The sequence below is a fragment of the Methylobacillus methanolivorans genome, from assembly GCF_054588515.1.
The window spans coordinates 125,743-241,085 of record NZ_BAAILT010000005.1 but is presented as its reverse complement, the minus strand read 5'-3'; the positions used below and the strand labels follow the sequence as shown (position 1 = coordinate 241,085).

At 53.7% G+C, this 115,343-nt stretch carries 104 protein-coding genes and 1 other RNA gene (1 of these 105 running past the window's edge); 67 read left to right on the top strand and 38 right to left on the bottom strand.

What is annotated here, in order from left to right; all coding sequences use genetic code 11:
* The 3 genes from mobB to moaA all read right to left on the bottom strand — a co-directional run.
* Positions 1 to 180 carry the beginning of a molybdopterin-guanine dinucleotide biosynthesis protein B gene (mobB, locus tag LG202_RS13940; RefSeq protein WP_230348987.1) on the bottom strand. It extends 372 nt beyond the left edge of the window, so 180 of the gene's 552 nt are visible here — the first part of the coding sequence; it begins with the start codon at positions 178 to 180; the stop codon falls past the left edge of the window.
* On the bottom strand, positions 177 to 755 hold the full coding sequence (mobA, locus tag LG202_RS13935) for a molybdenum cofactor guanylyltransferase MobA (protein WP_230348986.1): 579 nt from the start codon (positions 753 to 755) through the stop codon (positions 177 to 179). Before mobA ends, mobB begins: the two co-directional genes overlap by 4 nt.
* 126 nt (positions 756 to 881) lie before the next feature.
* On the bottom strand, positions 882 to 1,889 hold the full coding sequence (moaA, locus tag LG202_RS13930) for a GTP 3',8-cyclase MoaA (protein ID WP_230348985.1): 1,008 nt from the start codon (positions 1,887 to 1,889) through the stop codon (positions 882 to 884).
* Between the two features lie 123 nt (positions 1,890 to 2,012).
* Between moaA and LG202_RS13925 the strand changes: the two genes are divergently transcribed.
* Positions 2,013 to 2,360 carry a winged helix-turn-helix domain-containing protein gene (locus tag LG202_RS13925; protein ID WP_230348984.1) on the top strand — a complete coding sequence of 116 codons (348 nt, stop codon included), beginning with the start codon at positions 2,013 to 2,015 and terminating at the stop codon, positions 2,358 to 2,360.
* Positions 2,361 to 2,364: 4 nt separating this feature from the next.
* Here LG202_RS13925 and LG202_RS13920 read toward each other — a convergent pair whose 3' ends face one another.
* From LG202_RS13920 to trxA, 4 genes are all read right to left on the bottom strand, one after another.
* Positions 2,365 to 4,023 (bottom strand): ArnT family glycosyltransferase, encoded by a 1,659-nt coding sequence (locus LG202_RS13920; protein WP_230348983.1) that lies wholly within the window; start codon positions 4,021 to 4,023, stop codon positions 2,365 to 2,367.
* A gap of 119 nt (positions 4,024 to 4,142) precedes the next feature.
* Positions 4,143 to 4,385: a type B 50S ribosomal protein L31 gene (locus tag LG202_RS13915; RefSeq protein WP_230348982.1), complete on the bottom strand. Its 243-nt coding sequence runs from the start codon at positions 4,383 to 4,385 to the stop codon at positions 4,143 to 4,145.
* A gap of 126 nt (positions 4,386 to 4,511) precedes the next feature.
* Positions 4,512 to 5,771, bottom strand: a complete 1,260-nt coding sequence (gene rho, locus LG202_RS13910) for a transcription termination factor Rho (protein ID WP_230348981.1) — start codon at positions 5,769 to 5,771, stop codon at positions 4,512 to 4,514.
* Positions 5,772 to 5,898: 127 nt separating this feature from the next.
* Positions 5,899 to 6,225 (bottom strand): thioredoxin TrxA, encoded by a 327-nt coding sequence (gene trxA, locus LG202_RS13905; protein WP_226757751.1) that lies wholly within the window; start codon positions 6,223 to 6,225, stop codon positions 5,899 to 5,901.
* 207 nt (positions 6,226 to 6,432) lie between these two features.
* On the opposite strand from trxA, the gene LG202_RS13900 reads away from it, so the two are divergent.
* Entirely contained in the window at positions 6,433 to 7,692 is a 1,260-nt protein-coding gene (locus LG202_RS13900) for a sensor domain-containing phosphodiesterase (protein ID WP_230348980.1), read from the top strand.
* A gap of 47 nt (positions 7,693 to 7,739) precedes the next feature.
* Here the strand turns inward: LG202_RS13900 and LG202_RS13895 are convergent, their stop codons facing one another.
* The 6 genes from LG202_RS13895 to LG202_RS13870 form a co-directional block, all read right to left on the bottom strand.
* Positions 7,740 to 9,269 (bottom strand): hypothetical protein, encoded by a 1,530-nt coding sequence (locus LG202_RS13895; protein WP_230348979.1) that lies wholly within the window; start codon positions 9,267 to 9,269, stop codon positions 7,740 to 7,742.
* 132 nt (positions 9,270 to 9,401) lie between these two features.
* Positions 9,402 to 9,710, bottom strand: a complete 309-nt coding sequence (locus LG202_RS13890) for a DUF3579 domain-containing protein (RefSeq protein WP_230348978.1) — start codon at positions 9,708 to 9,710, stop codon at positions 9,402 to 9,404.
* Between the two features lie 89 nt (positions 9,711 to 9,799).
* Complete coding sequence (locus LG202_RS13885) at positions 9,800 to 10,384, bottom strand: BON domain-containing protein (RefSeq protein WP_230348977.1); 585 nt, start codon at positions 10,382 to 10,384, stop codon at positions 9,800 to 9,802.
* 1 nt (position 10,385) lies between these two features.
* Positions 10,386 to 10,979 carry an SIS domain-containing protein gene (locus LG202_RS13880; protein ID WP_230348976.1) on the bottom strand — a complete coding sequence of 198 codons (594 nt, stop codon included), beginning with the start codon at positions 10,977 to 10,979 and terminating at the stop codon, positions 10,386 to 10,388.
* Between the two features lie 27 nt (positions 10,980 to 11,006).
* A complete protein-coding gene (locus tag LG202_RS13875; protein ID WP_230348975.1) occupies positions 11,007 to 11,351 on the bottom strand; it encodes a YraN family protein in 345 nt (114 codons plus the stop codon).
* Complete coding sequence (locus LG202_RS13870; protein WP_230348974.1) at positions 11,348 to 12,934, bottom strand: penicillin-binding protein activator; 1,587 nt, start codon at positions 12,932 to 12,934, stop codon at positions 11,348 to 11,350. The genes LG202_RS13875 and LG202_RS13870 overlap by 4 nt, the downstream gene beginning before the upstream one ends.
* Positions 12,935 to 12,985: 51 nt before the next feature.
* Here LG202_RS13870 and rsmI point away from each other — a divergent pair, with 51 nt between their 5' ends.
* From rsmI to LG202_RS13750, 24 genes are all read left to right on the top strand, one after another.
* Positions 12,986 to 13,831, top strand: coding sequence for a 16S rRNA (cytidine(1402)-2'-O)-methyltransferase (gene rsmI / locus LG202_RS13865; protein ID WP_230348973.1), 846 nt, complete (start codon positions 12,986 to 12,988; stop codon positions 13,829 to 13,831).
* Positions 13,832 to 13,865: 34 nt separating this feature from the next.
* Complete coding sequence (gene pyrC, locus LG202_RS13860) at positions 13,866 to 14,906, top strand: dihydroorotase (RefSeq protein WP_230348972.1); 1,041 nt, start codon at positions 13,866 to 13,868, stop codon at positions 14,904 to 14,906.
* Positions 14,907 to 14,970: 64 nt separating this feature from the next.
* An RNA gene (gene rnpB / locus LG202_RS13855) (RNase P RNA component class A) lies at positions 14,971 to 15,303 on the top strand.
* 380 nt (positions 15,304 to 15,683) lie between these two features.
* Positions 15,684 to 16,130: a division/cell wall cluster transcriptional repressor MraZ gene (mraZ, locus tag LG202_RS13850; RefSeq protein WP_230348971.1), complete on the top strand. Its 447-nt coding sequence runs from the start codon at positions 15,684 to 15,686 to the stop codon at positions 16,128 to 16,130.
* Positions 16,127 to 17,092 carry a 16S rRNA (cytosine(1402)-N(4))-methyltransferase RsmH gene (gene rsmH, locus LG202_RS13845; protein ID WP_230348970.1) on the top strand — a complete coding sequence of 322 codons (966 nt, stop codon included), beginning with the start codon at positions 16,127 to 16,129 and terminating at the stop codon, positions 17,090 to 17,092. The genes mraZ and rsmH overlap by 4 nt, the downstream gene beginning before the upstream one ends.
* Positions 17,089 to 17,352: a cell division protein FtsL gene (ftsL, locus tag LG202_RS13840; RefSeq protein ID WP_459725015.1), complete on the top strand. Its 264-nt coding sequence runs from the start codon at positions 17,089 to 17,091 to the stop codon at positions 17,350 to 17,352. Before rsmH ends, ftsL begins: the two co-directional genes overlap by 4 nt.
* Positions 17,349 to 19,103 carry a peptidoglycan D,D-transpeptidase FtsI family protein gene (locus LG202_RS13835; protein ID WP_230348969.1) on the top strand — a complete coding sequence of 585 codons (1,755 nt, stop codon included), beginning with the start codon at positions 17,349 to 17,351 and terminating at the stop codon, positions 19,101 to 19,103. Before ftsL ends, LG202_RS13835 begins: the two co-directional genes overlap by 4 nt.
* Entirely contained in the window at positions 19,100 to 20,524 is a 1,425-nt protein-coding gene (locus LG202_RS13830; protein WP_230348968.1) for a UDP-N-acetylmuramoyl-L-alanyl-D-glutamate--2,6-diaminopimelate ligase, read from the top strand. Before LG202_RS13835 ends, LG202_RS13830 begins: the two co-directional genes overlap by 4 nt.
* Positions 20,521 to 21,885 (top strand): UDP-N-acetylmuramoyl-tripeptide--D-alanyl-D-alanine ligase, encoded by a 1,365-nt coding sequence (locus tag LG202_RS13825; RefSeq protein WP_230348967.1) that lies wholly within the window; start codon positions 20,521 to 20,523, stop codon positions 21,883 to 21,885. The genes LG202_RS13830 and LG202_RS13825 overlap by 4 nt, the downstream gene beginning before the upstream one ends.
* Entirely contained in the window at positions 21,875 to 22,960 is a 1,086-nt protein-coding gene (gene mraY, locus LG202_RS13820; protein ID WP_230348966.1) for a phospho-N-acetylmuramoyl-pentapeptide-transferase, read from the top strand. The genes LG202_RS13825 and mraY overlap by 11 nt, the downstream gene beginning before the upstream one ends.
* Before the next feature lie 18 nt (positions 22,961 to 22,978).
* Positions 22,979 to 24,340 (top strand): UDP-N-acetylmuramoyl-L-alanine--D-glutamate ligase, encoded by a 1,362-nt coding sequence (murD, locus tag LG202_RS13815; protein WP_230348965.1) that lies wholly within the window; start codon positions 22,979 to 22,981, stop codon positions 24,338 to 24,340.
* Positions 24,337 to 25,515 (top strand): putative lipid II flippase FtsW, encoded by a 1,179-nt coding sequence (gene ftsW / locus LG202_RS13810; protein WP_459725011.1) that lies wholly within the window; start codon positions 24,337 to 24,339, stop codon positions 25,513 to 25,515. Before murD ends, ftsW begins: the two co-directional genes overlap by 4 nt.
* Positions 25,512 to 26,618 (top strand): undecaprenyldiphospho-muramoylpentapeptide beta-N-acetylglucosaminyltransferase, encoded by a 1,107-nt coding sequence (gene murG / locus LG202_RS13805; RefSeq protein ID WP_230348964.1) that lies wholly within the window; start codon positions 25,512 to 25,514, stop codon positions 26,616 to 26,618. The genes ftsW and murG overlap by 4 nt, the downstream gene beginning before the upstream one ends.
* Entirely contained in the window at positions 26,615 to 28,042 is a 1,428-nt protein-coding gene (gene murC, locus LG202_RS13800) for a UDP-N-acetylmuramate--L-alanine ligase (protein WP_230348963.1), read from the top strand. Before murG ends, murC begins: the two co-directional genes overlap by 4 nt.
* Positions 28,039 to 28,929 carry a UDP-N-acetylmuramate dehydrogenase gene (gene murB, locus LG202_RS13795; protein ID WP_230348962.1) on the top strand — a complete coding sequence of 297 codons (891 nt, stop codon included), beginning with the start codon at positions 28,039 to 28,041 and terminating at the stop codon, positions 28,927 to 28,929. The genes murC and murB overlap by 4 nt, the downstream gene beginning before the upstream one ends.
* Entirely contained in the window at positions 28,922 to 29,830 is a 909-nt protein-coding gene (locus LG202_RS13790; RefSeq protein ID WP_230348961.1) for a D-alanine--D-alanine ligase, read from the top strand. The genes murB and LG202_RS13790 overlap by 8 nt, the downstream gene beginning before the upstream one ends.
* Positions 29,820 to 30,551, top strand: coding sequence for a cell division protein FtsQ/DivIB (locus LG202_RS13785; protein WP_230348960.1), 732 nt, complete (start codon positions 29,820 to 29,822; stop codon positions 30,549 to 30,551). Before LG202_RS13790 ends, LG202_RS13785 begins: the two co-directional genes overlap by 11 nt.
* 25 nt (positions 30,552 to 30,576) lie before the next feature.
* Positions 30,577 to 31,815 (top strand): cell division protein FtsA, encoded by a 1,239-nt coding sequence (ftsA, locus tag LG202_RS13780; RefSeq protein ID WP_230348959.1) that lies wholly within the window; start codon positions 30,577 to 30,579, stop codon positions 31,813 to 31,815.
* A gap of 88 nt (positions 31,816 to 31,903) precedes the next feature.
* The gene (ftsZ, locus tag LG202_RS13775; RefSeq protein ID WP_230348958.1) at positions 31,904 to 33,067 is read left to right on the top strand and encodes a cell division protein FtsZ; all 1,164 of its coding nucleotides are present in this window, start codon (positions 31,904 to 31,906) and stop codon (positions 33,065 to 33,067) included.
* 112 nt (positions 33,068 to 33,179) lie between these two features.
* Positions 33,180 to 34,109, top strand: coding sequence for a UDP-3-O-acyl-N-acetylglucosamine deacetylase (gene lpxC / locus LG202_RS13770; RefSeq protein WP_230348957.1), 930 nt, complete (start codon positions 33,180 to 33,182; stop codon positions 34,107 to 34,109).
* A gap of 3 nt (positions 34,110 to 34,112) precedes the next feature.
* Positions 34,113 to 34,295, top strand: coding sequence for a hypothetical protein (locus LG202_RS13765; RefSeq protein WP_230348956.1), 183 nt, complete (start codon positions 34,113 to 34,115; stop codon positions 34,293 to 34,295).
* A gap of 73 nt (positions 34,296 to 34,368) precedes the next feature.
* Positions 34,369 to 36,357 carry a transglycosylase SLT domain-containing protein gene (locus LG202_RS13760; RefSeq protein WP_230348955.1) on the top strand — a complete coding sequence of 663 codons (1,989 nt, stop codon included), beginning with the start codon at positions 34,369 to 34,371 and terminating at the stop codon, positions 36,355 to 36,357.
* A 36-nt stretch (positions 36,358 to 36,393) separates the two neighbouring features.
* Positions 36,394 to 37,359 (top strand): complex I NDUFA9 subunit family protein, encoded by a 966-nt coding sequence (locus LG202_RS13755; protein WP_230348954.1) that lies wholly within the window; start codon positions 36,394 to 36,396, stop codon positions 37,357 to 37,359.
* Between the two features lie 3 nt (positions 37,360 to 37,362).
* Positions 37,363 to 38,595, top strand: a complete 1,233-nt coding sequence (locus LG202_RS13750; protein WP_230348953.1) for a multifunctional CCA addition/repair protein — start codon at positions 37,363 to 37,365, stop codon at positions 38,593 to 38,595.
* Between the two features lie 87 nt (positions 38,596 to 38,682).
* Here the strand turns inward: LG202_RS13750 and slmA are convergent, their stop codons facing one another.
* From slmA to argB, 3 genes are read right to left on the bottom strand one after another with little or no spacing between them, the layout of a single operon-like run.
* On the bottom strand, positions 38,683 to 39,261 hold the full coding sequence (gene slmA / locus LG202_RS13745) for a nucleoid occlusion factor SlmA (protein ID WP_230348952.1): 579 nt from the start codon (positions 39,259 to 39,261) through the stop codon (positions 38,683 to 38,685).
* Positions 39,262 to 39,298: 37 nt separating this feature from the next.
* Positions 39,299 to 39,967 (bottom strand): pyrimidine 5'-nucleotidase, encoded by a 669-nt coding sequence (locus LG202_RS13740; protein ID WP_230348951.1) that lies wholly within the window; start codon positions 39,965 to 39,967, stop codon positions 39,299 to 39,301.
* Between the two features lie 19 nt (positions 39,968 to 39,986).
* Positions 39,987 to 40,871, bottom strand: a complete 885-nt coding sequence (argB, locus tag LG202_RS13735) for an acetylglutamate kinase (RefSeq protein ID WP_230348950.1) — start codon at positions 40,869 to 40,871, stop codon at positions 39,987 to 39,989.
* A gap of 173 nt (positions 40,872 to 41,044) precedes the next feature.
* Here argB and LG202_RS13730 point away from each other — a divergent pair, with 173 nt between their 5' ends.
* On the top strand, positions 41,045 to 42,718 hold the full coding sequence (locus tag LG202_RS13730; RefSeq protein WP_230348949.1) for a formate--tetrahydrofolate ligase: 1,674 nt from the start codon (positions 41,045 to 41,047) through the stop codon (positions 42,716 to 42,718).
* A gap of 197 nt (positions 42,719 to 42,915) precedes the next feature.
* Here the strand turns inward: LG202_RS13730 and argA are convergent, their stop codons facing one another.
* On the bottom strand, positions 42,916 to 44,481 hold the full coding sequence (gene argA, locus LG202_RS13725) for an amino-acid N-acetyltransferase (protein ID WP_230348948.1): 1,566 nt from the start codon (positions 44,479 to 44,481) through the stop codon (positions 42,916 to 42,918).
* 87 nt (positions 44,482 to 44,568) lie between these two features.
* Complete coding sequence (locus LG202_RS13720) at positions 44,569 to 45,306, bottom strand: 16S rRNA (uracil(1498)-N(3))-methyltransferase (protein WP_230348947.1); 738 nt, start codon at positions 45,304 to 45,306, stop codon at positions 44,569 to 44,571.
* 58 nt (positions 45,307 to 45,364) lie between these two features.
* On the opposite strand from LG202_RS13720, the gene LG202_RS13715 reads away from it, so the two are divergent.
* The 10 genes from LG202_RS13715 to ppa all read left to right on the top strand — a co-directional run bounded on the left by LG202_RS13715 (position 45,365) and on the right by ppa (position 55,515).
* Positions 45,365 to 45,928, top strand: a complete 564-nt coding sequence (locus tag LG202_RS13715) for a thioredoxin family protein (protein ID WP_230348946.1) — start codon at positions 45,365 to 45,367, stop codon at positions 45,926 to 45,928.
* A gap of 234 nt (positions 45,929 to 46,162) precedes the next feature.
* Positions 46,163 to 48,151 (top strand): transketolase, encoded by a 1,989-nt coding sequence (gene tkt, locus LG202_RS13710; RefSeq protein ID WP_230348945.1) that lies wholly within the window; start codon positions 46,163 to 46,165, stop codon positions 48,149 to 48,151.
* A gap of 85 nt (positions 48,152 to 48,236) precedes the next feature.
* Entirely contained in the window at positions 48,237 to 49,238 is a 1,002-nt protein-coding gene (gap, locus tag LG202_RS13705) for a type I glyceraldehyde-3-phosphate dehydrogenase (protein ID WP_230348944.1), read from the top strand.
* A 14-nt stretch (positions 49,239 to 49,252) separates the two neighbouring features.
* Positions 49,253 to 50,434, top strand: coding sequence for a phosphoglycerate kinase (locus tag LG202_RS13700; RefSeq protein ID WP_230348943.1), 1,182 nt, complete (start codon positions 49,253 to 49,255; stop codon positions 50,432 to 50,434).
* A 199-nt stretch (positions 50,435 to 50,633) separates the two neighbouring features.
* A complete protein-coding gene (pyk, locus tag LG202_RS13695; protein WP_230348942.1) occupies positions 50,634 to 52,076 on the top strand; it encodes a pyruvate kinase in 1,443 nt (480 codons plus the stop codon).
* A gap of 41 nt (positions 52,077 to 52,117) precedes the next feature.
* Entirely contained in the window at positions 52,118 to 53,167 is a 1,050-nt protein-coding gene (gene fba / locus LG202_RS13690; RefSeq protein ID WP_230348941.1) for a class II fructose-bisphosphate aldolase, read from the top strand.
* A gap of 69 nt (positions 53,168 to 53,236) precedes the next feature.
* Entirely contained in the window at positions 53,237 to 53,656 is a 420-nt protein-coding gene (locus tag LG202_RS13685) for a phosphate-starvation-inducible protein PsiE (RefSeq protein WP_230348940.1), read from the top strand.
* A gap of 21 nt (positions 53,657 to 53,677) precedes the next feature.
* Positions 53,678 to 54,571 carry a phosphoribosylaminoimidazolesuccinocarboxamide synthase gene (locus LG202_RS13680; RefSeq protein ID WP_230348939.1) on the top strand — a complete coding sequence of 298 codons (894 nt, stop codon included), beginning with the start codon at positions 53,678 to 53,680 and terminating at the stop codon, positions 54,569 to 54,571.
* Between the two features lie 24 nt (positions 54,572 to 54,595).
* Positions 54,596 to 54,889, top strand: coding sequence for a YkvA family protein (locus tag LG202_RS13675; protein ID WP_230348938.1), 294 nt, complete (start codon positions 54,596 to 54,598; stop codon positions 54,887 to 54,889).
* A 98-nt stretch (positions 54,890 to 54,987) separates the two neighbouring features.
* The gene (gene ppa, locus LG202_RS13670; protein ID WP_230348937.1) at positions 54,988 to 55,515 is read left to right on the top strand and encodes an inorganic diphosphatase; all 528 of its coding nucleotides are present in this window, start codon (positions 54,988 to 54,990) and stop codon (positions 55,513 to 55,515) included.
* 64 nt (positions 55,516 to 55,579) lie between these two features.
* On the opposite strand, the gene LG202_RS13665 is transcribed toward ppa, so the two are convergent.
* The 4 genes from LG202_RS13665 to LG202_RS13650 are packed head-to-tail and all read right to left on the bottom strand — an operon-like array spanning position 55,580 to position 58,380.
* Complete coding sequence (locus LG202_RS13665; protein ID WP_230348936.1) at positions 55,580 to 56,386, bottom strand: ABC transporter permease; 807 nt, start codon at positions 56,384 to 56,386, stop codon at positions 55,580 to 55,582.
* On the bottom strand, positions 56,386 to 57,126 hold the full coding sequence (locus LG202_RS13660) for an ABC transporter ATP-binding protein (protein WP_230348935.1): 741 nt from the start codon (positions 57,124 to 57,126) through the stop codon (positions 56,386 to 56,388). Before LG202_RS13660 ends, LG202_RS13665 begins: the two co-directional genes overlap by 1 nt.
* Complete coding sequence (locus LG202_RS13655) at positions 57,123 to 57,914, bottom strand: sulfite exporter TauE/SafE family protein (protein WP_230348934.1); 792 nt, start codon at positions 57,912 to 57,914, stop codon at positions 57,123 to 57,125. The genes LG202_RS13660 and LG202_RS13655 overlap by 4 nt, the downstream gene beginning before the upstream one ends.
* Positions 57,915 to 57,963: 49 nt before the next feature.
* Positions 57,964 to 58,380 (bottom strand): DciA family protein, encoded by a 417-nt coding sequence (locus tag LG202_RS13650; protein WP_230348933.1) that lies wholly within the window; start codon positions 58,378 to 58,380, stop codon positions 57,964 to 57,966.
* Positions 58,381 to 58,404: 24 nt separating this feature from the next.
* Here LG202_RS13650 and LG202_RS13645 point away from each other — a divergent pair, with 24 nt between their 5' ends.
* From LG202_RS13645 to LG202_RS13615, 7 genes are all read left to right on the top strand, one after another.
* Positions 58,405 to 59,271, top strand: coding sequence for a M23 family metallopeptidase (locus LG202_RS13645; RefSeq protein WP_230348932.1), 867 nt, complete (start codon positions 58,405 to 58,407; stop codon positions 59,269 to 59,271).
* Between the two features lie 72 nt (positions 59,272 to 59,343).
* On the top strand, positions 59,344 to 62,064 hold the full coding sequence (secA, locus tag LG202_RS13640) for a preprotein translocase subunit SecA (protein WP_230348931.1): 2,721 nt from the start codon (positions 59,344 to 59,346) through the stop codon (positions 62,062 to 62,064).
* Positions 62,065 to 62,076: 12 nt separating this feature from the next.
* Positions 62,077 to 62,262 carry a DUF1289 domain-containing protein gene (locus LG202_RS13635; RefSeq protein ID WP_230348930.1) on the top strand — a complete coding sequence of 62 codons (186 nt, stop codon included), beginning with the start codon at positions 62,077 to 62,079 and terminating at the stop codon, positions 62,260 to 62,262.
* Between the two features lie 134 nt (positions 62,263 to 62,396).
* Positions 62,397 to 63,626 (top strand): bifunctional glutamate N-acetyltransferase/amino-acid acetyltransferase ArgJ, encoded by a 1,230-nt coding sequence (gene argJ, locus LG202_RS13630; protein WP_230348929.1) that lies wholly within the window; start codon positions 62,397 to 62,399, stop codon positions 63,624 to 63,626.
* Positions 63,627 to 63,634: 8 nt separating this feature from the next.
* Positions 63,635 to 64,510 (top strand): ATP-binding protein, encoded by an 876-nt coding sequence (locus tag LG202_RS13625; protein ID WP_230348928.1) that lies wholly within the window; start codon positions 63,635 to 63,637, stop codon positions 64,508 to 64,510.
* The gene (locus LG202_RS13620) at positions 64,507 to 65,439 is read left to right on the top strand and encodes a Nudix family hydrolase (RefSeq protein ID WP_230348927.1); all 933 of its coding nucleotides are present in this window, start codon (positions 64,507 to 64,509) and stop codon (positions 65,437 to 65,439) included. The genes LG202_RS13625 and LG202_RS13620 overlap by 4 nt, the downstream gene beginning before the upstream one ends.
* 2 nt (positions 65,440 to 65,441) lie before the next feature.
* Positions 65,442 to 65,867, top strand: a complete 426-nt coding sequence (locus LG202_RS13615; RefSeq protein WP_230348926.1) for a hypothetical protein — start codon at positions 65,442 to 65,444, stop codon at positions 65,865 to 65,867.
* Positions 65,868 to 65,876: 9 nt separating this feature from the next.
* On the opposite strand, the gene LG202_RS13610 is transcribed toward LG202_RS13615, so the two are convergent.
* Genes LG202_RS13610 through LG202_RS13595 form a run of 4 tightly spaced genes read right to left on the bottom strand, consistent with a single transcriptional unit; the run spans position 65,877 to position 68,350 of the window.
* Positions 65,877 to 66,041 (bottom strand): DNA gyrase inhibitor YacG, encoded by a 165-nt coding sequence (locus LG202_RS13610; RefSeq protein WP_230348925.1) that lies wholly within the window; start codon positions 66,039 to 66,041, stop codon positions 65,877 to 65,879.
* A gap of 11 nt (positions 66,042 to 66,052) precedes the next feature.
* Positions 66,053 to 66,811, bottom strand: a complete 759-nt coding sequence (zapD, locus tag LG202_RS13605) for a cell division protein ZapD (RefSeq protein WP_230348924.1) — start codon at positions 66,809 to 66,811, stop codon at positions 66,053 to 66,055.
* 54 nt (positions 66,812 to 66,865) lie between these two features.
* On the bottom strand, positions 66,866 to 67,474 hold the full coding sequence (coaE, locus tag LG202_RS13600) for a dephospho-CoA kinase (RefSeq protein WP_230348923.1): 609 nt from the start codon (positions 67,472 to 67,474) through the stop codon (positions 66,866 to 66,868).
* A 3-nt stretch (positions 67,475 to 67,477) separates the two neighbouring features.
* On the bottom strand, positions 67,478 to 68,350 hold the full coding sequence (locus LG202_RS13595) for a prepilin peptidase (RefSeq protein WP_230348922.1): 873 nt from the start codon (positions 68,348 to 68,350) through the stop codon (positions 67,478 to 67,480).
* A gap of 154 nt (positions 68,351 to 68,504) precedes the next feature.
* Between LG202_RS13595 and LG202_RS13590 the strand changes: the two genes are divergently transcribed.
* The 4 genes from LG202_RS13590 to LG202_RS13575 all read left to right on the top strand — a co-directional run bounded on the left by LG202_RS13590 (position 68,505) and on the right by LG202_RS13575 (position 73,657).
* Entirely contained in the window at positions 68,505 to 68,825 is a 321-nt protein-coding gene (locus tag LG202_RS13590; RefSeq protein WP_230348921.1) for a hypothetical protein, read from the top strand.
* A gap of 113 nt (positions 68,826 to 68,938) precedes the next feature.
* The gene (locus LG202_RS13585; RefSeq protein WP_230348920.1) at positions 68,939 to 70,597 is read left to right on the top strand and encodes an ATP-binding cassette domain-containing protein; all 1,659 of its coding nucleotides are present in this window, start codon (positions 68,939 to 68,941) and stop codon (positions 70,595 to 70,597) included.
* Positions 70,587 to 71,888 carry an HlyD family efflux transporter periplasmic adaptor subunit gene (locus LG202_RS13580; protein WP_230348919.1) on the top strand — a complete coding sequence of 434 codons (1,302 nt, stop codon included), beginning with the start codon at positions 70,587 to 70,589 and terminating at the stop codon, positions 71,886 to 71,888. The genes LG202_RS13585 and LG202_RS13580 overlap by 11 nt, the downstream gene beginning before the upstream one ends.
* 11 nt (positions 71,889 to 71,899) lie before the next feature.
* Positions 71,900 to 73,657 (top strand): TolC family protein, encoded by a 1,758-nt coding sequence (locus LG202_RS13575; RefSeq protein ID WP_230348918.1) that lies wholly within the window; start codon positions 71,900 to 71,902, stop codon positions 73,655 to 73,657.
* 13 nt (positions 73,658 to 73,670) lie between these two features.
* Here LG202_RS13575 and ispB read toward each other — a convergent pair whose 3' ends face one another.
* On the bottom strand, positions 73,671 to 74,639 hold the full coding sequence (gene ispB, locus LG202_RS13570; RefSeq protein ID WP_459724995.1) for an octaprenyl diphosphate synthase: 969 nt from the start codon (positions 74,637 to 74,639) through the stop codon (positions 73,671 to 73,673).
* A 192-nt stretch (positions 74,640 to 74,831) separates the two neighbouring features.
* Between ispB and rplU the strand changes: the two genes are divergently transcribed.
* The 6 genes from rplU to LG202_RS13540 all read left to right on the top strand — a co-directional run bounded on the left by rplU (position 74,832) and on the right by LG202_RS13540 (position 79,404).
* Positions 74,832 to 75,146: a 50S ribosomal protein L21 gene (gene rplU, locus LG202_RS13565; RefSeq protein ID WP_230348916.1), complete on the top strand. Its 315-nt coding sequence runs from the start codon at positions 74,832 to 74,834 to the stop codon at positions 75,144 to 75,146.
* Positions 75,147 to 75,159: 13 nt separating this feature from the next.
* Positions 75,160 to 75,417 (top strand): 50S ribosomal protein L27, encoded by a 258-nt coding sequence (gene rpmA / locus LG202_RS13560; protein WP_230348915.1) that lies wholly within the window; start codon positions 75,160 to 75,162, stop codon positions 75,415 to 75,417.
* 104 nt (positions 75,418 to 75,521) lie between these two features.
* Positions 75,522 to 76,583 carry an Obg family GTPase CgtA gene (cgtA, locus tag LG202_RS13555; RefSeq protein WP_230348914.1) on the top strand — a complete coding sequence of 354 codons (1,062 nt, stop codon included), beginning with the start codon at positions 75,522 to 75,524 and terminating at the stop codon, positions 76,581 to 76,583.
* 18 nt (positions 76,584 to 76,601) lie between these two features.
* Positions 76,602 to 77,720: a glutamate 5-kinase gene (gene proB / locus LG202_RS13550; RefSeq protein WP_230348913.1), complete on the top strand. Its 1,119-nt coding sequence runs from the start codon at positions 76,602 to 76,604 to the stop codon at positions 77,718 to 77,720.
* A gap of 9 nt (positions 77,721 to 77,729) precedes the next feature.
* Positions 77,730 to 78,224 (top strand): 5-(carboxyamino)imidazole ribonucleotide mutase, encoded by a 495-nt coding sequence (purE, locus tag LG202_RS13545; RefSeq protein ID WP_230348912.1) that lies wholly within the window; start codon positions 77,730 to 77,732, stop codon positions 78,222 to 78,224.
* A gap of 37 nt (positions 78,225 to 78,261) precedes the next feature.
* Positions 78,262 to 79,404 carry a 5-(carboxyamino)imidazole ribonucleotide synthase gene (locus LG202_RS13540; RefSeq protein ID WP_459724992.1) on the top strand — a complete coding sequence of 381 codons (1,143 nt, stop codon included), beginning with the start codon at positions 78,262 to 78,264 and terminating at the stop codon, positions 79,402 to 79,404.
* A gap of 168 nt (positions 79,405 to 79,572) precedes the next feature.
* Here the strand turns inward: LG202_RS13540 and rpsT are convergent, their stop codons facing one another.
* The gene (rpsT, locus tag LG202_RS13535) at positions 79,573 to 79,836 is read right to left on the bottom strand and encodes a 30S ribosomal protein S20 (protein WP_230348911.1); all 264 of its coding nucleotides are present in this window, start codon (positions 79,834 to 79,836) and stop codon (positions 79,573 to 79,575) included.
* A gap of 162 nt (positions 79,837 to 79,998) precedes the next feature.
* Here rpsT and murJ point away from each other — a divergent pair, with 162 nt between their 5' ends.
* From murJ to lspA, 4 genes are read left to right on the top strand one after another with little or no spacing between them, the layout of a single operon-like run.
* A complete protein-coding gene (gene murJ / locus LG202_RS13530) occupies positions 79,999 to 81,540 on the top strand; it encodes a murein biosynthesis integral membrane protein MurJ (protein ID WP_230348910.1) in 1,542 nt (513 codons plus the stop codon).
* A 13-nt stretch (positions 81,541 to 81,553) separates the two neighbouring features.
* Positions 81,554 to 82,480 (top strand): bifunctional riboflavin kinase/FAD synthetase, encoded by a 927-nt coding sequence (locus LG202_RS13525; RefSeq protein ID WP_230348909.1) that lies wholly within the window; start codon positions 81,554 to 81,556, stop codon positions 82,478 to 82,480.
* A gap of 32 nt (positions 82,481 to 82,512) precedes the next feature.
* The gene (gene ileS / locus LG202_RS13520) at positions 82,513 to 85,317 is read left to right on the top strand and encodes an isoleucine--tRNA ligase (protein WP_230348908.1); all 2,805 of its coding nucleotides are present in this window, start codon (positions 82,513 to 82,515) and stop codon (positions 85,315 to 85,317) included.
* Positions 85,310 to 85,765, top strand: coding sequence for a signal peptidase II (gene lspA, locus LG202_RS13515; RefSeq protein WP_230348907.1), 456 nt, complete (start codon positions 85,310 to 85,312; stop codon positions 85,763 to 85,765). The genes ileS and lspA overlap by 8 nt, the downstream gene beginning before the upstream one ends.
* 66 nt (positions 85,766 to 85,831) lie before the next feature.
* On the opposite strand, the gene LG202_RS13510 is transcribed toward lspA, so the two are convergent.
* The 8 genes from LG202_RS13510 to LG202_RS13475 all read right to left on the bottom strand — a co-directional run bounded on the left by LG202_RS13510 (position 85,832) and on the right by LG202_RS13475 (position 97,010).
* The gene (locus LG202_RS13510; protein ID WP_230348906.1) at positions 85,832 to 86,890 is read right to left on the bottom strand and encodes an NAD(P)-dependent alcohol dehydrogenase; all 1,059 of its coding nucleotides are present in this window, start codon (positions 86,888 to 86,890) and stop codon (positions 85,832 to 85,834) included.
* 186 nt (positions 86,891 to 87,076) lie between these two features.
* The gene (locus LG202_RS13505) at positions 87,077 to 87,451 is read right to left on the bottom strand and encodes a DoxX family protein (RefSeq protein ID WP_230348905.1); all 375 of its coding nucleotides are present in this window, start codon (positions 87,449 to 87,451) and stop codon (positions 87,077 to 87,079) included.
* 132 nt (positions 87,452 to 87,583) lie between these two features.
* Positions 87,584 to 89,053 (bottom strand): catalase, encoded by a 1,470-nt coding sequence (locus tag LG202_RS13500; RefSeq protein ID WP_230348904.1) that lies wholly within the window; start codon positions 89,051 to 89,053, stop codon positions 87,584 to 87,586.
* 237 nt (positions 89,054 to 89,290) lie between these two features.
* Complete coding sequence (gene ppsR / locus LG202_RS13495) at positions 89,291 to 90,103, bottom strand: posphoenolpyruvate synthetase regulatory kinase/phosphorylase PpsR (RefSeq protein ID WP_230348903.1); 813 nt, start codon at positions 90,101 to 90,103, stop codon at positions 89,291 to 89,293.
* Positions 90,104 to 90,130: 27 nt separating this feature from the next.
* Positions 90,131 to 92,497: a phosphoenolpyruvate synthase gene (gene ppsA, locus LG202_RS13490; RefSeq protein ID WP_230348902.1), complete on the bottom strand. Its 2,367-nt coding sequence runs from the start codon at positions 92,495 to 92,497 to the stop codon at positions 90,131 to 90,133.
* A gap of 321 nt (positions 92,498 to 92,818) precedes the next feature.
* Complete coding sequence (locus LG202_RS13485) at positions 92,819 to 93,370, bottom strand: response regulator transcription factor (protein ID WP_230348901.1); 552 nt, start codon at positions 93,368 to 93,370, stop codon at positions 92,819 to 92,821.
* Entirely contained in the window at positions 93,367 to 94,671 is a 1,305-nt protein-coding gene (locus LG202_RS13480; protein ID WP_230348900.1) for an ATP-binding protein, read from the bottom strand. The genes LG202_RS13485 and LG202_RS13480 overlap by 4 nt, the downstream gene beginning before the upstream one ends.
* A 287-nt stretch (positions 94,672 to 94,958) precedes the next feature.
* Positions 94,959 to 97,010, bottom strand: coding sequence for a TonB-dependent receptor (locus LG202_RS13475; protein WP_230348899.1), 2,052 nt, complete (start codon positions 97,008 to 97,010; stop codon positions 94,959 to 94,961).
* 327 nt (positions 97,011 to 97,337) lie between these two features.
* Between LG202_RS13475 and LG202_RS13470 the strand changes: the two genes are divergently transcribed.
* On the top strand, positions 97,338 to 97,913 hold the full coding sequence (locus LG202_RS13470; protein WP_230348898.1) for a hypothetical protein: 576 nt from the start codon (positions 97,338 to 97,340) through the stop codon (positions 97,911 to 97,913).
* Positions 97,914 to 98,007: 94 nt separating this feature from the next.
* On the top strand, positions 98,008 to 100,590 hold the full coding sequence (gene clpB / locus LG202_RS13465) for an ATP-dependent chaperone ClpB (RefSeq protein WP_230348897.1): 2,583 nt from the start codon (positions 98,008 to 98,010) through the stop codon (positions 100,588 to 100,590).
* Between the two features lie 108 nt (positions 100,591 to 100,698).
* On the opposite strand, the gene LG202_RS13460 is transcribed toward clpB, so the two are convergent.
* Positions 100,699 to 101,505, bottom strand: a complete 807-nt coding sequence (locus tag LG202_RS13460; RefSeq protein WP_230348896.1) for a Crp/Fnr family transcriptional regulator — start codon at positions 101,503 to 101,505, stop codon at positions 100,699 to 100,701.
* A gap of 236 nt (positions 101,506 to 101,741) precedes the next feature.
* Here LG202_RS13460 and LG202_RS13455 point away from each other — a divergent pair, with 236 nt between their 5' ends.
* From LG202_RS13455 to LG202_RS13425, 7 genes are all read left to right on the top strand, one after another.
* The gene (locus LG202_RS13455) at positions 101,742 to 104,036 is read left to right on the top strand and encodes a TonB-dependent receptor (protein ID WP_230348895.1); all 2,295 of its coding nucleotides are present in this window, start codon (positions 101,742 to 101,744) and stop codon (positions 104,034 to 104,036) included.
* 75 nt (positions 104,037 to 104,111) lie between these two features.
* A complete protein-coding gene (locus tag LG202_RS13450) occupies positions 104,112 to 105,632 on the top strand; it encodes an amidohydrolase family protein (RefSeq protein ID WP_230348894.1) in 1,521 nt (506 codons plus the stop codon).
* Between the two features lie 27 nt (positions 105,633 to 105,659).
* On the top strand, positions 105,660 to 106,982 hold the full coding sequence (locus LG202_RS13445; RefSeq protein ID WP_230348893.1) for an MFS transporter: 1,323 nt from the start codon (positions 105,660 to 105,662) through the stop codon (positions 106,980 to 106,982).
* Positions 106,979 to 108,196 carry an anaerobic sulfatase maturase gene (locus tag LG202_RS13440; RefSeq protein ID WP_230348892.1) on the top strand — a complete coding sequence of 406 codons (1,218 nt, stop codon included), beginning with the start codon at positions 106,979 to 106,981 and terminating at the stop codon, positions 108,194 to 108,196. Before LG202_RS13445 ends, LG202_RS13440 begins: the two co-directional genes overlap by 4 nt.
* A gap of 36 nt (positions 108,197 to 108,232) precedes the next feature.
* Entirely contained in the window at positions 108,233 to 110,563 is a 2,331-nt protein-coding gene (locus LG202_RS13435) for an arylsulfatase (RefSeq protein ID WP_230348891.1), read from the top strand.
* Positions 110,564 to 110,590: 27 nt separating this feature from the next.
* Positions 110,591 to 112,927: an arylsulfatase gene (locus tag LG202_RS13430; protein WP_230348890.1), complete on the top strand. Its 2,337-nt coding sequence runs from the start codon at positions 110,591 to 110,593 to the stop codon at positions 112,925 to 112,927.
* A 199-nt stretch (positions 112,928 to 113,126) separates the two neighbouring features.
* The gene (locus tag LG202_RS13425; protein ID WP_230348889.1) at positions 113,127 to 113,621 is read left to right on the top strand and encodes a hypothetical protein; all 495 of its coding nucleotides are present in this window, start codon (positions 113,127 to 113,129) and stop codon (positions 113,619 to 113,621) included.
* 67 nt (positions 113,622 to 113,688) lie between these two features.
* On the opposite strand, the gene LG202_RS13420 is transcribed toward LG202_RS13425, so the two are convergent.
* Complete coding sequence (locus LG202_RS13420) at positions 113,689 to 115,272, bottom strand: AI-2E family transporter (protein ID WP_230348888.1); 1,584 nt, start codon at positions 115,270 to 115,272, stop codon at positions 113,689 to 113,691.
* Between the last annotated feature and the right edge of the window lie 71 nt (positions 115,273 to 115,343).

The window sequence follows — 115,343 nt, the reverse complement described above, 5'->3', positions numbered from 1 at the left end:
GCTATCCTTGCCCGGTTTGTCTACATCGAATTTGTGGTGTGCATGCTTGATCACTGATAGTCGCAGGCCTCGGGCGGTGAGTATCGGGATCAGTTTGGTGAGCAGTGTGGTTTTCCCAGAGCCGCTACCATAGGCACAAAAGCCCAAAATGGGACGCGGAAATGCGGTCAAGGTATTCACGAGGCCTGTTCCAGGCCGTGTAGTTCTTCAGGCGTGTTGATATTGGCGAAAGCCTGGGCCTGATCGGTAAATGAGACGTCGGTACTATCGAGCTGGGCGATCCAGTCTGCCATTTTGCGTTCCCCTCGTTGTAAAAATTGCTCAAGGTTGGGCAGCAAAGAGCGGCGGCATAGACAGAAAACGGGGTGTGCTTGTTTACCGGTTTTAGCAACGGCAATATCAGCATCCCGCTCTATCAATGCATTCATCAGACGTTTGGCCAAACTAGAAGGTAATAGCGGTGAGTCACAAGGGGTGGTGAGGATATATGGATGTTGTGCATGCAGCATGCCAGCATGCAGGCCTGCCAGCGGGCCTGCAAAATCACCTATTTCATCTGCTATCACGCGATAACCCAATTGCTGGTAACGATCAATCTCGCGATTGGCATTGATCAGTATTTCGTTCACTTGTGGTGCAAGGCGCTGTAATACATGCTTGATCATGGGCTGGTCATTGAATTCCACCAAGCCTTTGTCAGCACCTCCCATGCGCTTGCCTTGACCACCCGCAAGCACGATTCCTGTAATACTCATATGTCTTGGTCAAATATTGGCTCACCATGAAGATGTGCCAATAAATGTGATTGATTGCGAAGGGGAAATTTTACTTTATTTTCCATGCTTGCTACAGCCAATTGCCCGCAGGCTACCGGAGTCAAATTAGCCGCCAGTCTGGGACATGAAGCGAATGACCGCAGGAGCGGCGCGCTGCAAGTCAAAGTCATGGCCCTTGGGTTTGATATGCATAGAGGCCAGGATAGCGTCCCGTAAAGGCTGGTCATCATGTGGGTAGTCACGTAGCAAGGGCATAAGGTCAATTTTGCTTTCCTGCCCCAGGCAGAGGAAGAGTTCTCCCTTGCAGGTGATGCGTACGCGATTGCAGGCCTCGCAGAAATTATGGCTGTGCGGTGAGATGAAGCCAACTCGGGTATTCGTGTGGGCTACGCGCCAATAACGTGCTGGGCCGCCTGTTGTTTCTGTGCTGCTGACTAACGGGAAGTGTTCCTGCAATAATTTGAGTGTGGCCTGGTTGCTGACATAGGTAGACCCACGGCTATGGTCGACCTCACCTAGTGGCATTTCCTCGATGAAAGCAACATCCAATGCTTGTTCAATGGCAAATTGCAGCAAGGGAATGGCTTCATCATCGTTGAAGCCTCGCATCAGTACTGTGTTGAGCTTGATGTTGGTAAAGCCTGCATCCTTGGCGGCCTGGATACCACGTAACACTTTGTTGAGATCGCCAACACGGGTGATCTTGCGAAAACGCTCGGCATCAAGGCTATCAACGCTAATATTGATGCGATTTAGCCCAGCCTTTTTCAGGGCATGGGCATAATGCTCCAGCTGTGAGCCATTGGTCGTCATCGTCAACTCGCGTAATCCTGGCAGGTGGCCGATTTCTTCAAACAGCGATAATGCGTTTTTCCGCACCAAGGGTTCCCCGCCTGTGATGCGTACTTTGCTGACACCTAGGCTGACAAAAGTTTTTACCAGTCGTCCACATTCCTCTAGAGAGAGTACCTCTTCGCGAGGGAGGAAGCTCATTTCCTCGCTCATGCAATAGACACAACGGAAATCGCAGCGGTCGGTGATTGACAGACGAATATAGTCCACACGACGACCAAACTGGTCGATCAATTGGGGAGTGTGGGGGATATCAGACATTGGCAGCTATTTCAGGCCCAGGTTGGATGCGATAAGATGCGTGGATTGTAAGTCCTTCAGTCAATACAAACAATATGGATTGCAGTCTGTCTCTATGACTGCAAGCAGAGGTGAAAATTCCACATGAGCGCCATTAGCATCAAGATTCGTCTGCCTTATCAGCACCTGGTTGCCATTGGCCCAGGCAAGGCGGACTTGCTCGAAGCGATCAATCAAAGTGGTTCGATATCAGCAGGTGCCCGCGCCATGGGCATGTCTTACAAGCGCGCTTGGGACCTGGTGGATGCCATGAATAAGAGTTTTCGTGAGCCGCTGGTGGCAACGGCAACAGGAGGTAGCCACGGCGGTGGTGCCAGGGTGACACCATTTGGCCTTGATGTGCTGACGCGGTATCGTGCGATGGAGGCTAAAGCCAACCTGAGTATTGCCCAGGATGCAGAGGCGTTGGCGTCAATGTTACAGCCACTTTAAGGGTTTACTCACGACGTACAAACAGATGGAAACTCTCGCGCCTGTCTAGTGCACGATTGCCCGACCATATCAGTTGCCAGTTGTCACCTGGTGTCAAGCTGGCATGGCGACTATCATCTTGAATCAGATAAAGATCGCAAGCTGGGTTGTGGCTTGCCGGGGCGCTCTGTGGTTGGATCACTAGGTCGGTGTAATAATCAAGCAGGGCAGTTTGTGCCATGCCGATGCCATAGCTATTGATACATGAGTATTCGGCAGGCATGGCCTTGCTCAGGTCTTCAAATACATTCTTGTAGCTACGGGCGTTATCTATCCACGGTAGCCACAATGTCATCAATAAGCCCCATGCCATGGTCATGCCTACGGCCCAGTTGGTTAATGCACCACGATTTGAGCGTTTGCTATTGGCGACAACAAATAACCAGATGATGGTGACTGTTAGCGCTGCTGCTAGTGCGAGGATATTTAGATGTGCTTCTTGAGTGGCTGCAAGAAACTGCATGCGTTCTGCGATCTTGGCGGGAGTGCCTGTGAGCATGGCGAACCAACCCAGCCAGATCAGTGATCCCATCATGCCGAACAGCAGCAGGCCAAACCAATCCAGTGCGCCAGCAGCGCCACGTCGCAATGTTTCTACGCTGCCTCCGGCTAGTACAGCAAGTGGAAGCAAGAGTGGCAGAATCTGAATTTCACGACGCTCAAACATCAACCCAATGATCACGAAACTGGCAGCAGAAAATACCAAAAGTAACTGCATCTTCGGCTTGTTTAGCAAGTTTGCCCGGTAGCGCCATGTTCCCCACGCGGCAATAGGCAATGCTGGCCAAGCGTACCAGAGTAAGGTGCGCATGATATAAGGGTGGTTGATGGTGGCTGAGCCGCGCATGCTATCTTGCCACCAGTTATTGAAATGGCCAGGCTCAGCGTTGAACAGTAGCCATGGCCAGGTAAGTAGCCAGGGGCTTGCGACCATCAAGCTCAATATAGCTACAATGGCGAAGCTTTTGCTGCGCCATTGGGCGAACAAGATGGGCAATAGTGCCATGGTGATGAGTACGATGAGCGCGCTCGCAACCCCGGTGGCCAGAAAGCTGATGCCGATTCCCGAGCCGAGTAATGCTGCCGCTCTCAAGGGGCGACGTTTAGCTAGTGCTAATGCATACAACGCCATTGACAGGCCCGCCAGGGAGGCTACTTGTGGCATCAATAGGTGCGATGAGGCAATGAGGCCGATGGAGGCGATAAAGATAAAGGTGATTTGGCGGCCTATGCCTACACCCCATAGTTCACGACCCAGCATGCCTACCATGAGCAAGGTAATGGTCATCCACAGGCTGTTGATCAACCGTGCAGCATCATGGAGTGGGAGAATGCCAGAGAGTAGTTTGCCACTGGCTGCTGCGCTCCAGTAGTAAAGCGGTGGATATTCTATGCTTTGCTGTCCTGCGGCAACGGGCACAAGCAAACCTTGGCCTTGTACCATGTTCTTGACGATGCTGATGGTTTGAGCCTCATCTGGCTTCCATGGTTCGTGCCCGACCAAACCCAGGAATATCCAGGCCACACAGAGCAATATCAGCAGATGAGTCTTGGCGCGCTCACCTACTCGTGCGCGTGGAGTTGCCAAGTGTGCTTGCCAATCGTGCTCAAGCTCGAATGCCATGAATATCCTTTAGTTTCGGTCGGTAATGCCTATGCATTTTAATCGCTTAGATCATGATGCTGGGAAAAACAAAAAAGGCAGCCCAGGCTGCCTTTTTGTACAACATATTACCCTTTGGGTTACATGCCGTATTTCTGACGAAACTTCTCAACACGACCAGCGGTGTCAAGAATCTTCTGCTTGCCAGTATAGAATGGGTGGGATTGAGAAGAAACTTCAATCTTGATCAGTGGGTATTCTTTGCCATCTGTCCATTTGATGGTTTCTTTTGCAGCGATAGTGGAGCGTGTCAGGAAGCTGAAATCAGCACCGATGTCCTGAAACACAACTTCGCGGTAATCTGGGTGAATGCCAGGTTTCATAATGTTTTACCTCTATATTGCCGGTTTGTGCGGCGAGCCAGTGTAGGGTCCTGCCAAGCAGGAAAGGGGAGCATTATATGCAGCCTGTCAAGAAATTGCAAATCTCGACAGGCTGATACTCATATATTAGCCTCTGCGCATGGAGTCGAAGAAGTCTGCGTTGTTCTTGGTGGCCTTCAACTTGTCGAGCAGGAACTCAATCGCCTCCAGGTCATCCATGGGGTAGAGCAATTTGCGGAGTACCCAAATCTTCTGCAATACGTCTTTTTCGATGAGCAACTCTTCACGGCGAGTACCGGATTTATTGACATTGATGGCAGGGTAAATACGTTTTTCGGCCATGCGACGATCAAGGTGCAATTCGGAATTACCGGTACCCTTGAATTCTTCGTAGATCACGTCGTCCATACGCGAGCCGGTATCCACCAAGGCGGTGCCAATGATCGTGAGGGAGCCACCTTCTTCAATATTACGTGCAGCACCGAAAAAGCGTTTTGGACGTTGAAGCGCATTGGCATCCACGCCACCAGTGAGTACCTTGCCTGAAGCTGGCACCACAGTGTTATAGGCGCGTGCAAGACGGGTGATGGAGTCGAGCAGGATGACGACGTCTTTCTTATGTTCCACCAGGCGCTTGGCTTTTTCCAGCACCATCTCAGCGACTTGCACGTGGCGGGTTGCTGGTTCGTCGAAGGTGGAGGCCACGACCTCACCCTTGACGGAGCGAGTCATTTCGGTGACTTCTTCTGGGCGTTCGTCGATCATCAGTACAATCAATACCACGTCTGGATGGTTGGCCGTAATGGCATGTGCAATATGCTGCATCATGACTGTTTTGCCTGATTTCGGCGGTGCGACCAGTAGTGCACGCTGGCCTTTGCCGATCGGTGCGATCATATCGATGACACGACCCGTAATATTTTCTTCACCGCGAATATCACGCTCCAGCACTAATGGCTTGGTCGGGAAGAGCGGTGTCAGGTTCTCAAACAGTATCTTGTGTTTGCTGTTCTCCGGCGCTTCGCCATTGACGCTGTCTACTTTGACCAAGGCAAAGTAGCGTTCGCCATCTTTGGGTGTGCGAATCTCGCCCTGAATCGTATCCCCGGTATGCAGGTTAAAGCGGCGGATTTGCGAAGGCGAGACATAAATGTCATCAGGCCCGGCAAGGTACGAGGTATCGGGGGAGCGCAGGAAGCCAAAGCCGTCTTGCAATACTTCCAGGGTGCCGTCGCCGAAGATGCTGTCACCTTTCTTGGCCTTGTTCTTCAATATGGCAAAGATCAAGTCCTGTTTGCGCATGCGGCTTGCGCCTTCAATCTCATTGGCGATGGCCATTTCGACTAGTTCAGTGACAGGGAGGTGCTTCAAGTCTGATAAATGCATATTTGGGAAGGCTCGTTGGAAATCAGAAGTGCTGTAAAACGGGGATTGTTTGAAGGATGACCGCCAGGTTCCTGTGGCGAGTGGTGCTTTAAGCTATTAGATGGAACCTGGCGCCAGGGTAGCGCTATTAGATATTGCTGTCAATAAATGCTGTCAATTGGGATTTGGAAAGTGCGCCCACTTTTGTCGCTTCCACATTGCCGTTCTTGAACAACATCAGAGTGGGGATGCCGCGAATGCCATATTTAGGTGGCGTATTTTGGTTTTCGTCGATATTGAGCTTGGCGATCTTTAAGCGATCAGCATACTCTTTGGAAATTTCGTCCAGAATTGGCGCTATCATTTTGCAGGGACCACACCATTCTGCCCAGTAGTCTACCAGCACAGGTACCTGGGATTGCAGGACTTCCTGATCAAAAGTATCGTCGCTGATGTGGGTAATATGTTCGCTCATTTGAACCTCTAGTGATGGTTTGGTTATGCTGGATACATTGCATTAGCCAGCTTGATATTGGCGGAGAGTGCCAAGTAATTTCGCTATCCTAGCGAAAAAAATCCTGCAAGTGAAGTATTGAATCAGGCATAGATATTGCTGGGATGCATGGATTTTTGTGATCTATAGTGCAGAAATCGCTTAATCCATCACGACAGGGCTTCATAAATGACCGAAAACGCGACAGGCAAGTTTCAATTCCTGGATGAGCCTGGAGAGCACGGCAAGGTATTCGCGACTTATGAGCATGTGAAGTTGTATAGTGCTTTTCAGCCCATTTATAGCTTGTCGCATTGCCGTATCGTTGGCTATGAGGGTTTGTTGCGTGCCATTGATGGGCGTAGGCAGGTTTCACCTTACCAGATATTTTCCCTGGCTCGCGATGAAGCGAGCATCGTGCATTTGGATCGATTGTCACGTGCGCTGCATTTGCGTAATTTTTGTAGCATGGGGCGCGATGGCGTAGAGTGGCTGTTCTTGAATGTCGATCCTCGCGTGATCGTGCAGGGAAAGCAATATGGTGCGTTTTTCAGGCAGTTGCTTGAAGAAAATAATATGCCGCCTGAGCGGGTCGTTGTGGAAATTATGGAAGGGGCGATTGACGATGAGCTTCAATTATCGGAGTCGGTGGGCTTCTACAAAGACCTGGGATGCCTAGTTGCGATCGATGATTTTGGCGCGGGGCAATCCAACTTCGAGCGCATTTGGCGGCTTGCCCCAGATATCGTCAAGCTGGATCGCTCAATGATTGTGCAGGCGATGCAAAAGCCAATGGCACGGCGCTTGTTGCCTGGTATCGTATCCCTGATCCATGAGGCAGGCAGTCTGGTGCTTATCGAGGGGATAGAAACCTTGGAAGAGGCCATGGTTGCCATGGAGACCGATGTTGATCTGGTGCAAGGGCATTATTTTGGCATGCCTGCTCATACGCTTGATGAGTCCCATAGTGAAGGTAAGATATTGTCTTTGTTTGAGCGCTATCAGGCTTCGTCGGCGCTGGATTCCACCCAAAAGTGTCTAGCCTATTATCGTAGCGCTTTTGTACAGGCAGTCGCTCAATTGCAGGCGGGTAAAGTGCAGGAGCAAGCATTTGGCGAACTCTTGGGGTTGAGGGGTGCAGATCGGTGCTACATTCTTGATCAGCAAGGGGTACAGCTTGGGGCAAGTTGCCTGGCGGATAGTGCTAGGCATGTGACAGATCGTTGTTATCAACCGCTTGCAGATGGGCGAGGGGCGGTATGGTTGCGTCGTCCATATTTGCGCCGCGCCTTGCAAAACCCTGGATCATTGCAGATGACGCGCCCCTATCTTTCGATTGCGACAGGTAAGTTGTGTGTCACGTTATCCATGGCCGTGGTGTTACATGGCGAGATTAGCGTACTGTGTTTTGATTTTAACTGGAGTGACGAGGTCGGTGGCGTGAAATAGTGCGCCAACCCATAGCGACGCACTATGCTGGTGCTTAATTAGAGTGCTTATACAGCGCTGAACTGAAAGTGATCAAATTGATTGGTGCGCTCGATCAGACGCGTAATCATCACGCGTTGATGGCTCCCATCTTCAAGCAGCAGCTCTATGTTTTTTGCCGGGCCGTAAGTGCCCGGTGCGCCAATCAGGGAGGGTGACTGCTTGAGCGTAGGTATTTCGGGCAATAAGAACAAGGGCACCGTGCCGTTATCTTCCGTCTGCATGTTGATAGGCTTGGCTTCTGGCGCTAAGAGCTGAATGCCGATATCGAGATGGCGATTCTCAGTATGGCTTGCCCAACGCAACACACCAATTGCCCAGTGCGTGGTATGGCTGATTCTTACACCGACCAAGTCACCAATATGTAAGTGTGCTTCCGCCGCTGGAAGTTTACGCAAGGCCATACCGCCCGCGCTGATGTTGAGTGCTTGCCAGCGTGAATTGCGAGGCAGCTTGCCAGGGATGTTGTCTGAGGTGGACAGGTTCTTGGTGATGAGTGTGTGATGTAATGCTGGTAAACCAATCGCCAGCTCAATGCCATCATTCTTCGGTGTGCGCGTGAAAATTCGCTTGGGAGATGCTCCCCAATGACGCAGTAAATAGGTCAGCAAATCCTGATAGCGTGGCTGGCTTGCGCTTTCTGGCAAGCCAGCTTCTGCCGGGAATGGGCCAAGCTGGCCTTGTTTGATGTGTTGATGGATCTGGCGCGCTAGATCCATAGTCAATAAGAAGAAATCTTGTTCTTCGTCGACTTTGCGCAAGCGTTTTCCTAGGGGTACGGGTGGTTTATCCCGGTTGCTGGAGATCAGAAAAATAGCCGCTGGGTTTTCAATGGTCTCAGGGCGTTGTAGCTGGGTGAGATGTGCGAATCGGGTAATGTAGTCGCAGGTTAACTTGATGTCTCGCTGGGAGAGATGTTGCGGGTCGGCCAGGCTGAGCAAGAGAGCTTGCTTGTAAATATGGCTGATCGGCAGGAGTTGATGACGTACTGAATCTTCAACCGTACTGGTTTCTAGCTCGCGTTGTACGGTAAAAGAATACACTTGGTGCAATTCACCCCAGAGCGAAGGAGGTTGCGCACGGTAGGTTTCATAATAAATCTCGAGCTGCATGCGCAAGGCATCCAGTATGCGATGCAGGCACAGTGCAATGGGTTTAGTGCCGCCAAATTTGAACAGCTTGGCTTCAAAGTCAAGCAGGGCAAGCTTGTAGCCGTAGGCCATTTCTGTCCACAAGGTGTTGGCTAAGGCCGCATATTGCTTTTCTTGCTCAGGGAGAGGGAGCGGCGCGTTGCAGTAGTGGCTAGCAAGCGACTCCGTGGTTGAGATGATCGCCGGGCGGTAAGTTTCTAGCGCTTTGATCCGGGTATCCGCTGCAACCTTTTGCCTATTCAGGATTTCCAGCTCTTCTTGCAACGCTTGGGAGGTTTCCAGAATATTGGTGACCGGGAGCGCGTTCAGGAACTTGATAATCTTGGCTGGCCTTGTCTCCGCGACAATGAGTGGATGATCCACCAGCACTGGTACATTCAAATTCAAGACCATCCCCTCATCTTAATCCCCTTTAAAGTGGGGATGGTAATTAGTCTTGGTTGTTTTGTCACTGCCTGAATAAAGCCTGTGGCGCTTTACCAGCTTGTTACCTATAAGTGGTGGACTGTCTGAGAATATTTATGGCGCAGAGATGCTGTTGCCGTCGGCATCCAGTACATTGAGCTGGTTCTCATCGACAAAATGCATGAGTTGGTTGAAGCCTTCAGGGTTTGTATCCTTGAGCTTCAGGTCGACAGCCAAGCAGCGCACACCTTCGATAACGCGAGGTTTGAGATAAGGGGAGTAACGCAACTTGCGATCTGCGCCGAAGCTGGCGTAGGTGCTGCACATTCTATCTACCCAGTCACTGGGGCGGAAAGGCTTGCCAGCACGGGTTAAGCCTTGAATGATGATTTCGTTGATGCCTGATTTTTCTGTCGTGCTCATGCTTATATAACCATTCGCTCAATCTTATAGGTCATTCTAGCACCCAATCGAGCCGCACGGGCTGATTGGGTGGCAGTGCGATGCCTTGCTTAGTCGATATATTCAAATACCTTGACGACCTTGCCTACGCCGCTGGTGCTACGCGCAATGTCTACGGCATCTTCAGCCTCTTGCTTGGTCACAATGCCTAGTAGGAACACGGTTGTCGCTTCTGTCACCACTTTGACATAGTTAGAGGGGAAGCGATTTTCCTTCACCATACGTGCTTTCACCTTGGAGGTGATGTAGGTGTCATTGTTGCGCTCGCTAAAGGTACTCTTGGTATCAATCACGATCTCATTGGTGATATTGCGTACGTTATCGACAGTGCGCACGGCTTTTTCAGCAGCTTCCTTGCTGGCTGCATCTACAGCTTCACCAGTAAGCAAGACATTGCGGTTGTAACTGGTGACCGTGATGTTGTTCTTTTCCCCAAGTTCTTGCTTGACGGCGTGAGAGGCCTTGAGTTCTATGTTCTGGTCTTCGATATAAATGCCAGAAGTTCTGCGGTCGGCAGCCATGGCGCCGCCAGCCGCTGCGCCGCCAATGACGGCGGGCACGCAAGCGGCAAGCTGAGTAGATAAGGCCAGCGCCAGGAATAAAGGGGCTAGTGGTAAGCGGGAAAGTGCGCGCATATTAATTCACTCCTAACAAAAGACAATCAATGGCATCGCAGATGCAATGCAGGGTCAACATATAAACTTCCTGGACTCTAGCAGGGTGCTCGTGCGGCACCCCGATATGGATATCTTCTTCTGTCAGAAGTTCCACGAGCTCGCCACCATCCCCGCCGCTAAAGGCGATGACGTGCATGCCTGCTTCCTTGGCTGCGGAGATGGCGTGCAGGATATTCTTGGAGTTGCCGCTGGTGCTCAGGGCCAGCAGGATGTCTCCGTGATGGCCGAGTGCCGTGATCTGCCGCGCAAAAACCTGCTCAAAGTGATTGTCGTTAGCAATCGATGTCAGGGTTGAAATGTCGGCAGGCAATGCAATGGCGGCTAATCCGGGACGCTCATGCACATAGCGGTTGAGCATGCGAGATGCAAAGTATTGTGCATTCGAGGCGGAGCCACCATTGCCGCAGGCGAGAATCTTTTTCTCATTGAGGAGCGCTTGAACAATTAATTCTGCAGAGTTGGCAATGGGCGTGGCCAGCAGTTCGGCTAGCTCAAGCTTGAGGTGTCCGCTTTCTTCAAAATGTGCGGTAATGCGGGTGTGAAGGTCATTCATGGTGTGATGTCGGTAGTTATTTCGCTATCAGGCGCCAAATGCGTCCTGAATCCATTCAATATGGTTTGAGTTGAGTCCCGTGAGCAACACTGCATCAAAGCGGCAGGCGGCTTGATGGCCGTGTTGTTGCAGAAAGTGTTCGGCAGTGCGAATGAGTTTTTGCTGCTTGGGAAGATTGATACTGGCCGCTGCGCCGCCATATGTGGCTTGGCTACGCATGCGTACCTCAACGAAAACAATGCTGTTGCCTTGTTGCATGATGAGGTCTATTTCGCCAAAGCGGCAACGATAATTGCTTGCCAGCAATGATAAGCCTTGGCTTTGCAGGTAATTGGCGGCCAGGGCTTCGGCATCATCTCCGAGTTGTTTCAAGGTGTGGTTTCCAACACAACACCTTGTGCGCTAAAGCGACCATTGGCTAATTCGCGGCTAATGACGCCTTCAGGTGAAATGCTAATCTTGCCTGTGAGTCCCTGCAAAGTCTGTGCTTGTTGCGGATGCTGGCTCAGGTGGGTGAGGATGCGATAGGCATCTGCACCCAAGGCAAACCAACGCTGCATTTCTCCTGGTGGAAGGTCGGCAGCGGATGGACGCAGGTTCGCAAATTCCGTCGCATCTGGCTTGAGCAACCAGGGCATATCCAGGAAACGTATGGCATTCAGGACATCGTTTTCCTTATCTTGTGCTACGCCTGCATAGATGTGTGAGGTGGCAAAGGTCGGCGTGGCTGTATCAAGATAAGGTCGGATTGTTCTGGCTTCCTCATAATTGGCCGCAAGAAAGATCATATCTGCCGGGGTGGCGGTGATTTTTGCCTGTAGTTCTGTGGGGTTACTGCCTTCCGTAAATGCCAGCTGTTGCGTAATGCGTCCGCCTGCTGCAGTCCACTCGCTATTGAAGGCTTCGGCCATGCGTTCAGCTAAGTGGTTGCTGCCTGTTGCGATCGTGGCAGTTTGCATGCCCAGGCGTTGTGCCAGCCTGACGAGTTGAGTAATTTCCGTTTCAAGAGGCAGGCCAAAGATATAGAGGTTGGGTGTATTGCTGGCAGCGGTGTCGCTTTGGTTCAGGGCCAGGGTGGGGATGGTAACCGCCTGTTGGCTCAAACGGGTGACCTCGTCTCGCGTGAGCGGCCCCACAATCACTTGCACGCCATCATTGACGGCATGTTGGTAGGTGTCGGCAATATTGGCCGGGTTGCCATCGGTGGCGTATAGCGTAAGTTCGCGTTGATCTTTCGCTTGTGATTGGGCAGCGGCAAACCCCTGCTCTATGGCATCCGCAGCTGGGTAGTAGGCTTCTACCGCGAAGGGGAGGATAATGCCTACCTTCCCGCCCGGTTGATTGTCGATGGTTGCAGTGTTTGTGGGTGTTGCTGCGCTTTGTGGGCGCTGGGCAAGGAGCTCTTGACTAAAGCCTTTGCTTGCCGGGTGGCCGGGGTAAAAGTCGGCCCAGTTTTTCAGTGCGCTATCGTCTTGTTCTTTGGCGGCCAGCGCTAGGTCGATCCAGCCCTGGATATCAGTATCTGGGCTGTCACCACGGATGTTGACGAGTTCCTCGTGGCTGAGCTGACTCAAGCCATCCCAGATTTTCTCATGATTGTGATTGCGGCTTGGGTCATCATCCAGGAACCTCTCGGCGGTGACCCGTTCGGCCAATGCACGCAAGGGATCAGGCTCTTGCTCATAGGCGAGCGCAAGGCTTGCGTGTAAACTTGCGGCTGCTTCATTGTTGAGTGACGGGTTGGCTTTTAATGGCAGTAGTAGCCTGAAAGCAGAATCAAAGTCCTGTTGCGCAGCAGCAATATTACCCGCCAGCAGCTTGGCATAAGCCGACTGGCTGGGAATCCGGTTCAGTGCCAGCGTGGCACAATCAATGTTGCGGGTCTGCAGGCATACCATGCCTTCGTGGAATCGAGTCTCCGGCGGGACGGTGTTGGGAACAGTTGTTGCTGCCATGACCTGCATAGGCAGCAACATCCATGTGAAATACAGAAGGGCGAGCAGTCTTTGGATCATAGTGGAACATTATATGTGGTAGCCACGCCAATTGGAAACCTGCAAGACATCAGCTTGCGGGCGCTGGAGGTGCTCAAGGCGGTGGATGTGGTTGCTGCGGAAGATACGCGTCACACTTCCGGCCTGCTCTCACATTTTGCCATCCAGAAAAAGCTGGTGGCTGTGCACGAGCATAATGAGCGCAGGGCTGGTGAGCAGTTGATACAACGCTTGCAGGCAGGGGAATCCGTTGCATTGGTGAGTGATGCTGGTACGCCGGGCGTGAGTGACCCCGGGGCTGTGGTGGTTGATTTGGCGCACGCAGCAGGCATCAAGGTGGTGCCGTTGCCAGGTGCTTCTGCCGTGGTGGCCGCGATGTCAGCATCTGGCGTGATGACGCCAGGGTTCCAGTTCTATGGTTTTTTGCCGGCCAGTGGTAGCCAGCGCCGCTCTGCCTTGCAATCGTTGGCAGATGTCGCGGTAACGCTGGTGTTTTACGAGGCGCCACACCGGGTGCTGGATAGCGTGGAAGACATGGCTACTGTGCTTGGGCAGGATCGTACCTTGATTATTGCCCGCGAACTGACCAAAACCTTTGAAACCATACATCGTTTGCCCTTGGCGCAAGCGAAGACGTGGCTAGAGGCTGATAGTAATCGCCAGCGTGGTGAGTTTGTGTTGCTGGTAGCGCCTGCGCCGGTGAAGGAAGCGGTTGTACTTGATGATGAGGCGGTGCGGGTGCTGACGTTGCTATTGGCTGAATTACCCTTGAAGCAGGCGGTCAAGCTGGCCACTGAGATTACCGGGGCCAAGAAAAATGCACTTTATGAGTTGGCCCTCAGCCTCAAGCAATCCTGAATACTATAGTTAGATATATTGAATAGAGAGTTTCATGACGACTACGACTACGATCACGATTACCCGTCCTGATGATTGGCATCTGCACTTGCGCGATGGTGCAGCTTTATCTGCCGTGCTGCCTGATACTGCAAAGCGCTTCGGGCGTGCGATCGTGATGCCCAATTTGCGCCCGCCCGTGACGACCACTGCGCTAGCACGAGCCTATCGCGAGCGCATCTTGCAGGCTTTGCCAGCAGGTTCAAGGTTTGAGCCCTTGATGACCTTGTACCTGACAGATAACACCAGTGCAGCAGATATCACCATCGCGAAGGAAAGCGGCATCGTCCATGGCGTGAAGCTTTATCCAGCGGGAGCCACGACCAATTCGGACTCTGGCGTGACCAATCTTGGACATTGTGTGCAAGCGTTGGAAGCCATGGAGAGACACGGCATACCCTTGCTGGTGCATGCTGAAGTGACTGATGCCGATATTGATGTGTTTGATAGGGAAAGGGTCTTTATCGAGCGAAATATGATCCCCTTGTTAAAGCGCTTCCAGGGCTTGCGTGTGGTATTTGAGCACATTACCACCAAGGATGCGGCTGACTTTGTCACTGAGGCACCTGACAATATCGCGGCTACCGTGACGGCTCATCACCTGCTGATGAACCGTAATGCCATGTTTAATGGCGGGATTCGACCACATCACTATTGCCTGCCAGTGCTCAAGCGCGAGGAGCATCGTCTGGCGCTGGTGGCTGCCGCCACGTCAGGGAATCCCAAGTTTTTCCTTGGAACAGATAGTGCCCCGCATGCCAAGTCTGCAAAAGAAGCGGCTTGCGGTTGTGCGGGCATGTACACTGCACATGCTGGAATAGAGCTATATGCAGAGGCGTTCGAGGTGGTAGGTGCATTGGATAAACTGGAAGGGTTTGCCAGCTTTCACGGGCCAGATTTTTATCGCTTGCCACGCAATGTGGATACGGTCACGCTAGAGAAGGCGGCATGGGAAGTGCCAGTCAGCCTGCCATTTGTCGATGATGAGCTGGTACCTTTGCGTGCAGGCAGTACCATTGCCTGGCGCTTGAAGTAGGGCCTTGCTTGGTTTGTTCCAGTCCTTGAGTGCTGTAGACAGGGCTTGTGGTAAACTGAGTGCCGAAGCTGGCCAGGCAGCCGCCGCTCGCGTAAGCGAGGGGAGGAAAGTCCGGGCTCCATAGAGCGGGATGACGGCTAACGGCCGTACGCAGCAACCTTTAAGTTGCAAAACTTAAAGGCCAAGGCGAGGAATAGGGCCACAGAGACGAGTAAGCCGTAAGGTGGATGTGAAACGCGGTAACCTCCATCCGGAGCAAGGCCAAATAGGGTAGCAATGGCGTGGCTCGCGCTGCTACCGGGTAGGCTGCTTGAGCCTGGTGGTAACGCCAGGCCTAGATGAATGGCTGCCGCCCGCATTGCGGGAACAAAACCCGGCTTATCGGCCAGCTTCATTTTCTTGTATTTTTGCGACCAGCCTGGTCAATACTTTCTCTTTTTCATTCCTTCTACCAAGATTCAATCACCTCTTTAGCGTTTCTCATAAAGCACTTTCACTACATTTCCTATCTCCTTATTTCTTAAGGATAAAAATTTTCTCACGGAAATCATCTAAGTCATTGTCCTGTAAAGGAAAAATCCTAAAAAAGCCCTTGCATTGGCATTTTTTTTTATCTATAGTGGGTGTTAGTGGAGAAAAGTGGAGTTTTGTGGGGTATCGCCAGCCAAAAGTTGATTGCTCATCTCCAGGCGGTTGGCGATTCTCGACTCCTGATTTCATTAACACAACATGCTGTCACCTGTGCGAAATGGTGCCAGTATCCGGTAAAGGGGCCTCATGTTTCGCGGTGCGACATCTTTGAATATGGATGCCAAAGGCAGGCTGGCTGTGCCAGCCAAGCACCGTGACGCCCTGCACGCTCAAAGTGAGGGCAGTCTAGTCCTGACTGCGCATCCTCATCGTTGCTTGCTTTTATATCCCCAGCCTTCTTGGGAGCCTATTCAGTCCAAGGTGATGGCACTTTCCAGTTTTGATCGTCAATCCAGTGCTTTGCAGCGGTTGCTGGTTGGTTTTGCCGAGGATGTCGAGCTGGATAGCGCTGGTCGTTTACTGGTTTCACCGGTGCTGCGGGAATTTGCCGGGCTGGAGAAGCAGGTGATGCTGGTGGGGCAGGGTAGCCATTTCGAGTTGTGGGGGATGGAGGCTTGGCGCGCTCAGTTGCAGCAAGTGATGGCAGCCGAGAATATGGAGTTGCCGGCCGAGTTGGAGGGCTTCTCGCTGTGAGTGCAGGCATTCGCCATGTACCCGCTCCCCAGGTTTCTCAGCATGTAACGGTTTTGTTGGACGAGGCAGTGGAGGCGCTGGCGATCAAGCCCGATGGCATTTATGTCGACGGTACGTTTGGTCGCGGCGGACATAGTCGCCAAATACTGGAGCAACTGGGGTCGCAAGGGCATTTGATCGCGTTGGATCGTGATTTGGCTGCCATTGAGGCGGCGCGGAATATCCAGGATGCGCGATTCACGATCGTCCATAGTCATTTTGCTGCCATGGCACAAGTTCTGGCAGATCTTAATATTCAACGAGTAGATGGTGTGTTGCTTGATCTGGGGATTTCTTCTCCGCAGATCGACGAGGGCGAGCGCGGCTTCAGCTTCAGGTTTGATGGCCCGCTTGATATGCGTATGGATCAAAGTCGTGGGCAGACTGCCGCCGAGTTTATTGCGACGGCGACTGAACAGGAATTGACGGGGGTAATCAAGGAATATGGTGAAGAACGGTTTGCTAAACAGGTTGCAAGGGCGATTGTTGCGCAGCGCACAGGAGGGATGGTCATCTCCACTACCGGACAACTTGCCAAGATCGTGGCAGGGGCGGTCCCCAAAATCGAGCCTGGCCAAGACCCGGCGACGCGCACCTTTCAAGCTCTACGGATTTTCATCAATCAGGAGCTTGAGGAATTGTCGCTGACGCTTCCTCAGTGTTTATCTGTGCTTGCTCCGCAAGGGCGCTTGGCTGTGATCAGTTTTCATTCACTGGAGGATCGCATCGTTAAGCGCTTTGTGCGTGCCGAGCAAGACAGGGACGACTTGCCTGCCAATTTCCCGGTACGTGCCAAGGACTTGCCACAGCCACGCTTGGTGGCGGTTGGTCGTGCCATTCGCCCAAGTGAAGCTGAGGTGAAGCGTAACCCTCGCTCGCGTAGCGCGGTGCTGCGCGTCGCGGAAAGAACAGCGGTGCAATGATGGTGAAGCTCAACCTGATCCTTTTCTTGGTGGTCATTGTGGCGGCGCTAGGCGTGATTACGTCACAACACAAGGCGCGCAAGCTGTATATCGAGTTGCAGCAACAAGAGGAAATGGCGAAGCAGTACGAGATTGAGTGGGGGCAATTGCAGTTGGAGCAAAGCACCTGGGCCATGCATTCCCGTATTGAGCGAATTGCTGAGAAGCGCCTGAATATGCAGGTGCCTGATCCTGCTCGTATACAGGTGGTGGCACCATGATGCACGCGATGCGCACCCGTGGCGTTGGTTCTAAACCACGCGTGGTAGTCAGGCTGCCAGTTTGGCGTCGCCGTTTGTTGTTGGCGATGGTGCTGGGTGGTTTTGCCGTTCTGCTGGGGCGCAGTGTGTATTTGCAAAGTGTGCATAAATCATTCTTGCAGCAAAAAGGCGATGCGCGTTACAGCCGCTTACTGAGCTTGCCTGCGCATCGTGGCAAGATTACGGATCGCTATGGCGAGCCGCTGGCGATCAGCACGCCGGTTGAATCTATCTGGGCCAGTCCGCCCGATGTGAAGGCAACACCTGAGCAGCTGACAAAGCTAGCGACCATACTCAAGCTCAAGCGGGAAGTGGTTAAAGCCAAGTTTGATAACACGCAGCGCGAGTTTGTGTACCTCAAGCGACGTTTGCCTCCAGAGCTTGCCGCACAAGTGATGGGGATCGGTATTCCTGGCGTATTCATGCAGCGTGAATACCGGCGTTACTACCCTGCTGGTGAAGTGACTGCTCACCTGGTGGGATTTACCGGCATTGATGATAACGGCCAGGAAGGCTTTGAACTGCATTCCCAAAAATGGTTATCAGGCAAAGCGGGTAGCCGCCGCGTGATCAAGGATAGACAAGGTCGTATCGTCGAAGACCTGGAGGCAGTCAAGGTGCCGCAGGATGGTCATGATTTAACGTTGTCTATTGATCGCAAGATCCAATACCTGGCCTATCGGGAATTGGCGGCTGCGGTGGAGGAACACAAGGCCAAAGCCGGTTCTGCAGTGGTGTTGGATGCCAAGACTGGCGAAGTGTTGGCCATGGCTAATGTCCCAAGTTATAACCCGAATAATCCTGTGAACCTGACGGGCGGACGATCACGTAACCGTGCCATTGTCGACACCTTTGAGCCGGGCTCCACGCTGAAGCCTTTCACGGCTGCTGCTGCCTTGGACAGTGGGCGCTACAAGCCCAGTACGTTGATCGAGACTTCGCCTGGCGCGATGCGGATTGGCACTGCCACCATTCGTGATGCACACCCGCAAGGCTTGCTCACGGTGGCGCAGGTCATACAGAAATCCTCCAATATTGGCTCCGCCAAAATGGCGCTAAGCATGGAGCCACACTATATGTGGAGCATTTACAACCAGGTGGGTTTTGGCTCTCCCACGCGTATTGGCTTCCCTGGGGAGGCTTCTGGGAAGTTGCGCAACTACAAAACCTGGCGTCCGATTGAGCAGGCCACCATGTCCTACGGGCATGGCATCAGCCTGACTTTATTGCAACTGGCGCGTGCCTATACGGTATTCACCAATGATGGCGCTGTGTTGCCGGTATCTTTGCTCAAACTCAAGGAGCCACCAGTAGGACATCAAGTCTACAAGCCAGAAAGCGCACGGCATTTAAAAGATATGATGGAAACCGTGATTATGCCTGGCGGCACCGCGCCACGGGCCCAGGTGCTGGGCTATCGCGTGGGTGGTAAGACTGGTACAGCGCATAAGCCAGGCGTAGGTGGCTACCAGGCTAATCATTATGTGTCTTCATTTGTCGGGTTTGCACCCGCATCCAATCCGCGCCTGATCATTGCCGTGATGATTGATGATCCAAGCGGCGGCAAGTATTACGGTGGTACAGTGGCTGCACCGGTATTCAGCAAGGTAATGGCCGGTGCTTTGCGTATGCTGGCTGTGCCGCAGGATGCACCGAACAATAACGTCGTCATTCCGGTAGATGATCTGCCTGAAATCAAGGAGGTGGTATGAGCCTGCCTAGCCTTGATGTAAACCATTTCACTGGTATTACCTCTGATAGCCGCCAAGTGAAGGCTGGCAACCTGTTTCTTGCTTATCCAGGTGAACAGGCCGATGGACGTTGCTTTATTGAGCAGGCCATTGCGCAAGGCGCTACGGGCGTACTTTGGGAGCTGGAGGGTTTTGACTGGAACCCTGCATGGAGTGTACTCAACCAGCCTATTTCTGGCCTGCGGCAGCAAGCAAGCCAAGTTGCCGGGGAGTTTTACGGTCATCCATCGCGTACGCTCTGGATGATAGGTGTGACTGGCACAAATGGCAAAACCTCTTGCAGCCACTGGCTCGCACAGGTATTCAATGCCTTGCAGCGCAAGGCAGTTGTGATTGGCACGTTGGGTAATGGCTTCCCAGGTGCTTTATCTGTTGCTGTTAATACCACACCTGATCCTATCCACTTGCAAGCCATGCTTGCAGACTACTTGCAAGCCGGTGCTGAAGTTGCAGCGATGGAAGTGTCTTCGCACGGCCTGGATCAAGGCCGCGTGAGTGGTGTGGCCTTCAAGGTAGCGGTGTTGACCAACCTTACGCGTGACCACCTAGATTATCACGGCGACATGGCCAGCTACGCTGATGCTAAGCGCAAATTATTTAATGTCGACGGTTTACAAATGGCTATCCTCAACCAGGATGACGCGTTTGGCCGGGAGCTGCTAAGCGAGCTTAAATCCCGCGGTCAGCCAGTCTTGAGCTATGGCTTGAGCGGTGGCGATGTACGCGGACATGATCTTTATTTCGACGCAGATGGTTTGCATATGCAAGTGCAGACCCCGCAAGGTGCCGCAACGGTGCATGCCAAGCTGGTGGGCCGTTTCAATGCCAGTAATCTGCTCGCGGTGCTTGCGACATTGCTGGCTTCAGGCGTTGAGTTACAAGATGCCGTGCGTGTGCTGGCTGATATTCGTCCTGCACCAGGCCGCATGCAGCAGTTGGGTGGTGGTGATCAACCGCTGGTGGTGGTGGATTATGCCCATACGCCCGATGCCTTGGAAAAAGCACTGTTAGCCTTGCGCGAGCAAGCCAAGGCTGAGCTGGTCTGTGTATTTGGTTGTGGTGGTGATAGAGATAAAGGTAAGCGCCCACTCATGGCGGAGGTTGCATCAAGGTTGGCAGATAAGGTGGTGGTGACTTCGGATAATCCGCGCAGTGAAGAGCCAGCAGCGATCATCAATGAGGTGGTGAAAGGCTTACATGGGTTGGCGCAAGTGGAGCCAGATCGCGAACGCGCTATTGCCCAGGCAATCAAGTCTGCCCAGGCAGGAGATGTTGTACTGATTGCGGGCAAGGGCCATGAGGATTACCAGGAAATCGCTGGTGTGCGCTATCCATTCAACGATGCTGCCGTGGCGGCTAGTGCACTGGGAGTCGCGGCATGATGTATTTGTCTGAAATTGCTAAGGCGACGGGCGGCACCCTATTAGGAGAGGATGTACTGATTCAGTCTGTCGGTACCGACAGCCGTAAGCTGGAAGCCGGGCAATTGTTTGTTGCGCTCAAGGGAGAGCATTTTGACGGCCATGATTATGCCCGCGATGTATTGAAGCAGGGGGCGGTAGCCGTATTGTTGTCGCATGAGGTTGATGCGTTGCCTGCAGTCTTGGTGAATGACACACGCTTGGCGCTTGGTCGCCTGGCCGCTTATTGGCGACAAAAATTCAGCATTCCTGTGGTGGCGATTACCGGCAGCAACGGCAAGACCAGCGTCAAGGAAATGCTGGCGGCTATCTTGCGTGTTGCGGCAGGTTCGGAAGATGCCGTGCTCGCAACCCAAGGCAATCTCAATAATGATCTCGGCTTGCCACTGACCCTGCTGCGCTTGCGCGGAACGCACCGTTACGCCGTGGTGGAGATGGGCATGAACCATGCTGGCGAGATTAGTTACCTCACGCAGATTGGCTGCCCCGATGTGGCTCTGATCAATAACGCAACCTCTGCGCACCTTGGTGGCCTGGGGTCAGTCGAAGGTGTGGCAAAAGCCAAAGGTGAAATTTTCGAGGGCTTGGTAGTCGATGGTACGGCAGTCATCAATATGGATGATGCCTTTGCAGGTTTCTGGCAAACATTGGCTGCTGGGCACAAGGTACTCACATTTGGTCTCAATGCAGGCGCAGATGTCACGGCAGAATATAGGCTGGAGGCCGATGGTAGCGAGGTGCATTTATCTACACCAACTGGTGAGCAATCATTCCGTTTGCCTGTACCAGGTTTGCACAATATTAGGAATGCATTGGCCGCCACTGCCGCAGCGTTATCCGTCGGGGCATCGCTGGATGCAATCGCAACGGGGCTAAGCGGCTTTGGTGGCGTCAAGGGGCGGTTGCAGCGTAAGCCCGGCCAGCAAGGTGCCTTGATCATTGATGACACTTACAACGCTAACCCTGCCTCTATGCGCGCCGCCGTTGATGTGTTGGCCCGCCAGCCTGGCAAGCGCTTGTTGGTGATGGGCGATATGGGTGAGCTTGGCGAGAACGAGCAGGCATTACATGCCGAGCTTGGAGTTTATGCCAAGGCAGCCGGACTGGATGGCTTGTATGCATTGGGCGCATTGGCTGGGCAGGCAGTCCAGGCTTATGGCAGCGGGGCTAGCCACTATGACACGGTTGAATCGCTGACGACAGCATTACTGCCTGAACTGGCACCTGATACCACGGTCCTGGTCAAGGGCTCGCGTTTTATGCGCATGGAGCGGGTCGTCGACCTGCTGCAAGAACAAAAGGAGAACCATCATGTTGCTTGAACTCGCTCGCTGGCTGGCCCAGGATATTCGCGGCTTCAATGTGTTCAATTACATCACCTTGCGTGCTGTGCTTGCGACATTGACGGCATTGGCTATCTCTTTCCTAGTCGGGCCTGCCCTGATTCGCAAGTTGACCGAATACAAGGTGGGCCAATCCGTACGTGATGATGGCCCGCAAACCCACTTGGTGAAGGCAGGTACACCTACCATGGGCGGTGCATTGATCTTGATTGCGATTGCAGTCTCGACCTTGCTTTGGGCAGACCTGACCAATCGCTTTGTCTGGGTTGTGCTGATCACGACCCTAGGGTTCGGTGTGATTGGCCTGGTGGATGATTGGCGCAAGGTGGTTTACCGCAACCCCAAGGGCTTGTCCGCCAAGGCTAAATACTTCTGGCAATCATTGATCGGTGCGGGTGTCGCGGTTTATTTGTTTTACACCGCGACGGTGCCTGCTGAAACCGAATTGATCGTGCCATTCTTCAAGCATTTGGTGCTGCCATTGGGCGTGGTGAGCTTCATCGTCCTGACTTATTTCGTTATCGTCGGCACCAGCAATGCCGTCAACCTCACTGATGGCCTGGATGGCCTCGCCATCATGCCAACTGTAATGGTGGCGAGTGCATTGGCCGTTTTCGCCTATGTGGCGGGCCACCTGTATTTCTCCAAGTATCTTGGTGTGCCGTATGTCCCGGGCGCAGGGGAGTTGGCCGTGTTCTGTGCCGCCATCGGTGGCGCTGGGTTGGGCTTTCTCTGGTTCAACGCTTACCCGGCAGAAGTGTTCATGGGGGATGTTGGCGCGCTGGCACTGGGGGCAGCACTGGGCACCGTTGCCGTGATCGTGCGTCAGGAAATCGTGCTGTTCATCATGGGGGGCGTGTTCGTGATGGAAACTATTTCAGTGATGTTGCAAGTCGGTTCATTCAAGCTCACTGGCAAGCGGATTTTTCGCATGGCGCCTTTGCACCACCACTATGAGCTTAAGGGCTGGAAAGAGACGCAAGTCGTTGTCAGGTTTTGGATCATCACCATGATGCTGGTGCTGGTTGGTCTTTCTACATTGAAGCTGAGATAAGAAGCCGGTCAAGACAATATGCTGCAACTCAAGGACAAACAAGTGCTGGTGCTAGGGCTGGGTAATACCGGCCTGTCGGCATTGCGCTGGCTTGCGCGCCAGGGTGCGCGCCTGTCCGTTGCAGACACGCGTACAACGCCGCCTGGCCTGGAGGGCATCAGGCAAGAGTTTCCGGAGCTCAATATTCATTTGGGTGCATTGACTGCAGCGGCATTTGAACATGCAGAGTTGATCGTGGTCAGCCCGGGTATTCCTGTTGCTGAGCCTGAAATCCAGGCCGCTATCGCGCGTGGTGTCCCGGTTGTAGGTGATGTTGAGCTATTTGCCCAGGCAAAGTCGACTCATGCCAAGGTGATTGCCATTACCGGGGCTAACGGCAAAAGCACTGTTACCACGCTGGTGGGTGAAATATGCAAGGCTGCTGGCCTCAAAACCGTGGTGGCAGGCAATATCGGCCTGCCCGTGCTTGATGCCATGGATGAAGCTGCTGAGGTTTATGTGCTGGAGCTATCCAGTTTTCAATTGGAAACGACTTATAGTCTCCAGGCTGATGCAGCCACGGTGCTCAATATCAGTGAAGACCACATGGATCGTTACGAAGGCATGCAGGCCTATGCCAATGCCAAGGCACGTATTTTTGCCCATGCCAGCCTGCAAGTGCTCAATGCCGATGATGTCTGGAGCCGCGAGATGGCGATTGACGGCATAGATCAGCTGACGTTTGGCCTGGGTGTGCCTGTTAGTGATCAGGACTTTGGTTTGCTGCACGAAGCGGGTGATGTCTGGTTGGGACAAGGCCAGCGTCAATTGATGCCGGTTTCACAACTCAAGATTGCTGGCTTGCACAATGCAGCCAACGCATTAGCTGCATTGGCGTTATGCAGTGCGCTAAATATTGATGAAACCGTGGCTTTGCAAGCCTTGCGTGATTTCACAGGCCTGCCGCATCGCGTGCAGTGGGTGGCCGATGTGGATGGTGTCTCGTTCTATGATGATTCCAAGGGCACCAATGTTGGAGCTACTTGCGCAGCACTCAATGGACTGTCAAACAAAGTTGTCCTGATTGCTGGTGGTGATGGCAAGGGGCAGGATTTCAGCCCATTGCAAGCCCCCGTGGCTCAGCATGCACGTGCTGTCGTCTTGATCGGGCGCGATGCTGGCTTGATCGCTGCTGCCTTGCAGGATACAGGAGTGCAACTTGAGCCTGCAGCCAGCCTTGAAAGTGCCGTGGTGCAAGCTTTTAACCTCGCCGAGCCAGGCGATGCCGTGCTGCTATCTCCCGCCTGCGCCAGTCTGGATATGTTCCGCAATTACGTGCACCGTGCCGAGGTTTTCGTGCAGGCGGTGCATGACCTGCAAGTGAGTGAGGTGCGGGCATGAAGAACATGATGTATATGCTCAGTGGCCGTGATCGTCTGCCTTCATCCTCTTCCACTTATGACCAGGCATTGGTCTGGGTGGTCTTGTCCCTACTGGGCATTGGCCTGGTCATGGTGTATTCCGCCTCCATCGCGCTGGCCGAGGCTGACAAGATGACAGGGCATCAACCCACGTATTTCCTTGTGCGCCATAGCATATTCCTGGTGATCAGCCTGCTGGCAGGCTTGGTCGCCTTCCAGGTGCCTACGCGCTTCTGGCAGAAGATGGCCCCTTATCTATTCATGCTGGGCTTGTTCCTGTTAGTGCTGGTATTGGTTCCCGGCGTGGGGCGCAACGTCAATGGCAGCCAGCGCTGGTTGTCGCTCTTCGTGATCAATTTGCAGCCCTCTGAATTCATGAAGCTGTTTGCCGCGATTTATGTAGCCGATTACACCATCCGCAAGGCCGAGGTGATGGATAGCATCAAGCGTGGCTTCCTGCCCATGGTCGCCGTCATGGTGGTGGTGGGCTGGCTGCTGCTGCGCGAGCCTGATTTCGGCGCATTCAGCGTGATCGTTTCTATCTCGATGGCGATTCTTTGGCTGGGCGGGATTAATGGCCGTATTTTTGGCGGACTGGTGGCGTTGCTGCCGGTGGCCGTGGTGGGCCTGATTTGGAGTTCGCCATATCGCTTACAGCGCGTGATTGGCTTTATGGATCCCTGGGCCGACCCATTCGGCAAGGGCTACCAGCTGTCGCATGCCTTAATTGCCTTTGGCCGTGGTGAGTGGCTAGGCGTTGGCCTGGGTGCCAGCGTGGAAAAACTACTGTATTTGCCTGAAGCACATACTGACTTCTTGATGGCGGTGATTGCCGAGGAGCTGGGCTTTATCGGTGTCATGGTGGTGGTTGGCCTGTTTGCCTGGTTGGTGATCCGTGCCTTCCGCATCGGCAAGGAAGCGGTTGCTAATGAGCGCTACTTCTCCGCCCTGCTTGCACAAGGCATAGGCGTGTGGATAGGCGTGCAAAGCATCATCAATATCGGCGTGAACATGGGCGTGCTGCCTACCAAGGGGCTGACTTTGCCCCTGCTGTCATTCGGCGGTAGCGGCATTCTGGCGAATTGCATTGCCCTGGCAATTCTCCTGCGTATTGATTGGGAAAACAGGCGTCTTCAAAAAGGATTGCCAGCATGAGCAAAACCCTACTCATCATGGCAGCAGGCACAGGTGGACACGTGATGCCAGGACTAGCCATCGCCAAGGCCATGCAGGCACGCGGCTGGACGGTACATTGGCTAGGCACGACGCATGGCATGGAAAACCGCCTGGTGCCGCCTAGTGGCTTGCCGATGACGCAGCTTCAGTTCTCGGGCCTGCGTGGCAAGGGCTGGAAGCATAGCCTGTTGGGTATGTTCCGCTTGGTCAGTTCAACAGTGTCTGCATGGCGCTTGATGCGTACATTGAAGCCGCAGGTTGTGCTTGGCATGGGTGGCTACGTCACTGTGCCAGGAGGCTGGGCGGCGCGTGTGGCTGGTGTGCCACTAGCTTTGGTCAACGCGGATGCAGCCTTATTGATGTCGAATCGTGCGTTGGTCAAGCATGCGCGCCGTGTGTTGTTTGGTTTTGATGGTGGCGCGATCTCATTGGGCGATATGGCATTCAAGGCACGCGTGACAGGTAACCCGGTACGCGCCGAGATCATGAATATTGCAACGCCAGAGCAACGCTTCGCCCAACGGAGTGGCCCGCTGCATGTGTTGGTGGTGGGAGGCAGTCTGGGGGCGCAAGTGCTCAATGCCACTTTACCGAAGGCCTTGGCCCTGTTGCCCGCCGAACAGCGTCCGCTGGTGACGCATCAATCTGGTGCGCAGCATATTGATGCCTTGCGTGCAGCTTATGCCGCAGCTGGGGTAGAGGCCAATGTGGTGCCATTTATTGATGATATGGCCAGAGCCTATGCACAAGCCGATGTGCTGGTATGCCGCGCCGGGGCTATCACGGTGAGTGAGTTGGCTACCGCAGGTGTTGCCAGCATCCTGGTGCCACTGGTGGTTTCGACAACTTCACATCAGCGCGACAACGCGCGCTGGATGGCTGAGCACAATGCGGCGATTCATTTGCCGCAGCAGGAAATGACGCCGCAAAGGTTAGCTGGCTTGTTGCAGGAGTTAACACGCAGCCGTTTGCTGACCATTGCGCAAGCTGCGCGCGAGCTGGGAAGGCCACAGGCAACAGAGACGATAGCCAACGAACTGGAAAGTATTGCCCTGCCAGTGCAGGGAGGGACGCGCCCATGAAACATAAAGTAAAACAAGTACATTTTGTTGGTATCGGCGGCTCTGGGATGAGCGGTATCGCCGAGGTGCTGCTTAACCTGGGGTTCAGCGTGAGCGGCTCTGATCTGGCAGATAATGCGACAACACGCAGACTGGCTGGCTTTGGTGCCACCTTGCATTTGGGGCATGCGGCAGAAAACCTGGGGCAAGCGGATGTGGTGGTGATTTCCAGCGCGGTCAAGGATGATAATCCTGAGGTCGTGGCAGCACGCGAGCGCAGTATCCCTATTGTGCCGCGCGCCTTGATGCTGGCCGAGCTTATGCGCTTCCGCCAGGGCATTGCGATTGCCGGTACGCATGGCAAGACCACGACTACCAGCCTAATTGCCAGCATCCTTGCAGAGGCCGGGATGGACCCCACTTTTGTCATTGGCGGGCGGCTGGAAGCTTCTGGCAGCAATGCACGATTGGGCACAGGTGAGTTCATTGTGGCCGAGGCCGATGAGTCCGATGCTTCCTTCCTGCACCTGACCCCCATCATCTCCGTGGTTACCAATATCGATGCCGACCATATGGATACTTATGGTCACGATTTCGAGCGCCTCAAGGGGGCCTTTGTCGAATTCCTGCAACGCCTGCCGTTCTATGGCATGGCCGTGGTTTGCATTGATGATCCGAATATCCGCGCCATCTTGCCGCAAGTTTCCAAGCCGGTGATGCCGTATGGCTTCTCGGAGGAAGCGCGTATCCGTGGCAGCAATGTGCGTGCGGAGAATGGCCGCATGCATTTCACCGTGAGCCGCATCAATGGCGTGACCACCACGTTTGATGTCACGCTCAACCTGCCGGGCAAGCATTACGTGTTGAATGCGCTGGCGGCCATTGCCGTAGCAAGCGAACTTAATGTGCCTGATGCCGCGATTGTCAAAGCCCTCGCCGAGTTCAAAGGCGTGGGTCGTCGTTTCGAGCGCTACGGTGAAGTGCCAGCTAAAGATCGCGGCCGCTTCACCCTGATTGACGATTATGGACATCACCCGGTCGAAATGAATGCGGTGATTGCTGCGGCACGCGATGCCTTCCCTGGGCGCAGGCTGGTGCTGGCTTTTCAGCCGCATCGCTACACCCGTACTCGTGATTGCTTCGAGGATTTCGTCAAAGTGCTGTCCGGGGCGGACGTGGTGCTGTTGACCGAAGTGTATTCCGCAGGCGAGGCACCGATTGTGGCGGCTGATGGTCGTTCATTGGTGCGTGCGATCCGGGTTGCGGGCAAGGTTGAGCCCCTGTTCGTTGATACGCCGCAGGAGTTGCCGCAAGCCATTCTCGACATGGCGCAGGATGGTGACGTAGTGATCGTCATGGGGGCAGGTTCTATTGGACAGGTGGCGGCAAAGACCAAAGAAATGGCCTCTGTACAGCCGATGGCTCTGGAGGCTGTGCAGCCATGACGACTGTCGTGACAGGCAAGTTGCTGCATGACGAGTCGCTGGCGCGCTATACCAGCTGGCGCACGGGTGGTGCGGCTGATCGCCTGTATGTACCAGCCAGCCTCGACGATTTGCAACAGTTTCTGTCTGGCCTGCCTGCGGGCGAGCCACTGTATTTCATTGGCCTGGGTTCTAATCTGCTGGTGCGCGACGGTGGTGTCAGGGGCACTGTAATCCTGATGCATGGAGCGTTGACTGCACTGCATCAGGATCACGGTCTGGTCTATGCCGAGGCGGGTGTCACTAGTGCCAAGCTTGCCAGGTTTGCTGCACGCCAGCATTTGCATGGTGCGGAGTTCATGGCGGGGATTCCAGGCACCGTGGGTGGTGCTCTGGCAATGAATGCTGGCTGCCATGGTGGCGAAACATGGGAAATCGTCGAGCGTGTGTTGACCATAGACCGCGCTGGCGAGCTGCATGAGCGCAATCACCAGGCATTTAGCACAGCTTATCGCCATGTAGACATGCCGGTGGCAGATGAGTGGTTCGTGGCCGCTTGGTTTCGCTTGGCTGATGGCGATGCAACGGAGGCTGAAGCAAAGATCAAGCAATTGCTGGCGAGGCGCTTGGCGACACAGCCGCTCAACTTGCCCAATGCAGGGTCGGTGTTCCGCAACCCGCCGGGTGATCATGCCGCGCGACTCATAGAGGCGAGCTGCTTGAAGGGCTATCGCATAGGCGGTGCAGAGGTGTCGGAGAAACATGCCAATTTCATCGTCAACCAAGGCGAAGCAACGGCAAAGGATATTGAGCAGCTGATCCTGCATGTGCAGGCAGTGGTGAAGCAACAGCAGGGCGTGGCACTGCATCCAGAAGTGAGAGTGATTGGAGAAGATGGGCATGAGTAGGAGTTTCGGCAAGGTAGCCGTGCTGTTTGGCGGCAAGTCCGGTGAGCGCGAGGTATCGCTAAAAAGCGGTGCAGCCGTGCTGGCGGCCTTGTTGCGCGGAGGCGTAGATGCCCATGCGTTTGATCCTGCAGAGCGTGAACTGAGCGAACTGAAAGCGTTTGATCGTGTGTTTATTGCCTTGCATGGTCGCTATGGCGAGGACGGCACTATCCAGGGCGCACTCGAGTTGATGGGGATCCCCTATACCGGCAGCGGCGTGATGGCTTCCAGCGTGGGCATGGATAAATGGCGCACCAAGCTGCTGTGGCGTGCTGCCGGAGTTGTGACGCCGGAATTTGAATTAGTGAATGCCGATAGCGATTTTGCGGCGATAGAGCAGCGCTTGGGTTTGCCATTATTCGTGAAGCCTGCCAATGAAGGCTCCAGCATTGGAATCAGCAAGGTTAAGGCGGCTGGCGGTCTTCAGGCGGCTTATGAACTGGCTGCCAAGTCTGACCCTTTGGTCATTGCTGAGCAGTTTGTTGGCGGCGGCGAATATACCGTGGGCATTCTCGGTGACCAGGTGTTGCCGGTGATCCGTATTGTGCCTGCCAACGAGTTCTATGACTACGAGGCTAAATACCTGCGCGACGATACCCAATATCTCTGCCCATGTGGCCTTGATGCTGTGCTGGAAGAAAAAATCAAGGCTGAGGCCTTGCAGGCGTTCCGCGTGGTAGGCGGACAAGGCTGGGGCCGGGTGGATTTCCTCATGGATGAAGCCGGGAAGCATTATTTCCTCGAGGTGAATACGTCGCCTGGCATGACGGACCATAGCTTGGTGCCCATGGGTGCCAGGGCGATTGGGCTGAGTTTCGATGAACTGGTGCTCAAGGTGTTGGAGCTAGCGCATGTGGGATAAGCCGCGCGTCCTCAACTGGATCGCGAACCTGCTGAATGCACTGGCGGCAGTCATGTTTTTGTACGGGCTGGTGTATGTCGTTGTGCACCTGCCGATTTTCCCGCTCAAGGAAGTGCGGGTGGAAGGCAAGCTGGACCATGTGACGCGTGAGCAGATCAAGTTCATCGTCGATAGGCACTTGCAGGGTAATTTCTTCACGGTGGATGTGGTGAAGGCCAGGGATGCCTTCCAGAAGCTGCCGTGGGCACGCAAGGTCAGCGTGCGCAAGCGCTGGCCAGACCGGCTGGAAGTGGTGGTTGAAGAGCAAAAGGAACTGGCGCGCTGGGGCAATATTGCCTTGGTGAACACCTATGGCGAGTTGTTCCATGCAGCGTCGGATAGTGATTTGCCGGTGTTCTACGGGCCTGGCGATGGTGTGGCGGAAGTGGCCAAGCAATATGGCGTGTATAGCCAGATATTGGGGACAAGCACTGGCATGCATATCGCGCAGCTGGCATTGACCCCGCGCCGCGCCTGGCAGATCAAGACCAACAGCGGCATGGTGATTGAACTGGGCCGTGAAGATATGGAAACGCGTTTGCAGAAGTTTGCCAGCGTTTACAAACAGACATTGGGCGGGCTGAAAGTGGCAATCAGCTACGCCGATTTGCGCTATCCCAACGGGTTTGCCGTGCGCAAGCCTGAGGGATTGCCGCCAAAACGCAAGACAGGAGCAGCCTGAGTACTATGGAAAATTGGAGAAATAAATGAGCAGGGTCCGGGAAGATAAGAACCTGATAGTCGGGCTGGATATTGGCACCTCGAAGATCGTCGCGATTGTGGCCGAGCTACAGCTGGATGGTAGTCTCAAGGTCATCGGCTTGGGGCAAAACACTTCGCGCGGTTTGAAGAAGGGCGTGGTGGTGAATATCGACTCCACCGTACAGGCGATCCAGCGTGCGCTGGAAGAGGCTGAGCTCATGGCTGATTGCAAGATCAGTACCGTATTCACCGGCATTGCAGGCTCGCATATCAAGAGCCTCAATTCGCACGGCATGGTGAAAATCAAGGATGCCGAAGTGACGCAGATGGATGTGGATCGCGTGATCGAGACTGCGCGGGCGATCGCCTTGCCATCTGATCAGCAGATCCTGCATATCCTCACGCAGGAATTCATTATCGATGGCCAGGAAGACGTACGTGAGCCCCTGGGCATGAGCGGTATGAAGCTGGAGGTCAAGGTACATATTGTCACCGGCGCTGTTTCTGCTGCGCAGAACATCGTCAAGTGCATCAAGCGTTGTGGCCTGGAAGTGAGCGATCTTATCCTGCAACCGCTGGCATCCAGCCTGGCGGTATTGACTGAAGATGAAAAAGAACTGGGCGTGTGCCTGGTGGATATTGGCGGCGGCACAACCGACATTGCCGTGTTCAAGCAGGGCGCGATCCGCCATACCGCCGTGGTGCCGATCGCGGGTGACCAGATCACTAATGATGTGGCTGTGGCGTTCCGCACGCCGACCCAATCCGCAGAAGAGATCAAGATCAAGCATGGCTGCGCCTTGCGTCAGCTGGCCGATGCACGCGAAGTGGTGGAAGTGCCGGGAGTTGATGGCCGTGACCCGCGTCAATTGTCGGTACAGACCTTGGCGGAGGTCATCGAGCCGCGCGTGGTTGAGCTATATGAGTTTGTGCTCGGCGAATTGCGCCGTAGCGGCATGGAGGAAATGATTGCCTCCGGCATTGTGATTACAGGTGGTTCCTCCCTTATGAAGGGGATGGTGGAACTGGGTGAAGAGATTTTCCACATGCCGGTGCGCCTTGGCATGCCGCGCAATGTGGGAGGTTTGTCCGAGGTGGTAGGTAATCCGAGGTATGCCACCGGGGTGGGACTGGTATTGATGGGACAGCAGCAAGTGGAACGTCAGCTCCAGGGACAGATGGAATCCAATTCTTTCAGCCAGGTGTTGAGCCGGATGAAGAGTTGGTTCCAGGGTAATTTCTAGTAGTTAAGTAGCGTGTTTGTAAGCGATTGTGTGCAAGCAATAGTGCTTTTTTCGAGTTTAGGCAGACGTAACTTTGGAGGAATTTAACATGTTTGAGATTATGGACAGGGACTCACAAGAGGCCGTGATCAAAGTGATAGGCGTGGGTGGTTGCGGTGGTAATGCCGTGGCACACATGATTGCCAAGGAAGTTGGCGGCGTGGAATTCATTTGCGCGAATACCGATATGCAGGCCTTGAAAAAGAGCCAGGCCAAGACGGTATTGCAAATTGGTACTGACATCACCAAGGGCCTGGGGGCTGGTGCCAAGCCAGAAATTGGTCGCGAGGCTGCGCTGGAAGACCGTGACCGTATCGCCGAGATCATTGATGGCGCAGATATGCTATTCATCACTGCTGGTATGGGTGGTGGTACCGGCACTGGTGCAGCGCCTATCATTGCAGAAGTTGCCAAGGAAATGGGCATCTTGACTGTTGCCGTGGTGACCAAGCCATTCTCTTTTGAAGGCAAGCGTACCAAGGTGGCACAAGAAGGCCTGGAAGAACTTTCCAAGCACGTCGACTCTCTTATCATCATCCCCAATGAAAAGCTCATGCAAGTGTTGGGTGAAGATGTGCCATTCCTGGAAGCATTTCAGGCAGCAAACGATGTATTGCACAACGCCGTATCAGGTATTGCCGAAATCATCAATTGCCCAGGCATGGTGAACGTCGACTTTGCTGACGTACGTACGGTGATGTCCGAAATGGGCATGGCGATGATGGGTTCTGCTACAGCAACTGGTAGCGAACGCGCACGTATTGCTGCTGAGCAAGCGGTTGCCAGTCCATTGCTGGAAGACGTGAACTTGGCCAATGCGCGTGGCGTGCTGGTGAACATTACAGCAAGCACTTCCTTCAAGATGAAGGAGTACTACGATGTGATGAACACCATCAAAGAATTCACCGCTGAAGATGCCACCGTGATCGTTGGTAACGTATTTGACGAGTCCATCGGTGACGGCCTGCGTGTGACCATGGTGGCTACTGGCTTGAATGGTGCAGTAGCACGTCGCCAACAAAAGCCTGAGCTGCGTGTGATGACCCAGGTGCGTGATGGTACGACTAACCAGCCTGTCTACATGGGTGGCATGGATGACGAAGGCCCTGCAGTATTCAGTTCCAATGGCCGTCGTGCCCAAGTGGAAGCCATGAAGATGTCAGGCGTGGAGGAATATGATATTCCTGCATTCCTGCGCAAGCAGGCTGACTAAGCAATAAGCCTGCACAGGCATGGTGAGGCTGGCTGCCTGCTCAGGTGGGCGCAGTGTCGCGTGTTATAATGTGGCAACTATATAGATGAGGACTCTCGCGAGAGGGACAGCAGTGCTTAAACAAAGAACACTGAAAACTGAAATCAGCGCCACCGGTGTGGGCTTGCATTCGGGCGACAAGGTTACCCTGACCTTACGCCCTGCAGCCCCTGACACTGGTATTGTATTCCGTAGGGTCGATCTGCCCGACACCGCTGAATTCAAGGTGCAGCCTCATCTCGTTACCGATACCAAGTTGTGCTCCGCGCTGGAGTGCAACGGTGCCCGGGTTGCCACGATTGAGCACCTGATGTCTGCCCTTGCCGGGTTAGGCATAGACAACATCCTCATTGAGCTGAATGCAGGCGAAGTGCCGATTATGGACGGCAGTGCCGGGCCTTTTGTATTCCTTCTGCAACAGGCCGGCATTGTCGAACAACCTGCGATGAAGAAATTCATCCGTATCAAGAAAACCGTTGAATATCACGAAGGCGATAAATGGGTGCGTTTCGACCCTTATTTCGGCTTCAAGCTCGACTTCACCATTGATTTTAACCATCCTGCCGTGGAGCATACCGGGCAAAAAATCACCATTGATTTTGCTGATAACTCCTATATCAAGGAAATTAGCCGTGCCCGTACCTTCGGCTTCATGCATGAAGTCGAGGCATTACGCTCTATGGGCCTAGCCCGTGGTGGCAGTCTGGATAATGCCATCGTGCTGGATGAGTATCGCGTATTAAATAACGATGGTTTGCGTTATGACGATGAGTTCGTCAAACATAAAATGCTTGATGCTATTGGTGATCTTTATGTTCTGGGCCATCCACTCATTGGCGCATTTAGCGCTTTCAAGGCTGGTCACTACATGAACAATCAGTTGCTGCGCACCTTGCTTGCTGACAGTGACGCCTGGGAGTACGCGACTTTCGACAAGTTCGAGGAAGCGCCCGGAGCCTTCCAAACGCCAATCGGCATGCCGCCGGCCCTGCAATACGTCTAAGCCATGCTGGTCTTACGCATACTGCTGATACTGGGGCTGATCTCGGTCGCGGTGTCGCTGGGTATTTACGTCATTTCAGGTGACAAGCGTTATCTCAAGTTCACTTGGCAACTCGTCAAGTTCACCTTGGTCTTGCTCATGGTGGTCGCCTTGGTTATTGCCATGGGTCGTATCGTTCTCTATTAGCTTGCGCAAAGGGCCGCCATCCGGTGGATGGCTATGCTATCCTTGGTCAAGCGTCATGGTTTGGGTATACACAATGCAGTTAAGTAAGTTTGGTGTTGCCCTGGCACGCTTGCCAGGGGGAATTGGCAGGAGGCTATTCGCTTCATGCTTGTTGATGGGCTTGCTCGCCTGTGGTCAAGTTGTCCATGCTGACAGCCCTGATGACCTGTTCCTGAGTGCCCGTAATGCCTACAACACGCGAAATCTCAATGCGTTGACCTCTGCTTCCCAAGCCCTGCATGCGCAACGCTATATTCTTGCTCCTTATACCGATTATTGGCGTTTTTTACTTGATCTTAACCAGGCCGATAAAGCCTCGATACGGGCTTTCTTGGAGCAGTATCGCGATGCCCCATTTGCTGATCGCCTGCGCGGGGAATGGTTAAAAGTGCTTGCCCGGCGGCAGGACTGGAGTACTTTTTTCGAGGAATACCCCAAGCTTCAGCGCGATGATATGGCGGTGAGTTGCTATGCTGCTGATGGCGGCATCCAGCAGGGGCAGGAATCGGCTGTACGAGATGGCAAGGCGCTGTGGATGACGGGCAATGAGTTGCCTGCTAATTGTGGCGCCGTCTTTGAACGGTTGCAGACCGGCGGGGTCTTGCGCGAGGAAGATATCTGGGCACGTACTCGCTTGCTGTTGCAAGGTTCCAAGATGACGGTCGCCAAGACTGTGCTGCAACGATTGCCGAATATCGACAATAATAATCTCAAGCTATTGGACAAGGCCTACCAGAACCCGCAGCAAGTGCTGGAAAAACGCCAGATTAGCTTCAAGAGCCGATTGGGCAAGGAGCTTAATCTCTATGCACTGGAACGCCTGAGTCGTAGCCAGCCTGCGTTGGCGTTGGATCTATGGGAAAAGCTGCATACTAACTTTGATGTCGCTGATCGTGATTATTTCTGGGGCCGTTTCGCTTTGCATGCCGCCCGCAAACACGACCCTGCGGCACTCACTTATTTCCAGAGGGCTGGAAGCGCGGTGCTGGACAAGGATCAACAAGAGTGGAAAGCCAGGGCCGCCATGCGTGCTGGTGACTGGAAAGCGTTGCAGTTGACCATCGCGGTGATGCCGGAATCTCAGCAGGAAGAGCAAGTCTGGCAATACTGGAAGGCCCGTGCACTCAAGGAGCAAAAGCAGATTGTTGCGGCTAATCTGATCCTGGTGAAGCTCTCCAGGGAAAACACTTACTACGGACTATTGGCAGAAGAGGAAATGGGTGATGTGATTACCGCGACTCCTGCACCTTATAAAGCCAATGCAGAAGAGATACGGGCGGTATTGGATAACGCGGGTATCCAGCGTGCCTTGGCATTGCGTCGGCTGGAAATGCGTACAGAGTCCCGGGACGAATGGCGCTATGCCAGCCGTGATTTCGACGACAAGCAATTGATCGCCACCGCGGAAATTGCCTTCCGCGAGGGATGGTATGACGTGGCGATCAGTACGGCTGATCGCACCAAGCTACTGCATGATTTTGCCTTGCGTTATCCTGCACCTTACCGTGACATTATGCAGGGCTATGCGGCCGACAATTCACTGGATGAAGCCTGGATCTATGGCTTGATCCGCCAGGAAAGCCGCTTTGTTAGTTGGGCCAAATCGGTGGTGGGCGCCTCCGGCCTCATGCAGGTGATGCCAGAAACTGCCAAGTGGATTGCCAAGCGCATGGGTATGGGTGATTACAAACCCGCCATGATTAACCAACTTGATACCAACCTGAAGTTTGGTACGCACTACCTGCGCTATACCATGGACAGGATGGATCAGCAGCCATTGATGGCGACCGCAGCCTACAATGCAGGGCCGGGTAGGCCCAAGCGCTGGGCTTCGGACAAGCCATTGGAAGGTGCCGTGTATGCAGAAACCATCCCCTTCAGCGAAACGCGCGATTACGTGAAAAAAGTACTGGGCAACTCCATGTATTACTCACAGCAGTTGGGCACCAAGCCCCAGAGCTTGAAACAGCGCCTGGGCGTAGTGCCTGGCGTGGGAGAGCCTATTAATCCGGAACAAGATTAACCCTGATTCAGACAGGACAAAAAGGGACATGAAGTAATGCAACGTATCAGGCAAATATGTGTGATTGGCGGCTCTGGCTTTGTGGGAAGTGCGATTGTGCACAAGCTTAGCGTCGCTGGTTATGACGTCAAGGTGTTGACGCGGCGGCGCGAGAGCAGCAAGCATTTGATCCTGTTGCCCAATGTGCAGGTCGTGGAATGCGACATCTTCAATGACACGGCATTATCTGGACATTTGCATGGACAGGATGCCGTGATCAATCTGGTCGGTATTCTGCATGAGACATCACAGGCTCGCTTCGACAAGTTGCACGCCGAGTTACCTGCACGTTTGGCTGATATCTGCTGCAAGCAAGGCGTGAAGCGCTTATTGCACATGAGTGCACTAAAAGCCAGTGCAGATGCCAAGAGTGCTTACCTGCGCTCCAAGGCGGCAGGAGAAGCTGCGGTGCTGGCGCGTACGCGTGAGATTGATGTGACGATATTCCGTCCTTCCGTCATTTTCGGGCGTGGCGATCAATTCCTCAACCTGTTCGCCAATGTGGTGAAAATCTTGCCGGTGATTGCGGTTGCTAAGCCTCATGCACGTTTTCAGCCGATCTGGGTGGAGGATGTGGCGCATGTGTTCGTGGCATCGCTCGAAAATATCAGTACTTACGGCCGCAGCATGGATCTGGGTGGTCCGCAGGTGTATACCTTGCAGCAGTTGATTGAGTTTGTCGCTTTCTTGCTGGGCAAGAAGCGCCGTATCGTACCGCTCAATGATAAGCTCTCTTACTACCAAGCCTATGTCATGGAAAAGCTGCCTGTAAAGCTGATGACGCGAGACAATCTCTTCAGCATGGAAGTCGATAGTGTCTGTGCAGCGCCAATCAAGGAGCTGTTTGGCAATGCGACTACGGCACTGGAAGCCGTTGCGCCAGAATATCTGGTCGGTGATACCCCGCGCGGTGCTTATGACCGCTTTCGTAGTCTGGCAGGCAGAACCTTCGGCAGGCGCTAAGCCATGCAAATATATGCGGTGGGTGGCGCAGTCCGGGATAAGCTACTCGGCTTGCCAGTCAAGGACCGGGATTATGTCGTAGTCGGCAGCACCCCCGAGGCCATGGCTAGTTTGGGTTATCGTCCCGTGGGCAAAGACTTTCCCGTATTCCTGCATCCCCACACACACGAGGAATATGCCCTTGCGCGTACCGAACGCAAGACTGGCAAGGGGTATAAAGGCTTCCAGGTGCATGCGGACCCCGATGTGACACTGGAGCAAGACCTTGCGCGGCGTGACCTCACCATGAACGCCATTGCCGAGGACGAACAGGGCCAATTGATTGACCCTTATCACGGTGTCAACGATATCCAGGCTAGGGTGTTGCGCCATGTCAGTCCCGCATTCAGCGAAGATCCGGTGCGTATCCTGCGTGCAGCACGATTTGCAGCAAGGTTTACCGAGTTTAGCGTCGCTGACGAAACCATGGCGCTCATGCGCAATATGGTTGAGGATGGTGAGGTCGATGCCTTGGTGCCAGAGCGGGTGTGGCAGGAGCTGGCCAAAGGTCTCATGGAGCAGCAACCCAGCCGTATGTTTGCAGTGCTACGTGCTTGCGGTGCACTCCAACGTATTTTGCCTGAGTTGGATCGCCTGTTTGGCGTGCCGCAAACTGCCCAATACCATCCTGAAATCGACACTGGCGTGCATGTGATGATGGTGATCGACTATGCCGCGCGTGCTGGCTTTAGCTTGCCGGTGCGCTTTGCCGCATTGACGCACGACCTGGGCAAAGGGACGACGCCTCCAGATATCCTGCCCAGACATATCGGGCATGAGGAACGTAGTGTCAATTTGTTACAGCCATTGGTGAAGCGTCTACGCGTACCGAATGATTGCAAGGAACTTGCGCTTGTGGTGGCCAAATTTCATGGAAAAGTGCACCAGGTCGGCGAGATGAAGGCGGCTACCGTCCTGCGTTTCCTGCAAGAGACCGATGCACTGCGCCAGCCGCAGCGGTTCTCAGATTTTCTCCGCGCCTGCGAGGCTGATGCCCGCGGGCGTACCGGCTTCGAGCAGCAGGCGTTGCCGCTGTTTCCGCTATTGCTGGAGATATTGAAACTAGTCATGTCAGTGGATGCTGGAGCAATTGCCCGCCAGCAAAGCAGCCCAGAGGCGATCAAGGAAGCCGTATTTGCTGCCAGGGTGACGGCGATGGAGTCGATGTACCGGTTTCCCCTCAAAGAGGCCGCTTAAACGGCATATTGGTCAGGCTAATTTAAGCCTTGCATTCGAAAACAAGAAAGCCCCGCATGCGGGGCTTTCTTATTGAGCTTGTCTTTCTTACTCTTCCAGGCCGTATAGTAAAGTCAGTTGCTGTTGCACGAACTCCATGGGTTTGCGCTTGAAGCCGCTCTTGGCAAATTGATGCCAGCGGCCAATCACAAAGCACAACAGCAGGTTGGCCTGGGATTCTGGGTCAAACTTGCGGCCTGTCTGGGTTTCCGCAATACGCAGGCTTTGTTTCAAGGTGGATTCGATGCGATCAAATAACTGGTTGATGCGGGTCTGCAGTGCAGGATCTTCGTTGACCAATGCATCGCCGATCAATACGCGCGTCATGCCGTGATTCTTTTCCGCGAATAATAGCAAGATCGTGACGATACGGCGTGCCTGGCGCAGGCCTTCTTCTTCTTCCGAGGTGATTTTGTTGATGAGGCCAAACAAGGTTTGTTCGATGAACTCGATCAAGTTGTCGAACATGCGTGCCTTGCTGGGGAAATGACGGTAAAGCGCGGCCTCACTAACTTCAAGCTTGGCAGCCAGGGATGCTGTGGTGATTTTTTCGCGCTTGGGCGATTCCAGCATCTTTGCCAGGGTTTCCAGGATTTGCTGCTTACGTTCTCCGGGTTTCAAAGCCATTTCTTTTTACCTCTTGATTCAGGCAGAAGCCAGCGCTCTATTTCTGGTGACATTCTGCATTGTTATATGTTTTATAAAGCCAGGTGTGCGGTAGCTCCAGCACGCTGGAAATGCGCACATCGACATAGCTAGGGCGCCTCGGCTTGGGTGAGACATGGATGGTCTTCATACCCAGACGTTTGGCAGTCATTAACGCTGGCAGGCTATCTTCAAGCAGGATGCAATTTCCAGCGTTGACCTTGAGCGTTTGCAACAAGTGTTGAAAACCCCGCACGGCAGGTTTTGGGTGGAACCCAGAAGACTCCACACTGAAAACCTGATCGAACACATCATCGATAGCTAGCAATTTTAACACTCTTTTGGCATAACTCATCGGTGCGTTAGTGAATACTACCTTACGGCCTGGGAGTTGCTGCAACGTGTGTCGCAGTCTTTTGACTGTGCTGACCATGTGTTCCAGCTCATCAAGCTGGTGGGTTTGCTGCAAGAAGTGGTGTGGGTGTATGCGGTGATGCCGCATGAGGCCCTTGAGGGTCGCGCCATAGATGCGCCAATAATGCTGGCGTAGCAGGCAGGCGGCGGCTTCTTCCAGCCTTAGCTCACTCATGATGTAACGTGTCATCGCAACATGCAGATGCGGAAAAATCTCCGCATCTGCATCATGCAGGGTATTGTCTAGGTCGAAAATCCAGACCTTGTGCGACATCAGGCGTGCTTGCTATATGTTACTTGGCAGTAATCAGTGTGCCCACGCCAGCGTCAGTCAATACTTCCAGCAACAAGGCGTGTTCAACGCGGCCATCGATGATATGGACAGACTTGACGCCACTGCGAGCCGCATCCAGGGCCGAGCTGATCTTGGGCAGCATGCCGCCAGAGAGCGTGCCATCAGCAACGAGATCGTCGATCTGCTTGGGAGTGAGGCCGGTCAGCAGGTTGCCGGATTTGTCCAGTACACCAGGGGTATTGGTGAGCAGGATGAGTTTTTCCGCCCCCAGGATTTCCGCCAGTTTGCCTGCCACGACATCAGCATTGATGTTGTAGGTCTCACCATCGGCACCTACGCCAATCGGGGCAATCACCGGGATAAAGTCGCCACTGTCGAGAAACTGGATCAGGCTGGGGTCTATGCCGCTAATCTCACCTACCTGGCCGATATCAATCATGTTGCTCGGGTTTTGCAGGTCCTGTATCAGCAGTTTGCGAGCGTGGATGAAGTTACCATCCTGGCCTGTGAGGCCAACCGCCTTGCCGCCATTGCGGTTGATCAGGTTGACGATCTCCTTGTTGACCTGGCCGCCCAGCACCATTTCTACAATATCCATGGTTTCTTCATCGGTGACACGCATGCCCTGAATGAATTCACCTTTTTTGCCTAGTTTGTCCAGCAGTTCGTTGATCTGTGGGCCACCACCATGCACAACCACCGGGTTCATGCCAACCAGCTTGAGCAATACGACATCGCTGGCGAAGCATTCCTTGAGGTGCGGGTCCGTCATGGCGTTGCCGCCATATTTGATGACGATGGTTTTATCGAAGAAGCGCTTGATGTAAGGCAAGGCTTCGGCCAGGGTTTGGGCTTTCTGGATAGCAGTAGTTTGGTTGAGCATTGACTCTCTCTGAATGCGAGTGAATAAATATCCTCCCATTTTAACTGGTTTAATATGAAAATCACGCGACAGCGCGCTAAAACTCACTATCAAACCCAGCATGGCAGCGGTAAACTCGGTTTGGAAGGTGTTCACTTTCTTGGCATCCGTCAACAACCAGAACAGGAATACGCATGCCCAGCGATATCGACATTGCCCAACGGGCAACCCTCAAGCACATCACCGACATTGCCGCCCAGCTTGGTCTCAGTGATGAGTCAGTGATTCCCTATGGGCGATACAAGGCCAAGATAGACCTTGATGCCAATCCACAATTGCAGGCGCACCCTGATGGCAAGTTGATACTGGTCACGGCTATCAGCCCCACCCCTGCGGGTGAGGGGAAAACCACCACCACCGTGGGTTTGGGCGATGCGTTACAGCGCTTGGGAAAGCGCGCCGTGATTTGCTTGCGCGAGCCTTCCATGGGGCCGGTATTTGGCATGAAGGGGGGCGCTGCGGGCGGTGGATATGCCCAAGTGGTGCCGATGGAGGATATCAACCTGCACTTTACCGGTGATTTTGCCGCGATAGCGCTCGCACATAATCTACTGGCTGCCATGATCGACAACCACATTCATCATGGCAATGCATTGCAGATCGACCCTCGCCAAGTGACTTGGAAGCGCGTGATGGATATGAATGACCGTGCACTGCGTCAAGTGGTGATTGGGCTGGGAGGCAAGGTCAATGGCCAGCCGCGCGAGGATGGTTTTGACATTGTCGTGGCATCTGAAGTGATGGCGGTGTTTTGCCTGGCGGACTCCTTGCATGATTTGCGTGAGAGGCTGGGCAAGATCGTCATCGGCTATAACTTTGCTGGTCACCCAGTGACGGCGCGTGATCTCAAGGCGCATGGTGCCATGAGCGTGCTGCTCAAGGACGCCATCAAGCCTAATCTGGTGCAGACCTTGGAGCATACTCCGGCCCTGCTGCATGGCGGGCCGTTTGCCAATATCGCGCATGGCTGTAATTCGGTCATTGCTACACGCACTGCACTCAAACTGGGCGAGATCGTCATTACTGAAGCTGGGTTTGGCGCGGATCTTGGCGCAGAGAAATTTATCGACATCAAGTGCCGTAAGGCAGGGCTTAAGCCTGATGCTTGTGTCATTGTCGCTACCATCAGGGCGCTCAAGTATCACGGTGGGCAGGAGATTTCTGCATTGTCGCAGGAAAATCTGGAAGCCTTGGCACTAGGTGTCGCCAATCTGGAAAAGCATCTGGAAAACGTTACCCAGCAATATGGCTTGCCCGCCGTGGTGGCATTGAATCGGTTCGATCATGATACGGCTGCTGAGCTGGCCTTGCTGACCGAGCGCCTAGCGGGGCATGGTGTGGAGGTGGTGCTGGCCGAGCATTGGGCAAAGGGCGGTGCTGGCGCTGAAAAACTGGCTAAAAGTGTGTTGAGGCTGGTGGAGTCTGCGCAGGCACAGATGCAATATGTTTATTCAGATGCAGACTCATTATGGGAGAAACTGGGCAAGGTTGCCCGCAATATTTACGGTGCTGTCGAGGTGCATGCGCCAAGGCGGGTGCGGGCCGTGATTGATAAGTTGCAGGCCGATGGCTATGGGCATTACCCGGTGTGCATTGCCAAAACCCAATATTCGTTTTCTACCGATGCCTCGCAAAGAGGCTTGCCGCACGAGCATATCCTGACGGTGCGGGCAGTACGGTTGTGTGCGGGGGCCGAGTTTGTGGTGATGATTTGTGATGACATCATGACTATGCCTGGCTTGCCCAAGGAGCCTTGTGCGACAAGAATTGATATTGATGACGAGGGTCGTGTGACTGGCCTTTATTAAACAGAATTGTTTGGAAAGGTCATGTGGACAAGTAAAAACGGCAACCTCCCTTGAGTGCTGGGAGATTGCCGTACCGGGGTAAGACATTCATGGCTGCTCGGGAGGTGTGCAACTCACTGAGTAGAGATGAATGCGTTAATGTTAATTATTATCATTTAAAAGGTCAATGGCGAATGTTGGCCTTTTTGTGCGATGACTTAAATCTTCTTGATAAATACCTTGGAGCGCCGTTGCAGGTTATAGAGTTTTTGTTTTTCGCCCGGCAGTTGCTCGACGCTGCCTTCCATGAATCCGCGCTCTAGAAACCAGTGCTCGGTGCGGGTGGTGAGTACGAACACTGATTTCAGGCCCTGCTCCTGGACTTGTTCCTCACAGTAGCTTAGCAAGCGGTCACCACGTCCGCCGCGACGGAATGAAGCATGAATCGCCATGCAGGCAAGCTCTGCCGTTTTTGTGTCAGGGAAAGGATAGAGTGCCGCGCAGCCAATCACTTTGCCATCATGCTCCATGACATGGAAGTGATGGATCTCCATTTCCAGTCGTTCGCGGCCACGCCTTACCAGAATGCCTTCGTTTTCCAATGGTTCTATCAGCTGCAAAATACCGCCCACATCGCCGATATCGGCAGGGCGCATGGATTCGAGCGGATCTTCGGTGATCATGGTGCCTATGCCATCATGCGTGAATAGCTCTTGCAGAATGGCACCATCGACGTGTCGACTGATCAGGTGGGTGCGGGCTACACCCTGGCCGCAGGCGCGGACGGCCGCGGGCAGATAATAGAATTCGTCTTCCGTAATTTGCTGTGCGCCGTTGTTGCCGATGTGGCGCAGGAGATTGTTGGCCTTGTCGGTGGTCATTTCGCGTAGCAGTTCTCCGCGGATATTATGTACCCCGCTGGAGTCCATGAGGAAAATCAGTTTATCCGCATCCAGGGCAATGGCTGCACTCGTGGCGACATCTTCCAGCGTCAAGTTGAACACCTCGCCAGTCGGTGAATAACCCAGTGGTGAGAGCAATACCAGCTCGCCGTCGTCCAGGCGTTTCTGGATGCCGACGGCATCGACCTTGCGCACTTCGCCTGTGTGTTGCAGATCAATGCCCTCACGTACCCCCAGCGGTTTGGCGGTAACGAAGTTGCCGCTGGCCACCCGGATATCCGCACCTGCCATTGGTGAATTGATCAATCCCATGGAGAGCAGGGATTCAATCTCTACGCGCACAGCACCATTGGCCTCTTTCACGGCCTCCATCGCCTCGTCATCTGTCACACGCAGGCCATTGACCAGCCGCGTTTGTAGGCGGGCACGTTTAAGGCGGCTCTCGATCTGCGGGCGGGCACCATGTACCAGTACTAGCCGGACTTCCAGGCTGGCGAGCAAGTTAAGGTCATGCGACAGCGCAACGAACTGTCCGTCATCCACGACCTCTCCACCAAACGCGATGACGAAAGTACGGCCACCAAACGCATGAATATAAGGCGCGGCAGAGCGGAACCAGCGCACGAACTCCTGTGGCTGGTGCAGTGTCAGCCGCGAGGTATTGGTGCTGTGTCCGCTTTCTGCATCGCTTTGTGCGTAAAGATGTGCTGCGGTGCAATCCAGTGCCGTACAAAGCTTGCGCAACATGGCTTCAGAAACACCTTGTGCGCCGCGTTCAATGCGGGAAAGGTTGCCACTATTGGCGTTGACCTTGCGTGCAAGCTCTTGCAGGGTCATGTTGAGTGCCTTGCGGCGTTTGCGGATTGCACTGCCTAGCGCCATGCTGAGTTGTCCTGAAATTGCAGATAAAGCATATTTTTACAGAAAATGCACTTCAGGTGCAATTTTGATCTGCGTCAGGACAGGGTGTTAGGCAGTGAAGTCGCCCCACAAGGTCTGCATGCTGGCGATCGCGGCCAGGGCGGCGGTTTCTGTGCGCAGCACGCGTGGGCCCATGCGCACCGCGGTGAAGCCATGTTGTGCGGCCATGTCGATTTCCTGGTCTGTTAGGCCACCTTCAGGGCCGATTAATAGGCAGATGTTGCTGCCTGTAAGCTTGAGCTGTGGCAGTGTTTGTGGCGCATTCGGTGCCAGGGTGATCAATGCATCTGCTGCGGGTTTTTGCGCTAGCCATTCAGGCAGGCTTAGTGGTGATGCAACTTGAGGCACAAAAGCGCGGCCAGACTGTTCGCAGGCAGAAATGGCGACATTCTGCCAATGCTCGCGACGTTTTTCTGCGCGTTCGCCCGCTAGCTTGACCACGCTGCGCTGGCTGGCAATGGGCTGAATGGCAAATGCGCCCATCTCTACTGCTTTCTGGATGGTGAAGTCCATGCGGTCGCCAGAGGAAATGGCTTGTGCCAGGGTGATCTTGAGCGGCGACTCTGTGGGGCGTGGGTGCGCCTCAATCATCAGTGCATTGACTTCCTGCTTGCGGACAGACGTCAGCTTGCCCAGGTAATCGTGTCCATCGCCGTTGAACAGGATGACAGCATCCCCCACTTGCATGCGCAGGGCTTTGCACGCGTGAATCGCGGCGTTGTCTGGCAATGTGGTTTCGTGGCCGGGAGATAGTGCGCCAGGGTGGTAAAAGCGGGGTGCGGACATGAGGTGGTGTAATATTGGCGGTTAATTTACAAGAATTCTAATGGAAGGAGCATGTGTTATGGCAAGTCTGAATCCACCAGTGTGTGATTTTGGCTGGAACGCACCAGATTTCAAGCTGCCAGGTGTTGATGGTCGCGACTGGTCGCTGTCTCAGGTAAAAGGCGTCAACGGCACCCTGGTGATGTTTATCTGTAATCATTGCCCCTATGTGCAGGCCATTCGCGAGCGACTGGTGGCAGATGTGCGTGCTTTGCGTGAGTTGGGTATTAATACCGTCGCGATTTCCTCCAATGACGCAGAGGCATACCCTGATGACTCCTTTGATAAAATGGCCGAGGTGGCCCGCGAGTTTCACTTTCCTTTTCCTTACCTTTTTGATGAAAGTCAGGTAGTCGCCAAGGCTTATGGCGCTGTGTGTACGCCAGATTTCTTTGGCTTCAATGCCCATCTGGAATTGCAGTACCGGGGGCGTTTTGATAACCAGGGGCGCGTGATGACACCAGTGGACAATCCCACACGGGATTTATATGCGGCCATGAAGCTGGTGGCGGAAACCGGGCGAGGCCCGGCGGAGCAGCTGTCCTCAATTGGTTGCTCGATCAAGTGGCGGGAAGTGGCATAGTTGTTTGCTTGTAAAGATGAATATGCGATGACATCAGCAGCATTAATCACGAGTTAGTATTGCTGAAACTGCGCATCTAAGGAATAATTATGGGCTAAATACCTCTTAGTCGCTGGGGCTTGAAATCGTTTCAGCATCCTGACTGTCCAGAGGTTTTCAAGAATTTGAGTGAGGCTCCTCCAGCCTTGTATGTGCTGGAGAAGCCTTTTTCTCTTCAACCGTAGGGAGATATGTATGGCAGCAACTCGTCAAGAATTGGCAAATGCCATCCGCGTGTTATCCATGGACGCAGTTCAGAAGGCAAATTCTGGACACCCTGGTGCACCGATGGGCATGGCAGATATCGCAGAAGTTCTGTGGAACCACCATCTGCGCCACAACCCAACCAACCCTAACTGGGCTGACCGTGACCGTTTCATTTTGTCCAACGGCCATGGCTCGATGTTGATCTACTCCTTGCTGCATCTGACAGGCTACGACCTGAACATGGATGACATCAAGTCCTTCCGTCAATTGCATTCCCGTTGCGCTGGCCACCCTGAATATGGCTATGCTCCTGGTGTTGAAACCACGACTGGTCCTCTGGGTCAAGGTATCACCAATGCTGTTGGTTTCGCGATGGCTGAAAAGCTGCTGGCTGACCAGTTTAACAAGCCAGGTCACGACATCGTTGACCACTACACATACTGCTTCCTCGGCGATGGCTGTCTGATGGAAGGTGTTTCCCACGAAGCTGCTGCGCTGGCTGGTACATGGGGCCTGGGCAAGCTGATCGCGGTTTGGGATGACAATGGCATCTCTATCGACGGTCACATCGAAGGTTGGTACACGGACGATACAGTGAAGCGTTTTGAAGCTTACGGCTGGCACGTGATTAGCGTTGACGGTCACGACTTTGATGCTGTGAACGCTGCAATCGAAGCAGCGAAGAAAGTTACTGACAAGCCAAGCTTCATCGCGGCCAAGACTATCATTGGTAAGGGCTCTCCAAACAAGTCTGGTTCCCACGACTGCCACGGTTCTGCATTGGGCCTGGAAGAAGTTGCTGCAACCCGCGAAGCACTGGGTTGGACCCACGAGCCATTCGTTATCCCTGAAGAAGTTTACGCTGGCTGGGATGGCAAGGCTAAGGGTTCCAAGCTGGAAAGCGATTGGGATGCTAAGTTTGAAGCTTACGCTAAGATCTACCCTGCAGAAGCTGCTGAGTTCAAGCGTCGTATGGCAGGTGACCTACCAGCTAACTGGAAGGAAGCCACTGATGCATTCATCAAGGCAACCAACGAGAAGGCTGAAGGCGTTGCTACACGTAAGGCTTCACAAAACGCGATCGCTGCTCTGGCTCCAGTATTGCCAGAATTCCTTGGCGGCTCTGCTGACTTGACAGGTTCTAACCTGACTAGCTGCTCCAGCTTCAAGCACGTTGATGGCAAGAACCCAGGTAACTACATCTCTTACGGTGTGCGTGAATTCGGTATGTTCGCGATCATGAACGGTATGGCACTGCACGGTGGCTTGTTGCCATTCGGTGGTACTTTCCACATGTTCTCCGACTACGCCAAGAGCGCATTGCGTATGGCTGCATTGATGAAGCAGCGTACTATCGCTGTTCTGACTCACGATTCTATCGGTCAGGGCGAAGATGGTCCTACTCACCAGCCTATCGAAAACACTGCTGGCCTGCGTTACATTCCTCGTATGGATGTATGGCGTCCTGCTGATTCCGTTGAAACTGCGATTGCATGGGTTGCTGCTGTTGAACGCAAGGATGGTCCTTCCAGCCTGGTGTTGAGCCGTCAGAACGTACCTGGCATCAAGCACGACGAGAAGCACTTCGACCTGGTTCGCAAGGGTGGTTATGTGTTCTCCGACGTTGAAGGCAAGGCAGACGTGATCATCATCAGTAACGGTTCCGAACTGGATCTGGCGATCAAGGCTGCTGCTGAACTGAATGCCGCTGGTACCAAGGTGCGCGTGGTTTCCATGCCATCTACCAACGTATTCGATCGTCAAGACCAAGCCTACAAGGACAGCGTATTGACTCCAGGCGTGAAGCGCGTAGCTGTTGAAGCTGGCGTGACCGACTTCTGGCGCAAGTATGTTGGCCTGGAAGGTGCTGTCGTTGGTATCGATACCTTCGGCGAATCCGCTCCAGGTGGTGCGCTGTTCAAGCACTTCGGCTTCACTGTTGAAAACGTAGTGAAGACCGTCAAGTCCGTGCTGTAATGACAGGTAGTAACTAAAAAAGGGGGCCAGTCATGCTGGCTCCCTTTTTGTTTTTGAAGAACACAATCAGGACAGGGAAAAACTCATGACAATCAAGGTTGGCATCAATGGCTTTGGCCGTATCGGTCGCATGGCATTCCGTGCGGCGATCAAGGATTTTACTGATATCGAAGTAGTCGCAATCAATGACCTGCTGGAGCCAGATTATCTGGCTTATATGCTCAAGCACGACTCAGTGCATGGTCGCTTCAATGGCGATGTAGCCGTCAGTGGCAACAATCTGATCGTCAATGGCAAAGCTATACGCCTGACCGCAGAGCGTGATCCTGCCAACCTGAAATGGGATGAAGTTGGTGTTGATGTTGTGGTGGAATGTACCGGCTTTTTCCTGACCGAAGAAACCTGTCAGAAACACATTGATGCAGGTGCCAAGAAAGTTGTGCAATCTGCCCCTTCCAAGGACGATACCCCCATGTTTGTCTATGGTGTGAACCATGACACCTACAAGGGACAAGCGATTGTTTCCGCTGCTTCCTGCACCACCAATGGCCTAGCACCGGTTGCCAAGGTATTGAACGACAGCTTTGGCATCAAGCGTGGCTTGATGACTACGGTACACGCAGCCACTGCCACACAAAAAACCGTTGATGGACCATCAAACAAGGATTGGCGAGGCGGCCGCGGTATCCTGGAAAATATCATTCCTTCCTCCACCGGCGCAGCCAAGGCCGTGGGTAAAGTGATTCCAGAACTGAACAAAAAACTCACTGGCATGGCATTCCGCATCCCGACCAGCGATGTATCCGTAGTCGATTTGACCGTTGAGTTGAACAAGGAAGCGACTTACGAGCAGATCGTTGCTGCCATGAAGGCTGCTTCTGAAAGTGGTCCACTCAAGGGCGTGCTTGGCTTCACCGATGAAAAAGTCGTCTCTACCGATTTCCGTGGCAATGCCTACCCTTCTATTTTTGACGCTGATGCCGGTATCCAGCTTGATCCAACTTTCGTCAAGATCGTGGCTTGGTACGATAACGAGTACGGCTACACCTGCAACATGATGCGCCTGGTGCGTCATATTGCCAGCTAAGCAGGGGGGAGACCATGACCGTAATCCACATGACAGACCTCGACTTGGCGGGTAAGCGCGTTTTTATTCGCGCAGACCTCAATGTGCCAGTCAGCGATGGCAAGGTAACTTCCGATGCGCGTATCACTGCATCCATCCCAACGATTCGCCAGGCTTTGGATGCTAATGCACGCGTCATGGTGACTTCCCACCTGGGTCGTCCGGAAGAAGGCGTGTATTCCGAGGAAAACTCTTTGCAACCCGTGGCGGATGTATTAGCTGACAAGCTCGGTCAACCCGTGCGCCTGATCAAGGATTGGGTAAATGGCGGCTTTGATGTGGCAGAAGGCGAAGTGGTGTTGCTGGAAAACTGCCGCTTCAACAAGGGCGAGAAAAAGAACCTCGAAGAAACCGCACGCAAATACGCTGCCTTGTGTGATGTCTTTGTCATGGACGCTTTCGGTACTGCTCACCGTGCAGAAGCTTCCACCTATGGCATCGCCCAATATGCACCAGTCGCTGCCGCTGGCTTGCTGCTCACTGGTGAGCTGGATGCCCTGGGCAAGGCCTTGTGCGAACCTGCCCGCCCCATGGTCGCTATCGTAGGTGGCTCCAAGGTATCGACCAAACTGACAGTGCTGGAAAGCCTGGCTGAAAAAGTCGACCAAATGGTCGTCGGTGGTGGCATCGCCAATACCTTCCTAAAAGCTGCAGGTAAGCCGATTGGGCGTTCATTGAGCGAAGATGATCTCGTGCCGACCGCACAATGCCTGATGGAAAAAATGGCCAAGCGCGGTGCAGCTGTGCCGATCGCCGTGGATGTGGTCTGTGGCAAGCAATTCGACCCAGATGAGCCTGCCGTGCTCAAGTCTGCGGACGATGTCGTTGCCGATGATATGATCTTTGACATTGGCCCAGAGTCTGCCAAGCAACTTGCCGAGATTATCCTCAACGCAGGCACCGTGGTCTGGAATGGCCCGGTCGGCGTATTCGAGTTTGACCAATTCGGCGAAGGCACCAAAACCATCGCCGATGCCATCGCCAAGACCAAGGCCTTTACCCTGGCTGGTGGTGGTGACACCATCGCTGCCATCCAGAAATACGACATCTACGAAAAGGTGTCTTACATCTCGACTGCCGGTGGGGCGTTCCTGGAATTCCTCGAGGGCAAGAAATTACCCGCAGTGGAGGTTTTGGAGCAGCGTGCCAAGAGTTGATTGTCTAGATTAGTTTGATAAAAAAGGAGCCTGTGGGCTCCTTTTTTGTTTACTTAGAACGTGTTATCAAGTGTTGTCTTTGAGGTATTTTTCATTAGTTTTATATATTGCCTTTCTGATGGCACAAAATATGCACCATTCCCCCTAAGTGCTGTCAGCTTTAACATGAGTCTTTGAAGAAAATGTTAGGAAACGGTTTATGGCATTACGTAAAACCAAGATTGTGGCGACGCTGGGGCCGGCTTCCAGTGAGGAGTCGGTGATTGAACGGTTGGTGGATGCAGGCGTAGATGTGGTGCGGTTGAATTTTTCGCATGGGTCGGCGCAGGATCATATAGACCGCGCTGAACTGGTGCGTGATATATCGCGGCGTAGTGGACGCCCCGTGGGGGTGTTGTGTGATTTGCAGGGGCCGAAGATACGCATCGGTAAATTTGAGAATGACCGCATTTTGCTCAAGGTCGGAGACAAGTTCATCCTGGATGCAGCATGCAAGCTGGGTAATCAGGAGCGGGTGGGGCTGGATTACAAGACCTTGCCGTCTGAGGTGGAGGCCGGTGCTGTGTTGTTGCTGGATGATGGACGTATTGTATTAAGTGTGGACACCGTAAATGGTGGCGAGGTGTATTGTACGGTCACGGCTGGCGGGATGCTCTCCAACAACAAGGGCATCAATCGTCAAGGTGGCGGGCTCTCTGCCCCGGCTCTGACACTGAAAGATCAGGAAGATATCCAGACCGCAGTGGCGTTAGAAGCGGATTATATTGCGGTCTCATTCCCGCGCAGTGGTGCGGATATAGAGCTTGCGCGCCAGTTGGTGGAAGAGGCTGGCGGCCATGCAGCAATTGTCGCCAAGATCGAGCGCGCGGAAGCGATTGATGCGCTGGAAGAGATTATCGATGCGGCGGATGTGATCATGGTGGCGCGCGGTGACCTCGGCGTTGAGGTCGGCGATGCGGCCGTGCCTGGTTTGCAGAAGCGCATGATCCGCACTGCGCGAATGCGCAACAAGCTGGTGATCACGGCCACGCAGATGCTGGAGTCCATGATCAGCAGCCCGATTCCGACTCGGGCGGAGGTATCTGATGTGGCGAATGCGGTGCTGGATGGAACGGATGCGGTGATGCTATCGGGCGAGACGGCAGTGGGGCATTACCCGGTGGAAGCTATCCAGGCCATGCATCGCGTCTGCTTGGAAGCGGAAAAGGAATACGACAGCCAGCACCTGAAAGCACCGATTCATGATGAATTTGGTTTTATCGATGAGGCGATTGCGATGGCTACGGTATATACGGCCAAGCACCTGGATGTGAAGGCGATTGCGGCACTCACCAAGTCAGGGTCTTCCGTCACCTGGTTGTCACGTTCCAATACTAATGTGCCGATTTATGCGCTGACAACAGAGCGTAATACACGGCGCAAGCTGTCGCTGTATCGCGGGGTATACCCTTATCACATCGAGCAGCCCAGCCAGGAGCTGGGCAAGATTCTTTACGATGCCGAAGAGTTGTTATTACGCCTTGGGGCGGTGCAACGGGATGATCTCATGATGTTGACGTTTGGTGAGCCCATCGGCAAGGCAGGGGGCACCAATACCTTGCAGATTGTTAAAGTGGGCGAGCACCGGCGGGAACAACATTAGCGAGAGCGGCGCGGCTGCTCACAACATGAGAGGATGTGCCCATGGCACTGATTAGCTTACGCCAATTGCTGGATCATGCTGCCGAGCACGATTACGGTGTGCCGGCGTTCAATGTGAATAACCTTGAGCAGGTGCAGGCCATCATGCAGGCAGCGGATGCCTGTGATAGCCCGGTGATCATGCAAGCCTCTGCCGGTGCACGCAAATATGCGGGTGAGGAGTTTCTACTCAAGTTGATGGAGGCGGCGATCAGCAGTTATCCATATATTCCTGTTGTGCTACATCAAGACCATGGCGCCAGCCCAGCGGTATGCATGCATTCCATCAAGCACGGTTTTAGCAGTGTGATGATGGATGGTTCATTGCTGGAGGATGCCAAGACGCCATCGAGCTATGCTTATAACGTCGAGGTAACACGACAGGTGGTGCTGGCAGCCCATGCGATGGGCGTGTCGGTGGAAGGGGAGCTAGGCGTACTTGGCTCACTAGAAACTGGTATGGCAGGTGAGGAGGATGGTGTCGGGGCGGAAGGGCATCTTGACCACAGCCAGTTGCTTACCAGCCCGGATGAGGCAGTGGATTTTGTCGCGCAGACAGGTGTGGATGCCCTGGCAATCGCTATTGGTACATCGCATGGCGCTTACAAGTTCAAGCGTCCCCCCACCGGCGAAACGCTTTCCATCAGCCGTATTCGGGAAATACACGCGCAGCTGCCGAATACGCATCTGGTGATGCATGGCTCGTCATCCGTGCCACAGGAGTGGTTGAAGGTCATTAATGATTATGGTGGCGAGATTCCCGAAACCTATGGCGTGCCGGTGGAGGAAATCGTCAAGGGTATCCAGAGCGGGGTACGCAAGGTGAATATTGATACTGATTTGCGCCTTGCTTTTACCGGGGCTTTGCGACATTTTCTTGGGCAGCCGCAACACCGGGTCGAATTTGACCCACGCAAAATACTGGCGGCGGCGACCCAGGCGATGCAGGGGTTATGCCGGGAGCGTTTTGAGGCATTTGGCTCAGCAGGGCATGCGGCGAAAATTAAGCCCATTTCACTCGAGAAAATGGCTCAGCGCTATTTTTTCGCCTGATCTCATTGCTCACGTTGTGCAGAATTTACAGCGTATAATGCCGGGATTATTTGCCTGGTAATTATCGCTATGCAGCCCAATAAATACAGTAAATTAGGTCAACAAGGCATCGGTTTGGTCGAGCAGGCCTTGCTGGTATTCATTGCGCTGGCGACGATCGTGGCTACCGGGCAGGCCGCACTGCATATATGGGAAATGAGGGCGGTAACCGTGGCAGATTTGCTGCTGTTGTTTCTTTACCTCGAAATTCTCACCATGCTCAACCATTACTTGAGCTCGGGCACATTGCCGGTGCGTTACCCCTTGTATATCGGCATTATTGCGCTGGCACGTTATCTGGTGCTCGACATCAAGGAACTGGAAGCCTGGCGTATTTTTGCCGTGGCGGCCTCTATCCTGCTGATAGCAATTGCCATTTTGGTGGTGCGCTACGGGCATGTGAAATTCCCTTATTCCGATGGCCCTGAACAGGACCATCACTCGAAATAGTTTTTGATAAAGGTAAGCGTTTTGACTACTCCCCTCATGCAGTCCAGTATCAAGAGCCTGAAACTGATCAATCAGGGCAAGGTGCGGGATATCTACGATATTAATGACCAGCACATGTTGCTGGTGGCTAGTGATCGTCTATCAGCTTTCGATGTGATCCTGCCGACGCCTATTCAGGATAAAGGCGCGATTCTCACCAAGATTGCCAATTTCTGGTTCGATAAACTCCAGCATGTAGTGCCCAACCACTTGACGGGTATTGACCCTGATAGTGTGGTGACTGACCCTGCCGAGAAAGCCCAGCTTGGGCCGCGTGCATTGGTGGTTAAAAAGTTGAAGCCTTTGCCAATCGAGGCGATTGTTCGTGGTTACCTCGCGGGTTCCGGCTGGAAAGAATACAAGGCCAGCCAGAGCGTATGTGGAATTCCACTGCCAGCAGGCCTGCAAGAGGCATCACAGTTGCCAGAGCCATTGTTTACGCCTTCGAGCAAGGCAGAAGTGGGTGATCATGATGAGAACATCACCCTGGAAAAATGCGCCCAGTTACTTGGAAAAGAACTGGCTGATAAAGTCGCCCGTATCAGCGTACAGTTATACAAGGAGGCTGCCGCTTATGCCTTGAGCCGCGGCATTATCATCGCGGACACCAAGTTTGAGTTTGGCCTGAATGAAGCTGGTGAGCTGTACTTGATCGATGAAGTATTAACCCCTGATTCATCACGCTTCTGGCCGCAAGATCAATATCAGGTGGGTAGCAATCCTCCCAGTTTTGACAAGCAATATGTCCGTGACTGGCTGGAATCTACCGGCTGGAACAAGACTCCTCCAGGCCCGCAATTGCCTGACGATGTTGCGGCAAGCACTGCAGCCAAGTATCGCGAAGCTTACGAGCGTCTGACTGGCAAGCCGTTTTAACTCTGGGTGGCTGAAGAAGTGCCATTGAGGGATAAGCTGAAATCACTGGCGCGACAGCTCAAGGCTGAGTTGGAAGTGTATCGCTTGGTGTTGCGCCACCCACAGACGCCTTGGCTTGCCAGGGTGTTGCTGGGTTTGGCCGTGGGTTACCTGCTATTACCATTTGACTTGATCCCTGATTTTATTCCCATCCTTGGGCAACTGGATGACTTGATCATTGTTCCAGCCTTGTTCTACCTGGGGGTCAGGTGCGTGCCGATAGAGGTGATCGTGGAATGCAGGCGCGAAGCCGCAGCACGCGAGGCAAGCCCAAGGTGATTTTTACTGCTGATTTAGGCTAAAATCCCGCGTTAACTTTACATGGTTTACAAAAACCATCCATCATTCAAATCAACCCATCTTTTAAGGATAACCGCATGTCCCTTTCTAATGTGCCAGCAGGCAAAGACATCCCTAACGACTTTAACGTCATTATCGAAATCTCCATGCGTGGCGAGCCCATCAAGTTCGAAGTGGACAAGGATAGCGGTGCAGTATTCGTTGATCGTTTCATGGGTACTTCCATGCACTATCCATGCAACTATGGCTATATCCCACAAACGCTGTCAGAAGATGGTGACCCGGTTGATGTGCTAGTGATCACGCCTATCCCGTTGCAGCCAGGCGTTGTGATCCGTTGCCGTGCGATTGGTGTGCTGACCATGGAAGATGATGGTGGTGTGGATGCGAAGGTGTTAGCTGTGCCTGTGGACAAGATTTGCCCGCAATACAAGGATGTGAAGAGCTATCATGACATTCCAGAATTCCAGTTGGCACCTATTGCTCACTTCTTTGAACACTACAAGGATCTGGAAAAGGGTAAGTGGGTCAAGGTTGGTGAGTGGAAGGGCGTAGACGAGGCCAAGGCGGAAATCGTCTCTGGTGTAGAACGCTTCAGCAAGTAAGCCAGCTTATAAGATGAATAAAAAACGGCGCTTAAGCGCCGTTTTTTATTGCTGTTGCTTGCGTTTATTCACCCACTTGTAGTAGCAGGCCACGCTGGCGTGCGACTCTGAAATAGCCGAGGAAGACGGCAATGCCAATGCAGAGAAAGACAAGATTGAGGCCTATCGCCCATTGCATGTGATGCAGGTTGAAGCTGTGCTCAAGCAGTAATTCGCGCATGCCTTCAAACACATGGCTGGCAGGCAATGCCAGCGCAACAGGCTGTAACCAGTGCGGCAATGTGGCGACTGGGTAATAGATAGCGCATAAAGGCTGGATAGCGAAGACGCTGACCCAGGCAATACTTTCAGCCCCCATGCCGTAGCGCAGTACGATGCCGGATACCATCAGGCCAATCGCCCAACCCATGACGATGAGATTGAGGAAAAAGGCGATAAGAGGCAGGCCCATGTCGTAGATGTTGTAACCGAATAGTGGAATAGCGATTAGTGTTGCACCGCCGATGCCAATCAAGGTGCGGATCAGGCTCATAAGCAGCAGGGACGCTACCATTTCATACGGACGCAAAGGGCTGACGAATAAATGCCCCAGGTTGCGTGACCACATTTCCTCCATGAAGACGAGTGCGATGCCGAGTTGACCACGGAAGAGAACGTCCCATAGCAATACTCCCGAAAGCAGGATGCCGCTGGCCTGTGCAATCAGGCTGCTATTGCCTTGCAGGTATAAGGTGATGAAGCCCCATAGCACCATTTGCACTGTGGGCCAGTACACCATCTCCAGCACCCGTGGCCAGGATGAACGCATGAGGTAAAGGTGGCGTAATGCTACTGCACCGATGCGGCGCAAGGAAAAGTGTACGTCTTGCATCAAGCGGGCTCCTGGCTGCGAGCGATGTCGATAAAGACTTCTTCAAGGTTGTTGCGGCCATATTTTGCGATCAGGCTGGCTGGGGTGCCAATGTCCACAACTTGCCCTTTACGCATCATGATGACATCCGTCGCCATGCGCTCGACCTCGGCCATATTGTGTGAAGCCAGCAGGATGCTGGCACCAGTGTCGCGCTGGTATTGCTCTAGATAACTGCGAATGGAGTCGGCAGTATCAGGATCAAGGGATGCCGTCGGTTCGTCCATCAGTAGTAATTCTGGTTTGTTGAGCAGGGATTTCGCTAGGGAAACACGGGTTTTTTGCCCTGCAGAAAGTTGTCCGTAGCGCTTGTCCAGCAATGTATCAAGGTTAAGGGCAGTGGCTAGCTCCTCAATACGCTGCTTCAGTGCGGGTAAGCGGTAAAGATGGCCGTAAACCGTGAGGTTCTGGCGAATGGTCAGCCTTTGTGGGAGGTCTACGTAAGGTGAGGAGAAGTTCATGCGGTGCAACAGGCGGTAGCGATGCTGCAGCATATCCTCACCCAATATGCGGATGCTCCCCTGGCTCGGTGTGAGCAAGCCCAGTAGCATGGCAATCGTCGTAGTTTTTCCTGCGCCATTGCCACCCAGCAAGGCGGTGGTAACGCCGCGCTTCGCCTGGAAATTCAGGTTGTTGACGGCACAGAATTGGTCAAAGTATTTGAACAGGCCCTGGACTTCAATAACGAGTGCTGGGCTCATATCAAGCTCCAGATCATTTTAAGGCCAACGATGTAAAGCAATAGTGCGAATAATTTTTTCAATACCGGAACAGGTAATTTGTGTGCCATGTAGGCGCCTAAAGGGGCGGTCAGCATGCTGGCAAGTGCAATGCCGATGAATGCTGGCAGGTAGATATAGCCCAGGCTGTATTGCGGCAAATTACCTTGCGTTAATCCGGTGATGATGAATCCCATGGTGCCAGCGACGGCAATCGGTAGTCCTATCGCCGAGGAAGTGCCGATGGCATAGCGTGCGTTGAAATTGCAGTAGAGGAGGAAAGGCACTGAGAGGGATCCTCCACCAATGCCGACCAGGCTGGACAAGACGCCAATAAGACCGCCCATGCTCAAAGTGCCGAGCTTGCCGGGCAATTGCCGATGGGAGGCTGGTGTGAAGTTCAGCACCATCTGGGTGGCAATCAGTAATGCGAATACGGCAAAGATGACTTTGAGTATGACAGTGTTGAGTTGGCCCGCTAAGACGGCGCCGAGTAGGGTGCCCATGACAATGCCGGGTGTAATGAGCTTGACCACAGGCCAATGTACATTCTGTTTTTTATGGTGTGCTCGGGCTGAAGAGATCGAGGTGACGATGATGGTTGCCAGCGATGTGCCTAGCGCAATATGCATGATGTGCTGTGCCGGAAACGCGAGCGCGGTAAAGATGAAGACGAGAATGGGCACAATCACCGTGCCACCGCCTACGCCTAGCAGACCCGAAAGGATACCTGCCCCGGCGCCGGCAATGAAGTAGAGTAAAAATTCCATAGTGAAGGTCTGACTTTATCCTGATCAATAACAGAGGAAGGGAGGGGTACTATCGGCGGCTCGAAAGTCGTGCGATCGCATCTCCAAGCGGAGAACCCTGCAATTCCTTCGCCAGTTTTTCAAGGCTGGCTGCTGCGGCCGGGCTGAGCGTGCGCACTTGTTTGGCAGGTTTTCCTGCGACAGATTGCACTTGCACTTCCACCCGAATTGAAGTAACTTCAAGCCCTTGTTTTTTCAGCCCAAGCATCAGGCTGGGCAGCATTAGCTTGATTTTTGCAGCGATGGCGCCATTGGCGGCATAGACCGTCAGGCGCTTGTGGCTGAGACTTCCTGCTTGCGTATAAGGTTTCAGTGCAGCGGGAACGACGGCATTCCATTTTTGCTGCGACAGTGTCAATTGTTCTGCTTGTTGCGAAAGCGCTGCCAGTTCGGCACTTTCAGTAAACAATGCACTTACACGCAGCATGCCGGACTCTCCCAAGGGGAAGCAATGAACATCATTTTAGTATCGAATAGTACAGCACGGACGCGCAGCATCTCGTTGCCACTGGTCTTGCTTATCATCGGGCTGTTGAGTTTGCTACCAGCCTTGCTGGTTTGGGCCCTTATTGTGCCACATGGCACACACCAGCACAAAGGCATCCCCACCTCGATCCATTTCGTCAGTGCCAGCGAGCAGTCACATATTGACGCCTTGGCGCAACAGGTGGGCGAGATGGAGGCCAGGGTATTGCGGCTTGATGCCCTGGGGGCAAGGCTCTCGAACCTGGCTGGGGTCAAGGGGGCGGATGCAGATGCCCTGCCGCCGGGGCGTGGCGGCCCCATGGTAGATGCGCGCACTATGTCAGGTGTTGAGCTGGAGAAGCACATTCACGCCTTGACACAATCCATAGCGCTTAATGGCGATAAATTGAGCTTGCTGGAGGCCACGATGTTGCAGCAGCGCTTGAAGGCGAGTACATTGCCGAGCACCATGCCGACGGAGGTGGCTTACAATTCTTCCAGTTATGGTTGGCGGGTGGATCCTTTCTCTGGCAAGGAGGCTTTTCATGAAGGCCTGGATTTTGTGGCGGATAGCGGAACACCGATTTATGCATCTGCCGCAGGAATTGTAACGGCTGCGGAGCAGACCCCCGACTATGGTAGAATCGTGAAGATTAACCACGGCTCGGGGCTGGAAACACGATATGCCCATGCCTCACAGTTGTTGGTGAAGGCGGGGGATCGGGTTGAGCGTGGGCAGTTAATCGCCCGCGTTGGTAGTACTGGGCGCTCTACCGGGGCACACCTGCATTTCGAGGTGCGCTTGAATGGAGCAGCTCTGGATCCACGCAAGTATTTGCAAAGTGCAAATTAAATATTTGATTTATTAACTAACTTATAAAGCTAACCTAGAGGTTTCCGTCTAACGGAAAAGTGGTGCCACTTCATGTTCTCCGCGTTGTTCAAAAAAATCTTCGGTAGCCGTAACGAACGGCTGGTCAAGCAGTATGCACAAAACGTCAAGGCTATTAATGCGCTGGAGCCCAGCATGCAGGCATTGACGGACGAACAGCTCAAAGCCAAGACAGATGAATTCAAACAGCGCTACCAGCAGGGCGAGTCGCTCGACAAGTTGTTGCCAGAAGCGTTTGCCGTGGTGCGTGAAGGTGGCCGTCGTGTGCTCAATATGCGCCACTTCGATGTACAGTTGATTGGCGGCATGGTATTGAACGCAGGCAAGATTGCCGAAATGCGTACCGGTGAGGGTAAGACCCTGGTGGCGACATTGCCAGCCTACTTGAATGCTCTCAGTGGTAAGGGCGTGCACGTGGTCACGGTGAATGATTACCTGGCACGACGCGACGCTGAGTGGATGTCCCGCCTGTACAACTTCCTTGGTTTGAGCGTGGGTATCAACCTGTCGCAAATGCCGCATGACGAGAAGCAAAAGGCTTATGCGGCCGATATTACCTACGGTACCAACAACGAATTCGGTTTTGACTACCTGCGCGACAATATGGTGTTTACCGCAGAGGAGCGCGTGCAGCGCGGTCTGAACTATGCCCTAGTCGATGAAGTGGATTCCATCCTGATTGATGAAGCGCGCACACCATTGATCATTTCCGGCCAGGCTGATGACAGTATTGATCTGTATCTGCAGATGAACAGCATTGCTGCAAAGATGATTCGCCAGGAAAAAGAAGATGGCGAAGGTGATTTCTGGGTGGATGAAAAGTCACACCAGGTCTTGCTTTCTGAGCAAGGGCATGAACATGCAGAGGCTCTGCTGGCCGAAGCCGGCTTGTTGGCTGAAGGTAGCAGTCTCTATGATGCTGCCAATATCAGCCTGGTGCACCATATGTATGCTGCACTGCGTGCGCAATCGCTTTATCACCGCGATCAGCATTATGTTGTGCGCGATGGCGAAATCGTGATTGTTGATGAATTTACCGGCCGCATGATGGCTGGTCGCCGCTGGTCTGATGGCTTGCATCAGGCTGTTGAAGCCAAAGAAGGTGTGACCATCCAGAAGGAAAACCAGACCCTGGCTTCGATTACCTTCCAGAATTATTTCCGCATGTACGGCAAGCTGTCCGGCATGACGGGTACTGCCGATACCGAAGCCTACGAATTCAACCAGATTTACGGTCTGGAAACTGTCGTGATTCCTACTCATCGTGGCTTGCAACGTAAAGACCAGATGGACAAGGTATATCGCACAGGCAAGGAGAAGTATCAGGCTGTTATTGAAGATATTAAAGAGTGCCAGAAGCGTGGTCAGCCTGTGCTGGTCGGCACTACCTCCATTGAAAACTCCGAGTTAATCTCAAAGTATCTCAATGAAGCCAAGCTAGAGCATCAGGTACTGAATGCCAAGCAACATGAGCGTGAAGCGCACATTATTGTGCAAGCGGGTCGTCCTGGCATGATCACGATTGCAACCAATATGGCTGGCCGCGGTACCGATATTGTGCTGGGTGGTAACCCCGAGCCTGAGATTGCCGTGATTGAGGCGGATGAGAGTCTGTCTGAATCAGACAAGGCTGATCGTATTGCCAAGTTGAAGGCGGAGTGGCAAGTGCAGCATGATGCCGTGCTGGCTGCCGGTGGTTTGCATATTATCGGTACAGAGCGCCATGAATCCCGTCGCGTTGACAACCAGTTGCGTGGTCGTGCCGGCCGTCAGGGTGACCCAGGCTCCAGCCGATTCTATCTGTCGTTGGAAGATCAACTGTTGCGCATTTTTGCTTCTGACCGTGTTGCTGCCATCATGGAGCGCTTGAAAATGCCTGAGGGCGAAGCGATTGAGCATCCCTGGGTGACGCGTGCGATCGAGAACGCCCAGCGTAAGGTTGAGGGACGTAACTTCGATATTCGCAAGCAATTGCTTGAGTATGACGATGTATCCAATGATCAACGCAAAGTGATTTACCAACAGCGTAACGAGTTGCTTGAAGCCGCTGATGTGGGTGAAACCATTGCAGTGATGCGTGTAGACGTGATTCATGACCTGATTGCGACTTATATCCCACCAGAAAGCCTCGAAGAGCAGTGGGATGTCGCTGGGTTGGAGAAAGCGTTGCAGGCAGACCTGGGCCTGGAAATTCCATTGCAAAAGATGCTGGAAGAAAACCCCAATCTGCATGAAGAAACGCTGCGTGAACACATTGTGGATGCCGCTAATGCTCTTTATCAGGCTAAGGAAGATCAGGCATCTGCGTCTGTGTTGCGCCAGTTCGAACGTGCCGTGATGCTGCAAAGCCTGGATAACCACTGGCGCGAGCACTTGGCTGCGCTGGATCATTTGCGTCAAGGTATTCACCTGCGCTCCTATGCCCAGAAAAACCCCAAGCAGGAGTACAAGCGCGAAGCTTTTGCCCTGTTCTCCAGCCTGTTGGATACCGTCAAGCGTGAAGTGACCCAGGTGACCATGCTGGTGAAGGTGCAGAGCGAGGCTGATGTCGAGGCGGTTGAGAAGCCTGCTGAGCTTGAGAATGTGCAATACCAGCATGCGGATTATGATGAGGCGCTTGGCAACAGCGATGAAGCCGATGATGAAGCCTCAGCATCGACATTCGAGCGCGTAGGTGCCAAGGTCGGTCGCAATGATCCATGTCCTTGTGGCTCTGGCAAGAAGTACAAACAGTGCCATGGCAAGCTGAGTTAAGCGTCGGCAGGGATGCAATCAGTTCCTCAGGTCGCTTCTCCTTGTATTGGTGTATGTGCGCTGGATAGCGAGCGGCAACATTGCACTGGTTGCTGGCGCACCCTCGAAGAAATCAGGGGCTGGCGTACCATGAGTGACCGCGAGCGCTTGCAAGTGCTCAAAGTGATTGAAGCCAGGCGACCTACTGCCAAGCATTAGCCATGACAGCTTTGCAATTCAATAAAAAAGCCGGGATTTCCCGGCTTTTTTATTGTGCACATGCCATGCTGCCATGGGGCAAGCGTCACTGATTACGGTAAAATCAGGTTTTTGCCTTTCTGAGAAAAGCCATTATGCCAGTCAATCTTGTCGCGCCTGAGGCGCACTCCCTGTTGCCGGTTCCAGGCGTGGAACTGGGTATTGCCAAGGCGCATATCCGTAAGCCAGACCGCAAGGATATGCTGGTGATCAAACTGGCAGAAGGCGCACGCGTAGCTGGCGTATTCACCACAAACCGTTTCTGTGCAGCACCTGTGACCGTGTGTAAACAGCACTTGGCAGCAGGGCATGGTATTCGCGCGCTAGTGGTCAATACCGGCAATGCCAATGCTGGCACTGGCGAGCCAGGCATGCAGAATGCAAGAGCTACTTGTGAAGCACTGTCTGCGTTGCTGAACATCAAGCCTGAGCAAGTCTTGCCTTTTTCTACTGGCGTTATCCTGGAGCCGTTACCCATGGAGCGCTTGCTTGCTGGCCTGCCACAATGTGTTGCCGATCTGGGCGAACAGCACTGGTTTGATGCTGCCGAAGCTATCATGACCACGGATATTGTGTCCAAGGGGGCGTCGCGGCAAGTTACGCTAGGTGGCAAGACCGTGACGATTACCGGCATATCCAAGGGCTCGGGCATGATCCACCCCAACATGGCAACCATGCTGGGTTATGTCGCGACTGATGCTGCCATTAGCCAGGCTGCGCTGGAGGCCTTGATTGATCATGCCGTCAATCGCTCCTTCAACTGTATTACCGTAGATGGCGATACTTCTACCAACGACTCTTTTATTGTCATGGCGACTGGTCAGGCGGGCAATGCTGAGATCAGTGATGTGGATAGTGCAGAATTCCAGCAATTGCAGGATGCCATTACCGAATTGTCCATCGAGTTGGCCCAAGCGATTGTGCGTGACGGTGAAGGTGCGACAAAGTTCATGACTATCCAGGTGGAAGCTGGCAAAGATGTGGAAGAGTGCCGCAAGGTCGCTTATGCCATTGCGCACTCACCATTGATCAAGACGGCTTTCTTTGCCTCAGATCCTAATCTAGGCCGCATCTTGGCTGCCATTGGTTATGCTGGTGTTGATGATCTGGATGTGAATGCCATGCAGCTTTACCTGGGTAATGTGCTGGTGGCAGAGCATGGTGGTCGTGCTGCAAGCTATGTCGAAGAACAGGGCGCTGCCGTGATGCAGGAAGCTGAAATTACCGTGCGTGTGGTGCTGAATCGTGGGCAGGCTAATGCCACGGTGTGGACTTGCGACTTCTCTTATGACTATGTTCGCATTAATGCGGACTACCGCAGCTAGGGTGCAGGATGGCTGATTTTGAGCAGTTGATCACGCGAGCCGAAGCTGTGCTGGCAAGGCTGGAAAACTTCTTGCCACCGCCTGCTTCCGCACCTGACTGGCATGCTATGGCCTGGCGCTGGCAAACCCTCAATGGTCGTGGACATTTGGTGGCTGTGGAGCATCCCCATCACATCAGCTTGAACGACATCCGCAATGTGGATGAACAAAAGGCCGAGATTGTGCGCAACACCGAGCAGTTTGTGCATGGCTATCCCGCCAATAATGTGTTGTTGACTGGTGCCCGTGGCACTGGCAAATCTTCATTGGTCAAAGCGGTGCTGAGTACATTTGCAGACCAGGGATTACGCCTGGTCGAAGTCGACAAGCAGGATTTGGTGGCATTGCCGGAAATCGTCAGCTTGCTGCGTGAGCGCAAGGAGCGATTCATCATCTTTTGTGATGATTTGTCATTTGAGTCCAGTGATCCAGGTTACAAAGCTCTCAAGGTGGTGCTGGACGGCTCGATTGCCGCGACGTCCGATAATGTTGTGGTCTATGCCACTTCCAATCGTCGCCACTTGATGCCTGAATTCATGTCGGAGAATCTTGAGGTAACGCGACATGGCGAGGAAATCCGGCCTGGGGATACAACTGAGGAGAAAGTCTCGTTGTCGGAGCGCTTTGGCCTCTGGCTCTCATTTTACTCCTTCAACCAGGACGAATACCTAGCGGTGGTGGCGCAATGGCTCAAGCATTACGGTATTGAGCAAGTGGATGAAGCAACCCGTAGCGCAGCCTTACTGTTTTCTCATACCCGTGGCGCACGTAGTGGCCGAGTGGCCTATCAATTTGCCCGTGACCATGTAGGCCGCCAAGCATTAGTGGGAGGCAAGGTGTCATGAGTGTTGTGCGTGCTGCCGTAGCTATCTTGCAACGCCCTGATGGGAAGGTGTTGTTGGCCGAGCGCCCAGCAGGCAAGCCTTGGGAAGGCTGGTGGGAGTTTCCTGGAGGCAAGATAGAGGCAGGCGAAACCCCTTTTCATGCCTTGGTGCGCGAGTTGCGCGAGGAGCTTGGTGTCGAGGTGGAAAAGGCGACACCCTGGATGTTGCGTCGCTTTGACTACCCGGATCGCAAGGTCGAGTTACATTTCTTTATTGTACGTGATTGGCAGCATGAGCCGCGTAGTTGCGAGGGGCAGCAATTAAGCTGGCAGTACCCGACTACACTTACTGTAGGCCCGATGTTGCCAGCGAACGAACCTATTCTTGCTGCCTTGGGTCTGCCATCCATCTATGCCATCAGCAATGCTGGTGAGTTGGGTGAAAAGGGTTTTCTGGATCGCTTACGTTATGCCTTGGATCAGGGGTTGCGCTTGCTGCAATTGCGTGAAAAGCATCTGTCTGCTGACGGATTGCAGCGTCTCGCTGAGAAAGTGTTAAGCATGGTGCAGCCTTATCAAGCGAGAGTGCTACTCAACGGCGATGTCGACACTGCGTGTGCATTGGGTTTTGCAGGTGTGCATTTCTCCGCTGCAAGTTTGATGGCATTGTCGGAGCGTCCTCAGCAAATGCTGTGTGCGGCTTCATGCCACGATGCACGCGAGTTGGCGCATGCACAATCGCTTTCCCTGGATTTTGTCGTGTTGTCGCCTGTACTGCCAACACTGAGTCATCCTGATGCCCCTGTCTTGGGTTGGGACGGTTTTGCTGGCTTGGCGCATGGCAGTAGCCTGCCGGTTTATGCGCTTGGCGGCATGCAGCCGGAGTATCTGGAGCAGGCCTGGCAACAGGGTGCTCATGGTATTGCCATGATGCGCGGAGTGTGGAGCTAATCATGTCCTTCAAGCGACAGCTGCGATGGGGGATTGCTTTGCTGTTGGTCTTGGGCAGCTTGGGTTATTTCTGGCTGAAATCAAGCCATGATGTAATTGAAACCATTGTCTGCGATGATATTGTGCAGGGCTGTGCGCATGGAGACCTGACGGTACGGGCAATGACGCTGCCTACTACTATGCGGGCATTCGAGGTGCGTATCAGCTCGCCTGGCGCAGAGTCTGTGTATGCGAGCTTCGATATGGTGGATATGCAGATGGGGATGAATCGGTATCGCTTCCAGCGTCAGCCCGATGGGGGTTGGCGCGCTATGGTGACATTGCCGGTGTGCATCAGCGGGCGCAGTGACTGGGTCATGCTTATTGACATTAAGCATTCATCGCAAGCGTTGCCAACGCATTATCAATTGACATTGACTACCCAGTAACAGATTGGCTTAGTAGTCTTCTTCGTCGAGCTTGGGAGTGTTATCGGGGATGCGATAGTTTTCGCTGGCCCATTGGCCGAGGTCGATCAGGCGGCAACGCTCTGAGCAGAACGGGCGATAGGCATTGGTGCTGGAGTATTCAGCCAGCTCCCCGCATTGTGGGCAGGCGACCATTTTTTTCTTGCTTACAGGTTGCACAGTGTCAGTGAGAAGTTGATATCGTGATCGCAGGGGCGAGGGCGCTGCGCATTATCTAAGCTATTGAAGCGGATATTAATAGCATACTTGTTAGCGCTCACTTCGGGGAAACAGGGCGTATCGTCACTGATCTCCACGCGTAACATTTGGGCTGGTTTGGCGCCGCCTAACATCTGCTGATAAGCCCCGTTGGTTGCTGTCATGTTGGAAGTCATGCCACTGCCACGCAAAATGTGCAGGATGATGCGGATGGCATCATGTAACGGCATCAGTGGACTCATCCAGACACTGAGATCATGCTTGCGGCGCTCGCTGCTCAAGCCCAGCCAGTAATGGTAAGACGGTAAATCGAACTCACAGACACCACCCGGGATCACCGAGCGCTGCTTGATACTCATTAACCATTCATTGTCGCGCAGGGTTTGCCCTAGCTTGCCAGGTGTGTTGCGCAAGGGGCGTGCAGCGTTTTCTATATCAGTGACCAGATCATTGAGGACTTTTTCCTCAATGGATGGATTGCCGCGCAGGTTGTTCATCACCATTTTCTGGCGGTCCAACTCCTGCAGCAGATCCATCTTGAGCTCTGCGCGCTCAATAATGTCTAGTATCTGGAAGATGGAAAGCAGGACGCTATGGTGGATAAACTCGTGTTCACCCTCAATATTGTGCAAGACCTTGATAAAGAGGTCTTCCAGACGCAACAGGGTACGGATGCGTTCATTAAAGGGGTAATCGTAACTAGGCACGGGCTTCTCGAGGCTGATCCGTTTGTTTATAGTAGTTGTCGTGAATTATCAGATTTATTCGCTAACTATGCAAGTCTTAATGAATTTTTCATGCATTTGATGAATTTTTTGTTGCAGCTCTTCAATGCTGCCATTGTTGTCAATAATGTCGTTGGCTAGTGCGCGACGGAAACTGCGTGACGCTTGTGCAGCGATGATGGAACGCACCATCTTCTCGGTAAAGCCATTGCGATTGACAACGCGGCTGATCTGCTTCTCTTCGTCGCAATCAATCAATAAAGTGCGGTTGACAATGCCTTCGTAGCGATTGGACTCAAAAAACAATGGGATAGCCAGTATCTGGTAGGGTGACTGATTGTATTGCTCGAGCTCACGTAGGGCTTCGCTGTGTATGGCAGGGTGCAAGATGGATTCCAGCATCCGGCGATCTGCATTATTGTTAAAGATACGGTCACGGATTTTTCCCCTATCCATGGCGCCATCCTCAGTGACGTATTCTGTGCCAAAGGCCTCTGCAATTTTGCTGACCAGTGGTTGACCTGCGCTCGTCAGGTGGCGGGAAATGACATCGACGTCTACGACGGGTACGTCCAGATCGCTGAACATTCTTGCTGCTTCACTTTTACCGGCGCCAATGCCGCCAGTCAATCCAACTACATACATTGATCAGCCTCCTAGATATAGTTGTGAGAGTTGTTTGCCGAAGAAAAGTGCGGCAACCCCTCCCAATGCCAAGTAAGGCCCAAATGGGATGGGGGTTTCTCGGCCATGCTTGGTTAATACGATCAAGCCAATCCCGATGATGGAGCCAGCGATAGATGATAATAAAATGACAGCGGGTAGCAATTGCCAGCCAAACCATGCCCCCAGTGCAGCCAAAAGCTTGAAATCGCCATAGCCCATACCTTCCTTGCCGGTGACTAGCTTGAATAGCCAATATACCGACCATAATGCGAGATAGCCTGCCGCAGCGCCTGCTACGGCAGAGGTTAAGTCGGTAAAGCCATCGTTGATATTGAATAACAGACCAGCCCAAAGCAGGGGTAGGGTGATGTCATCCGGTAGCAAGTGGGTGTCAAGATCGATAAAGGTTAATGCGATCAGTGCGAAGATGATGAACCAGCTTGCCACGGCCAGGCTTGAGTAGCCGAAGTGCCAACTGGCCAGGCCAGTCAGGGCCGCAGTGAATATTTCTACCAGTGGGTAGCGTGGGCTGATCTTGGTTTTGCATTGCCTGCATTTGCCGCCCAATAGCAGATAGCTGACGACAGGGATGTTTTCCATGGCGCCAATGGCATGCTGGCAGTGGGGGCAACGTGACCTGGGCGTGACAAGGTTGTAACGGGTTTGCTCTGGCTGAGGCTTACCTTCTGCTTCCAGACGCTCTGCTTGCCAGGCCAGTTCCATCATCCGCGGCAGGCGGTGTATGACCACATTGAGAAAGCTGCCTACCATCAGCCCAAGCAGTGTGGAAAAGGTAATGAAGAAGCCGGGGCTGTCCCTCAATGTATTGAGGAATACAAAAACAAAATCAGGCATAAATTAGATTGTCGGTAAACTTTCCGCATCATCGCACCGTTATATAAGTATGGCAACCGCAGTGGCGTTGGCCCGGATGGGCTTGAAATAGGCAAGAAGATCGCCATGTAAGTGTTGCTCACATTTTCTCGTCACTAGCCTGAAAGGAATGCATATGATGAATACCGAAACGCAAGCTGCATGGGATGCCCCTGTTATTTGCCGCGTTGAAGTCGATTTGTCGGGTTGGCTGGAACAACTGACGGGGAACTCGCATTGGGAGGTCTATGATGAAGCCGAGGACGAAAACTATATGAGTTTTGCCATGCGTCATGGACGTAAGCAGGCGGAAATTACTCTTTATCATAATGGCTATGCTACTGTTGATGTCGATGGGCAATCCTTATTTGATGGTTCCTTGACCACAAGAACCAGTGATTGCGCGCATCTCAGCTACTACCATGCAGAGAACGGAGAATTGATCACCTTGAATTGAGGATGAACCAAAGCCCTGCTTGCAGGGCTTTTTAATGTGTTTATTGTTCAGTTTCAGGAACTAAGTTCCAGCGTTTAGTGTCGTTTTGCAGGGCCTGATGTGATCACTAGAGTATGAACAATAACGCTGAATACAAAATGCTACCTAGGCAAAGGTTGATTGATCTCCTGAGCCTAGAGCGCAAAGATATATTACTGATTATTATCCTGATGGGTGGGGTTGGTTTCATCAATCTCGCCATACCTATTTCAGTACAGGCGCTCATCAATACGGTCACGATGGGCAGCTTGATGAAGCCGCTGCTCATTATCTCCTTCATGTTATTCATATTCTTGCTATTGGCGGGATTGTTTTACGTGCTCGAGATTTTTATTGTCGAGCTGATCCAGCGGCGGATTTTCTGTCGTATTGCCATAGATTCGGCCAGCAAGACTCAAGGGGCAAAATACGATGTGGCAAGTGCGGATGACTTGCAGGAGCTCATCAACCGCTTCTTTGAGGTCACGTCGGTACAAAAGTCTGTTGCCACCTTGTTGACCATAGGTGTGGCCACGATCCTTCAGGGGGTAGTGGGCAGTATTATCCTGGTGTTCTACAGCGTTTATTTTGCCGTGGTAGTGGCCTTGGTCATGCTCATCATCCTGGTCATTGTGTATGTGATCGGGCGTAAGGCACCACTGACTGCAATTGCGGAATCCCATGCCAAGTTTGAATTGGCGGCATGGTTGGAAACCATTGCCCGTAACCTCAATACCTTCAAGTTTTCCTCCGGGGTGCGTCTGGCACAGGAGCGAACTGGCGAATTGGCGGCTGAATACCTGAAAAAGCGCAGTGCGCATTTCCGTGTGCTCATCAAGCAGTATCTCGGGGGGGTGGTCATTTATGCCTTGGGTGGTACGGCGATGCTGGCTTTAGGAGGAACGCTGGTGATCCAGGGGCAGATCAATTTGGGCCAGTTTGTTGCGGCTGAACTAATCATCTTTGCCGTGCTGGCTTCTTTCCTGAGGTTTATCGGCCAACTTGAGTATTATTACGATCTGCTCGCCAGTCTCGACAAGATCGGTTATATCCAAGATTTGCCGCAGGAAAAGGTATCTACCCATCACTTCGAGATCAAGCGCCCCATCAAGTTAAGCGCAGTGAACCTTGGTTACGATTATCTGCGGCATACCGCTTCACAGTCTGGCATCAGTTTTACGTTACAGCCAGGTAGCAGCTTGGCTGTGCTCGGGATTGCTGGCGCAGGAAAATCCTCATTGGCGGCCTTGCTCACGGGCTTGAAGCAAGCTGAGCAAGGGCATGTGGAGTTCAATGACATTGCGCTTGAACAATACAACCTGAATACCCTGCGTCAACATCTTGGTTGTGTAGGTAAGCTGGAGGTGATTGAAGGCAGTATTCTTGAAAACGTCTTGGTCGGGCGGGACGATATTCCGCTAGGGGATGTGACGCAGTTGCTGAACAAGCTAGGCTTGATGTCCAGTATCAATCGATTACCTAGTGGCCTGGATACCTTGCTTGCCGTGAATGGAGCGCCGCTTTCGACGACCCAGGCTAATTTGCTGATGCTGGCCCGCGGCATTGTTGGTCAGCCGGGTTTGTTGATTGTCGATGGCTTGCTGGATTATCTTGATGAGGCAGATTTGAATCGGGCCCTGCCATTATTACTGGAGTTGCCCGCATGCAGTGTCGTTATTTTGACACGTCATGCATCGATCGCTCAGCGCTGCGCGCAGGTGCTGATGTTGGAGGTGCATGATCATGGCATATAAGCTGAGCGATCATCAGCAGTTCGAGAAATATACCGCAACTCCCAAGATGGTGAAGCGCATCTTGGTATGGATCGTCGTATTGTGTTTTATTGTGCCAACTTTGATGCTTTTCCTGCCCTGGCAGCAGAACGTACAAGCGATGGGCTCGGTGACCGCATTTGCACCATTGGAAAGGCGTCAAAGCGTGGATGCCCCAGTTGGAGGGGTCATCAAGCAATGGTTTGTGCGCGAAGGTGCGCGCGTGAAAGCGGGCGATCCTCTACTACAAATTAGTGATGTGGACCCAAAGTTTAAGGAGCGTTTGGCTGCGCAGCGGCAGACCAGTGCGGCTAAACTCAAGGCCAAGCAGGATGAGCTACAGGCTTACGAAGTGCAGTTGCAGAACTTGCTTGCCGTGCGCCAGGCTAGGGTCAATGCTGCAGAGTATGGATTAGATGTCGCCAGGCAGAAGGTGGTGGCAGCGGCGGAAAATGTCGAATCAGCGCAAGCCACGTTGGATGCAGCGGATTTTCAGGTGAGCAGAATGCAGCGCTTGGTGCAGGAAGGCTTGGTTTCCAGGCGCGATGTCGAAGTTGCGGAGCGAGACAGGGCGGTGGCGCTCAGGAGTGTGAATAGCGTCAAGGCCGCCCTGGACTCAGCGCGGGCCGAGGAAAAAACTGCGGCTGCCAATCTGGTGCAGGTGAAGGCGGAAACCCAGGCCAATATTGATGCAAGTCGCGCGTTGTTGAGCAAGATAGGTTCTGAGGTCGCCGATACGCAGAATGAATTGACCAATCTCGAGATCAGCGTTTCGCGCCAGGAATCGCAATTGGTGAGGGCACCACGATCAGGTACGGTGTTCAGAGTGCCGGTGAATTCGCAATCCCAGGTGATCAGCCAGGGGCAGCCGCTATTGGTGATTATCCCTGATACCGAGCAACAGGCAGTGGAGTTGATGGTTAGTGGTCTTGATGCTGCCTTGATCTTGCCGGGAAGTCGCGTTCGGCTAGAGTTTGATGGTTGGCCGGCGCTTCAGGTATCTGGTTGGCCTAATGTGGCTATCGGCACGTTCGCTGGCAAAGTGGCTTTTGTGGATGCCAGTGATGACGGCACGGGACGTTTCCGCGTCATGGTAGTGCCCGATGAAAGTGTACAAAAATGGCCTGGTGAGCGCTTCTTACGGCAGGGCAGTTCATCGCGAGGCTGGATACTGTTGGAAGAGGTCTCTATCGGCTATGAAATCTGGCGTGTGCTCAATGGTTTCCCTCCACGTGTGCCGCAGGTCACGGCTGGGAGTAATCAAGGCGGATGATGATGAAGCGTATGAGGCCGGGATCAATCATCAACCATTGCCGAGTATTGGTGTGTTTGGGTTTTGTCGCTTTGGTACCAGGCGCGGCCTGGGCTGCAACAGAAATGGCGGGGGATGGACAATCGCAGGCTATTCGCCTGCCAGAGCGCCTGGACCTCAATGGGATGAGTCAAGGGCGTGCTACTACGTTGGATGAAGACTATGCTGCGACACAGCAAGAATATAAATTATCTTCGCCCAACAAGCTCAATATCAAACTCGATGATGTGTTGGCGGAGCATCCTGAGCAGATATTGATGCCAACTGGCGTTGAGCATGGGCTAACGATTGCAGATGTAAGGGCACGCGCCTTACGTAACAACCTCTCTCTTAAAGTGGTGCAGTTTGATCCACAAATTGCGCAAAGCGTGCTGGGGGCTGAACGCGCCAAGTTCGATAACATTATCTATGCAAGCTTGCGACGCACGCGCGAAAATCGCCCATTGACCAGTGGCGATATTGTGCAGCTCAAGGCGGAGGATACCTCGCTGGATGGGCAATTGGTCAAGTTGAACAAGGCTGAGCAGCAAATCGATTACCTGGATGGTGAAGCTGGTATTGCCATTCCGCTCAGGACCGGTGGTACGGTGCGTGTCAGTACGCCTTTTGAACGCAAGCTCACCGAGGGGGCGTTGGGTACTGATGAGTACAGGCGCGCCACACGGTTTTCAATTAGCCAACCCTTATTGCGCAATGCTGGTAGCAAGGTCAACGAGGCCAGTATTCGTATTGCCGACTTGGATAGGCGGGCGGTAGATGCTAGTACCCGCTTGCAGTCCATACGTGTCATTGCCTTGATAGACAAGGCTTATTGGGATTTGTATGCTGCCTGGGCCGAGTTGGAGGTAAGGCAACAGCAGTACGAACTGGCGGCGCGTAACCTTGAGATGGTGCGCCGCAAGGTGCAAGAGGGGCTGGTTGCAAGTATTGAGGCCAGTCGTGCGGAAATCGGGGTGTCTGATCGCATAGAGGCGTTGATCATGGCGAAGACCCGCTTGCAGCTTAGCCAGCGCCAGTTGCAGTTCCTGCTTAATGATCCGCAATATACTTTTGAAGGCCATGCGTTGATTCGTCCGCAATCCGAACCCATCCTTGTGCATTATGAATTTGATAGAGATAGGCTGGTGGATTCAGCGATGAAGGGAAGGCTTGAGTTGCTTGAGCTTGAACTGAAGCTGGCTGCCGATCTCAACAAGATCGAGTATTTGCAGAACCAGACATTGCCGTTATTTACGCTAGATTACAGTTATGGGGCTCTGTCTGCTGGCGCCAATAGTCTTTCCCAAGCCTATAACAGTCCCTTCGATAATCGCTTTAATGATTGGTCCGTGGGCTTGCGTTTCGAGTTGCCCATGACCAATGAGGCGCGTCGTAACCAACTGCAGCAGGCTGTGCAGCAGCGCATGCAGCGCTTGGCAACCAAGGAATTACAAGTATTGACGGTCAAGCGCGAGATTCATGATGGCGTAGATCGGGCCGAGCAGCATTGGCAGCGCATGATTGCGGCTCGGCAGCAAGTGATGCTGGCTGGTGTCAATTATGATGGTGAGCTGAAACAGTTCAATGAGGGCTTGCGCAACATGACCGAGGTGCTGGAAATGCTGAGTAGGCTAGGCGAGTCACAGATCAAGGAAATACGTGCCCTGGTGGATTACCAGGTTGCGCTGATTGATGTGGCTTATAACACTGGTACCCTGTTGGGATATGGGCAGATAGAGTTTGGCTCTTAAATCATCGCTACGCTTAGTAGCTGCGCGAGACGGCAAACTCGGCCAGCTGTAACAAGGCCTGCTTGTAAGGGGTTTCCGGCAGGTGGGCAATGGCTTTGCAGCCAATGGCAGCCTCATCGCTGGCAACTTTGCGTACATGCTCCAATGCGCCAGTATTTTTGACTGCATCAATCACAGCTGGTAGCTCATCCAGGCCACCTTGCTCGATGGCATGGCGAATAATCTTACGTTGAGCTTCAGTGCCATGGCGCATGGCATATAGCAAGGGCAGGGTGGGCTTGCCTTCAGCGAGGTCATCCCCTAGGTTCTTGCCAATTTCTGTGCTGTCGCCACTCAAGTCGAGCACATCGTCAACCAGCTGAAATGCAGTGCCCAGGCGCATGCCGTATTCCGCCATCGCCGCTTCATCCTGAGCGTTGGTGCCGCAGATAATCGCACCTAGTCGTGTGGCCGCCTCGAACAGTTTGGCGGTTTTGTAGTGGATGACCTTTAAATAGGCTGCGTCCGTGATGTCGGCATCGTGCACATTAAGTAGTTGTAGTACTTCACCTTCGGCGATCGTGTTAGTCGCTTCGGATAATACTTCCATCACCCGCATGCTCTGGATGCTGACCATCATCTGGAAAGTGCGTGAGTAAATAAAGTCACCCACCAGTACGCTGGCTGCATTGCCGAATAATGTATTGGCAGTTGCCTTACCGCGCCGCAATGAAGACTCATCGACGACATCATCATGCAGCAGCGTCGATGTGTGGATGAGCTCAATGACGGCGGCCAGTTCGTGATGCTGAGGCTCGATGTGTCCAAATGCCCCGGCAGAGAGTAGTACCAAGGCAGGTCTTAAGCGCTTGCCACCGCTGTTGACGATATAATCAGCCACCTGATTGATCAGGACGACATCGGAATGCAGGGATTTGCGAATCACCGCGTCGACTTTTTGCATGTCTTCTGCGATGCAGGATTGAATAAAAGCTAGGGACACGTCTGGCTGCCAAAAATTAGTCTCGGGATTCTAGCATACGCAATAGCGGAAACAGCCCCCGCATGCCGGAGAGGCATTTTAAAATTGCCGTTTTCCGGGCTAATTAGCATTGTCAATAATAGCATTTGCTTTCCGTGCAGTTTTCCGTATAATGCCCGATTCATTTGAATGCGTAGCAAACGAGGCATAACCATGTATGCAGTTATCAAAACTGGTGGCAAACAATATCGCGTAGCCGCTGGTGACAAGCTTAAGGTAGAAAAGTTGGCGGGCGAAGTCGGCAGCGAAATCACCCTCGACAAGGTATTGTTGGTTTCTGATGGTGAAAACACCACCATTGGTGCTCCTCTGGTTCAGGGTGCGAGCGTACAAGCCAAGGTTGTGGCTCACGGTCGTGGCGACAAGGTCTTGATCTTCAAGATGCGTCGTCGTAAGCACTATCGTAAAACTCAAGGTCATCGCCAGAGCTTTACTGAAATCCAGATTGAAAAGATTGCTGCTAAGTAAGGAGTAGTGAAAAATGGCACACAAAAAAGCAGGCGGTAGTTCCCGTAACGGTCGCGACTCACAAGCGCAGCGACTGGGTGTTAAGGCTTTTGGCGACCAGTTTGTTTCCGCTGGCAGCATTATCATTCGTCAGCGTGGTACCAAGATGCACCCGGGCGAAAATGTTGGTATTGGCAAGGATCATACCTTGTATGCCAAGGTTGACGGCAAGGTGGCTTTCTCCGTGAAAGGCGCATTGCGTCGCAAGTTGGTCAGCATCGTTCCAGCTTAATACTGGCGTGATTCGGAAAAAGCCCTATCGCATTGATAGGGCTTTTTTATTTCAGGCGGTATGATAACTGCCTTAATCGGTTCAATCCTTAACAGATAGCGATCATGAAGTTTATAGACGAAGCCACGATCAAGGTTTACGCAGGTGATGGCGGTAACGGTGTTGCCACATTCCGCCGCGAGAAATATGAAGCCATGGGCGGTCCCAATGGAGGGGATGGTGGTCGTGGTGGTTCTATTTACATGATCGCTGATCGTAATATCAATACCCTGGTGGATTACCGTTATACCCGTGTGTTCCGCGCAAAGCGTGGTGAAAATGGTCGTGGCTCGGATCAATATGGTGCGGGTGGCGATGATATGGTGCTGCGGGTGCCTGTCGGAACAGTCATTAGTGACAAGGCGACGGGACAAGTGCTGACTGACCTCGCGGAGCATGATCAGCGGGTGATGGTTGCCAAGGGTGGTAATGGCGGCTTGGGCAATATCCACTTCAAGTCCAGTATCAATCGCGCTCCGCGCCAGTGTACCAAGGGCGATGCAGGAGAAGAATTCGAGCTTTATCTTGAGCTGAAGGTGTTGGCTGACGTTGGCTTGTTGGGAATGCCTAACGCTGGCAAGTCTACGTTTATTCGTTCGGTTTCTGCGGCCAAGCCAAAGGTGGCGGATTATCCTTTTACCACCTTGCATCCCAACCTTGGCGTTGTTCGTGTCGATGCTAATCGCAGCTTCGTGATTGCCGATGTACCTGGACTGATCGAGGGGGCGGCTGAAGGTGCAGGCCTGGGCCACCAATTCCTGCGCCATCTTTCGCGTACCCGCTTGTTACTACACTTGGTTGATTTGGCGCCATTTGATGAGGCAGTAGATCCGGTTCGCGAGGCAATCGCTATCACGGAAGAGCTGCGCAAGTATGACGAAGAGTTGTATAACAAACCGCGCTGGCTTGTGCTCAACAAAGTTGACATGCTGGAAGACAGCGAAGAAAAGGTCGCGGAATTTGTCCAGAAGCTTGGCTGGACAGGCCGTTATTTTGCGATTTCCGCCTTGGCTGGCATTGGCTGCCGTGAATTGACCTATGCCATCATGGAGCATGTGGAAGAAACTAGTCGTGCCGATCACGAAGCAACTGCGAGTGCTGGGGCTGACTCAGTCACTGGATATTAGGCTGGCGGATAGGCAGACATGACGTCATTGTTGTTGAATGCGAAATGCTTGGTAGTCAAAGTCGGTTCCAGTCTGGTCACCAATAATGGTGCTGGTTTGGATCAGGGGGCCATTGCCGCCTGGGCGGATCAGATTGCCCGGTTGGTTCAGTCTGGGAAGCAGGTGGTGCTGGTCTCCAGTGGCGCGGTTGCCGAGGGTATGCAGCGCCTGGGGTGGAAAAAACGCCCGGTAGCTATCAATGAATTGCAGGCGGCAGCGGCTGTGGGGCAAATGGGTTTGGTGCAGATGTATGAAACCTGCTTTGCTTCACATGGGCTACACACTGCACAAATCCTGTTAACACATGCCGATCTTGCAGATCGCAAGCGTTATCTGAATGCACGGACTACCTTACGCACCTTGCTAGATCTAGGTGTTATCCCTGTCATTAATGAGAATGATACGGTGGTGACGGATGAAATCCGCTTTGGCGACAATGATACCTTGGGTTCTTTGGTGGCCAATCTGATTGAGGCTGATGCCTTGGTGATCCTGACCGATCAGCCTGGGTTGTATTCAGCTGACCCGCGCAAGCATCCAGATGCGGAATTCATCCAGCATGAAACCGCTGGAAATCCTGCGCTGGAAAAAATGGCGGGTGGTGCTGGTACCTTGATTGGTAGTGGCGGCATGTTAACGAAAATACTTGCTGCCAAGCGTGCTGCACGTAGCGGTGCGCATACCATTATTGCCTCTGGGCGTGAGTCTGACGTGCTGATAAGGCTGGCGCAGGGTGATGTGCTTGGTACTCACCTCGAGGCGGGCCAGGTCAAGACCTTGGCACGCAAGCAGTGGCTGGCCGATCACTTGCGCTTGGCTGGTAAGGTAGTGCTGGATGATGGCGCTGCCAAGGCATTGCTTGAAGGTGGACGTAGCCTGTTGCCGATTGGCGTGATCGCCGTTGAGGGTAGCTTTGAACGTGGCGAGGTTGTGTCATGCGTCAATGCGCAAGGGCAGGAAATTGCACGTGGCTTGATAAATTACAGTGCCCTGGAAACGGCTCGCATATTGCGTAAGCCTAGTCACGACATTGAACATATTTTGGGTTATGTCGATGAGTCTGAACTCATTCATCGCGATAACCTGATTCTGGTATAAGGGGAAATCATGTCTCAACCATTAGTAGGCATCATCATGGGCTCTGATAGCGATTGGCCCGTGATGCGTGCTGCCGCACAAATGCTGGCGGATTTCGGTATTGCCTATGAGGCTCGCGTTGTCTCGGCGCACCGCACGCCAGACCTGATGTTCGAGTTTGCCGAGCAGGCAACCGAGCGTGGTGTGCGAGTAATCATTGCTGGTGCTGGTGGTGCTGCGCACTTGCCGGGCATGGTGGCAGCCAAGACGACATTGCCGGTGCTGGGTGTGCCAGTGCCTTCCAAGCATTTGCAGGGGCAGGATTCTTTGCTGTCTATCGTGCAAATGCCTAAGGGAATCCCTGTGGCGACATTCGCCATTGGCGAAGCGGGGGCTGCAAATGCTGGCCTTTTTGCTGCTGCCATTCTCGCGACCACCGATGCTGCGCTGGCGCAAAAGCTGGCTGACTTCCGTGCTGCGCAGTCTGCGCGCGTGTTGGATATGACATTGCAAGACCAGCCTTGATTGCAATGCTGGATATTGAGTTTTAAGGAGCTTGTACGTGAGTAGTGCAACAACCATATTGCCCCCAGCGATGCTGGGGATGTTGGGTGGCGGTCAATTGGGCCGTTTCTTCGTCATTGCGGCGCATGAGATGGGTTACAAGGTGGCAGTGTTGGACCCTGACCGTAACAGTCCTGCTGGCAAGATTGCCGATGTCCACCTTTGTGCGGCTTATGATGACGCAGTGGCATTGCAGTCTTTGGCCGAGCAGTGTGCCGCTATTACTACCGAGTTTGAGAATGTGCCAGCTTCGACGTTGGAGTTGCTTGCGCAGCACAGGACTGTGCGTCCTGCTGCGGCTTCTGTTGCTATTGCGCAGAACCGCGTAGCAGAGAAAAACTTTTTCCGTGATTCCGGCCTGCCTGTGGCGCCTTATGCCGTGATCCAGCAGGAAGCTGATATTCCGGCGGCAGATAGTGGTCTTTACCCTGCCATTCTCAAGGTGGCGCGTTTTGGCTACGACGGAAAAGGCCAGGCGCGTGTAAAAACGCCAGAGGAAGCGCGTGCTGCATTTGAGAAATTTGGCGCGGAAGTCTGCGTCTTGGAGCGTATGCTCAAGCTGGATTATGAAGTTTCCGTGGTGCTGGCGCGTGACGAAGACGGCAATGTAGAAACATTCCCTGTAGCGGAAAACAGTCACCTCAATGGTATTCTGGATGTCAGCATTGCTCCAGCGCGTGGTGATGCTTCTATTCGTGATCAGGCACGTCAGCTAGCGATTGAAGTGGCGCAAAAACTTAATTACACTGGCGTGTTGGGGGTTGAATTCTTTGTGAGTGAGGGCCGTTTGCTTGTCAATGAAATGGCGCCGCGCCCACATAATTCCGGGCATTACACCATTGATGCTTGTGTCACTAACCAATTTGAGCAGCAGGTTCGTGTGTTGGCTGGCTTGCCGCTGGGTGACGCGCGCCAGCATAGCCCTGCGGTCATGGTCAATCTGCTGGGAGATATCTGGGGTGATGGTGAGCCTGCATGGGATCAAGCCTATGCCGAATCTGGCCTGAAGATGCATTTGTATGGCAAGCATGAAGCCAGGCCGGGTCGCAAGATGGGCCACTTTACAGTCATTGGCGAGAAAATGGAGCAGACCTTGCAAGGGGCTTTGAAAGTGCGCCATGCGTTGGGAATTGAAGACTAAGGCGCTTCCGTCTGATCATGTAAAAGCCAGGTCAAGTGCCTGGCTTTTTTATTTTCATCATCGGGTAGCGCTGGAGTGGCTAAGGAGAGTATTTGGAATTTCTTGAATTGAGGCAATAAAAAAGCCGGGATATCCCGGCTTTTTTACACAAGTAGGTGAGTTAGCTAATTAGGCAAGAGCCTTGATTGCTGCGCTCAGGCGACTCTTATGGCGAGCTGCCTTGTTCTTGTGAATGATTTTCTTATCTGCAATGCGGTCGATCACGCTGACATTTTCATTGAACACGCTTTGTGCTGCAGTCTTGTCGCCGGCTTCTACCGCTTTAATGATCTTTTTGACCGCGGTACGCAGAGCCGAGCGCAAACTTGCATTGTGGGCGCGTTGCTTGATTGCCTGACGTGCACGCTTTCTCGCCTGTGCGCTATTAGCCATGGATGATAATTCCTGTAAATTGAAATCGAAGCCAAGCATATTAACTAATATTCTGAGTAAACGCAATCCCTATGTTGCGCTTTCAGTGAGTTGATGGACTAGCCGTGATAAAATCACCACTTTGGTCTAGCCGTTGGACTTGATGACTGTGATGCGTGTGCAATGAATCTGTTAAAAGCGTTGGCTGCTGTCGGGAGCATGACATTTGTTTCCCGCATCTTGGGGTTTGTCAGGGATACATTGATCGCACGCGTATTTGGTGCCGGGATCTACACCGATGCTTTTTTTGTCGCTTTCAAGATACCCAATCTCTTGCGCCGTCTCTTTGCCGAGGGGGCTTTTTCCCAGGCATTTGTGCCGGTTCTCGCAGAGTATAAGAATCGTCGCGGTCATGATGAAACCTATGACCTGATCAGCAAAGTAGCCACCCTACTGGGCCTCGTGCTCATGGGGGTGACCTTGCTCGGTATGCTGGCTGCTCCTGTCATTGCGTATGTTAGCGCACCTGGTTGGGCGCATAGCGAGCCGGAAAGCTTTGCGCTGACGATAGATATGCTGCGCATTATTTTCCCCTATATCCTGCTGATCTCCCTTGTGTCGCTTGCTGGTGGGGTGTTGAATACTTATAGCAAGTTTTCTGTGCCAGCGTTTACTCCAGTTTGGCTCAATATTGCCTTTATCATTGCAGCATTGTTTTTTGCGCCTTACTTTGACCCTCCTATCATGGTGCTGGCTTGGGCGGTATTTGCGGGCGGTGTGCTACAGCTGGCTTTCCAGTTACCTTTCTTGCGCAAGATCGGTATGTTGCCTCGCGTACGCTTCGATTTCCGTGATGAAGGTGTCTGGCGTATCCTGCGCCTCATGGGGCCGGCAGTATTCGGTGTCTCCATTGCTCAGTTGTCATTGCTGATCAACACCATTTTTGCTTCTTTCCTGGCTACTGGCAGTGTTTCCTGGCTGTATTATGCAGATCGCCTAATGGAGTTCCCCACTGGCTTGCTTGGCGTGGCTCTAGGGACGATTCTGCTGCCTAGCTTATCCAAGAGCGTGGCAGACAAGGCTGAGCAGGAATACTCCGCGTTGCTGGATTGGGGTTTGCGTCTGACTTTGATTCTGGCTTTGCCTTCTGCCGTGGCGTTGGCGGTGTTGTCTGTGCCTTTGGTGACGTCTTTATTCCACTATGGTGCTTTTACCGAGCATGACGTCTGGATGACGCGCCAGGCCTTGATCGCGTATAGCCTGGGTCTGCTCGGCCTGATTTTGGTGAAAGTGCTAGCTCCTGGTTTTTATGCACGCCAAAACATCAAGACGCCGGTCAAGATTGCTGTGGTGACCTTGATTGCGACTCAGCTGATGAATCTAGCGTTTGTCGGCATCTTCCAACATGCTGGCCTGGCATTGGCTATCGGTCTGGGAGCGTGCATCAACGCAGGTTTGCTTTATTACAACCTGCGCAAGAGCGCGATTTACCAGCCACAGCCTGGTTGGTTGGGCTTTATTGCACGTGTCGTCGTGGCTTTGCTCGTCATGGGTGTTGTGCTCTGGTGGGGCGCAGGAGATAGCGCATATTGGCTCCAAGCCACCTTATGGCAAAAGCTTGTTTACTTGATTGGATTGGTGGGCTTGGGCGTGGTGGTCTATTTTGCTGCCTTGTGGTTGATGGGCTTGCGTGTGCGTGATTTCATCAAGCGTAGTGTGAGCTGAGGAGCTTAGCTGCATGCAGATATTCCGTCATTTTCACCAAGCCGCCCATCATCCACTCGCTGTGGCAATTGGCAATTTTGATGGTGTGCACCTAGGGCACCAGGCTTTGTTACAGCGCCTCAATGAAGTTGCAGCAGCACAAGGCCTGAAATCGGCAGTGATGACTTTTGAGCCGCATCCAAGGGAGTTTTTTGCGCCTGATCAGGCACCTGCACGGCTGACTTCGTTACGCGAGAAGTTGGAGCTATTTGCTGAGGCTGGCGTGGAATATGTCTATGTTTGCCATTTTAATCGTCGTTTCGCTGCGATCACCGTCGAAGCTTTTATGCAGGACATTTTGCGTAACGCGCTGGATGCGCGTGCGGTCTTGGTTGGCGAAGATTTCCGCTTTGGCGCAGGGCGGCAGGGAAGCATGCAGGACTTTGTCCGTGCCGGGTTTAATCTGCAAAGCCAGCCGCAGGTCAACCTCGATGGCAAGCGTGTTTCCAGCACTGCCATTCGTGAAGCGCTCGCCCAAGGCCAGCTTGTGGAGGCTGCGCGCTTGCTGGGTCGTCCTTACAGCATTAGCGGCAAGGTGGTGCATGGCGATAAGCTGGCGCGAGAGCTAGGTTACCCGACGGCGAATATCCATATGCTGCATGATAGGCCACCGTTCTTTGGCATCTATGCGGTAAAATTAGAAGGTTTGGCTGAAGGCAATGGTGCAGACCTGCCCGGTGTCGCCAGCCTTGGCGTGCGGCCAACCGTCAAGCAAAATGGCAAGCCGACGCTGGAAGTGCATTTGTTCGATTTTAACGGCGATATCTATGGCAAGCATGTGCGGGTGAAGTTCATGCACAAGATACGTGATGAGATGAAGTTTGATAGCCTGGATACATTGAAGTACTGGATTGCCAAGGATGCAGAGATGGCGCGTGATTATTTCCGCAGCTATCCTTAAAAAGATTTTAAAGATAGATAGACACTAGACCGATGAGCGAAAACACCAAATACAAGTTGAACCTGCCAGAAACCAGCTTCCCTATGCGAGGAGACTTGGCAAAGCGTGAACCCGCATGGCTGAAGAGCTGGCAGGAAAAACAGGTGTACCAGCGTATACGCAATGCCCGTAAAGGTGCGAAGAAATTCATCCTGCACGACGGCCCTCCTTATGCCAACGGTGCGATTCACCTCGGACATGCGGTCAACAAAATATTGAAGGACATCATCGTCAAGTCCAAGACCTTATCCGGCTTTGATGCGCCTTACGTGCCGGGCTGGGATTGCCATGGCTTGCCGATTGAGCTTGCTGTTGAGAAGCAGCATGGCAAGGATATTCCGCCTGCCAAGTTCCGCGAGTTGTGTCGCGCTTATGCTGCCGAGCAGGTAGCCAAGCAAAAGCAGGATTTCATCCGTCTCGGCGTGTTGGGGGATTGGGATCATCCTTATCTGACCATGGATTTCCATACCGAAGCTGACATTATTCGTGCTCTCGGCGACATTTACAGTAATGGCTATCTCTACCAAGGCTCCAAGCCTGTGCATTGGTGCGTGGATTGCGGCTCGGCATTGGCTGAGGCTGAAGTCGAATACGAAGATGTCAATTCGCCCGCGATTGATGTTGGTTTCAAGTTTGTCGACAATGCCGCGCTGGGCGCAGCGTTCAATGCCGCCATCACTGGCGATGCTTATGCGGTGATCTGGACGACGACCCCTTGGACCTTGCCTGCCAATCAGGCAGTGAGTGTCCACCCTGAGCTGGATTACGACTTGGTGCAAACCTCGCGAGGTCTACTGGTGCTGGTGCATGATCTGGTCGAGGCAACGCTCAAGCGCTATGGTGAAGAAGATGCGCAAGTGCTGGGCTCTGCCAAGGGCGCGGCACTCAAGGGCTTGCTGTTGCAACATCCTTTCGACCAACGTACTGTGCCTGTCATCACCGGTGAGCATGTGACTACCGATGCTGGTACCGGTTTGGTGCACACGGCTGCTGCTCACGGTAATGACGACTGGCTGGTGATGCGTACCAACTACCCTGAGGAAAAACCGCGTGTGCTGATCGGCGGCGATGGCAAGTTCTTCACTAGCGAACTGGTCGAGCTTGCTGCTATCCGCGGACTTAACCGCCAAGAGGCCAACAAGGTCATCCTCACCGTATTGCAGGAAAAAGGCGCTTTATTCGCCAGCGCACGCCTCAACCATAGTTTCCCGCATTGTTGGCGCCACAAGACACCGCTCATGCAACTTGCCACTCACCAGTGGTTCATCGGCATGAACCAGGTAGGTAGCAATGGCAAGTCTTTGCGCGAACTGGCTAACAAGGCAGTGGATGATACGGCGTTCTTCCCGGCCTGGGGTCGTGCCCGCCTGGAAGCGATGATCAAGAATCGTCCTGATTGGTGTGTCTCGCGCCAGCGCAACTGGGGTGTACCTATGCCGTTCTTCGTGCATAAGGAGACAGGCGAGCCGCATCCGCAAACTGCGGCACTGCTGGAAACCGTGGCTTTGCAAGTCGAGCAACAAGGCATTGAAGCCTGGTTCTCGCTGGATGGCGCGGCTTTCCTGGCCCAGCATGCGCCAGATGATGCCGACCAATATCAAAAGGTGACCGATACGCTGGACGTGTGGTTTGATTCCGGTGCTACGCATGCGGCGGTATTAAAGCGTCGTCCTGAACTGCAAAGCCCTGCCGACCTCTATCTGGAAGGGTCGGACCAGCACCGTGGTTGGTTCCAGTCTTCGCTGCTCACCGGTTGCGCCATTGATGGACGTGCACCTTATCATGCCTTGCTGACACATGGTTTTACCGTGGACGAGAAGGGCTACAAGATGTCCAAATCTCGCGGCAACGGTATTGAGCCGCAGGACATCTGCAACCGCTTGGGTGCTGACATGCTGCGCTTGTGGATTGCCTCCACTGATTATTCCGGCGAAATGTCGTTGTCCGAGGAAATCCTCAAGCGTGTGACTGATAGCTATCGCCGAATCCGTAATACCTTGCGCTTCCTGCTGGCCAACCTGGCAGATTTCGATGCCAAGCAGGATATGCTGCCGGTTGAGCAATGGCTGGAGCTTGATCGCTTCGGCCTGGCGTTGACGCAGCAATTGCAGGAGCAAGTGATTGCCGATTTTGACCGCTATGAATTCCACCTTGCCGTACAAAAGCTGGTGGGTTTCTGCTCCGAGGAGCTGGGCGGCTTCTATCTGGATGTCCTGAAAGACCGCTTGTACACTTCGGGAGATCAATCCCACGCGCGTCGTTCCGCACAAAGTGCGCTACATCACATCACTCATGCCTTGATGCGCCTGATGGCACCTATCATGAGCTTCACGGCAGATGAAATCTGGAATACCTTAGGCTTGGATGCCCAGGCCACGGTATTTGAAGAGGTATGGTATGTATTGCCGGCGCATGGTCTGGATGCATCAGTGCTGCAAGATTGGCAAGCCGTGCTTGAAGTGCGCAATGTTGCCAATAAAGCCATTGAGAACGAACGTGCTCAAGGCAAGATAGGCGCTTCGCTACAGGCAGAGCTGGATATCTACGCCAGCGGTGAGACCCATGCCGCACTGGCAAGGTTGCATGAGGATTTACGCTTCGTACTCATGGCTTCCCGCGCTACCTTGCATGCACGTGAAGGCGAGTTGGAGGTACAGGTCAGTGCTAGCTTGCATGCCAAGTGCGACCGCTGCTGGCACTACCGTGCCGATGTGGGTAGCGATGCTGATCACCCCACGATCTGTGGTCGGTGCGTAAGTAATCTCTTTGGCAAAGGCGAGTCACGTCATTATGCTTAAATGGCTAGGCCTGAGTGGCATGGTGATCGCACTGGACTTATATACCAAGCACTTGGTGCTCAAGGCGTTTGAGTATGGCGAACACCTGCCGCTGACATCATTTTTTGACTTGGTGCGCTATCACAACGAGGGTGCTGCATTCAGCTTCCTCGCCGCAGCTGGTGGCTGGCAGCGCATCTTTTTCAGTGCGATTGCCGTGGTCGCGTCAGCGATTATTATTCGCCTGCTACGCAAATATCCGCAGCAGCACCTGTTTTGTTTTGCGCTGGCTTTAGTGTTGGGCGGCGCTTTGGGCAATCTTTATGATCGCGTCACCTTGGGCTACGTGGTTGATTTCCTGTTCTTTCATTACCAGGAGTATTACTGGCCAGCCTTTAATGTGGCAGATTCGGCGATTTGCGTAGGTGTGGCTTTGCTGATACTGGATAGCTTCAGGAAAAAGGCCTGAGACAGTTGCGACATGGAAAAACAAAAAAGCACACCTCGGTGTGCTTTTTTATTATATGAAGTGTACTTAAGCTGCTTGCTTGAGGCTGGCAATATCAATCACGAAGCGGTATTTCACATCGCTCTTTAATATGCGCTCGAATGCGGTATTGATCTCCTGGATGGGGATCAATTCAATATCCGAGGTAATGTTGTGCTCGGCACAGAAATCGAGCATCTCCTGGGTTTCCTTGATGCCGCCGATCAATGAGCCTGCCAGCTTGCGGCGCTTAAAAATGAGGTTGGCGACGCTGGGGGATGGATGTGGACTATCGGGCACGCCAACCAGGCACATGGAGCCATCGCGCTTAAGCAGGCCCATGAATTGATCAAGATCGTGTGGCGCAGCGACAGTATTAAGGATGAAATCAAAGCTGAGCGCATGTTGCTGCATTTGCGCAGCATCTTTCGAGATTACTACCTCATTGGCACCCAAGCGCTTGGCATCTTCTACTTTGCTTGGAGAAGTCGTGAACAATACGGTTTGCGCACCAAATGCCTTGGCAAACTTCACACCCATATGGCCAAGACCACCCAGGCCGACAATGCCGACTTTTTGTCCAGGGCCTACATTCCAGTGGCGCAGTGGTGAGTAAGTGGTAATGCCTGCGCAGAGCAGGGGCGCTGTGGCAGCCAGATTCAGCTTGTCTGAAATCTTGAGAGTGAAACGCTCATCGACAACGATCAAGTTGGAATAACCACCATAAGTTGACTGCCCGGGGGACTGTTTATCTGGGCTGTTATATGTGAACACGGATTGGTTGCAGAATTGCTCCAGTCCCTCTGCGCAGTCTGGGCAAGTGCCGCATGAGTCCACCAAGCAACCGACGCCAGCAAGGTCGCCAGCCTTGAATTTTTTCACGTTGCTACCAACCTGGGTGACGCGGCCAACAATTTCGTGACCAGGTACCATGGGAAAGGTGGAGTTGCCCCATTCGTCCCTTGCTTGGTGCAAGTCTGAATGGCAGACGCCACAGTACAAAATCTCGATCTGCACATCGTTGGCTCCTACCTCACGACGCTCGAATGTGAACGGGGATAACGGTGACTTGGGGTCATGTGCTGCATAGCTGATGGCTTTGGTCATGGCGATGCTCCTAGCGAAATGAAAAACGGTTAATAATCAGAGGTCAGAGGATGACATGATTATGCCGTGCTTCATTGATCCAATGAATGGAAATAACTTCATTTCACAATTCCTGGAAAATGAATAATAAAATCACCAACTGGCCTGGATAGGCCAGTTGGGGTATGGGTTAAAGTGGTGTTGAGATTAGCTGCGACGGTTATCGACCGCAAACCACAGTGCGCTAGAGCTTGCCAGGATCAGGAAGCCGCCAGCCATGGCTAGATCCTTGAGGAACAGAATAGTTTGCATTGAATCTTTGAGATCGAAGTGAAACAGGAAGGCAGCTGCGATACAGAAAATCGCGAGCGCCCAGGCAACCAGTCGTGTCTGGAAGCCAATGACGATGGCAATACCACCAAGAAGCTCAAGTGCAATGGTGGGCCATAACAGGATGCCTGGTATTCCGGCAGACTCCATATAAGCGATAGTGCCAGCCTGATCAGCAATTTTACCTGCGCCTGCAACAATGAAAATGATGGCAAGCAGGATACGTCCAACGACATGTGCATACTGGTTCATTCATTTCTCCTCGGCTTCATATTTGGAATAGTTGGCGACAGATCAATATCACCTGCCGCCAAGCTCCACCATAAAACAATTTTGCCGTGGATGCCATGCTGACGCACACATCTATACCACCTGAGATGCCGCTTATGCCTTGGCGATGGCCTCCAGCGCAGCTTTCACGCCTGATGCATAAGCTGGGTCTGCCCGGTGGAATTGCGCCAAGATACGCTCCTGGATAGAGGCATTCGCCTGCGATAACCCAGCGGCAATATTGTTAACCAATTGCTGTTTTTGCTCTGCATCCATCAGGCGGAACAAGGCACCTGGCTGGCTGAAGTAGTCTTCATCCGATTGATCGTGATAGCTAATCCATGCATCCTCCAGCACGGGAAGGGCTGGTTGAGCATAATGGGCGGCTGGGGCTGGCGACACGCCTGCTCTGTCATTGGGATAGAAGTTAGGTGTTTGGTGAAGGCTGTTGGCGGATGCACCATGGCCTGTCACCGGGCAACCTGCGGCCATGGCGCCGTCACGTTGGTAATGGTGTACTGGGCAGCGTGCGGCATTGACGGGCAGTTGGTTGGCATTGACCCCAACACGGTAGCGGTGTGCATCTTGGTAGGCTAGCAAGCGTGCCTGCAACATTTTGTCTGGCGAGGCACCAATGCCTGGCACCAGGTTGCTGGGCGCAAATGCCGATTGTTCGGTTTCGGCAAAGTAGTTGTCGACATTGCGGTTCAACTCAAGTTGGCCAATCTCGATCAAGGGGTAGTCGCTATGCGGCCAGACCTTGGTGAGGTCGAACGGGTTGATCTTATAAGTGCGGGCCTCAGCTTCCGTCATGATTTGCACCTTGACAGTCCAAGAGGGGAATTCGCCCCTGGCAATCGCTTCCACCAGGTCTTGTTGTGTGCCATGTGTGGGCAACTTGGCCGCCTCATCTGCTGTTACGGTCTTGATGCCTTGGTTGCTCTTGATGTGCCACTTGACCCATACGCGTTCGCCCTTGTCATTCCAGAAGCTGAGTGTATGCGAGCTAAAGCCATGCATGTGGCGGTAAGATGCAGGAATGCCGCGATCAGACATGAGGATGGTCATCTGGTGCAAGGATTGTGGGTGGTTGGCCCAGAATTCATAAGCGTTAGCGGGATTGGGCAGGTTGGTTTGCGGGTCTTTTTTCTGCGAGTGAATAAAGTCCGGGAACTTGATTGGGTCGTTGAGGAAGAACACCGGGGTGTTATTGCCGACGAGATCAAAATTGCCTTCGCGCGTATAAAACTTGATGGCAAATCCCCTGGGGTCGCGGGCAAAGTCACTGGAGTCCTGACCACCACCTACTGTGGAGAAGCGTACGAATACCTCGGTTTTATCACCTACCTGCTGCAAAAAGCTCGCTATCGTGCGATCACTCAAACTCTTGGTTAGTGTGAATGTGCCATAGGCGCCTGTACCACGCGCATGAACTACACGCTCGGGGATACGTTCACGGTTGAAATGGGCAAGCTTCTCGAACAGGTAGTGGTTATCGAACGTGAGAGGGCCGCGTGGACCAACACTAATGCTGTTGTTATCGTCTGGAACCGGGGCTCCTGCTGACGTGGTCAAGGTGCTCATGACTTTCTCCTGGGTTGGTGGCTGTATATTGTTTATTTATCTCGGGCAATGTTTTATTCATACCACAGTACTCTTATAAAACAGCGCCTCTTGGATGACAACCATCTTACCTATGACGTTCATGTACTAAAAATTGATTGTTTCTATTTTGTTGATAAGAATAATTAATTGATTTATGCAGAGAAGTGCAATAAAAAAGGAGCCATAAGCTCCTTTTTTCTGTATGCCCTAGCTACCTTATTGATGGGGGTTTACTCGGATTTTTTGCAGGATGATGGTGGATAGCTCCTCAATTGAACGACTGGTAGAGTCGATCCAGTTGATACCTTCACGCTGCATCAGGTCTTCAGCCAGGCGGATTTCCTGGCGGCAGTTGTCCAGTGATGCATAGTGGCTATCAGGGCGACGCTCACTACGCACGCTGTGCAGGCGCTCTGGGTTGATCGAGAGGCCATAGAGCTTTTCTGGATATTTCTTCAAGGCTTCGGGCAAGGTGCCACGCTCTAGATCTTCCGGGATGAGCGGGTAGTTGGCGGCCTTGATGCCGAACTGCATGGCCAGGTATAGGCTGGTGGGTGTCTTGCCACAACGGGATACGCCAACCAGAATGACTTGTGCCTCGCTCAGGCCGAAATCGGTCATGCCGTCATCGTGATTGAGCGTAAAGTTGATGGCATCAATACGCTCGTAATAGCTGTTACCCAGCACGCTGTGGGCAATGCCCGAGGTGCGCGAGGGTTGCTCTTGCAACTCTTCTGCCAATGGATCGACGAATGATCCAAACACATCCAGGTGCACGGCATTGCTTTGCTTGAGCTTGTCGCGCAGATCGGTATTGACGAGGGTCATCACGATGATAGGACGTGCACCATCGGCTTTTTCCGTATCGGCAATCTTCACCAATGCCTCTTCCACCTTCTGCTCAGAGTTGGTGAAAGGCAGGCGGATATGCTTGAAACTCACCGTCGGGAAGTGCGCCAGCAAATGCCCGACGGATTCGGCAGTAATCCCGGTACCGTCGGAAATGAAAAATACACTACGTTGTTGCATGGCGCGCTATCCCTTTAGCCTGATGAATTACTTCTTGCTGATACGTTGCCAGGTATTGATCACGGTATCAGGGTTGAGCGAGACAGATTTGATGCCCTTTTCTACCAACCACTCCGCGAAATCTGGGTGATCGGAAGGCCCTTGACCGCAAATACCAACGTATTTGCCCAGGCGGTTAGCTGTGCTGATCGCCATTTCCAGCAATACCTTGACCGCAGGGTCGCGCTCATCAAAGCCTGCTGCAACGAGGCCAGAGTCACGGTCCATACCCAGCGAGAGCTGTGTCAGGTCGTTGGAGCCGATGGAGAAGCCATCGAAGTATTCCAGGAACTGCTCAGCCAACAAGGCGTTGGAAGGAATTTCGCACATCATGATCAGGCGCAAGCCATGCTCACCACGCTTGAGGCCGTGCTTGGCGAGAATCTCGACCACTTTGCGTGCTTCATCCAGCGTACGGACAAATGGAATCATCAATTCAATATTGGTGAGGCCGAGTTGCTCACGTACTTTGCGCATAGCGATGCACTCCAGCTCGAAGCAGTCTTCGAAATCTGGTGATATGTAGCGTGTTGCGCCACGGAAGCCCAGCATTGGGTTTTCTTCTTCTGGCTCGTAGATTTCGCCGCCAATCAGCTTGCGGTATTCGTTCGACTTGAAGTCGGACATACGCGCAATGACTGGCTTGGGCCAGAATGCTGCACCAATGGTGGCGACACCTTCTGCCAGCTTGTCGATATAGAACTGGCGTGGGCTGTCATAGCCCTGAGCGCGGCGCTTGATATCTTCTTGCAGTTCGGCAGGTACGCTATCCAGGTTCAGGATGGCCTTGGGGTGGATGCCGATCATGTTGTTGATCACGAATTCCAGGCGGGCCAGGCCAACACCATCGTTCGGGATTTGTGCAAAGCTGAACGCCATGTCGGGATTGCCAACGTTCATCATGACCTTGACCGGTGCAGGTGGCAGTTTTGCCTTTTCTTCCTGGGTCACGGTGAATGGAATCGCGCCGGTATACACGTAACCGGTTTCACCTTCTGCACAGGAAACGGTGACGATCTGGCCGTCTTCCAGCAGATCAGTTGCATTCACGCTGCCAACAATCGCAGGGATGCCCAGTTCACGCGCAATGATTGCTGCGTGGCAGGTACGACCACCACGGTTGGTCACCAGTGCAGATGCGCGCTTCATGACGGGTTCCCAGTTCGGGTCTGTCATGTCGGCAACTAGTACGTCACCAGGTTGTACGGTGTTCATTTCAGAAGCATGCTTGACCACGCGAACCGGGCCAGAGCCTACTTTTTGCGTCACGGCACGACCAGTGATGATCGCGGTGTTGCCGCTGCTGTTGATCTGGAACTTCTCAACAACGTTGCCGCTTTGGGACTTCACAGTCTCCGGGCGCGCTTGCAAAATGTAGAGCTTGCCATCTACGCCATCACGGCCCCACTCTACGTCCATTGGACACTTGTAGTGCTCTTCAATCAATACGGCAAAACGGGCGAGTTCGAGGATTTCTTCATCAGCGATGGAGTAGCGGGCACTTTCTTCCTTACTGTTTTCTACCGTGTGGGTACTCTTGCCGGCGACATTGCTGTCGCTGAATACCATCTTGATCAGCTTGGAGCCAAGGTTGCGACGCACAATGGCAGGGAAGCCCTTGGCGAGCAATGGCTTGTGCACATAGAACTCATCGGGGTTTACCGCACCTTGGACCACGGTTTCACCGAGGCCGTAGGATGAAGTGATGAACACAACATCTGGGAAACCAGACTCGGTGTCCATGGTGAACATGACGCCAGAGCTCCCCAGATTGCTGCGTACCATACGCTGCACGCCAGCAGACAAGGCGACATCCGCATGAACGAAGCCCTTGTGAACGCGATAGGAAATAGCACGGTCATTGTAGAGGGAAGCAAATACTTCCTTGATGGCATGCAGGATGTTGTCCAGGCCGTGGATATTGAGGAAGCTTTCCTGTTGGCCTGCAAAGGAGGCATCAGGCAAGTCTTCTGCAGTGGCTGAAGAGCGTACGGCAAATGTCATGTCGTCGCCAGAATCGGCGGTCAGTGTCTTGTAATGTTCTGCAATGGCGTCTTGCAGCTCCTTGGGGAACGGAGTGTCCACGATCCACTGGCGGATTTTCTCGCCGGTGGTAGCCAATGCATCAACATCATCAACGTCCAGCTTGTCCAGCTCTGCATTGATGCGCTTATCCAGGCCATCTTTTGCCAAGAATTCGCGATAAGCGTGGGCTGTTGTGGCAAAACCACCTGGCACTCGTACGCCTTTTGCAGTGAGCTGGCTGATCATTTCGCCCAAAGAGGCATTCTTGCCGCCAACTGCTGGCACATCGGTGATGCGCAGTTTGTCAAAGGCGATTACGTAATCCAACATGTTTACTCTCCATCAATTACATGGCGCTGGGCGCACGTAAGTTTTTGTTTCAGTATGGCTTTCCACTGAGCTGTTGAGCTGCTTGGGGATCGGGATACTAAAAAAGCTAAAGATTTTAAGGGGATGCAGATAAGAAAACCAATATTTTGCCTTATTCTGGGCTTTGGTGTCACCTGTCACTGTGCGGTGACACCAAAAAATCACCTTGAAAACGCAATAATATTAGATTGTAAACGCTGAGTCGTCAGTTCGGATAGGCAAGGCACTAGTCCAAATGGGCTAGGCACTGATTGTTATCCATCATCTTAAATATGACAGCGCTTACTTCTTGGCAGGATGCTTGTTCAGTTTCCGTTGCAGTGTGCGCCTGTGCATATTCAGGCTACGCGCCGTGGCAGAGATATTGCCATCGTGTTCTTGTAGCACGCGCTGGATGTGTTCCCACTCCATACGATTGACGGAAAGCGCGTTGCTGGGCACTGGGGCGTTGATGTCTCCTTCGACGCGCTCGAAAGCGGCTAAAATCTGGTCGGCATCTGCAGGCTTTGCAAGATAGTGCGTGGCTCCCAGCTTGACGGCCTCTACGGCGGTGGCAATGCTGGCATAACCAGTGAGTACTACGATGCGCGTCTGGTTATCCAGTTGATGCAGGTGTTTGACCAATGCCAGCCCGGAGTCTCCGGGCATGCGCAAGTCAATCACGGCATATTCGGGACTTTCGTCCACATACATGCAGATGGCTTCTGCAACATTGTGGGCGACTTGCACAAGAAAGCCGCGTTTATGCATGGCTTTTTCCAGCACCTGGGTAAAGACTTCATCATCGTCCACCAGTAGCATCGTCGGTTGGTCAGGTAAGGGTGCTTGTGTCATGGTGCTGGTGTCGATGGCAGTTTTAATTGTAGTTTCTTCAGTGGGATACGTATTTGGGTAAGCGTGCCTTGCGTCTCCCGCGGGGTAAAGGTGACTTCGCCATCAAATTTTTCCAGCACGGACTTGGCCAGAAAGATACCCAGCCCTAATCCGCCCGCGGCTTGCTTGCTGCTGTTGAAGGGTTTTCCCAGCAAGGCAGGGTGGTCCGCGCCAGGGAATTGCCCTTGGTCATCAATATCAATCACCAGGTTGTCTTGGGCTATCTTGGCCACCAGGCTAATTCCCTCTGGCGAGGCATCGGCTGCATTATTGATCAAGTTGCTGATAGCCTGGCCTAGTGCCAGGTCGGCGACGATGACGGGAGAAGGTGACGGGAGCTGTATATCCATCGCGAGCGGGGTGGCGGGACGCATATCTTGCCAGCGCTCTGCGACGTATTGGATAAATGCATGCGCAGGCATTGCGCTGCTAGCATCGGAACGTATCATGCCTGCCGATGCAGTAATGGAGGAAAGTATTTCCTTGCAGCGGTCAACTTGCTTGCGCAACAGCGTGAGTGAGCTTGTCAGCTCCTTATCGTGCTGATGCTCCTGCACTAACTCCTGAGTAAGGACTGCCATGGTGGAAAGTGGCGTGCCTAGCTCGTGAGCGGCCCCTGTTGCTAGTGTGCCAAGCGCTAGCATGCGCTCGCTGGCGAGTACTTTTTCCCGTGATTCTGCAAGTAGTTTGTCATATTCCCTCAGGTTGCGCCCCATGCGCTCGACGAAAAACGCAATGACGATGGCACTGACGACAAAGCCCCCCCACATGCCGAGCAAATGCAGGCTGAAGCCTTCATCATGCTCGTGATATGGCGCGCCATGCTGCATATGGCTGTGGATGGTCAACGGTTCGTACCAGAACATGAGCAAGCTATAAGCTGTGATGACTAGTGCGGCAATCAGCCAAGTGTAACGCCAAGGGAGTGCCACGGCGGCAACTGAAAGAGGTAGTAAGTACATCCAGACAAAAGGGTTGCTATAGCCTCCCGTGGCGTAAAAGAGCCATGTGAGCAGGGTGATGTCGAGCAATAGCTGCGTCAGCAACTCCAGTTCATGGATGCGGGCCTGGCGCCACAGTCTCAACCAACTGATGAGGTTGACGACCAGCATCAAGCTAATAGCGCTGACGACCTTGAGCGTGGGGAGCACGATATCAAATACCTGAGTGGCGACAATACTAGCCATAACCAGCGCGGTCATCATGACTACACGTAGCCACAACAACCGACGCAGATTAGTGGTAAAGGCAAGGGAAGACATGGCGTAATGTTAACCTAGACATGATCAGGCAGGGCATGTGACAAAATGTCACGTATGTATCATCGCTATGTCGGAGTAAGAGGGGCTGGGGGCTGCGACAACGTGTCGCATTCACAGGCTGGAGGACAGCATTTATATTTCCCTTATCCGATTAAGGATTCCTCATCTAAAGGTCTATGGACTTTTTTCAGGGGCTGGGTACTTGCTGGTACCCAGCCTTTTTCTTTGTTTTTAATCCTAGTGAAGTTGCCATCTATCCCTTTGAGGTTGATGAGCAGCTATCGCTGTCAGATATCCAACCGGAGCGAGGCATATACGCCGCGACCTTCGCCAGGAGAGTGCAGGGTTTGCGCGTACTCAGTATCGTAATATGCATATTCATAGTAACGATCCATTAGATTACGTACTTGCAACTCCAGGCTGATGTTTTTCTGCACTTGCCAGGCTGCGCTGAGGTTGAGCAGGAAATAACCGCCATATTTTCCCCAAGTGTTGGAACGCTCAAGATAATAGTCGCCTTGGCCATTGCCCCAGGCTGAAAGCTTGAGCGTGGACAATAGGCGGTAATCTGCGCCCAGGCCATAAATCTGCCGGGGCACATGATCAATCTCGTTCCCTTTGTTGGAAAGCTCGGTATTCCCGGGCTTGGTGATCTCGGAGCGTTGCACCGAGAGATTGGCCCAAATATCCAGTTTTTCAGTTGGACGCAGGTTAGCCTGGAAATCTATCCCTTGCCGCAAGGTCTCGCCGATGTTTTCAGAGTCGTTGCTGGCGCTGCCCAAGATGCGGCGAGCTTCATTGTTGGCTTTTTGTTCCCAGGCGGCAATGCGTCCATCTATCCAATTAGTCGGCTGGAACTTCAGGCCCAGTTCCCAACCCTCATTGATCGAGGGCTTGAGGTCGGGGGCGAGCGGGTTGGTTTTATAAGTCGCTGCCCCTATGCCCACCTGGAAGCTGCGCCCCCAATTACCATAGGCGCTGTAATGTTCTGAAAAGTTATATACCGCGCTGAGCTTGGGTTGGCGGATCGCGCCATAGTCTTGGATATCTGCCGTGGTGCCCGTGAGGATATTTCTGAAATCCCCCTCTACGCGATCTACACGATAGGCGGGCACGATCTTGAGCTTCGCTGTCGGGCGGATGACGGCTTGCAAGTAAACACCATAGGTATCGAAGGCATAGTGCTGGTTGCGTGTTGCGCTGAGTCGCTGACGTGCATTCGTCGTGTATCGGTAGTTCTCGTTGTTCTGCCATTCGGCACTCAGGCCACTTTCAATCGCTAGGCTATGCAGGCCCAGATGCTCGACATTTGGTCTCCACGTCAGGGTGGAGAGTAGCCCGGTATGGTTTTCCCTGAGTAGACGCTCCTGCTGATTGGGGTTCATGATGGAAAAGCGCACCCAGCGCTGATCATCCATGGTGTTGAGGTAGGCCTTGTTGGAAAGAAACCAGCGCTCATTGATGCTCCAGTCAAGGTGCAGGCTGAGCTGGTTGAGCTCACGTTCGCCACCATCTGTGCTGTTGTGCGGCATGGATTGACGGGGGTGGGCGCGTGCCTGATCGTAGGTGAGGTAGCCAGCCTCCTGTGCATCCTGTCGGTAATGACGGGCGATCAAGCCGGTGCGCAAGCGCCCGTCACTGGAGTCGTAAAACCATTTGCCAGCTACTGAGTGCTTGCGGGAATCAGAGTGGGCGCGATAACCATCGTATTCCTGCACTGCGGCAAAATAATTCTGGCTGAAGCCGTCTTTCTCAATGCCCATGGCTGTTTGCAATTCACGTGTGTTGAAGCTGCCATAGCTGGCACGTGCTGTCGTATAGTTGCCGCCGATACGGGTCACAACATTGGCATTGCCAGCAATGTTATGCAGGCCGTAACGTGGATCATTGGTACCACGCACTACTTCGATAGCCTCGATATCAAGTGGCATGATCATGTCGAGGTACGGCATGTTGCCATCGTTGCTGTTGCTGGGGATGCCGTCGATCAATAACTTAACGGCATTGATCTCGCCCTCGCCATTGAAGCCACGGAATGAAAATTTTCCTGTCGAGGTCCCCATGCGGTACTCGGTCAGCATAACGCCAGGTGCGCGGGAGAACAGCTGCCAACTATTTTGTACGGTCTGGTTTTCAATAGCGTCCTTGCCAATCACGTCCACGGAGGAAAGGATGCTACGTGCAGGTAGGCTGGAGGAGCGGTTGCCAGTGACAACGATGCCACCAATTGTCATGGTCGAATCTTGCTCATTTGCTGTTGTTGCGACATGGTCAGCAACAGCTCGCTGGCTACAGGCTGTCATGATCAACAGCACAATAGCGCGGTAACGATAAGGCATGAAGATGCTCCTGATGCGGCTAATTTTATAAACGATATTGCATATGTTGGTCATGAGGCAACTACCATGAAGCCTGCCGGTTTACGCAAGAAAAGCATATACTTGCCGTCTGGTTTAAAGCTGGTCGGGTAATGTCTTGTCAGTTGCATAGGTAGAGATGGTCAGCGTGTGTATTCATCTCTATAAAAGCTGTGCCAATGAGTTCTTTGTGTTTTTTTGCCTACCAGCAACCAGGCGCGGATAATAACAACAAAACGATTTGCTAAGCGTGCGGCAGATTGTCGCACCTATACCATTTGCGTCATGCTCTACATGAGTCAATGAAACATGAAACAACAGATTATTGGAATTATCGGGGTATTACTCAGTTGCTCAGCTCTGGCGGCCGAAGTTGGTCGCGATGTCGTCAATCAGGAGGACGATATCAAGCTACGCCAGTTGGCAGAACGTATCCCTAGCAATTGCCGGGTGGCCGCTACGCGAGACAGCAACGATCAGCCGGTATTTTTCTGGCAACACACATTTAATGACGGTACGCGTGACTTGGTGATGGCGACCTCACTCGAGGGCCGCCTGCAAGGGATTCGTCGCGTGACCTATGGCGGTAGTCGCAGTCTGGGTTGCCACTTTCCTTTGCTCGCCATCGTCAAGGGCGGGCAATGGGGTTGGCACTTGGTCTGGATGCGTATGAATAAGGGGGTGTATTACGCACGCATGGATGGTGCGGCCTGGGTATCCTCACCGCCCAAGCGTATGTCCACCGATGATGTCAGTTATATCGAGCTGACATCGCTCAATACACAGGTCAACCTCAATTGGCTGGAGATTCGCAATGATGGCTCTTCATTATTGCATCAAATGATGTCTGACGATGAGGGCCGCACCTGGAACAAGCAGCGCTAGCAGAATGTAGGATTTAGTTGCTGTTGGTGCTTGAATTCACCTAGATGGCCACCACTTAGTAGTCAAGCAACTTACATATTGAAGGAAGGCAAGCATGCGTTTCGACAAACTGACTACCAAGTTTCAACAAGCATTAGCCGATGCTCAAAGTATTGCCGTCGGCAATGACAACCCGAATATAGAAGCATCACATTTGCTTTTGGCACTATTGGGCCAGGATGATGGCGGTACGGCATCGTTATTGGCACGTGCAGGTGCCAACCTCGCCCCACTGAAAGCTGGCTTGCAAGCTGCGATTGACAAGCTGCCCAAGGTGCAAGGTAACGGCGGTGAAGTCTCTATTTCCCGTGAGCTCAATAACCTCCTGAATGTCACTGACCGTAACGCCCAGAAGCGGAATGATGCTTATATCGCGAGCGAAATGTTCCTCCTCGCCCTGGCGGATGACAAGGGTGATACCGGTCGCCTGCTGAAAACCCATGGCTTGACCAAGCCCGCACTTGAGCAAGCCGTGAATGCTGTACGTGGCACTGATAACGTCAATAGCCAGGAGGCTGAGGGCAATCGCGAGGCCTTGAAGAAGTTCACGGTAGATCTCACCGGGCGTGCCCGTCACGGCAAGCTGGATCCCGTCATCGGGCGTGATGATGAGATCCGGCGTGCCATTCAGGTATTGCAGCGTCGCACCAAGAACAACCCGGTATTGATCGGCGAACCCGGCGTGGGCAAGACCGCCATTGTTGAAGGCTTGGCCCAGCGTATCGTTAATGGCGAAGTGCCAGAAACGCTCAAGAACAAGCGAGTGCTGGTGCTCGATATGGCGGGCCTGCTGGCGGGTGCCAAGTACCGTGGCGAGTTCGAGGAGCGCTTGCAGGCGGTATTGAAGGAGCTGGCGCAGGATGAAGGCCAGACCATCGTCTTTATTGACGAAATCCATACGATGGTGGGTGCAGGCAAGGCGGAAGGCGCCATGGATGCGGGCAATATGCTCAAGCCAGCGTTGGCGCGTGGTGAGCTGCACTGCGTGGGCGCAACTACATTGGATGAATACCGCAAGTACATTGAGAAGGATGCTGCGCTGGAGCGCCGCTTCCAGAAGGTGCTGGTGGACGAGCCTTCAGTTGAGGCAACCATCGCCATCCTGCGCGGCCTGCAGGAAAAGTATGAAGTGCACCATGGCGTGGAGATCACTGATCCTGCGATCGTGGCTGCTGCCGAATTGAGTCATCGCTACATTACTGACCGTTTCCTGCCGGACAAGGCCATCGACCTGATCGACGAAGCTGCTTCGCGCATCAAGATGGAAATTGATTCCAAGCCGGAGGCACTGGATAAGCTGGAGCGCCGCCTGATTCAACTCAAGATTGAGCGTGAAGCTGTGCATCGCGAAAAGGATGAGGCTTCGCAAAAACGCTTGTCGTTGATTGAGGACGAAATCCGTCGCCTGGAAAAAGAATATGCCGATCTTGAAGAAATCTGGAAGGCAGAAAAAGCCCAGGTTCAAGGTAGCAAGCATTTAAAAGAGGAAATCGAGAAGGTCAGGCTGCAAATCGAGGAAGCCACGCGCAAGGGTGAATGGCAGAAGGTCTCTGAGTTGCAATATGGCAAGCTGCCGCAGCTTGAAACCCAACTTAAGCAGGCTGCCAGTGCGGAAGAGGGCGAGCAAAAGCCACACCGCTTGCTGCGTACGCAAGTTGGTGCAGAAGAGATCGCCGAGGTGGTCTCGCGTGCAACAGGCATCCCTGTCTCCAAAATGCTGCAAGGCGAGCGCGATAAACTACTGCACATGGAAGACAAGTTGCACGAGCGTGTGGTGGGGCAGGATGAAGCAGTTCGCTTAGTCAGCGATGCGATCCGTCGTTCACGCTCTGGGCTGTCCGATCCGAATAAACCTTATGGCTCTTTCTTGTTCCTTGGGCCTACTGGCGTCGGCAAGACGGAGCTTACCAAGGCATTGGCGGGCTTCCTGTTTGATTCGGAAGACCATCTGATCCGTATCGACATGAGCGAGTTCATGGAAAAGCATTCCGTGGCGCGCCTGATTGGCGCACCTCCTGGCTATGTGGGTTATGAGGAAGGTGGTTACCTGACCGAGGCTGTACGCCGCAAGCCTTATTCGGTGATTTTGCTGGATGAGGTGGAAAAGGCCCACCCGGATGTGTTCAATGTGCTGTTGCAAGTGCTGGACGATGGCCGCCTGACGGATGGACAAGGTCGTACTGTCGATTTCAAGAATACGGTGATTATCATGACCTCTAACCTGGGTTCGCAAATGATCCAGAACATGAGTGGTGATGACTACCAGGTTGTGAAACTGGCTGTCATGGGCGAAGTGAAGGCTAACTTTAGACCGGAATTCGTCAACCGTATTGACGAGGTTGTGGTGTTCCATGCACTGGGCGAATCACATGTGAAATCGATTGCCAGCATCCAGTTGCAGAACCTTGCCAAGCGCCTGGTTGCTCTGGAGATGCAGCTGGATGTGAGCGATGCTGCCCTGGCTGAAATTGCCAGTGCTGGTTTCGACCCGGTGTATGGCGCGAGGCCACTCAAGCGTGCCATCCAGTCCGAGATCGAGAATCCACTCGCCAAGGAAATCCTCAACGGCAACTTTGCTGCGAAGGATACCGTGCACGTGGATTTCAAGGGCGGGCGCATGCTGTTCAGCAAGGCCTAAGTCAGGCAAGGGCATGACAGCCCTTGCCCATGCTTCACGACAACACTGGCTGCTCTAGCAGCCAGTGTCATTTCTACGGTGAGGCAACCGTGCTTGCGATTAAGATATTTACGGGTTAAATGCTTGCGGCAATACAGGAATCTCGATGCCCGCAGCCTGCAGTAGCGGGGTGGATTTTCCCAGCCCACTTTGTTGCATGAGCGGGTACGGAATTTTCTGTACCAGCGTTTTCAATGCTTCTATCTGCAAGATGGTGATGGTGCCGTAGGCATGCTGGATGAGTCCTTGTTCCGAGAGGCCTTTCAACTCCTTGTTGATGCTCTGGCGTGAGAGCGAAAGCATGAAGCTCATTTCATCCTGGGAAATCCGCAGGTCTATCAGTGTGCCTTCTGCCGTGATGCTGCCATAACGCTCTGCCAGGTTGAGCAGCAGATGAATCAGCCTTTCCCTGGGGCGCTGGATCAGGGCATGGCTGTTTTGCACTGCCATGCCATGCAGGCGTTCGCACAGCACATTCATGAAGGGGGCCATCAATTGCGGTAATTTAGCCAATATATTCAGGATGACCTGCTTGGGGATCAGGATCAGGCTGGTCTGTGTGCGGGCGACGAAATCCCAGGGAATGGGGGTGCCGGTAAATATCTGGATCAAGGCCAACATATCACCATGCTGATCCCAGGTGGGGGAGGTGAGTTTCCTGCCGTCAGGGTAAGCCAGCTCGACGAAAATAATACCGGTCAACACGATAATCAGGTGGGGAGGATCTTCATTGGCATCCATCACTTTCTGTCCACGCCGGTAGTGCTTGATGAAGGCGGCGGCGATCAATGCTTCCCGTGCCCTGGGCGGGAACAGCCGAAAAATCGAGTGTTGTTCAATTTCATGATGGATATTGAACTGATGTGGGCTTCTCATGAGGGTGTGATCCTGAAGTTGTGCAGATTTTACCACCCTCTGACCAAGCAGGAAGGTGCCGGTGTATTAAGTCTGGATTAAATCCTATCTCTTTTTCATATTCTATTTTGGAATATTAATAATAATTATAAGTCTAGAAAATTGTAAACATCTTGATATTGTTTTGACGGCTGAGTTCATACACTAGGCGGTATTGTAAATCCTGATCTGATGGATCGTGTGTGAAAGGGGCTGGAATGACTGGGCAAGAACAAAAGAAGAATCAAGCAGGGAACCACGGCAGCTTGATGGGCGTGGGGATGGCCTTGTTGCTGGCTGCCATGCCGGTAGTGGCTGAGGAGGCGCAGCCGGACAATGCTGCTGCCAAGAGCAGTGAGGCAGCAGCGGATGAAGGCGTGGCCCTGGGCACCGTGACCGTGACGGTGCGTCGCCGCGAAGAAAGCGGCCAGAGCGTGCCGACTTCGCTCACCAGCGTCACCGGTGCCGATTTGGCTGATCGCAAGATCAGCCAGGTGCAGGATCTGCAACAAGTCTTACCTAGTGCCAACGCGGCCTTTATGCATGCACGCGTTTCCAGCGTTGCCGTGCGCGGTATCGGCAGCAACCCCGCCAATGAAGGCCTGGAGGCCAGTGTTGGTATCTATGTTGATAACGTCTACTATGCCCGACCGGGCATGCTAGCCATCGACCTGATCGACCTGGAGCAGGTAGACCTGATTCGCGGCCCTCAAGGTACCTTGTTTGGCAAGAACACCACCGGCGGCGTGCTCAACCTCACCACCAAGAAACCGACCTTCACCCCGGAGAAGAGCCTGGAATTTTCCGCCGGCAATCGCGGCTACTATCAAACCCTGGCTACCATTTCCGGCCCGATCAGCGATACCGTGGCTGGGCGCTTGTCCTTTGCCAAGACCCATGACGATGGTTGGATCAAGAACGTCAGCAATGGCAAGCGGCTCAACAGCATTGATCGCGATGGTGTGCGCGGCCAGTTGCTGATCAAGCCCGATGAAACCTTCGACCTGCGCCTGATTGCCGATTACAACCGCGAGGATGATTCCCAGGGTACCCTGGTTCCTTATGGATTCGGCCCGGTCAGGACCGGGTCTACCTGGCAGCAATTGGTTGCCGGTTGGGGAGGGCAGCCACTGATTACCGACCCCAAGAAGTACAAGGTCAATATCGACAGCAGGCAGCGGGTGGAGGTCAATCAGGGTGGCCTGTCGGCCGAGGCCAACTGGCACTTGCCCAGTGGTTTTGATTTCACCTCGATCACTGCTTGGCGCACCTGGCAGTTCGATCCACACAACGATGCCGATTTTACTACGGTCAATCGTATCGAGAACACAGGCTTCCATGTCGATCACAACCAGGTTTCCCAGGAATTGCGCCTGGCATCGCCCAAGGGCGAGCATTTCGATTATGTCGTAGGGACTTATCTCTATTACCAGAAGATCAAAAGTGATTATTTTGTCGATCCTGGTAGTACCCCATTGGGTGTTTCGAAAATCAGGACTTACGGCGAGTCGACGACCAATAGCTATTCATTGTTTGGCCAGAGCAACTGGCACCTAACCCCGCGCCTGGATTTGACCACCGGCTTGCGCGGCACTTATGAAATCAAGAAAGGAAGCACTTACCAGACCCTGCCAACCACAGCAGCCTGGGATTCTGGCAATCTGGAAGTCACCAATTTCAGCCCATCGATACTGGCATCGCTCAACTACCAGTTCACGCCCAATATCATGGGCTATGGTTTGGTGGCGCAGAGCGAGAAGTCAGGCGGGATCAATATCAGCGGCGTTGGTGCCGGGCGCACGGCAGGGGCCAACAGCCTGAAGATCGATCCTGAGCGTGCGCGCAATGTGGAGCTGGGCGTCAAGAGCACCTGGTTCGAGAAGCGCTTGTTTGCCAACGTCAACCTGTTCCAGACCAGGATTTATGACTACCAGACCACTGGTTATATCCTCGATACCAATGGACTGGCGACAGCAACCCTGACCAATGCCGGCGATGCCAAAAGCTATGGCCTGGAGTTTGATATCAAGACCGCGCCGGTACGCGGGCTGTCGTTCAACCTCAACGGTGCTTATAACCATGCGCGCTACACGTCATTCGACAATGCGCCTTGCTCGGCAGAAGCGGCAGCCGCAGGCAAGAGCGTGTGCGACCTCACTGGCAAGCCTTTGGTTGGCGCACCTGACTGGACGGTGAATACCGGTGGGCGCTATGACTGGCTGGTGGGTGACAGCGTAAACCAGTACCTGGTGGTCAATTATTCCTGGCGCTCGGAAGCCGAGGGCAGCATTGATACATCGCGCTATGCCCGTATTCCTTCCTATGGGCTGCTGAATTTCTCTACCGGCTGGCAATTTACCACCGGCAAGCATGAATGGGACATCTCCCTCTGGGCGAAGAATGCATTGGACAAGCACTATTTCCTCACTGCCCTGCCATCACTCGGCGGAGGTTATATTGCATCCACAGGTGCACCGCGCACCGTAGGCATCACTGCCCGACTCGATTTCTAGCGAGTGACGGCAGGCCTGGTGCCTGCCGATTTTCCATATGTTGGACACGCTTACCATCTACAAAAGGAATCAAGCATGAACACGATTGCTGATGCTTTTCAGTCCCGCCAGCGCGGCAGCAGCGCTTCCGCCAAGGTCAGGGCGCAATTGGACTATCCGGTCATTGATACCGATGTGCACACCAACGAATTCAATCCGCTGCTGGAGGATTATGTGGCACAGTATGGCGGCGTCAATATCGTCGACGAGTTCCGCAAATCCGTGAAAAGCGGGCGTTCCATCTTTGCCAAATGGTTCGAGCTGTCGCCGCAGGAGCGGCTCAACCAGCGTGCCTTCCGCCCGCCTTATTGGGTTTTGCCGGCGGCCAATACGCTGGACCTCGCGGCCACCGGCCTGCCTGCGCTGTTGCACGAACGCTTGCAGGAGCAGGGCAGCGACTTTGCCGTGGTTTATCCCAACCTGGCGTTGTTCCCGCAGCATTCCGGCAACCACGACCTGCGCCAGTCGCTGTGCCGGGCGCTCAATCACTATCATGCCGATATCTTCCGTCCGTATGCGGATCGTCTGACGCCGGTGGCTGCCATTCCCCTGCATACTCCGCAGGAAGGCATAGAAGAGCTGGAGTTCGCCGTCAAGGAGCTGCACCTTAAAACCGCAGTGATCCCCGGCGCCATCCGCCGCCCGATCAAGTCACTGGCGGAAAAATACCCGGCCAAGGATTACCCTGAGCTGGCGGGCCGCACCCAGTGGCTGGATTTTCTCGGCCTGGACAGTGAGCACGATTACGACCCGTTCTGGGCCAAGAGTATAGAACTGGGCGTCAACCCGACCACGCATACGCATTCCATGGGCTGGTCTGGACGTTCCTCCGTCAGCAACTATATGTTCAACCACATCGGGCATTTTGCCGATGCTTCGCAGGCATTTGCCAAGGCGCTGTTCTTCGGCGGCGTGACGCACCGCTTTCCGCGATTGCGCGTGGCCCTGCTTGAAGGCGGCGCAGCCTGGGGTGCCGACGTATTCACCCACCTGGTCGATCGCTACCAGAAGCGCAACAGCGAAACCGTGCATCGCTACAACCCCGAACGCATCGACAAGGACTTGTACTACGAGCTCTTCCTGCGCTATGGCGCTGACCTCACACGCGGACGCGACTTCAGCCGCGAGGAAATCATCAGCCACATCGGCGGGCTGGAAATTGGCGACCACTCTCCCAAGCCGGACGAGCTGGATGATTTCGCCCTGGCAGGCATTACCTCGGTGGAAGACATCCGCGACCGCTGGGTGAAGAACTTCTACTTCGGTAACGAGGCGGACGACCGCACCGTATCCAATGCCTTCAACACCCGCGCCACGCCGCTGAACGCGCAGGTCAATGTCCTTTACTCGTCGGATTCCGGCCATTGGGACGTGCCCGACACCGAACAGGTGCTGGCCGATACCTGGCGCCTGGTGGAAGAAGGCGTGATCACCGAGGCCAATTTCCGCCATATGGTGTCGGACAAGCCTTATGAGTTCTACACCGCCAACAACCCGGATTTCTTCAAGGGCACGGCGGTCGAGCTGGCCAAGCAGGACGCGCAATCACGCGCATAAGTTTTTTATTCTGGACGTGACAAACACATGAGCACAAGCCTACCTTCGCCGCAAGACGACTACCTGTTAGGTCGCAGCAAGACCCTGCGTATCTTTTCCCTGTTCTGCCTGCTGATGATCTTCGATTTTGCCGATCGGATGGTGATCGCAGCGGTGCTTCCGCAAATCAAGGCAACCTGGCAATTGAGCGATGCGCAATCTGGCATGCTGGGCTCGGCATTGTTCATGTGCATGGTGCTGTTCGCCTTTCCTGCCAGCTTCCTCATCGATAACTGGAGCCGTACCAAAACCGCGGGGTTGATGGGCGGGCTGTGGTCGCTGGCTTCCGGCGCAGGCGCATTTGTCGTCAGCTTCCCGCACTTGCTGGTAACGCGAGCGCTGGTGGGCGTGGGCGAGGCAGGTTATCTGCCTGCCGCCCTGGCCTGGTTGTCCTCGGCCTTCCCGTTCCGGCGCAAGCAACTGGCCACGGGCATACTGTTATCCAGCCAGTCGGTCGGCACTTTGTCCGGCTTGATTCTCGGCGGCTTCATCGCCAGTCATTTCGGCTGGCGCTATGCCCTGGGCTTGCTGGCGTTGCCGGGCCTGCTGGTGGCGTGGCTGGTGTATTTCAGCAAGGATTTCAAGAACAGCACCCAATCATTGCATACCGGGCAGGCAGTGCCGGCAGCTCGCGTATTTTCGCTGCACGATGCCTGGGCGAAACTGCGCCTGGTACTGCATCGACCTTCGCTGTGGATCATGTTCCTGGCCTTGTCCGCCATGACCTTGTCCGCGATTCCCCTGCAATATTTTATGCCGACTTTCTTTAACCGCGTGCATGGCGTGCCCTTGCAGCAGGCGGCTTATATCAGCAGCGCCATCATTTTGTGCAGCGCGATTGCCGGCCCGGTGGGCGGTTGGTTTCTTGATCGCCGGGCCCAGATCAGGCCAGCCAGCAAATTCACTTTTGCCATCACTGCTTTTTTAAGCACTGCCTTGATCTACCTGCTGGTATTCGGCGTGGTGGAAGGCTTGGGCACTCGTTTGGGCCTGATGATGCTGGCAACCTTCGTCAATTTCAGCATCATCAGCATGGTCATGACAGTAACGCAGGAACTGGTGCCCTCGCAGATGCGGGCCTTTTCCTCAACGTGCTGCATCGTCACTGCGCACTTGCTTGGCTCGGTGCCGGGGCCATGGCTGGCTGGCCTGTTGTCCGATGCCTATGGCTTGACCCATGCCTTGTTGTTCATGACGACAAGTTGCAGCGTACTGGCAGCGACAGTATTGCTGGTGGCCAAGCGTTTCTACACCCGTGATTTCGAGCGTACGGCAGAGTACAGGACCGCGGTGGCCGAGGTGCACGCATGAGTCTGGCAGCAGGTCCCTACCATGTGCTGGCCAAGCCCGCAGGGGCGGCCTGCAACATCGATTGTACCTATTGTTTCTTCCTCTCCAAGGACAATCTCTACGAGGACAAAAAACCGCGCATGACGCCGGAACTGCTGGAGCAATACATACAGCGCCGCCTGGACAACCACGAGCGCGAAGTCGAGATTGCCTGGCAGGGCGGCGAGCCTACCCTGATGGGCCTGGATTTCTACCGCCTGGCCATGGAACTGGTGGCGCGCCACAAGCGTCCGCGCCAGCAGGTGCGCCACACCATACAGACCAACGGCGTGGCCCTGAATGACGAATGGTGCCGTTTTTTCAAGCAGCACAATTTCCTTGTCGGCCTGAGCATGGACGGGCCGCAGGCCCTGCACGATGCCTACCGGGTCGACAAGGGCGGGCGCGGCACCTATGCACTGGTGGAGCGTGCCTGGTGGCTGCTGTGCAAGCACGAAGTGGAGACCAATATCCTCTGCTGCGTGCATCGCGCCAATATGGAGCAGCCGCTGGAGGTCTACCGGCATTTCCGCGATACCCTGGGCGCGCGCCACCTGCAATTCATCCCCATCGTCGAGCGCGTCACGCCGCAGTTACTGCCGGTGGCGGAAATCGGCTGGGGCAAGCGCAGGCCCATCTACCTGCAACAGGGCGACCTGGTGACCTCGCGCTCGGTGCGTGCCGAACCGTTTGGCCAGTTCCTCAGCGCGATCTTCGATGAGTGGGTCAGCCGCGATGTTGGCCAGGTATTCGTGCAGACCTTCGATGCGGCCTTGGGCAACTGGCTGGGCATGCATTCCATGTGCATCTTCTCGCCCACCTGCGGCAGCTCGCTCGCCATGGAGCACAACGGCGACGTCTACGCCTGCGATCACTACGTGGAGCCGGGCTACAAGATAGGCAACGTCGCCGAGGACACGTTCGAGGCCATGCTGGACGCCGAAGCGCAGCAGGCCTTCGGTCAGGACAAGCTCGACAAGCTGCCGCAATACTGCCGCCAGTGCGAGGTGCTGTTCGCCTGCTACGGCGAATGCCCGCGTAACCGCTTCATCAACACGCCGGACGGCGAGCCAGGTCTCAATTACCTGTGTGCCGGCTACCGGCAGTTTTTCAATCACATCGACGCCCCAATGACGCGCATGACCCAGTTGCTGGCCAAGGGGCAGAATGCTGAAGACATCATGGCGGCGGCCTGACTTCGTTTTGAACCACAGTAGATCCAGGAAATAACCATGTCAAAAATTTTGCCCAAACCAGAACAGCCATTTACCGGTGAGATTCGCGAAACCATACAAGAATCACGCGCAGTCAAGCCGGAAATTCAGTATCCGCCCAAGCAGGCTCCCAACGTCGTCATTGTGCTGCTCGATGATGTGGGCTTTGGCAGCGCTTCCACTTTCGGCGGCCCGGTGCCGACGCCGACACTGGATGCGCTGGCCGGCGAGGGCCTGCGTTACAACCAGTTTCATACCACGGCCCTGTGTTCGCCGACCCGTGCTGCCTTGCTCACTGGGCGTAACCATCACCGCGTACATATGGGGACCGTCGGGGAGGGCGGAACCGGCTTCCCCGGCTATGACAGCATTCTGCCCAAGAGTGCAGCTACCCTGGGCGAGGTACTGCGTCAGCATGGCTACAACACCGGCTGGTTCGGCAAGAATCATACGACGCCGATGTGGGAAGTCAGTCCGGCCGGGCCGTTTGACCGCTGGCCAACAGGCCTGGGTTTCGAGCGTTTCTACGGTTTTCATGGCGGTCAGGTTTCCCAGTGGGAGCCGCCCATCATTGACCAGTTTTCGCCGAAGGAACCTTACCGCGACAAGCCGGACTATCACCTCAATGAAGACCTGGCAGACCAGACCATACACTGGATCAAGAACCAGAAAGCAACTGCGCCCAACAAGCCATTTTTTGCCTTCCTGGCACCTGCCGCTTGCCACGCGCCGCACCATGCACCCAAGGAGTGGATAGACAAGTTCAAGGGACAGTTCGATCAGGGTTGGGATCAGTTGCGCGAGGAAATCTATCAGCGCCAGCTCAAGCTTGGCATCATCCCGCCCGGCACGCGGCTGACGCCTCGCCCGGAGGAGATTCCTGACTGGGAAAGTTATCCAGACCGCTACAAGCCGGTCGCATCGCGCCTGATGGAGGCCTATGCCGGCATGTTGGCGCATACCGATGCGCATGTAGGCCGTGTCGTTGATGCCATCAAGGAGTTGGGGCAGTGGGACAACACCTTGTTCATCTATATCGTGGGCGACAACGGGGCCAGTGGTGAAGGCACGATCCACGGTGCCTGGAACGAAGAATTTCTGTCCGGTGGCGAGGGGCAGGAAGATCCCGAATGGATTTTGCAGCGTATTGATCAGATTGGTACCCGCCATAGTGAAAACCATTTCAATGTGGCCTGGGCCTGGGCACTGGATACGCCTTTCCAGTGGATGAAGCAGATTGCCAGCCATTTTGGCGGTACGCGCAACGGTACCGTGGTGTCCTGGCCCAAGGGTATTAAAAACAAGGGCGGTATTCGCAGCCAGTTCCATCACGTCATCGATATCTTTCCGACGGTGCTGGAGGCGGCGGGTATCACGGTGCCGGAGGTGGTCAATGGGACGCCGCAAGAACCGCTGGATGGCATCAGCATGCTCTACAGCTTCGATAAGGACGACCATCCCGGCCTGCGCACGACCCAGTATTTTGAGATGCTTGGTAACCGTGCGATCTATCACGAGGGCTGGATGGCGTGTTGCTTCCATGGACGTTTGCCATGGAAATTGAGTCAGGTCGAATTCGGTGACGACGAGACCTGGGAGCTGTATCACGTGGCTGCCGATTTCAGCCAGAGCGAAGACCTTGCTGCGCGCTACCCGGAAAAGCTCAAGGCACTGCAGCAGAAGTTCGTCGAGGAAGCCAAGGCGAATCGCGTCTTCCCGCTTGATGACCGGCTGATTGACCGTTGCGCCTTGCATTTGCGGCCCAGCCTGACGGATGGACTATCGCGCGTGACCTATTACCCGGAAAACGTGCGCCTGTCGGAATTTGCCGTTGTCGATTTCAAGAACCGCTCCTTTGACCTCACCGCCTATCTCGATATTCCAGCGCAGGGCGCAGAGGGCGTGATCGTGTGCCAGGGTGGCAACATGGGCGGCTGGACGTTTTATGTCAAGGATAACAAGCCGGTCTATCTCTATAACTGGGTTGGCCATGAGCATTATGTCGTGGCCGCGGAAACGCCCTTGCCTGCCGGTGAGCTTGAATTGAAGCTGGTGTTTGACTACGACGGTGGCGGTGTCGGCAAGGGTGGCCTGGCCCGTATTTTCATCAATGGCGTGGAGAGCGCACAAGGTCGCGTGGAAAAAACCATGCCTTTCATCATGTCCTGGAATGCAGAGGGTTTTGATGTGGGCCGTGATACTGGTGCGCAGGTTGGCCCCTATGAAAACGGTTTCCCTTTCAGCGGCACGATTCACAAGGTCGATGTAGACCTGCGCTCATTCCCCGATGCCGAGACGCAGGCCTTGGTCGAACGTGGCAGGGCAGCGGCGCAAGCCGCCAGTGATTGACGATGATCATTTAAACAAGGAAAGAAAATGTCAAAAGTATTACCTAAACCAACACCACCTTTTGCCGGCGAGATCGGCGAAACCGTGGGCGAATCCCGCCCTTCCAGGCCGGAGATCCAATATCCGCCCAAGCAGGCTCCCAACGTGGTGGTCGTGTTGCTTGATGATGTCGGTTTCGGCAGCTCCTCCACTTTCGGCGGCTTGATCCCGACGCCGACGCTGGATGCGCTGGCGGGCGAAGGTTTGCGCTACAACCAGTTTCATACCACCGCCCTGTGTTCGCCAACACGGGCAGCCCTGCTCACCGGGCGCAACCATCACCGTGCGCATATGGGCACGGTGGGCGAGGCGGCGACGGGTTTCCCCGGCTACGACAGCGTCATCCCGCGCAGCACCGCCACCCTGGCCGAAGTGTTGCGGCAGAATGGCTACAACACGGCCCTGTTCGGCAAGAACCATGTGACGCCGATGTGGGAGCTGAGCCCGGCCGGCCCGTTTGACCGCTGGCCTACCGGCCTGGGTTTCGAGCGCTTCTATGGGTTTCATGGCGGACAGACCTCGCAATGGGAACCGGCGATCTACGACCAGACCACGCCAAGAGAGCCATACCGCGACAATCCCGATTACCATCTCGACGTTGACCTGGCCGACCAGGCCATCAACTGGATACGCAACCAGAAAGCCAGCGCCCCCGGCAAGCCATTCTTCATCCACTTTGCCCCCGGTTCCTGCCATGCGCCGCACCAGGCACCCAAGGAATGGATCGACAAATTCAAGGGCCAGTTCGACCAGGGCTGGGATCAGTTGCGCAAGGACATCTACCAGCGCCAGCTTGCGCTGGGCATCATCCCGCCAGGCACACGCCTGACGCCGCGCCCGGACGAAATCCCTTCCTGGGATAGCTATCCCGAGCGCTACCGCCCAGTGGCTACCCGCCTGATGGAAGCCTTCGCCGGCATGCTGGCGCATACCGATGCGCAGGTGGGCCGCGTGGTCGACAGCATCAAGGAGCTGGGCGAGTGGGAGAACACCTTGTTTGTCTACATCGTTGGCGACAACGGTGCCAGCGGCGAAGGCACGATCCACGGTGCCTGGAATGAAATTGCCGGCTTCAGCGGCGGCGAGGACCCGGAATGGCTGCTCGCGCACATCGACGACATCGGCACCAAGCGCTGCGAGAACCACTACAACATCGGTTGGGCCTGGGCGCTCGATACGCCCTTCCAGTGGATGAAGCAGGTCGCCAGCCATTTTGGCGGCACGCGCAACGGTACCGTGGTGTCCTGGCCCAAGGCCATCAAGGACAAGGGCGGCATCCGCAGCCATTTTCATCACGTCATCGACATTTTCCCCACCGTGCTGGAAGCGGCCGGCATAGCAGTGCCGGAGGTGGTCAACGGCACGGCGCAGGATAGCCTGGACGGCGTGAGCATGCTGTATTCGCTGGAGCAAGCGGACAAGCCCGACCAGCGCACGACGCAGTATTTCGAGATGGTGGGTAATCGCGCCATTTACCACGATGGCTGGGTCGCGGCCTATTTTGGCGGCCGCCTGCCATGGGAAATCGGCAAGCTAGAAGCCAATAGCCGGGCCGAGACCGCAACCTGGGAGCTGTACCACGTGGCTGAGGATTTCAGCCAGAGCATCGACCTGGCCGGGCAATACCCGGACAAGCTCAAGGAGCTGCAAGCCTTGTTCCACGTGGAGGCGTTGCGCAACAACGTATTCCCGATCAATGACGGCCTGGGAGTGGATCTACAGGCATCCGCGCGCCCCAGCCTGACGGACAACCGCGACCATTTCACTTTCTACCCAGGCAATATCCGCCTCAACGAGTTTTCTACCGTCAGCCTGAAAAACCGCTCTTTCGACATCACCGCGCATCTTGAGATTGCCGCGACTGGCGCCGAAGGCGTAGTGATCTGCCAGGGCGGCATCGTCGGCGGCTGGAGCCTGTATGTGGAGAATAACCGCCCGGTGTATCTCTACAACTGGTATGGTCACGAGCACTTCCGCATCACAGCCGAGCAGCCGCTGCCAGCTGGCGAGGTGACGCTGACGCTGGAATTTACCTATGACGGCGGCGGCTTCGGCAAGGGCGGCCTGGCGCGCCTGCTGGTCAATGGCGCAGAAGTGGCGCAGGGGCGCATAGACAAGACCGTGCCTTTCCTCTTCTCCATCAGCGGCGAGGGGCTGGATGTCGGGGTGGATACCGGTTCACCGGTAGGCGATTACGAACATGGCTTCCCGTTTACCGGCGGTCATATCCGCAAGGTGGATGTGCATTTGCGCTCGGGCTTCGACAAGGCGCAGTTGCAGGCGATTGCGCAGGGCCAGGCGGCAGTCAAGGCGCTGGGCGATTAAGGCCGGGTTTCTGCATTGAGCTGCCTCTGGAGCCAGTCCGCACGCTAGCCGTGCGAACTGGCTTTTTTCCAAATGCAGCTCTGCCATGATGGCGATAAAAATTGGGGATGATGGGAATTCGGCAACGGCTGTGCTGTCCTAGAGTTCAGTATGGCCTGTCATGGCCTGGTTAGATCTGGCACATTGCCAGGAGGATGAGATGAGACTAGTGATTGCTGCCTTGCTAGGCAGCTTGGTGCTGGCAGGATGCGCGACGACCCAGCAGCAGAAGGAGCCCCAGATTCAGCGCATTTCTGCGGAGGAGCTGGAAAAGCTGTTGCCGCAACCTGCACCATTCATCACCTATGATGAGTTGGTGCGCTTGTCCAAGGCCGGCACCAGCGCCGACGACATTATCGCCAAGATCAAGGAAAGCCACTCCCGTTACGACCTGACGCCTTCCAAGGCGCTGGAGTTGAGCAAGCAGGGTGTAGATGCCAAGGTGCTGGATTATATCTACAGTAGCCGTGAGCAGGCCTTGCGGGATGGGTTTGCTGAAGAGCTGAACAAGCGCGAAAAGGAAAAAGTGCTTGAGCAAGAAAAGCTGCGCCGTGAGTATCAATGGCGCAATCGCGGATTCTACGATCCATTCTGGGGACCAGGTTACGGACCATATTGGCGTGGTTATTATGGCCCGCGTTGGGGCTGGTGGTAAGCGGTAGATGCAATCATGGGGCTGGAGTTTTCCAGCCCTTTTTTATTGTCGTGAGTGATGGCTTGGCTTAACGATCCATGTCACGTGTTGCTGCGCGCCAGCGTAGTTTTTCCGAATAGCGGTGCCGTGCCTGTAAGCGGGTATCTTTAAGAATGATTTCCAGCGTTTCGCCCAGGATGCGCACCACACCAAGGATGGGGATCACCAGCATTAATCCGGCTACGCCAGCAATTGCCTCTCCCACCAGAAACATCATGATCGTGAGCAACGGATGTATACGCAGGCTGCGACCCACAATGGCTGGCAGGAAGAAAAAATCATCCAGCATGCGAATCAGGATAAATAGCCCGGCAAGGCTGTAAATAACGCTGATGTTGCCTGGCATATCGGTGGAGGCAACCAGCGCTACAATGGCAAAACCCAGTAGCGGCCCCAAGTAGGGAATCCAGCACAGGATGGCGACTGTCAGGCCGAGCATGAGCGGTGAGGAGATGCCCAGTGCCCATAGGCCTAACGTTGTTAGGATGGTGTCAATCACCGTCATTTTCATGAGCCCGACAAAATATAGTCGTGCTGTTTGATCTACGGCGTGGATCAGATAAAGCGTTTTTTCAAAAAAGGCATTGGGAACCGCAGCGCCAAGCATTTTCCTGAAGTTGGCACCGTCCTTGAGCATGAAGAAGGTGATGATGGGGGTGAGCAATAATGACGGGAGCCAAGTGGCCAGGCCGCTCAGTATTTTGCCCAGGTATTTGTCGGAGAAGTGTTCCGAGACGTCAGTGATCTGTTGGGAAATATTGTCGCCAAAGTGCGATGTCTGCAAGAAGCTGAATTTTTCTTGTATGCCTTCCACCAGTTGTTCAGCCAGCACGGCCCCACCCGCGGAGTAGTGTGCAATCCCGGCTTGCCATGATGCCGCGCTGGCGACGACTAATGGATAAACCAGCAATAAGCCAATCACAGTCACCATCAGGAATGCGCCGCTGAGCGCGACCGCAGCAATACCCCTGCCCGTGCCTGCAGCTACCATTTTCTTTTCCAATGGAGCCAGCAGGTAATACAGGATCAAGGCTAGCAGGAAGGGCACGACCAGCCAGAGGATTTTCTTGAAGATCAACAATAACAAACAAGTGGTGGTAATGATGCCGGCCCAGGCGACAGGGCCAGGGCCATGGTTCTCACTGAGCACGGGAGGCTGCTGTATGGTGTTTTGTTCAAGTTCTGGAAACTGGCTGCGACGTAGGCTGCAATGCTGGGAAATGGTGTCTGCAATTTGCGGGTGTGTATGCAGCAAATGCAGGAAATCATCGCGAAACAGCACAGCAAGCACGCAGTTTTCAATCGCACGTACCTGGGTGTGGCGCCGCATGTTTTCTAGTAGTGCGCGTTCACCAAAAAACTGACCGGCTTCCAGTGTGCCAAGGATTTGCCCATCCAGCGTGACGCGTACTTTCCCTGCCAGGATGAAGTAGATCGCTTGCCCTTCTTCTTGCGGGTCGTAGATGATTTCGTCCTGCACGTAGCTACGCTGGTGCAGCACATTATTCAGTGTATCCAGTTCGTGGTTGCTGAGCCCTGCTAGTAATGGCACTTCACGTAAGACCATCTGATGGTGGGGTGCGATGGGGTGGCGGAAACGGTTGAGTAGCATGAGTGGGCTCTGGACTTGTATTGCGACTATTCTATCCGGAGAAGGGGGGATCGCAAGAGGATCAGCGGCGA

Bases quoted from the DNA above. Each gene is read 5' to 3' on its own strand.
- purE (WP_230348912.1), top strand. From the start codon at position 77,730: ATGTCTCAACCATTAGTAGGCATCATCATGGGCTCTGATAGCGATTGG.
- secA (WP_230348931.1), top strand. From the start codon at position 59,344: ATGTTCTCCGCGTTGTTCAAAAAAATCTTCGGTAGCCGTAACGAACGG.
- LG202_RS13485 (WP_230348901.1), bottom strand. From the start codon at position 93,370: ATGACACAAGCACCCTTACCTGACCAACCGACGATGCTACTGGTGGAC.
- tkt (WP_230348945.1), top strand. From the start codon at position 46,163: ATGGCAGCAACTCGTCAAGAATTGGCAAATGCCATCCGCGTGTTATCC.
- LG202_RS13785 (WP_230348960.1), top strand. From the start codon at position 29,820: ATGTGGGATAAGCCGCGCGTCCTCAACTGGATCGCGAACCTGCTGAAT.
- argB (WP_230348950.1), bottom strand. From the start codon at position 40,871: ATGCTCAACCAAACTACTGCTATCCAGAAAGCCCAAACCCTGGCCGAA.
- LG202_RS13755 (WP_230348954.1), top strand. From the start codon at position 36,394: ATGCAACGTATCAGGCAAATATGTGTGATTGGCGGCTCTGGCTTTGTG.
- LG202_RS13645 (WP_230348932.1), top strand. From the start codon at position 58,405: ATGAACATCATTTTAGTATCGAATAGTACAGCACGGACGCGCAGCATC.
- coaE (WP_230348923.1), bottom strand. From the start codon at position 67,474: ATGTATGTAGTTGGATTGACTGGCGGCATTGGCGCCGGTAAAAGTGAA.
- ftsZ (WP_230348958.1), top strand. From the start codon at position 31,904: ATGTTTGAGATTATGGACAGGGACTCACAAGAGGCCGTGATCAAAGTG.
- LG202_RS13925 (WP_230348984.1), top strand. From the start codon at position 2,013: ATGAGCGCCATTAGCATCAAGATTCGTCTGCCTTATCAGCACCTGGTT.
- ppsR (WP_230348903.1), bottom strand. From the start codon at position 90,103: ATGCAACAACGTAGTGTATTTTTCATTTCCGACGGTACCGGGATTACT.
- slmA (WP_230348952.1), bottom strand. From the start codon at position 39,261: ATGGCTTTGAAACCCGGAGAACGTAAGCAGCAAATCCTGGAAACCCTG.
- ftsA (WP_230348959.1), top strand. From the start codon at position 30,577: ATGAGCAGGGTCCGGGAAGATAAGAACCTGATAGTCGGGCTGGATATT.
- LG202_RS13610 (WP_230348925.1), bottom strand. From the start codon at position 66,041: ATGGTCGCCTGCCCACAATGCGGGGAGCTGGCTGAATACTCCAGCACC.
- trxA (WP_226757751.1), bottom strand. From the start codon at position 6,225: ATGAGCGAACATATTACCCACATCAGCGACGATACTTTTGATCAGGAA.
- LG202_RS13920 (WP_230348983.1), bottom strand. From the start codon at position 4,023: ATGGCATTCGAGCTTGAGCACGATTGGCAAGCACACTTGGCAACTCCA.
- LG202_RS13450 (WP_230348894.1), top strand. From the start codon at position 104,112: ATGAACACGATTGCTGATGCTTTTCAGTCCCGCCAGCGCGGCAGCAGC.
- clpB (WP_230348897.1), top strand. From the start codon at position 98,008: ATGCGTTTCGACAAACTGACTACCAAGTTTCAACAAGCATTAGCCGAT.
- LG202_RS13580 (WP_230348919.1), top strand. From the start codon at position 70,587: ATGGCATATAAGCTGAGCGATCATCAGCAGTTCGAGAAATATACCGCA.
- proB (WP_230348913.1), top strand. From the start codon at position 76,602: ATGACGTCATTGTTGTTGAATGCGAAATGCTTGGTAGTCAAAGTCGGT.
- LG202_RS13685 (WP_230348940.1), top strand. From the start codon at position 53,237: ATGCAGCCCAATAAATACAGTAAATTAGGTCAACAAGGCATCGGTTTG.
- LG202_RS13445 (WP_230348893.1), top strand. From the start codon at position 105,660: ATGAGCACAAGCCTACCTTCGCCGCAAGACGACTACCTGTTAGGTCGC.
- LG202_RS13700 (WP_230348943.1), top strand. From the start codon at position 49,253: ATGACCGTAATCCACATGACAGACCTCGACTTGGCGGGTAAGCGCGTT.
- LG202_RS13830 (WP_230348968.1), top strand. From the start codon at position 19,100: ATGAGCCTGCCTAGCCTTGATGTAAACCATTTCACTGGTATTACCTCT.
- murB (WP_230348962.1), top strand. From the start codon at position 28,039: ATGACGACTGTCGTGACAGGCAAGTTGCTGCATGACGAGTCGCTGGCG.
- argJ (WP_230348929.1), top strand. From the start codon at position 62,397: ATGCCAGTCAATCTTGTCGCGCCTGAGGCGCACTCCCTGTTGCCGGTT.
- LG202_RS13890 (WP_230348978.1), bottom strand. From the start codon at position 9,710: ATGAGCACGACAGAAAAATCAGGCATCAACGAAATCATCATTCAAGGC.
- mobA (WP_230348986.1), bottom strand. From the start codon at position 755: ATGAGTATTACAGGAATCGTGCTTGCGGGTGGTCAAGGCAAGCGCATG.
- mraZ (WP_230348971.1), top strand. From the start codon at position 15,684: ATGTTTCGCGGTGCGACATCTTTGAATATGGATGCCAAAGGCAGGCTG.
- murD (WP_230348965.1), top strand. From the start codon at position 22,979: ATGCTGCAACTCAAGGACAAACAAGTGCTGGTGCTAGGGCTGGGTAAT.
- LG202_RS13885 (WP_230348977.1), bottom strand. From the start codon at position 10,384: ATGCGCGCACTTTCCCGCTTACCACTAGCCCCTTTATTCCTGGCGCTG.
- LG202_RS13650 (WP_230348933.1), bottom strand. From the start codon at position 58,380: ATGCTGCGTGTAAGTGCATTGTTTACTGAAAGTGCCGAACTGGCAGCG.
- LG202_RS13470 (WP_230348898.1), top strand. From the start codon at position 97,338: ATGAAACAACAGATTATTGGAATTATCGGGGTATTACTCAGTTGCTCA.
- LG202_RS13620 (WP_230348927.1), top strand. From the start codon at position 64,507: ATGAGTGTTGTGCGTGCTGCCGTAGCTATCTTGCAACGCCCTGATGGG.
- LG202_RS13510 (WP_230348906.1), bottom strand. From the start codon at position 86,890: ATGACCAAAGCCATCAGCTATGCAGCACATGACCCCAAGTCACCGTTA.
- gap (WP_230348944.1), top strand. From the start codon at position 48,237: ATGACAATCAAGGTTGGCATCAATGGCTTTGGCCGTATCGGTCGCATG.
- ftsW (WP_459725011.1), top strand. From the start codon at position 24,337: ATGAAGAACATGATGTATATGCTCAGTGGCCGTGATCGTCTGCCTTCA.
- murG (WP_230348964.1), top strand. From the start codon at position 25,512: ATGAGCAAAACCCTACTCATCATGGCAGCAGGCACAGGTGGACACGTG.
- murJ (WP_230348910.1), top strand. From the start codon at position 79,999: ATGAATCTGTTAAAAGCGTTGGCTGCTGTCGGGAGCATGACATTTGTT.
- pyrC (WP_230348972.1), top strand. From the start codon at position 13,866: ATGACGACTACGACTACGATCACGATTACCCGTCCTGATGATTGGCAT.
- LG202_RS13740 (WP_230348951.1), bottom strand. From the start codon at position 39,967: ATGTCGCACAAGGTCTGGATTTTCGACCTAGACAATACCCTGCATGAT.
- ftsL (WP_459725015.1), top strand. From the start codon at position 17,089: ATGATGGTGAAGCTCAACCTGATCCTTTTCTTGGTGGTCATTGTGGCG.
- rpsT (WP_230348911.1), bottom strand. From the start codon at position 79,836: ATGGCTAATAGCGCACAGGCGAGAAAGCGTGCACGTCAGGCAATCAAG.
- cgtA (WP_230348914.1), top strand. From the start codon at position 75,522: ATGAAGTTTATAGACGAAGCCACGATCAAGGTTTACGCAGGTGATGGC.
- pyk (WP_230348942.1), top strand. From the start codon at position 50,634: ATGGCATTACGTAAAACCAAGATTGTGGCGACGCTGGGGCCGGCTTCC.
- rplU (WP_230348916.1), top strand. From the start codon at position 74,832: ATGTATGCAGTTATCAAAACTGGTGGCAAACAATATCGCGTAGCCGCT.
- LG202_RS13750 (WP_230348953.1), top strand. From the start codon at position 37,363: ATGCAAATATATGCGGTGGGTGGCGCAGTCCGGGATAAGCTACTCGGC.
- LG202_RS13880 (WP_230348976.1), bottom strand. From the start codon at position 10,979: ATGAATGACCTTCACACCCGCATTACCGCACATTTTGAAGAAAGCGGA.
- argA (WP_230348948.1), bottom strand. From the start codon at position 44,481: ATGGCGCTAGGCAGTGCAATCCGCAAACGCCGCAAGGCACTCAACATG.
- LG202_RS13455 (WP_230348895.1), top strand. From the start codon at position 101,742: ATGACTGGGCAAGAACAAAAGAAGAATCAAGCAGGGAACCACGGCAGC.
- murC (WP_230348963.1), top strand. From the start codon at position 26,615: ATGAAACATAAAGTAAAACAAGTACATTTTGTTGGTATCGGCGGCTCT.
- LG202_RS13625 (WP_230348928.1), top strand. From the start codon at position 63,635: ATGGCTGATTTTGAGCAGTTGATCACGCGAGCCGAAGCTGTGCTGGCA.
- LG202_RS13660 (WP_230348935.1), bottom strand. From the start codon at position 57,126: ATGAGCCCAGCACTCGTTATTGAAGTCCAGGGCCTGTTCAAATACTTT.
- LG202_RS13655 (WP_230348934.1), bottom strand. From the start codon at position 57,914: ATGGAATTTTTACTCTACTTCATTGCCGGCGCCGGGGCAGGTATCCTT.
- LG202_RS13635 (WP_230348930.1), top strand. From the start codon at position 62,077: ATGCAATCAGTTCCTCAGGTCGCTTCTCCTTGTATTGGTGTATGTGCG.
- mraY (WP_230348966.1), top strand. From the start codon at position 21,875: ATGTTGCTTGAACTCGCTCGCTGGCTGGCCCAGGATATTCGCGGCTTC.
- LG202_RS13505 (WP_230348905.1), bottom strand. From the start codon at position 87,451: ATGAACCAGTATGCACATGTCGTTGGACGTATCCTGCTTGCCATCATT.
- fba (WP_230348941.1), top strand. From the start codon at position 52,118: ATGGCACTGATTAGCTTACGCCAATTGCTGGATCATGCTGCCGAGCAC.
- ppa (WP_230348937.1), top strand. From the start codon at position 54,988: ATGTCCCTTTCTAATGTGCCAGCAGGCAAAGACATCCCTAACGACTTT.
- LG202_RS13615 (WP_230348926.1), top strand. From the start codon at position 65,442: ATGTCCTTCAAGCGACAGCTGCGATGGGGGATTGCTTTGCTGTTGGTC.
- LG202_RS13460 (WP_230348896.1), bottom strand. From the start codon at position 101,505: ATGAGAAGCCCACATCAGTTCAATATCCATCATGAAATTGAACAACAC.
- LG202_RS13730 (WP_230348949.1), top strand. From the start codon at position 41,045: ATGCCCAGCGATATCGACATTGCCCAACGGGCAACCCTCAAGCACATC.
- LG202_RS13900 (WP_230348980.1), top strand. From the start codon at position 6,433: ATGACCGAAAACGCGACAGGCAAGTTTCAATTCCTGGATGAGCCTGGA.
- LG202_RS13825 (WP_230348967.1), top strand. From the start codon at position 20,521: ATGATGTATTTGTCTGAAATTGCTAAGGCGACGGGCGGCACCCTATTA.
- LG202_RS13720 (WP_230348947.1), bottom strand. From the start codon at position 45,306: ATGTCCGCACCCCGCTTTTACCACCCTGGCGCACTATCTCCCGGCCAC.
- ppsA (WP_230348902.1), bottom strand. From the start codon at position 92,497: ATGTTGGATTACGTAATCGCCTTTGACAAACTGCGCATCACCGATGTG.
- LG202_RS13585 (WP_230348920.1), top strand. From the start codon at position 68,939: ATGAACAATAACGCTGAATACAAAATGCTACCTAGGCAAAGGTTGATT.
- LG202_RS13790 (WP_230348961.1), top strand. From the start codon at position 28,922: ATGAGTAGGAGTTTCGGCAAGGTAGCCGTGCTGTTTGGCGGCAAGTCC.
- LG202_RS13435 (WP_230348891.1), top strand. From the start codon at position 108,233: ATGTCAAAAATTTTGCCCAAACCAGAACAGCCATTTACCGGTGAGATT.
- LG202_RS13665 (WP_230348936.1), bottom strand. From the start codon at position 56,386: ATGCAAGACGTACACTTTTCCTTGCGCCGCATCGGTGCAGTAGCATTA.
- LG202_RS13575 (WP_230348918.1), top strand. From the start codon at position 71,900: ATGAGGCCGGGATCAATCATCAACCATTGCCGAGTATTGGTGTGTTTG.
- LG202_RS13715 (WP_230348946.1), top strand. From the start codon at position 45,365: ATGGCAAGTCTGAATCCACCAGTGTGTGATTTTGGCTGGAACGCACCA.
- LG202_RS13590 (WP_230348921.1), top strand. From the start codon at position 68,505: ATGATGAATACCGAAACGCAAGCTGCATGGGATGCCCCTGTTATTTGC.
- LG202_RS13480 (WP_230348900.1), bottom strand. From the start codon at position 94,671: ATGTCTTCCCTTGCCTTTACCACTAATCTGCGTCGGTTGTTGTGGCTA.
- LG202_RS13870 (WP_230348974.1), bottom strand. From the start codon at position 12,934: ATGGCAGCAACAACTGTTCCCAACACCGTCCCGCCGGAGACTCGATTC.
- LG202_RS13765 (WP_230348956.1), top strand. From the start codon at position 34,113: ATGCTGGTCTTACGCATACTGCTGATACTGGGGCTGATCTCGGTCGCG.
- LG202_RS13430 (WP_230348890.1), top strand. From the start codon at position 110,591: ATGTCAAAAGTATTACCTAAACCAACACCACCTTTTGCCGGCGAGATC.
- LG202_RS13595 (WP_230348922.1), bottom strand. From the start codon at position 68,350: ATGCCTGATTTTGTTTTTGTATTCCTCAATACATTGAGGGACAGCCCC.
- LG202_RS13475 (WP_230348899.1), bottom strand. From the start codon at position 97,010: ATGCCTTATCGTTACCGCGCTATTGTGCTGTTGATCATGACAGCCTGT.
- ileS (WP_230348908.1), top strand. From the start codon at position 82,513: ATGAGCGAAAACACCAAATACAAGTTGAACCTGCCAGAAACCAGCTTC.
- rpmA (WP_230348915.1), top strand. From the start codon at position 75,160: ATGGCACACAAAAAAGCAGGCGGTAGTTCCCGTAACGGTCGCGACTCA.
- LG202_RS13440 (WP_230348892.1), top strand. From the start codon at position 106,979: ATGAGTCTGGCAGCAGGTCCCTACCATGTGCTGGCCAAGCCCGCAGGG.
- rho (WP_230348981.1), bottom strand. From the start codon at position 5,771: ATGCATTTATCAGACTTGAAGCACCTCCCTGTCACTGAACTAGTCGAA.
- LG202_RS13425 (WP_230348889.1), top strand. From the start codon at position 113,127: ATGAGACTAGTGATTGCTGCCTTGCTAGGCAGCTTGGTGCTGGCAGGA.
- moaA (WP_230348985.1), bottom strand. From the start codon at position 1,889: ATGTCTGATATCCCCCACACTCCCCAATTGATCGACCAGTTTGGTCGT.
- LG202_RS13835 (WP_230348969.1), top strand. From the start codon at position 17,349: ATGATGCACGCGATGCGCACCCGTGGCGTTGGTTCTAAACCACGCGTG.
- LG202_RS13915 (WP_230348982.1), bottom strand. From the start codon at position 4,385: ATGAAACCTGGCATTCACCCAGATTACCGCGAAGTTGTGTTTCAGGAC.
- LG202_RS13420 (WP_230348888.1), bottom strand. From the start codon at position 115,272: ATGCTACTCAACCGTTTCCGCCACCCCATCGCACCCCACCATCAGATG.
- LG202_RS13525 (WP_230348909.1), top strand. From the start codon at position 81,554: ATGCAGATATTCCGTCATTTTCACCAAGCCGCCCATCATCCACTCGCT.
- LG202_RS13760 (WP_230348955.1), top strand. From the start codon at position 34,369: ATGCAGTTAAGTAAGTTTGGTGTTGCCCTGGCACGCTTGCCAGGGGGA.
- LG202_RS13500 (WP_230348904.1), bottom strand. From the start codon at position 89,053: ATGAGCACCTTGACCACGTCAGCAGGAGCCCCGGTTCCAGACGATAAC.
- lspA (WP_230348907.1), top strand. From the start codon at position 85,310: ATGCTTAAATGGCTAGGCCTGAGTGGCATGGTGATCGCACTGGACTTA.